Annotated in this window: 117 protein-coding genes, 1 tRNA gene and 1 pseudogene (2 of these 119 only partly in view); 70 read left to right on the top strand and 49 right to left on the bottom strand. The window is 62.7% G+C overall.

Going from position 1 to position 110325, the window contains the following annotated elements; all coding sequences use genetic code 11:
• The 3 genes in view from ACSQ3G_RS02790 to cysN are tightly spaced (at most 42 nt apart) and all read left to right on the top strand, a layout consistent with a single transcriptional unit that may run on beyond the window.
• Positions 1-160, top strand: partial view of a phosphoadenylyl-sulfate reductase gene (locus ACSQ3G_RS02790; protein WP_436108959.1) — the 3' portion only. The gene continues 611 nt to the left of window position 1, outside the view; 160 of the gene's 771 nt are visible here — the last part of the coding sequence; its start codon lies off the left edge, out of view; its stop codon occupies positions 158-160.
• 42 nt (positions 161-202) lie between these two features.
• Positions 203-1156 (top strand): sulfate adenylyltransferase subunit CysD, encoded by a 954-nt coding sequence (gene cysD, locus ACSQ3G_RS02785; protein ID WP_105432736.1) that lies wholly within the window; start codon positions 203-205, stop codon positions 1154-1156.
• 1 nt (position 1157) lies between these two features.
• Positions 1158-2657, top strand: coding sequence for a sulfate adenylyltransferase subunit CysN (gene cysN, locus ACSQ3G_RS02780; RefSeq protein ID WP_105401934.1), 1500 nt, complete (start codon positions 1158-1160; stop codon positions 2655-2657).
• Positions 2658-2722: 65 nt separating this feature from the next.
• On the opposite strand, the gene ACSQ3G_RS02775 is transcribed toward cysN, so the two are convergent.
• The 3 genes from ACSQ3G_RS02775 to ACSQ3G_RS02765 form a co-directional block, all read right to left on the bottom strand.
• Positions 2723-3748, bottom strand: a complete 1026-nt coding sequence (locus ACSQ3G_RS02775) for a LacI family DNA-binding transcriptional regulator (RefSeq protein ID WP_105426183.1) — start codon at positions 3746-3748, stop codon at positions 2723-2725.
• Between the two features lie 160 nt (positions 3749-3908).
• Entirely contained in the window at positions 3909-4889 is a 981-nt protein-coding gene (locus ACSQ3G_RS02770; protein WP_436108958.1) for a hypothetical protein, read from the bottom strand.
• A 365-nt stretch (positions 4890-5254) separates the two neighbouring features.
• Positions 5255-5331: transfer RNA gene (locus tag ACSQ3G_RS02765), tRNA-Pro, on the bottom strand.
• Between the two features lie 259 nt (positions 5332-5590).
• On the opposite strand from ACSQ3G_RS02765, the gene ACSQ3G_RS02760 reads away from it, so the two are divergent.
• Entirely contained in the window at positions 5591-5947 is a 357-nt protein-coding gene (locus ACSQ3G_RS02760) for a hypothetical protein (protein WP_436108957.1), read from the top strand.
• Positions 5948-6170: 223 nt separating this feature from the next.
• Positions 6171-7082 carry an MBL fold metallo-hydrolase gene (locus ACSQ3G_RS02755; RefSeq protein ID WP_436108956.1) on the top strand — a complete coding sequence of 304 codons (912 nt, stop codon included), beginning with the start codon at positions 6171-6173 and terminating at the stop codon, positions 7080-7082.
• A gap of 99 nt (positions 7083-7181) precedes the next feature.
• On the opposite strand, the gene ACSQ3G_RS02750 is transcribed toward ACSQ3G_RS02755, so the two are convergent.
• Positions 7182-8075, bottom strand: a complete 894-nt coding sequence (locus tag ACSQ3G_RS02750; protein ID WP_436108955.1) for a DUF1499 domain-containing protein — start codon at positions 8073-8075, stop codon at positions 7182-7184.
• A gap of 109 nt (positions 8076-8184) precedes the next feature.
• Here ACSQ3G_RS02750 and ACSQ3G_RS02745 point away from each other — a divergent pair, with 109 nt between their 5' ends.
• Positions 8185-8463 (top strand): hypothetical protein, encoded by a 279-nt coding sequence (locus tag ACSQ3G_RS02745; protein ID WP_105401938.1) that lies wholly within the window; start codon positions 8185-8187, stop codon positions 8461-8463.
• Positions 8464-8528: 65 nt separating this feature from the next.
• Here the strand turns inward: ACSQ3G_RS02745 and ACSQ3G_RS02740 are convergent, their stop codons facing one another.
• Both ACSQ3G_RS02740 and ACSQ3G_RS02735 read right to left on the bottom strand, forming a co-directional pair.
• Entirely contained in the window at positions 8529-8888 is a 360-nt protein-coding gene (locus tag ACSQ3G_RS02740; protein WP_436108954.1) for a VOC family protein, read from the bottom strand.
• 75 nt (positions 8889-8963) lie between these two features.
• Positions 8964-9395, bottom strand: a complete 432-nt coding sequence (locus ACSQ3G_RS02735) for a GNAT family N-acetyltransferase (RefSeq protein WP_105439209.1) — start codon at positions 9393-9395, stop codon at positions 8964-8966.
• A gap of 118 nt (positions 9396-9513) precedes the next feature.
• Here ACSQ3G_RS02735 and ACSQ3G_RS02730 point away from each other — a divergent pair, with 118 nt between their 5' ends.
• Both ACSQ3G_RS02730 and ACSQ3G_RS02725 read left to right on the top strand, forming a co-directional pair.
• The gene (locus ACSQ3G_RS02730) at positions 9514-9702 is read left to right on the top strand and encodes a hypothetical protein (RefSeq protein ID WP_105401940.1); all 189 of its coding nucleotides are present in this window, start codon (positions 9514-9516) and stop codon (positions 9700-9702) included.
• Positions 9695-9982, top strand: coding sequence for a type II toxin-antitoxin system RelE/ParE family toxin (locus ACSQ3G_RS02725; protein ID WP_436108953.1), 288 nt, complete (start codon positions 9695-9697; stop codon positions 9980-9982). Before ACSQ3G_RS02730 ends, ACSQ3G_RS02725 begins: the two co-directional genes overlap by 8 nt.
• A gap of 16 nt (positions 9983-9998) precedes the next feature.
• Here ACSQ3G_RS02725 and ppdK read toward each other — a convergent pair whose 3' ends face one another.
• The 4 genes from ppdK to ACSQ3G_RS02705 all read right to left on the bottom strand — a co-directional run bounded on the left by ppdK (position 9999) and on the right by ACSQ3G_RS02705 (position 17961).
• Complete coding sequence (gene ppdK, locus ACSQ3G_RS02720; protein ID WP_436108952.1) at positions 9999-12668, bottom strand: pyruvate, phosphate dikinase; 2670 nt, start codon at positions 12666-12668, stop codon at positions 9999-10001.
• A 442-nt stretch (positions 12669-13110) separates the two neighbouring features.
• The gene (locus ACSQ3G_RS02715; RefSeq protein WP_436108951.1) at positions 13111-16572 is read right to left on the bottom strand and encodes a chromosome segregation SMC family protein; all 3462 of its coding nucleotides are present in this window, start codon (positions 16570-16572) and stop codon (positions 13111-13113) included.
• Between the two features lie 36 nt (positions 16573-16608).
• Positions 16609-17313, bottom strand: coding sequence for a DsbA family protein (locus ACSQ3G_RS02710; protein ID WP_046664499.1), 705 nt, complete (start codon positions 17311-17313; stop codon positions 16609-16611).
• Positions 17314-17457: 144 nt separating this feature from the next.
• Complete coding sequence (locus tag ACSQ3G_RS02705) at positions 17458-17961, bottom strand: DUF721 domain-containing protein (RefSeq protein WP_046631622.1); 504 nt, start codon at positions 17959-17961, stop codon at positions 17458-17460.
• An 87-nt stretch (positions 17962-18048) separates the two neighbouring features.
• Between ACSQ3G_RS02705 and mutY the strand changes: the two genes are divergently transcribed.
• Positions 18049-19134: an A/G-specific adenine glycosylase gene (gene mutY, locus ACSQ3G_RS02700; RefSeq protein ID WP_436108950.1), complete on the top strand. Its 1086-nt coding sequence runs from the start codon at positions 18049-18051 to the stop codon at positions 19132-19134.
• 18 nt (positions 19135-19152) lie between these two features.
• Positions 19153-19767 (top strand): HAD family hydrolase, encoded by a 615-nt coding sequence (locus ACSQ3G_RS02695; protein WP_436108949.1) that lies wholly within the window; start codon positions 19153-19155, stop codon positions 19765-19767.
• A gap of 25 nt (positions 19768-19792) precedes the next feature.
• Here ACSQ3G_RS02695 and ACSQ3G_RS02690 read toward each other — a convergent pair whose 3' ends face one another.
• Positions 19793-20563, bottom strand: coding sequence for a S24 family peptidase (locus ACSQ3G_RS02690; protein WP_436108948.1), 771 nt, complete (start codon positions 20561-20563; stop codon positions 19793-19795).
• A 246-nt stretch (positions 20564-20809) separates the two neighbouring features.
• A complete protein-coding gene (locus ACSQ3G_RS02685) occupies positions 20810-21940 on the bottom strand; it encodes a site-specific DNA-methyltransferase (RefSeq protein WP_046631201.1) in 1131 nt (376 codons plus the stop codon).
• A gap of 144 nt (positions 21941-22084) precedes the next feature.
• Here ACSQ3G_RS02685 and ACSQ3G_RS02680 point away from each other — a divergent pair, with 144 nt between their 5' ends.
• Both ACSQ3G_RS02680 and ACSQ3G_RS02675 read left to right on the top strand, forming a co-directional pair.
• Positions 22085-22381 carry a nucleotidyltransferase family protein gene (locus tag ACSQ3G_RS02680; RefSeq protein ID WP_046610807.1) on the top strand — a complete coding sequence of 99 codons (297 nt, stop codon included), beginning with the start codon at positions 22085-22087 and terminating at the stop codon, positions 22379-22381.
• A complete protein-coding gene (locus tag ACSQ3G_RS02675; protein ID WP_436108947.1) occupies positions 22381-22728 on the top strand; it encodes a HepT-like ribonuclease domain-containing protein in 348 nt (115 codons plus the stop codon). Before ACSQ3G_RS02680 ends, ACSQ3G_RS02675 begins: the two co-directional genes overlap by 1 nt.
• Before the next feature lie 13 nt (positions 22729-22741).
• Here the strand turns inward: ACSQ3G_RS02675 and ACSQ3G_RS02670 are convergent, their stop codons facing one another.
• Together ACSQ3G_RS02670 and ACSQ3G_RS02665 are read right to left on the bottom strand one after the other, a co-directional pair.
• The gene (locus ACSQ3G_RS02670; protein WP_436108946.1) at positions 22742-23089 is read right to left on the bottom strand and encodes an antibiotic biosynthesis monooxygenase family protein; all 348 of its coding nucleotides are present in this window, start codon (positions 23087-23089) and stop codon (positions 22742-22744) included.
• A complete protein-coding gene (locus tag ACSQ3G_RS02665; protein ID WP_436108945.1) occupies positions 23086-23415 on the bottom strand; it encodes an NIPSNAP family protein in 330 nt (109 codons plus the stop codon). Before ACSQ3G_RS02665 ends, ACSQ3G_RS02670 begins: the two co-directional genes overlap by 4 nt.
• A 73-nt stretch (positions 23416-23488) precedes the next feature.
• Here ACSQ3G_RS02665 and ACSQ3G_RS02660 point away from each other — a divergent pair, with 73 nt between their 5' ends.
• On the top strand, positions 23489-24172 hold the full coding sequence (locus ACSQ3G_RS02660; protein WP_436108944.1) for an ArsR/SmtB family transcription factor: 684 nt from the start codon (positions 23489-23491) through the stop codon (positions 24170-24172).
• Here the strand turns inward: ACSQ3G_RS02660 and ACSQ3G_RS02655 are convergent.
• The 3 genes from ACSQ3G_RS02655 to ACSQ3G_RS02645 all read right to left on the bottom strand — a co-directional run bounded on the left by ACSQ3G_RS02655 (position 24123) and on the right by ACSQ3G_RS02645 (position 26037).
• Positions 24123-24593 carry a DUF1284 domain-containing protein gene (locus ACSQ3G_RS02655; protein WP_436108943.1) on the bottom strand — a complete coding sequence of 157 codons (471 nt, stop codon included), beginning with the start codon at positions 24591-24593 and terminating at the stop codon, positions 24123-24125. The two genes, ACSQ3G_RS02660 and ACSQ3G_RS02655, sit on opposite strands and share 50 nt — an antisense overlap.
• Complete coding sequence (locus ACSQ3G_RS02650; protein WP_436108942.1) at positions 24590-25177, bottom strand: biotin transporter BioY; 588 nt, start codon at positions 25175-25177, stop codon at positions 24590-24592. The genes ACSQ3G_RS02655 and ACSQ3G_RS02650 overlap by 4 nt, the downstream gene beginning before the upstream one ends.
• Before the next feature lie 191 nt (positions 25178-25368).
• Positions 25369-26037, bottom strand: a complete 669-nt coding sequence (locus ACSQ3G_RS02645) for a GntR family transcriptional regulator (RefSeq protein WP_436108941.1) — start codon at positions 26035-26037, stop codon at positions 25369-25371.
• Positions 26038-26184: 147 nt separating this feature from the next.
• Here ACSQ3G_RS02645 and ACSQ3G_RS02640 point away from each other — a divergent pair, with 147 nt between their 5' ends.
• Positions 26185-26874, top strand: a complete 690-nt coding sequence (locus ACSQ3G_RS02640; RefSeq protein WP_105401955.1) for an HAD family hydrolase — start codon at positions 26185-26187, stop codon at positions 26872-26874.
• 24 nt (positions 26875-26898) lie between these two features.
• Here the strand turns inward: ACSQ3G_RS02640 and ACSQ3G_RS02635 are convergent, their stop codons facing one another.
• Positions 26899-27468 (bottom strand): PilZ domain-containing protein, encoded by a 570-nt coding sequence (locus tag ACSQ3G_RS02635; protein ID WP_436111656.1) that lies wholly within the window; start codon positions 27466-27468, stop codon positions 26899-26901.
• A gap of 126 nt (positions 27469-27594) precedes the next feature.
• On the opposite strand from ACSQ3G_RS02635, the gene thrC reads away from it, so the two are divergent.
• The 4 genes from thrC (at position 27595) to ACSQ3G_RS02615 (ending at position 33881) form a co-directional block, all read left to right on the top strand.
• Positions 27595-28998 (top strand): threonine synthase, encoded by a 1404-nt coding sequence (gene thrC / locus ACSQ3G_RS02630; RefSeq protein WP_436111655.1) that lies wholly within the window; start codon positions 27595-27597, stop codon positions 28996-28998.
• Positions 28999-29031: 33 nt separating this feature from the next.
• Positions 29032-30330, top strand: a complete 1299-nt coding sequence (locus ACSQ3G_RS02625) for a M16 family metallopeptidase (protein WP_105401957.1) — start codon at positions 29032-29034, stop codon at positions 30328-30330.
• A 30-nt stretch (positions 30331-30360) separates the two neighbouring features.
• Positions 30361-30972: a GNAT family N-acetyltransferase gene (locus ACSQ3G_RS02620; protein ID WP_046607106.1), complete on the top strand. Its 612-nt coding sequence runs from the start codon at positions 30361-30363 to the stop codon at positions 30970-30972.
• Between the two features lie 71 nt (positions 30973-31043).
• Positions 31044-33881, top strand: a complete 2838-nt coding sequence (locus tag ACSQ3G_RS02615) for an EAL domain-containing protein (protein WP_245446651.1) — start codon at positions 31044-31046, stop codon at positions 33879-33881.
• Positions 33882-33887: 6 nt separating this feature from the next.
• On the opposite strand, the gene ACSQ3G_RS02610 is transcribed toward ACSQ3G_RS02615, so the two are convergent.
• Entirely contained in the window at positions 33888-34592 is a 705-nt protein-coding gene (locus ACSQ3G_RS02610) for a winged helix-turn-helix transcriptional regulator (RefSeq protein ID WP_436108940.1), read from the bottom strand.
• 293 nt (positions 34593-34885) lie between these two features.
• Between ACSQ3G_RS02610 and ACSQ3G_RS02605 the strand changes: the two genes are divergently transcribed.
• From ACSQ3G_RS02605 to ACSQ3G_RS02580, 6 genes are all read left to right on the top strand, one after another.
• Complete coding sequence (locus ACSQ3G_RS02605) at positions 34886-35209, top strand: ArsR/SmtB family transcription factor (protein WP_436108939.1); 324 nt, start codon at positions 34886-34888, stop codon at positions 35207-35209.
• Positions 35206-35637 carry an SRPBCC family protein gene (locus ACSQ3G_RS02600; protein WP_436108938.1) on the top strand — a complete coding sequence of 144 codons (432 nt, stop codon included), beginning with the start codon at positions 35206-35208 and terminating at the stop codon, positions 35635-35637. The genes ACSQ3G_RS02605 and ACSQ3G_RS02600 overlap by 4 nt, the downstream gene beginning before the upstream one ends.
• A gap of 75 nt (positions 35638-35712) precedes the next feature.
• Complete coding sequence (locus tag ACSQ3G_RS02595) at positions 35713-35928, top strand: hypothetical protein (RefSeq protein WP_105418813.1); 216 nt, start codon at positions 35713-35715, stop codon at positions 35926-35928.
• 11 nt (positions 35929-35939) lie between these two features.
• Positions 35940-36407, top strand: a complete 468-nt coding sequence (locus ACSQ3G_RS02590; RefSeq protein ID WP_436108937.1) for a DUF1801 domain-containing protein — start codon at positions 35940-35942, stop codon at positions 36405-36407.
• A 21-nt stretch (positions 36408-36428) separates the two neighbouring features.
• Entirely contained in the window at positions 36429-36881 is a 453-nt protein-coding gene (locus ACSQ3G_RS02585; protein ID WP_436108936.1) for a DUF1801 domain-containing protein, read from the top strand.
• A gap of 202 nt (positions 36882-37083) precedes the next feature.
• A complete protein-coding gene (locus ACSQ3G_RS02580) occupies positions 37084-38238 on the top strand; it encodes an acyl-CoA dehydrogenase family protein (protein ID WP_436108935.1) in 1155 nt (384 codons plus the stop codon).
• Between the two features lie 243 nt (positions 38239-38481).
• On the opposite strand, the gene ACSQ3G_RS02575 is transcribed toward ACSQ3G_RS02580, so the two are convergent.
• The 3 genes from ACSQ3G_RS02575 to ACSQ3G_RS02565 form a co-directional block, all read right to left on the bottom strand.
• The gene (locus tag ACSQ3G_RS02575; RefSeq protein WP_436108934.1) at positions 38482-39549 is read right to left on the bottom strand and encodes a zinc-binding metallopeptidase family protein; all 1068 of its coding nucleotides are present in this window, start codon (positions 39547-39549) and stop codon (positions 38482-38484) included.
• Positions 39550-39641: 92 nt separating this feature from the next.
• Positions 39642-39833 carry a CsbD family protein gene (locus ACSQ3G_RS02570; RefSeq protein WP_105418803.1) on the bottom strand — a complete coding sequence of 64 codons (192 nt, stop codon included), beginning with the start codon at positions 39831-39833 and terminating at the stop codon, positions 39642-39644.
• Positions 39834-39926: 93 nt separating this feature from the next.
• On the bottom strand, positions 39927-40532 hold the full coding sequence (locus ACSQ3G_RS02565) for a YqgE/AlgH family protein (RefSeq protein ID WP_105401966.1): 606 nt from the start codon (positions 40530-40532) through the stop codon (positions 39927-39929).
• Between the two features lie 162 nt (positions 40533-40694).
• Between ACSQ3G_RS02565 and ACSQ3G_RS02560 the strand changes: the two genes are divergently transcribed.
• The 6 genes from ACSQ3G_RS02560 (at position 40695) to ACSQ3G_RS02535 (ending at position 45544) form a co-directional block, all read left to right on the top strand.
• Complete coding sequence (locus tag ACSQ3G_RS02560) at positions 40695-41552, top strand: protein-disulfide reductase DsbD domain-containing protein (protein ID WP_436108933.1); 858 nt, start codon at positions 40695-40697, stop codon at positions 41550-41552.
• A gap of 139 nt (positions 41553-41691) precedes the next feature.
• Entirely contained in the window at positions 41692-42177 is a 486-nt protein-coding gene (locus tag ACSQ3G_RS02555) for a peroxiredoxin (protein ID WP_046631163.1), read from the top strand.
• A 682-nt stretch (positions 42178-42859) separates the two neighbouring features.
• Positions 42860-42982 carry a hypothetical protein gene (locus ACSQ3G_RS02550; protein WP_256427175.1) on the top strand — a complete coding sequence of 41 codons (123 nt, stop codon included), beginning with the start codon at positions 42860-42862 and terminating at the stop codon, positions 42980-42982.
• Positions 42979-43746, top strand: coding sequence for a metal ABC transporter ATP-binding protein (locus ACSQ3G_RS02545; RefSeq protein ID WP_436108932.1), 768 nt, complete (start codon positions 42979-42981; stop codon positions 43744-43746). Before ACSQ3G_RS02550 ends, ACSQ3G_RS02545 begins: the two co-directional genes overlap by 4 nt.
• Positions 43743-44615 carry a metal ABC transporter permease gene (locus tag ACSQ3G_RS02540; RefSeq protein ID WP_436108931.1) on the top strand — a complete coding sequence of 291 codons (873 nt, stop codon included), beginning with the start codon at positions 43743-43745 and terminating at the stop codon, positions 44613-44615. The genes ACSQ3G_RS02545 and ACSQ3G_RS02540 overlap by 4 nt, the downstream gene beginning before the upstream one ends.
• A gap of 29 nt (positions 44616-44644) precedes the next feature.
• Entirely contained in the window at positions 44645-45544 is a 900-nt protein-coding gene (locus ACSQ3G_RS02535) for a metal ABC transporter solute-binding protein, Zn/Mn family (protein ID WP_436108930.1), read from the top strand.
• A gap of 42 nt (positions 45545-45586) precedes the next feature.
• Here ACSQ3G_RS02535 and ACSQ3G_RS02530 read toward each other — a convergent pair whose 3' ends face one another.
• The 9 genes from ACSQ3G_RS02530 to ACSQ3G_RS02490 all read right to left on the bottom strand — a co-directional run bounded on the left by ACSQ3G_RS02530 (position 45587) and on the right by ACSQ3G_RS02490 (position 51433).
• Positions 45587-45895, bottom strand: coding sequence for a Dabb family protein (locus ACSQ3G_RS02530; RefSeq protein WP_046631154.1), 309 nt, complete (start codon positions 45893-45895; stop codon positions 45587-45589).
• A 63-nt stretch (positions 45896-45958) separates the two neighbouring features.
• Positions 45959-46768: an endonuclease/exonuclease/phosphatase family protein gene (locus ACSQ3G_RS02525; protein WP_436108929.1), complete on the bottom strand. Its 810-nt coding sequence runs from the start codon at positions 46766-46768 to the stop codon at positions 45959-45961.
• A gap of 3 nt (positions 46769-46771) precedes the next feature.
• Positions 46772-47500, bottom strand: a complete 729-nt coding sequence (locus tag ACSQ3G_RS02520; protein ID WP_436108928.1) for a class I SAM-dependent methyltransferase — start codon at positions 47498-47500, stop codon at positions 46772-46774.
• Between the two features lie 24 nt (positions 47501-47524).
• Positions 47525-47965: a ribonuclease HI gene (gene rnhA / locus ACSQ3G_RS02515; RefSeq protein ID WP_046664522.1), complete on the bottom strand. Its 441-nt coding sequence runs from the start codon at positions 47963-47965 to the stop codon at positions 47525-47527.
• Complete coding sequence (locus ACSQ3G_RS02510) at positions 47962-48945, bottom strand: homoserine kinase (protein WP_436108927.1); 984 nt, start codon at positions 48943-48945, stop codon at positions 47962-47964. The genes rnhA and ACSQ3G_RS02510 overlap by 4 nt, the downstream gene beginning before the upstream one ends.
• Before the next feature lie 142 nt (positions 48946-49087).
• Positions 49088-50095, bottom strand: a complete 1008-nt coding sequence (gene ispH, locus ACSQ3G_RS02505; protein ID WP_436108926.1) for a 4-hydroxy-3-methylbut-2-enyl diphosphate reductase — start codon at positions 50093-50095, stop codon at positions 49088-49090.
• Between the two features lie 4 nt (positions 50096-50099).
• The gene (locus tag ACSQ3G_RS02500; protein ID WP_436108925.1) at positions 50100-50291 is read right to left on the bottom strand and encodes a DUF1304 family protein; all 192 of its coding nucleotides are present in this window, start codon (positions 50289-50291) and stop codon (positions 50100-50102) included.
• A gap of 45 nt (positions 50292-50336) precedes the next feature.
• Complete coding sequence (locus tag ACSQ3G_RS02495; protein WP_105439111.1) at positions 50337-50987, bottom strand: invasion associated locus B family protein; 651 nt, start codon at positions 50985-50987, stop codon at positions 50337-50339.
• Between the two features lie 134 nt (positions 50988-51121).
• A complete protein-coding gene (locus ACSQ3G_RS02490; RefSeq protein ID WP_436108924.1) occupies positions 51122-51433 on the bottom strand; it encodes a hypothetical protein in 312 nt (103 codons plus the stop codon).
• Here ACSQ3G_RS02490 and coxB point away from each other — a divergent pair.
• The 9 genes from coxB (at position 51399) to maiA (ending at position 59739) form a co-directional block, all read left to right on the top strand.
• Positions 51399-52283 (top strand): cytochrome c oxidase subunit II, encoded by an 885-nt coding sequence (gene coxB / locus ACSQ3G_RS02485; RefSeq protein WP_105439109.1) that lies wholly within the window; start codon positions 51399-51401, stop codon positions 52281-52283. The two genes, ACSQ3G_RS02490 and coxB, sit on opposite strands and share 35 nt — an antisense overlap.
• Before the next feature lie 18 nt (positions 52284-52301).
• Complete coding sequence (gene ctaD / locus ACSQ3G_RS02480; protein ID WP_436108923.1) at positions 52302-54005, top strand: cytochrome c oxidase subunit I; 1704 nt, start codon at positions 52302-52304, stop codon at positions 54003-54005.
• 67 nt (positions 54006-54072) lie between these two features.
• Positions 54073-55029: a heme o synthase gene (locus ACSQ3G_RS02475; protein ID WP_436108922.1), complete on the top strand. Its 957-nt coding sequence runs from the start codon at positions 54073-54075 to the stop codon at positions 55027-55029.
• Positions 55029-55166: a cytochrome c oxidase system small membrane protein gene (locus tag ACSQ3G_RS02470; RefSeq protein WP_105439106.1), complete on the top strand. Its 138-nt coding sequence runs from the start codon at positions 55029-55031 to the stop codon at positions 55164-55166. The genes ACSQ3G_RS02475 and ACSQ3G_RS02470 overlap by 1 nt, the downstream gene beginning before the upstream one ends.
• Positions 55167-55175: 9 nt before the next feature.
• Positions 55176-55811 carry a cytochrome c oxidase assembly protein gene (locus ACSQ3G_RS02465; protein ID WP_436108921.1) on the top strand — a complete coding sequence of 212 codons (636 nt, stop codon included), beginning with the start codon at positions 55176-55178 and terminating at the stop codon, positions 55809-55811.
• Between the two features lie 51 nt (positions 55812-55862).
• The gene (locus tag ACSQ3G_RS02460; protein WP_436108920.1) at positions 55863-56738 is read left to right on the top strand and encodes a cytochrome c oxidase subunit 3; all 876 of its coding nucleotides are present in this window, start codon (positions 55863-55865) and stop codon (positions 56736-56738) included.
• A 67-nt stretch (positions 56739-56805) separates the two neighbouring features.
• Complete coding sequence (locus ACSQ3G_RS02455; RefSeq protein ID WP_436108919.1) at positions 56806-57576, top strand: SURF1 family protein; 771 nt, start codon at positions 56806-56808, stop codon at positions 57574-57576.
• A gap of 93 nt (positions 57577-57669) precedes the next feature.
• Positions 57670-59085, top strand: a complete 1416-nt coding sequence (gene tldD / locus ACSQ3G_RS02450) for a metalloprotease TldD (RefSeq protein WP_046664532.1) — start codon at positions 57670-57672, stop codon at positions 59083-59085.
• Between the two features lie 18 nt (positions 59086-59103).
• Positions 59104-59739: a maleylacetoacetate isomerase gene (gene maiA / locus ACSQ3G_RS02445; RefSeq protein ID WP_436108918.1), complete on the top strand. Its 636-nt coding sequence runs from the start codon at positions 59104-59106 to the stop codon at positions 59737-59739.
• Positions 59740-59741: 2 nt separating this feature from the next.
• Here the strand turns inward: maiA and ACSQ3G_RS02440 are convergent, their stop codons facing one another.
• A complete protein-coding gene (locus ACSQ3G_RS02440; RefSeq protein ID WP_436108917.1) occupies positions 59742-60050 on the bottom strand; it encodes a nucleoside triphosphate pyrophosphohydrolase family protein in 309 nt (102 codons plus the stop codon).
• 128 nt (positions 60051-60178) lie between these two features.
• Between ACSQ3G_RS02440 and ACSQ3G_RS02435 the strand changes: the two genes are divergently transcribed.
• The 3 genes from ACSQ3G_RS02435 (at position 60179) to ACSQ3G_RS02425 (ending at position 62464) form a co-directional block, all read left to right on the top strand.
• Entirely contained in the window at positions 60179-60970 is a 792-nt protein-coding gene (locus ACSQ3G_RS02435) for a sulfite exporter TauE/SafE family protein (protein WP_436108916.1), read from the top strand.
• 165 nt (positions 60971-61135) lie between these two features.
• On the top strand, positions 61136-62119 hold the full coding sequence (locus ACSQ3G_RS02430) for a polysaccharide deacetylase family protein (protein ID WP_436108915.1): 984 nt from the start codon (positions 61136-61138) through the stop codon (positions 62117-62119).
• 3 nt (positions 62120-62122) lie between these two features.
• Positions 62123-62464, top strand: coding sequence for a type II toxin-antitoxin system RelE/ParE family toxin (locus ACSQ3G_RS02425; protein WP_105439099.1), 342 nt, complete (start codon positions 62123-62125; stop codon positions 62462-62464).
• Position 62465: 1 nt separating this feature from the next.
• Here ACSQ3G_RS02425 and ACSQ3G_RS02420 read toward each other — a convergent pair whose 3' ends face one another.
• Positions 62466-62777 (bottom strand): helix-turn-helix domain-containing protein, encoded by a 312-nt coding sequence (locus ACSQ3G_RS02420; RefSeq protein ID WP_105418773.1) that lies wholly within the window; start codon positions 62775-62777, stop codon positions 62466-62468.
• A 65-nt stretch (positions 62778-62842) separates the two neighbouring features.
• Positions 62843-63463 carry a pyridoxamine 5'-phosphate oxidase gene (pdxH, locus tag ACSQ3G_RS02415; RefSeq protein ID WP_436108914.1) on the bottom strand — a complete coding sequence of 207 codons (621 nt, stop codon included), beginning with the start codon at positions 63461-63463 and terminating at the stop codon, positions 62843-62845.
• Between the two features lie 64 nt (positions 63464-63527).
• Between pdxH and ACSQ3G_RS02410 the strand changes: the two genes are divergently transcribed.
• From ACSQ3G_RS02410 to ACSQ3G_RS02395, 4 genes are all read left to right on the top strand, one after another.
• Positions 63528-63986 (top strand): RT0821/Lpp0805 family surface protein, encoded by a 459-nt coding sequence (locus ACSQ3G_RS02410; RefSeq protein ID WP_046664537.1) that lies wholly within the window; start codon positions 63528-63530, stop codon positions 63984-63986.
• A 274-nt stretch (positions 63987-64260) separates the two neighbouring features.
• The gene (locus tag ACSQ3G_RS02405; protein WP_436108913.1) at positions 64261-65415 is read left to right on the top strand and encodes a DnaJ C-terminal domain-containing protein; all 1155 of its coding nucleotides are present in this window, start codon (positions 64261-64263) and stop codon (positions 65413-65415) included.
• 150 nt (positions 65416-65565) lie between these two features.
• Positions 65566-66384 (top strand): enoyl-ACP reductase FabI, encoded by an 819-nt coding sequence (gene fabI / locus ACSQ3G_RS02400; RefSeq protein ID WP_436108912.1) that lies wholly within the window; start codon positions 65566-65568, stop codon positions 66382-66384.
• Between the two features lie 22 nt (positions 66385-66406).
• On the top strand, positions 66407-66994 hold the full coding sequence (locus ACSQ3G_RS02395) for a histidine phosphatase family protein (protein ID WP_436108911.1): 588 nt from the start codon (positions 66407-66409) through the stop codon (positions 66992-66994).
• A gap of 57 nt (positions 66995-67051) precedes the next feature.
• Here ACSQ3G_RS02395 and ACSQ3G_RS02390 read toward each other — a convergent pair whose 3' ends face one another.
• Entirely contained in the window at positions 67052-67312 is a 261-nt protein-coding gene (locus ACSQ3G_RS02390; RefSeq protein ID WP_436108910.1) for a DUF1344 domain-containing protein, read from the bottom strand.
• Between the two features lie 298 nt (positions 67313-67610).
• Here ACSQ3G_RS02390 and ACSQ3G_RS02385 point away from each other — a divergent pair, with 298 nt between their 5' ends.
• From ACSQ3G_RS02385 to ACSQ3G_RS02365, 5 genes are all read left to right on the top strand, one after another.
• Positions 67611-70772, top strand: coding sequence for a bifunctional diguanylate cyclase/phosphodiesterase (locus ACSQ3G_RS02385; RefSeq protein ID WP_436108909.1), 3162 nt, complete (start codon positions 67611-67613; stop codon positions 70770-70772).
• A 134-nt stretch (positions 70773-70906) separates the two neighbouring features.
• Positions 70907-72004, top strand: coding sequence for a chorismate synthase (gene aroC / locus ACSQ3G_RS02380; protein ID WP_046664542.1), 1098 nt, complete (start codon positions 70907-70909; stop codon positions 72002-72004).
• Positions 72005-72016: 12 nt separating this feature from the next.
• On the top strand, positions 72017-73117 hold the full coding sequence (gene ribB / locus ACSQ3G_RS02375) for a 3,4-dihydroxy-2-butanone-4-phosphate synthase (RefSeq protein ID WP_436108908.1): 1101 nt from the start codon (positions 72017-72019) through the stop codon (positions 73115-73117).
• 89 nt (positions 73118-73206) lie between these two features.
• A complete protein-coding gene (locus ACSQ3G_RS02370; protein WP_436108907.1) occupies positions 73207-73455 on the top strand; it encodes a BrnT family toxin in 249 nt (82 codons plus the stop codon).
• Positions 73452-73769: a BrnA antitoxin family protein gene (locus tag ACSQ3G_RS02365; protein ID WP_105401988.1), complete on the top strand. Its 318-nt coding sequence runs from the start codon at positions 73452-73454 to the stop codon at positions 73767-73769. Before ACSQ3G_RS02370 ends, ACSQ3G_RS02365 begins: the two co-directional genes overlap by 4 nt.
• A gap of 6 nt (positions 73770-73775) precedes the next feature.
• Here ACSQ3G_RS02365 and ACSQ3G_RS02360 read toward each other — a convergent pair whose 3' ends face one another.
• The 11 genes and pseudogenes from ACSQ3G_RS02360 to ACSQ3G_RS02310 all read right to left on the bottom strand — a co-directional run bounded on the left by ACSQ3G_RS02360 (position 73776) and on the right by ACSQ3G_RS02310 (position 84851).
• A complete protein-coding gene (locus tag ACSQ3G_RS02360; protein ID WP_436108906.1) occupies positions 73776-74777 on the bottom strand; it encodes a Gfo/Idh/MocA family protein in 1002 nt (333 codons plus the stop codon).
• A 195-nt stretch (positions 74778-74972) separates the two neighbouring features.
• Positions 74973-75186 (bottom strand): annotated as a pseudogene (locus ACSQ3G_RS02355) (mannonate dehydratase); the annotation flags it as partial.
• Between the two features lie 93 nt (positions 75187-75279).
• A complete protein-coding gene (locus ACSQ3G_RS02350) occupies positions 75280-76347 on the bottom strand; it encodes an ABC transporter ATP-binding protein (protein ID WP_436108905.1) in 1068 nt (355 codons plus the stop codon).
• Positions 76348-76351: 4 nt separating this feature from the next.
• Positions 76352-77578, bottom strand: coding sequence for an AGE family epimerase/isomerase (locus ACSQ3G_RS02345; RefSeq protein WP_436108904.1), 1227 nt, complete (start codon positions 77576-77578; stop codon positions 76352-76354).
• Between the two features lie 8 nt (positions 77579-77586).
• Positions 77587-78480 carry a carbohydrate ABC transporter permease gene (locus ACSQ3G_RS02340; protein ID WP_436108903.1) on the bottom strand — a complete coding sequence of 298 codons (894 nt, stop codon included), beginning with the start codon at positions 78478-78480 and terminating at the stop codon, positions 77587-77589.
• Positions 78477-79364, bottom strand: coding sequence for a carbohydrate ABC transporter permease (locus tag ACSQ3G_RS02335; RefSeq protein WP_105401991.1), 888 nt, complete (start codon positions 79362-79364; stop codon positions 78477-78479). The genes ACSQ3G_RS02340 and ACSQ3G_RS02335 overlap by 4 nt, the downstream gene beginning before the upstream one ends.
• 120 nt (positions 79365-79484) lie before the next feature.
• Entirely contained in the window at positions 79485-80792 is a 1308-nt protein-coding gene (locus ACSQ3G_RS02330; protein ID WP_436108902.1) for an ABC transporter substrate-binding protein, read from the bottom strand.
• A gap of 88 nt (positions 80793-80880) precedes the next feature.
• The gene (locus ACSQ3G_RS02325) at positions 80881-82152 is read right to left on the bottom strand and encodes a neutral/alkaline non-lysosomal ceramidase N-terminal domain-containing protein (protein WP_436108901.1); all 1272 of its coding nucleotides are present in this window, start codon (positions 82150-82152) and stop codon (positions 80881-80883) included.
• Positions 82149-83288 (bottom strand): N-acetylglucosamine-6-phosphate deacetylase, encoded by a 1140-nt coding sequence (locus tag ACSQ3G_RS02320; RefSeq protein ID WP_436108900.1) that lies wholly within the window; start codon positions 83286-83288, stop codon positions 82149-82151. Before ACSQ3G_RS02320 ends, ACSQ3G_RS02325 begins: the two co-directional genes overlap by 4 nt.
• Before the next feature lie 2 nt (positions 83289-83290).
• The gene (locus ACSQ3G_RS02315) at positions 83291-84070 is read right to left on the bottom strand and encodes a sugar isomerase domain-containing protein (RefSeq protein WP_436108899.1); all 780 of its coding nucleotides are present in this window, start codon (positions 84068-84070) and stop codon (positions 83291-83293) included.
• Positions 84063-84851 (bottom strand): 6-phosphogluconolactonase, encoded by a 789-nt coding sequence (locus tag ACSQ3G_RS02310; protein ID WP_436108898.1) that lies wholly within the window; start codon positions 84849-84851, stop codon positions 84063-84065. Before ACSQ3G_RS02310 ends, ACSQ3G_RS02315 begins: the two co-directional genes overlap by 8 nt.
• A gap of 236 nt (positions 84852-85087) precedes the next feature.
• Here ACSQ3G_RS02310 and ACSQ3G_RS02305 point away from each other — a divergent pair, with 236 nt between their 5' ends.
• From ACSQ3G_RS02305 to glgB, 7 genes are all read left to right on the top strand, one after another.
• Entirely contained in the window at positions 85088-86080 is a 993-nt protein-coding gene (locus tag ACSQ3G_RS02305; RefSeq protein ID WP_436108897.1) for a LacI family DNA-binding transcriptional regulator, read from the top strand.
• A 64-nt stretch (positions 86081-86144) separates the two neighbouring features.
• Positions 86145-86438: a DUF3175 domain-containing protein gene (locus tag ACSQ3G_RS02300; RefSeq protein ID WP_436108896.1), complete on the top strand. Its 294-nt coding sequence runs from the start codon at positions 86145-86147 to the stop codon at positions 86436-86438.
• Positions 86439-86463: 25 nt separating this feature from the next.
• Positions 86464-86982, top strand: coding sequence for a cupin (locus ACSQ3G_RS02295; protein ID WP_436111654.1), 519 nt, complete (start codon positions 86464-86466; stop codon positions 86980-86982).
• A gap of 332 nt (positions 86983-87314) precedes the next feature.
• The gene (locus tag ACSQ3G_RS02290; protein WP_436108895.1) at positions 87315-88295 is read left to right on the top strand and encodes a Bug family tripartite tricarboxylate transporter substrate binding protein; all 981 of its coding nucleotides are present in this window, start codon (positions 87315-87317) and stop codon (positions 88293-88295) included.
• Between the two features lie 259 nt (positions 88296-88554).
• Positions 88555-91809, top strand: a complete 3255-nt coding sequence (locus ACSQ3G_RS02285) for a maltotransferase domain-containing protein (RefSeq protein WP_436108894.1) — start codon at positions 88555-88557, stop codon at positions 91807-91809.
• 12 nt (positions 91810-91821) lie between these two features.
• Entirely contained in the window at positions 91822-95133 is a 3312-nt protein-coding gene (treS, locus tag ACSQ3G_RS02280) for a maltose alpha-D-glucosyltransferase (RefSeq protein WP_436108893.1), read from the top strand.
• Complete coding sequence (gene glgB, locus ACSQ3G_RS02275) at positions 95130-97337, top strand: 1,4-alpha-glucan branching protein GlgB (protein WP_436108892.1); 2208 nt, start codon at positions 95130-95132, stop codon at positions 97335-97337. The genes treS and glgB overlap by 4 nt, the downstream gene beginning before the upstream one ends.
• A 49-nt stretch (positions 97338-97386) precedes the next feature.
• On the opposite strand, the gene ACSQ3G_RS02270 is transcribed toward glgB, so the two are convergent.
• Complete coding sequence (locus tag ACSQ3G_RS02270) at positions 97387-98580, bottom strand: winged helix-turn-helix domain-containing protein (protein WP_436108891.1); 1194 nt, start codon at positions 98578-98580, stop codon at positions 97387-97389.
• Between the two features lie 108 nt (positions 98581-98688).
• Between ACSQ3G_RS02270 and ACSQ3G_RS02265 the strand changes: the two genes are divergently transcribed.
• The 3 genes from ACSQ3G_RS02265 to ACSQ3G_RS02255 are packed head-to-tail and all read left to right on the top strand — an operon-like array spanning position 98689 to position 100562.
• Entirely contained in the window at positions 98689-99366 is a 678-nt protein-coding gene (locus tag ACSQ3G_RS02265; protein WP_436108890.1) for an energy-coupling factor ABC transporter ATP-binding protein, read from the top strand.
• Positions 99363-99968 carry a CbiQ family ECF transporter T component gene (locus tag ACSQ3G_RS02260; protein WP_436108889.1) on the top strand — a complete coding sequence of 202 codons (606 nt, stop codon included), beginning with the start codon at positions 99363-99365 and terminating at the stop codon, positions 99966-99968. The genes ACSQ3G_RS02265 and ACSQ3G_RS02260 overlap by 4 nt, the downstream gene beginning before the upstream one ends.
• Positions 99969-99998: 30 nt before the next feature.
• Positions 99999-100562 carry a biotin transporter BioY gene (locus tag ACSQ3G_RS02255; RefSeq protein ID WP_105426131.1) on the top strand — a complete coding sequence of 188 codons (564 nt, stop codon included), beginning with the start codon at positions 99999-100001 and terminating at the stop codon, positions 100560-100562.
• A 14-nt stretch (positions 100563-100576) separates the two neighbouring features.
• Here the strand turns inward: ACSQ3G_RS02255 and ACSQ3G_RS02250 are convergent, their stop codons facing one another.
• Positions 100577-100975: an acyl-CoA thioesterase gene (locus ACSQ3G_RS02250; protein ID WP_172745840.1), complete on the bottom strand. Its 399-nt coding sequence runs from the start codon at positions 100973-100975 to the stop codon at positions 100577-100579.
• 147 nt (positions 100976-101122) lie between these two features.
• On the opposite strand from ACSQ3G_RS02250, the gene ACSQ3G_RS02245 reads away from it, so the two are divergent.
• From ACSQ3G_RS02245 to dxs, 9 genes are all read left to right on the top strand, one after another.
• Positions 101123-102055 carry a histone deacetylase family protein gene (locus tag ACSQ3G_RS02245; RefSeq protein ID WP_436108888.1) on the top strand — a complete coding sequence of 311 codons (933 nt, stop codon included), beginning with the start codon at positions 101123-101125 and terminating at the stop codon, positions 102053-102055.
• Positions 102056-102058: 3 nt separating this feature from the next.
• Positions 102059-102313: an exodeoxyribonuclease VII small subunit gene (locus tag ACSQ3G_RS02240; RefSeq protein WP_046664560.1), complete on the top strand. Its 255-nt coding sequence runs from the start codon at positions 102059-102061 to the stop codon at positions 102311-102313.
• Positions 102314-102474: 161 nt separating this feature from the next.
• Positions 102475-103410 (top strand): TAXI family TRAP transporter solute-binding subunit, encoded by a 936-nt coding sequence (locus ACSQ3G_RS02235; protein ID WP_245440429.1) that lies wholly within the window; start codon positions 102475-102477, stop codon positions 103408-103410.
• Between the two features lie 194 nt (positions 103411-103604).
• Positions 103605-105713, top strand: coding sequence for a TRAP transporter permease (locus ACSQ3G_RS02230; RefSeq protein WP_436108887.1), 2109 nt, complete (start codon positions 103605-103607; stop codon positions 105711-105713).
• A gap of 10 nt (positions 105714-105723) precedes the next feature.
• Positions 105724-106083, top strand: a complete 360-nt coding sequence (locus ACSQ3G_RS02225) for a DUF1850 domain-containing protein (protein ID WP_436108886.1) — start codon at positions 105724-105726, stop codon at positions 106081-106083.
• A 40-nt stretch (positions 106084-106123) separates the two neighbouring features.
• Complete coding sequence (locus ACSQ3G_RS02220; protein WP_436108885.1) at positions 106124-106435, top strand: nucleotidyltransferase family protein; 312 nt, start codon at positions 106124-106126, stop codon at positions 106433-106435.
• 16 nt (positions 106436-106451) lie between these two features.
• A complete protein-coding gene (locus ACSQ3G_RS02215; protein ID WP_436108884.1) occupies positions 106452-106787 on the top strand; it encodes a HepT-like ribonuclease domain-containing protein in 336 nt (111 codons plus the stop codon).
• Between the two features lie 10 nt (positions 106788-106797).
• On the top strand, positions 106798-107721 hold the full coding sequence (locus ACSQ3G_RS02210) for a pirin family protein (RefSeq protein WP_436108883.1): 924 nt from the start codon (positions 106798-106800) through the stop codon (positions 107719-107721).
• A gap of 101 nt (positions 107722-107822) precedes the next feature.
• Complete coding sequence (dxs, locus tag ACSQ3G_RS02205; protein ID WP_436108882.1) at positions 107823-109742, top strand: 1-deoxy-D-xylulose-5-phosphate synthase; 1920 nt, start codon at positions 107823-107825, stop codon at positions 109740-109742.
• A 24-nt stretch (positions 109743-109766) separates the two neighbouring features.
• Here the strand turns inward: dxs and ACSQ3G_RS02200 are convergent, their stop codons facing one another.
• Positions 109767-110325, bottom strand: partial view of a 2OG-Fe(II) oxygenase gene (locus ACSQ3G_RS02200; protein WP_436108881.1) — the 3' portion only. It continues 215 nt past the right edge of the window; the window shows 559 of its 774 coding nt (coding positions 216-774); the start codon falls outside the window, past its right edge; it ends in the stop codon at positions 109767-109769.

Raw genomic sequence — 110325 nt, 5'->3', positions numbered from 1 at the left:
GTCGATCGGCTGCGAGCCCTGTACCCGCGCCATCAAGCCCGGCGAGCCCGAGCGCGCCGGCCGCTGGTGGTGGGAAAACGACGAAAAGCGCGAATGCGGCCTGCATGTGCCGGAAAACGCCGCTCAACCGATCGCAGAGCCTGGCCCCCAAGCGAACTGAAGCCCTTTCTTGTTTGTTTCTAGAGACTACCCGGAGACCGAAATGCCTTTGTCAGTACAGGAAACGGAAGTGAAGAACCCGCCCGTTTCCAGACCGCCGCTTGATCCGCATCTGAAGGCCCTCGAAAACGAAGCGATCCACATCTTTCGCGAAGTGGCGGCGGAATTCGAAAAACCTGTCATGCTCTATTCGATCGGCAAGGACTCGTCCGTCCTGCTGCATCTCGCGCGCAAGGCCTTTTATCCCGGCCGCGTCCCCTTCCCGCTGCTGCACGTGGATACGACGTGGAAGTTCAAGGAGATGATCGAGTTCCGCGACCAGATCGCCGAGAAATACGATCTCGACCTGGTGGTCCACACCAACCCGCGCGGCGCCGAGGAAGGCATCTCGCCGTTCAGCCACGGTTCGGCGCTCTACACCGACATCATGAAGACCGAGGCCCTGCGCCAGGCGCTGGATGCCGGCGGCTACGACGCGGCCTTCGGCGGCGCCCGGCGCGACGAGGAGGCCTCCCGCGCCAAGGAACGTATTTATTCGTTCCGCACCCCGGACCACAAATGGGACCCGCGCAACCAGCGTCCGGAACTGTGGAACGTCTATAACGGCATGGTCCGGAAAGGGGAAAGCGTGCGCGCCTTCCCGCTTTCCAACTGGACCGAGGTCGATATCTGGCGCTACATCCAGGCGGAGGACATTCCGCTCGTGCCGCTCTATTACGCCGCCGAACGCCCCTATGTGGAGCGCGACGGAATGATGATCCTTGCCGAGGATCCGCGGCTTGAACTGCTGCCCGGCGAAACCGTGCAGCAGGGCATGATCCGTTTCCGCACGCTCGGCTGCTTTCCGCTGACCGGCGCCATCCGCTCGACCGCGTCCAACCTCGAAGAGGTGATCGCCGAGCTCGAAATCGCTACCGTTTCCGAACGCCAGGGCCGCGCCATCGACCGCGACCAGTCCGGCTCGATGGAAAAGAAGAAGCGCGAAGGATATTTCTGAGATGACCGCTCCCGCCCAAAACGCCTCGGCGACCATCCTGCCCTTCGCAGAACCCCTGAAGGCCGTGCGCGACACGCGCCCGCTGCGCCTCATCACCTGCGGCTCCGTCGACGACGGCAAGTCGACGCTGATCGGCCGGCTGCTCTGGGACACCAAGGCGGTCAAGGAAGACCAGGCCGCGACGCTTGCCCGCGACTCGGGTGGCCAGAACGACCTTGGCCTGCCGGACTTCGCCCTGCTGCTCGACGGCCTGCAGGCCGAACGGGAACAGGGCATCACGATCGACGTCGCCTATCGTTATTTCTCGACGGACAGGCGCTCGTTCATCGTCGCCGATACGCCCGGCCATGAGCAATATACCCGCAACATGGCGACCGGCGCTTCGACCGCCGATCTCGCCATCCTGCTTGCCGACGCCCGCGCCGGGCTTCTCGAACAGACCCGCCGGCACGCGACGATCGCTGCCCTGATGGGCATCCGCCAGTTCGTGCTCGCGGTCAACAAGATCGACCTCGTCCACTACGACAAGGCAATCTTCGACAGAATCTCCCACGAATTCCGCGAATTCGCGCTGTCGCTCGGCGTACGCCAGATCACCGCCATCCCGATGTCGGCGCTCAAGGGCGAAAACGTCGTTTACCCGGCCGATGCCTCAATGCCCTGGTATGACGGCCCAACCCTGGTCGAGACGCTGGAGCTGGCGACCGTGCGCTCCACCCAGGCCGGCGGTTTCCGCCTGCCGGTGCAGCGCGTCGTGCGTCCCGGCGAGAGTTTTCGCGGATATCAGGGGACCGTCGCGGGCGGCTCGGTGAAGCCGGGCGACTCCGTCGTCATCCTGCCTTCCGGCACGGTTGCCAATGTCAGCCGGATCGTCACCTTCGACCTGGTGCGCAACGCGGCGGTCGCAGGCGACGCCATCACGCTGGTCCTCGACCGGCAGGTGGACGTGGCGCGCGGCGACGTGATCGTCTCGCTCGACGGTCAGCCGATGACAGGCCACCATTTCGACGCCCAGCTCGTGTCGCTGCAGCCGGGCGGCATCGAGCCCGGAAAACGCTACTGGCTGAAGAGCGGCTCGCGCCGCCAGCGCGTCGCGGTCGAACCGATCAGCCAGCTTGAGCTTGCGACCGGCAAGTGGCAGCCGCATGCCTCGACGCTCGCCATGAATGCGATCGGCAAGGTGCGCCTTTCCTTCGAGGAACTGGCGGTGTTCGACGCTTACGAACAGAACCGCTCGACCGGCGCCTTCATCCTGATCGATCCGGACACGCTGAACACGGTGGCGGGCGGCATGATCACCGCCAAGCGCGCCGAAATCGGCGGCATCCATCGTGGCCAAGGGGGCGAAGGCCAGCGCGTCGTGCTGTCGCTGCCGGCCGACCTTGCCGAGCAGCTGATGGCAAGCGAACTCTTCGCCAACCGCCGCGACGAGACCGAGGTCAAGCGAATGACTGCCAAACAGGCGGCAGAGCTTTTCTCCAACGCCGGCGGCGATATCTGATCCCTTCGATCGGCAGGAAATGGAAAAGGGGCCGGAAGGTCCCTTTTTTCGTTGCCAGGTCCCCGTCAGGCGAGCGGCCGCGTCGAACCGCGCTGGACGAGTTCGAACGGCAGCTGGATGACGCGGCTCGGCAGGCATTCGTCGTTGATGGCCCGGACGATGAGATCCGCGGCCTGATAGCCCATCTGGAAACGCGGCACGCGGACAGTGGTCAGCCTCGGCTCGGCGCAGAGCGCGAAATCCAGGTCGTTATAACCGCAGATCCCGAAATCATCCGGCACGCGCAGGCCCGCCCGTTGCGCCTCGAACAGCGCGCCGAGTGCAAGATCGTCGTTCTGGCAGAACACCGCGTCGACATCGGGCGCCGTTTCCAGCAGCCGCTTGAAGAGGTCGCAGCCGAGCTGCATGCTGGTTTGCTTGTGCTCGGTCATGACGAGGCCTGGATCGTAGAGCCCCGCCTCCTGCATCGCCAGCGCATAGCCGTCATGTCGCCGCTGGGCGCGAAGATCGCGGCTGCCGCCGATCAGGCCGATGCGGCGGTATCCGCAGGCGAGCAGATGGCGCGTCGCAGTCTCCGCCGCCTCGCGGTGATTGATGCCGACTGCGATACCCGAGGGCAGCAGGTTGAGATCGACGATCTGAACCACCGGGCACGGCGCAAGCTCAAGCAGATCGCTGACCCGCTGGTCCTGCAATCCCGTCAACAGGATGCCGGCCGGATGCTGCGACAGGAAAAGCTTGACCTGACGGTATTCCTGCTCCGCATCGTGGTTGGTATTGGCATATTGAATACGGAAATCCGTATCGCGCACCCGTTCCTCGATGCCGCTCATGATGCCGAGATAGGCATGATTGGTCAGCGCCGGCGCCAGAACCCCGATGATGCCGTTGTGGCGGCTTGCGAGCGCCCGGGCTGCAAGATCGGGCACGTAACCCATCTGCTCCACCTGGCAGAGGATCTTCTGCCGAAGCGGCTCGGACACCTTTTCCGGTTCTCGCAGGGCGCGGGACACGGTGATCGAGCTGATCCCGAGAACGTTGGCGACATCAAGCAGGGTCACCCGTTCCGATCTGGCGCGTCTAGGCGGCATGCGTTCTGCGGCCCTCTCCCCTGCCAGGCAGGCACGACCCCCATGAGCAAGAGGTTATTCAACGGTGTGATACGGTCCGCCGACATGATGCCGCAAGGGCATGCCGAGACCTAGCGTTATTCTTCACCGGCTGAAGTGCACGCGATTGGTGCGCAAGGCCTCACGGCAGATCGCCGCGCATCAGCTTCACCCATTCATCGCTGTACAGGTAACCAAGTTCGCCAAGCGTCGTCTGTTTCCCCGTTTCCACGTCGACTATAGGTAAATGCCTCATCAAGTCTGCCTTCGCCGGTCCATGGATGAAGGTAAGAGTGCCTTGCTCGTCGCGAGTATCGCTGGCCCGCATGGGGAAGGACTTTACCGGAGGCTGTTTGTCTCCGAGCCTCGGGATCAAGTCATTACGCACAAAGAAGGCATTTATTCCCGAAGCGTTGGTTCCCAGAAACGTATAACCCTTGCGGTTCGCCAACGAGATGAACGCCTTGAGCGAGGCGCCAAAATATTGACCGGAATAGTGCCCTGCGTGCCGTGTGAAATCTTCCTTGTAAGGGACGGATACCGCGTGGATATCCCCGAAGTGAGCGCAGTATTCGCAAACGACTATGCCCGGGTTTACGCTTTTTATCGCTTCCCAGACCCAATAGTCGTTGCCGTCGATATCCACGCTCAAAAGGCCGATTTCGCCGGAAAAGCCGTGTTCCTCAAATATGCGATCGATGTTGTCGCGGGTAATGAAGCTTGCATGGGCCGTCAAGTCATGACGCCAGTGAAGCTCGCTTCTTCTTACCTTTGCGATTGCGTCCGGCGAGCCATCGATAACAAGCCCGCGCCAGTTTCTGTTCATCAGCAGAAACCGCGTGTTCGACTCGGTGTAATCCTCGACGCCGAATTCGATAAAGATCTGCGGCAAGGGCGAAAGCTGCTCCACGAGCCACTCGATAATGCCGTCCTCCCCCCATTGGGAAAACACCTTGAACTCGAAATCGAAAAGTCCCGTGGAATCCTTGACAAAGGCTGATTTGAGGTGAGCGAGCTGCTTCCCCTGAAGCATCAGCGACGTTTCATCCCGTGCGGGATGATTGGCGGAAGGAAACATATACTTCCCCGCCTTACGCAGCGCCTTTTTAATCAAGCCTTTCATATACTCCACCTGAAATGCAAATCTTTACTTATACCGCGTCGTTGCGGTTTTTACTTTCGCCGCGAGGCATGGGCATGCCTGAGCCGTGTTACCAATGGGATACCGTCCCGGTTTAGTCAACCCGTCGCGCCTCCATGAAAACTTGCGGCCAATCCGGCTGCCGATCCTTACAATCACGCCCCATGCGATGGACAGGGGAAACGTCGCAGAACACGTAGGCAGTAGATTGATTGATCGATCGACGCTACTCCTGCCGGCAAGCCGCGAGACCGCAGCGTCTGCGTTCCGAAATGGTCCGCCGATCTGAATATGCTTTTGCGGAGACAATTTTTCGGGAAAGGACCCCTGGAAAGCCAGAGATCACCTGGTCGGAGTGAGAGGATTCGAACCTCCGACCCCCACGTCCCGAACGTGGTGCGCTACCAGACTGCGCTACACTCCGTGACCAGCGGCGCCTCTATAGACCAGCATTTTTCATTGTACAAGCGCCGCTCATGAAAAATATGCGAGGGCGTCGCGATCGTTGGCTACCCGGCTCCGGAAAGGCGGAAAACCGGGGCGTTGCAAAAAAGCGGCGCAGGACAAATTTGATGTCGGCGGGCGCTCATCGCCTCGCGAAGCCTGACAAAAATCTGTTACGTGCAGTCTCGAAAACCCTGCCTCCCAGGCACAACAGAAGACATGAAGGATTTTTCAGGATCATGAGCCGCCGCGTCATCGCATCGACTGCCCTTTTCGCGCTCGCCCTTTCGGCCTGCACCACCGTCAGCGTTGCCAGCAATCCGATCGAGACCCGCTGGGTGGGTCATTCGGCCGGCGAGTTCTTCGCGAAATTCAGCCCGCCGATCAGCGATATCGACGAGGGCTCCACGACCGTCTATACTTGGCGCGGCGGTTATAACCGCATCAAGCAGCAGGGCGGCCGCACCGCCAGCGTCAGCTGCACGGCCAAGATCACCGTCTCCTCCAGCTACGTGATCCGCGACATCACCATCATCTCCGATCGTCCGGGCGCCAACGGCCCGAGCTATTGCACGGAACTGCTGACCGCCGGCTGAGGCGCGTGAGCCCGCGCAAGCGGACGACATAGTCATGAAAGCCGCCGGCCGTCGCCCGACAGGGTGAGGGCCGGCGGCAATTTCCGAATGCACCGCAGCGAAAGCGATGCTAGATCTCTCGCCAGCGCCTTGAACAGCTTAACCGACGCGATCAGAGGCCCGGCGCAGAACGGCAATGCCGCGACGGCCGTCATCGAGATCGCATCAGGCGCGGAGGCCCGGCATGGCGGAAGACATTACCTTCGACATGGAATTCACCCCTTCCTATGGCGTGCCGGTCACCGTTGCCGAAGGCGTGCAGCGGCTGACCGTCAACAATCCCTCGCCGTTCACCTTCCACGGCACCAATAGCTATATCGTCGGCGGCTCCTCGGTCGCGGTCATCGATCCCGGCCCCGAGAACGAGGCGCATTTCGAAGCGCTGATGGCAGCGCTGAAGGGGCGCGAGGTCACTCATATCTTCGTCAGCCACACGCACCGCGACCATTCCCCGCTTGCCCGCCGGCTGCGCGAAGAAACCGGCGCGATCACCGTCGCCGAAGGACCGCACCGGGCCTCGCGGCCGCTGCATGCGGGCGAGGTCAACCCGTTCGCCGAAAGCGCCGACACCGGTTTCGTGCCCGATATCGCGGTTGCCGACGGGCAATTGATCGAGGGGGACGGCTGGGCGCTGACGGCCGTGCATACGCCCGGTCACACGGCCAACCATTCCGCCTTCGGGCTGGAAGGAACCGGCGTGCTGTTTTCCGCCGATCACGTGATGGCCTGGGCGACGACGATCGTCGCGCCGCCGGATGGGTCTATGGCGGATTTCATGGCTTCGATCGAAAAGCTGCTGCCGCGCGAGGACCGCATCTTCTTTCCGGGCCATGGCGGGCCGGTGAAAGAGCCCGGCTCGTTCCTGCGGGGGCTTCGCACCCATCGGCGCATGCGCGAACGGGCGGTGCTGGAGCGCATCAGGGCCGGCGACCGGCTGATCCCCGACATGGTCAAGGTGATCTATGCCAGCACCGATCCGCGCCTGCATGGGGCAGCTGCCCTTTCCGTGCTTGCGCATCTGGAGGACCTGGTCGAGAAAGGCCGCGTGCTGACCGAAGGCCCGCCGTCGCTTGCGGGCGTCTACTGGCCGGCTTGAAGCGTGCCGCGATCCTTCGGATTCGCGGCACGCTTCAAGTCTTTAGTTTCTCCGCATGCCGTTATCGCAAAACCGCTGCACACTTTTGCGCGACATGCTTTAGTTCCCGGCTATCCCCAGAAGTTCGGTATCGAGCCGGTCGAGGAAATCCTCGGCAATGACTTCGCTCATCCCGAGGTCATGCGGCCCGTAACGCGAGGCGACACGGATATCGACGGAAGTCGTCTCGGCATCTTCGCGCAGTCGGATCACCAGGTCGAAACGCAGGCCGAGGATCAGGGTGCGGGTCTCGCCCTGCAGCAGGACATCGCCGGCATTGACAAAAACCGGTGCGAGCGAGGGTTCCGGGCGCGGCAGCGGGATCGGCGCCACGTCGGGCACCGGTGCCTGTTCGTCCTGCGGCGCGGGACGCTGGGCGATGTCCGGCGCGATCAGTTCGACGCCTTCCTTCTTGGTGATCGCGATCCGGGCGGAAAGCACCGCCTTCTGCACACCCTGATAGACGCGGTCGAGGGCGCCCTCGTAACGCCTGCCGGTGAGACCGGGATAGGCGGCGAACTGCACCCGCCGATCGGCAGGCGTAATGATCGTCGAGCGCGGCAGCCATTTCTGGCCGGCCTTCGGCTCGGCAACCCATGGCGGCGGGTCGGCAATATCGGTGGAAATGTCAAAGAGCGGCGGCAGGGTGTAATAATGGAAGGCGCCGGTTGCCACCACGGCAAGCGGGATACCGGCATAGATCAGCCCTTTCGTCGCCGCGACGCCACCGGTTGCGCCGACCTGCCAGAGCCGGATCAGGCCAATCAGCGACAGGGGCACCGAAACGGCGGCAATCGCCGCCGAGAGGAACAGCAGCGCCAGGAAATCCGGGGTCGCGAGCGGGCCGAAACGATGGGCCAGCGCGGCGATGACGAACAACGCCAGCGCCGACAAGGCCAGCCTGCGGGCCGTATAGGCCGAATGGGAAACGGGCCGGACAAAACGGACGGGCATGGGATCGGCAAAGGCTCCATGGCAAAAGCGCTTGCTCCTGTGTAAAACAGCTTCGCCCGGAATGGAATCCCAAGGTTGCAGCCCGGCCGAATGAAAAGGAGTTCATCTCATGCGCCCTCACCGCCTTCTCCTCGTCGCCTCGCTTATTGCCCCGCTAGGCGCCCTGCTGGCCGGCTGCCAGACGATGACGCCGGAGGAACGCCGCGCGGCGGACGAGACCACCTGCGCCAGCTACGGCTTCAGGCGCGGCACGGATGCGATGGCACGCTGCATGCTCGACATCGAACTCGACCGCCGCGCCGAAGGCCGTTCAATGCAGTCCCGTGCCGATGCGATGATGTGGCGGCCGATGGTGGTTGAGCGCCGGGTGATCGTCGAGCGGCGCTGAACCGCCGGCATAAGAGCGGTACTGTAGAACGGCGCACTCCTCCTCGAACGCGAATGCCCATTCGATCACCGGCGGTATTGCAGCTCGATCTTCACGCCTTCCGGGCCGTAGACGAAGATCTGGCCGATATCGGTATCGGGTATGGCGTCGTGTTCGAAGCGGTAACCTGTCGCTTCAATCTCCTTGACGGCAACATCGTGGTCGTAAAAGGAGAAGGCTACGTGGTCGTAGATGCCGACCGGAGGATCGCCTTCCCGCTCGACGATCAGCAGGTGAATGCAGGAATGGCCGTCGATATAGAGCCAGTGGCCCGGGAAAGGGAATGGCGGCCGAAACCCTTCCTTTGCTCCCAGCACCTTTTCAAGGAACGCCATCATCGGCCCCGCATCGCGGGTGCGGATCGTCACGTGGTCCAAACGCGGCATATGCCCCTCCCCTTTGTCGCACGTCTGCGCCGAGCATAACACGGCAACACAGACGTGTGAGCAAAAGATCGAGAGTCAGAAGTTCTTCATGTTGTAATGGGGAATCCCGACGTCGAAGAACTCTTCCCCATAGGTCTTGAAGCCGAAACGTTCGTACATGGAGATCTTGTCGCTCTGGGCCGCCAGATGAAAGCGGTTGTCCCGCGCTTGGCCGTGCGCCTCCATGGCGGCGCGGATCATGGCGCTGGCGACGCCCTTGCCGCGCCACGGGCTGGTGACGGCGACCCGCCCGATCTTGACGCAATCTTCCGCGTAAATGACCCGCAACGTGCCGCAGACCTCGCCGGAGACGACGGCGACGAAGTGGAAGGCGGTCAGGTCTTCGGCATCGAATTCCATGTCGGCAGGCACGTTCTGTTCGACGATGAAGACTTCGCGGCGAAGGCGGAAACCCTCGTTGCAGAGCGTGCTGAAGACGGGGACGGCGAGAACGGTAACCTGGTTCATGATGGCCTCCTCGACCTTCATTTTCGAATAGCGATTTTGTTTTGCCGGTGACGGCCGGCATGACATAAACATCCCCAATCAGCTTTTAAAAGCGGCTTCGATCTGCCATGATCCTTCCATGAGCGAAACGCAAAAGCCAATTTCGATTGAGGATGCTATTTCGCCGGCGCCGACGGAGGCAGCCGACGATCTGCACGCGTGGCAGGTCAAAAAACTGGCAGAGCGAAAAAAATCGGCTGATGCCGGACGATTTGCTTCCGCGGAGACAGTGAAGGCAGTGATCCGCAAATTCGTCCCTAATGGATGAACTCGTCTGGCTGGACGAGGCACTGCAAGATCTCGATGAGATCGGCTCCTATATCGCACTCGACAATTCGCACGCTGCCGAAAACGTGGTCCGTCGCATAGTGGAAGCTGTTTCAATGCTCGCGTGGCACCCGAAAGTCGGACGACTGACATCGGATGGAGATACACGGCGCCTCACCATCGCCGGCATCCCCTACATCGCCTTTTATCGCCTCCGCGAACGAGCGGAGATATTGGCCATATTTCACACGTCCCGAAAATGGCCGGACCATCTGAAATAGGGAGTGGCTCTCCGGTTCATCCCCTCCTCCTTTCGATCGCCGCCTGGGCTGCGGCAAGGCGGGCGATGGGCACGCGGAAGGGCGAGCAGGAGACGTAGTCGAGGTCGGCATTCTCGCAGAAGCGGATCGATGCGGGGTCGCCGCCGTGTTCGCCGCAGATGCCTAGCTTGAGGTCGTTGCGGGTCCGGCGACCGCGCTCGGCGGCGATCTGGATGAGCTCGCCGACACCGTCGAAATCGAGCGAGATGAACGGATCGTGCTCGATGATGCCCTTCCTCTGATAGGTGGGGATGAAGGCCGCCGCATCGTCGCGCGACATGCCGAAGGTGGTCTGGGTCAGGTCGTTGGTGCCGAAGGAGAAGAACTCAGCCGTCTCGGCGATGACATGGGCGCGGATGGCGGCGCGCGGCAGCTCGATCATCGTGCCGGCGAGATAGGCGATCGGAACGCCGGTTTCGTTCGCGACATCCTCGGCGACGCGGTCGATGACGCCCTTCACATAGTCCAGTTCCTTGCGCAGGCTGACGAGCGGCACCATGATTTCCAGTTCGACTGGTTCGCCGGTCAGCTTGCCGGCCTCCACCGCCGCCTCGAAAATGGCGCGCGCCTGCATTTCGGCGATCTCGGGATAGGAGATCGCCAGCCGGCAGCCGCGATGGCCGAGCATCGGGTTGAATTCGTGGATGGCGTCGATGCGGCGGGCGAGGAAGGCCGGCGGCATCGCCATCGCCTTGGCGACCTCGGCGATCTCGGCTTCCGTCTTCGGCAGGAATTCGTGCAGCGGCGGATCGAGCAGGCGGATCGTCACCGGCAGGCCGTGCATGATCGAGAAGAGCTCGATGAAATCCGAGCGCTGCATCGGCAGGAGCTTTCCGAGCGCCTCGCGGCGGCCCGTCTCATCCTCGGCGAGGATCATCTCGCGCATGACGTGGATGCGGTCGCCTTCGAAGAACATATGCTCGGTGCGGCAGAGGCCGATGCCTTCGGCCCCGAAGGAGCGGGCGGCGCGGGCATCCTGCGGCGTATCGGCGTTGGTGCGCACCGTCATGCGGCGGGTCTTGTCGGCCCAGGCCATCAGCTTGCCGAAATCGCCGGAGAGTGCAGGCTGGATCATCGGCACCGCGCCCTTCAGCACCTGCCCGGACGAGCCGTCTATCGTCACCGTGTCGCCGCGCTTCAGCGTCACGCCGGCGCCGATCAGGAGTTCGTTGCGCAGGTCGACCCGCATCGAGCCGGCACCGACGACGCAGGGGATGCCCATGCCGCGGGCGACGACGGCGGCATGACTGGTCATGCCGCCGCGGGTGGTCAAAATACCTTCGGCGGCGTGCATGCCGTGGATGTCCTCGGGACTGGTCTCGATGCGCACCAGGATAACCTTGCGGCCTTCGTGTTCCGCCTCGACCGCCTCTTCGGCGGTGAAGACGATCTCGCCGGTGGCGGCACCCGGGGAAGCCGGCAGGCCGGACCCGACCACGTGGCGCTCGACGCGCGGATCGATGGTCGGGTGGAGAAGCTGGTCGAGCGAGGGCGGCTCGATGCGGCAAACCGCCTCTTCCTCGGTGATGACGCCCTCCTCCACCATGTCGACGGCGATCTTCATCGCCGCGCGGGTGGTGCGCTTGCCGGAGCGGGTCTGCAGCATCCATAACTTGCCGCGCTCGACGGTGAATTCGAGGTCCTGCATTTCGCGGTAATGGGCTTCCAGCCGGTCGCAGATCGCCTTGAACTCGGCGAACGTTTCCGGCATCAGCTTTTCCATCGACGGCTTGTCGGAGCCGGAAGCGATACGGCCTTCCTCGGTGATCGATTGCGGCGTACGGATGCCGGCGACGACATCCTCCCCTTGCGCATTGACCAGAAACTCGCCGTAGAGCGCCTTTTCGCCGGTCGAGGGATTACGGGTGAAGGCGACGCCGGTCGCCGAGGACGAACCGAGATTGCCGAACACCATGGTCTGGACGTTGACGGCCGTGCCCCACTCCTCCGGAATGCGGTGGAGCATGCGATAGGTCATGGCGCGCGGGTTCATCCAGCTCGAAAAGACGGCGCGGATGGCGCCCCAGAGCTGCACATGCGGATCCTGCGGAAAGCTGCTGCCCAGCTCGTCCTCGATCATCCTTTTATAGAGGCTGACGACGTGCTGCCATTCGACGGCAGAGAGGTCGGTGTCATAATCGTGGCCGAGCCGGGCCTTCTCGTCCTCGAGTATCTCCTCGAAAATCTCGTGGTCGAGGCCCATGACCACATCGGCATACATCTGGATGAAGCGGCGGTAGCTGTCCCAGGCAAAGCGCGCGTCGCCGGCATCGTGCCCGAGCGACTGCACCGTTTCGTCGTTGAGGCCGAGGTTGAGGACGGTGTCCATCATGCCCGGCATGGATGCGCGGGCGCCGGAGCGCACTGAAAGCAGCAGAGGCTTCGTCCTGCCGCCGAAGACGCGGCCGGTCAGCCCTTCGATCGCGGCAATGCCTTCGAGGACCTGCGCCTTCAGGTCGTCCGGAAGCGTCCTGCCATTCTCGAAATAGAAAACGCAGGCATCGGCAACGATGGTCAGTCCTGGAGGAACCGGCAGGCCAAGGCTTGCCATCTCGGCGAGATTGGCGCCCTTGCCACCCAGCCGCTCGACATCCGTGGCGCGGCCCTCTGCCTCGCCACCGCCGAAGCGATAGACCCATTTCGACATTGCTGCTCTCCACCCGTCGCAGTCTTTTGCGCAATAACTACAAGTTTTATGACGGTTTGGGAACGGATCTAGGCAGGAATATGTTGCGTCGCAACAAGAGCGGCCGGAGACGGTTACCAAATTGGCCCGGGAGCGCTGGCAAACAAAGCTTTGCGGGGCCGGATCACAGGCGGCCCCGCAAAGCTTTCCGCCCGGGACAGGAAACCCGGACGGGGGGTAGGAAACTTTGAGCTGGACTGCGAAGCGTATGGACGCTCAGGCGCGTTCCAATTCCACAGTCCACAAAATAACAATAGTCAGAAAATTACATCCCCCATATGGGTGATTCTACGTAGGTCGCAGGTACTTTACCCCCGGATGCAGCCTTAAAAATTGATGCTAGTCAATGAATTGACGTAAATTACGTCGCGAGAGAATGCAACTCGCAACAACGGCACCCCATTCAGCTCGCCTCGCGCAGAAGCTCCGCGGTCTGGAGATCGACGGAAACGAGCTGGGAAACGCCCTGTTCGCCCATCGTCACGCCGAAAAGGCGGTTCATGCGGGCCATGGTGATGGGATTATGGGTGATGATGATGAAACGGGTTTCGGTCGATGCCGCCATCTCGTCCATCAGATTGCAATAACGTTCCACATTGTGATCGTCGAGCGGCGCATCGACCTCGTCCAGCACGCAGATCGGCGCCGGATTGGTGAGGAAGACGGCGAAGATCAACGCCATCGCCGTCAGCGCCTGCTCGCCGCCCGACAAAAGCGTCATGGTCTGCGGCTTCTTGCCCGGCGGGCGGGCGAGGATTTCAAGGCCGGCTTCGAGCGGATCGTCCGATTCAATCAACTGCAGTTCCGCCGTGCCGCCGCCGAAAAGATGGGTGAAGAGCCGTTGGAACTGCTCATTGACCACGTCGAAAGCGGCCAGCAGCCGCTCGCGGCCTTCGCGGTTGAGGCTCTGGATCGCACCGCGCAGCTTGCGGATCGCGTCGATCACGTCGGCGCGCTCGCGCATCAGGTTGTCGAGCTTGTCGGAAAGCTCCTTCTGCTCTTCGTCCGCGCGCAGGTTGACGGCGCCGAGCCTTTCCCGCTCCATGCGCAGGCGGTCTACCTCGCGCTCGATCTCGCGGACATCCGGCAGGGCCGAGTCGGGCTTCAGGCCGGCCAGCCGCAGGACCTCGTGGGGCGCGACATTGAGCGCCTCGCGGATGCGGTTCTCGCTCTCATGGCGCTTCTCGGCAGCCGAAACCAGACGCTCCTCGGCACGGCCGCGCTTTTCGCGCACTTCGGCCAGTTCGGAAAGGGCAACGACCGCGATCCGGTCGGCTTCGCGCTGATGGGTTTCCGCCTCGGCCAATCGGTCGGCGGCGGCGCGGCGGGCCTCTTCCGCCTTCTGCAACTCGGTCAGCAGCGCGCGGCGCTTGTCGTCGAACTCCTCGGGCGCAGCTTCGAGATCGGCGATCTCCTCGCGGGCCTCTTCCTCGCGCTCTCTGAGGCTGGCGATATGATCCGCGGCGCTCGCCGCCCTGGCCGTCCAGGAGGCGCGCTCCTGGGCGATCGCGGCAAGGCGCCGCTTGCGGGCCTCGGTCTCGCGGCTCAGGCCCTCGTAACGGGCGCGCGCTTCGGCGAGCAGGCCGCGATCGGTCGCGACAACCGCCTGCTGGTCGCGCAGCCGGTTATCGAGATGGGAAATATCGGGCGCATCCTCGAGTTCGACGCGGGCGTTTTCCTCCTGGACGCCGAGATCCTCGATCTGCGCGGTCACCTGGTTCACCGCCTCGCCGGCCACATCGCGGCGGCGCATCAGGTCGCCGGCTGCACGTTCGGCAGCGGCCAGCGCATCGCGGGCTTCGGATAGCTGGCGCGCGCCGATGCGGGCGCGATCGCGGGCGTCGGTGAGGCGCCGTTCGGCGGAGGTGATTTCGGATGCGGCGGCGGCGAGCGCCACCTCGGTTTCGGACAGCACGATGCGGGCTTCGTCGATCTCGGCTTCCAGTTCCGAGAGCCGGTTCTTCTGGGATAGGCGCAAGGCAGCCGCACCCGGCGCCTCGGAGCCGGTCACATGGCCGTCCCAGCGATAGACCGCGCCTTCGCGGGTCACCAGGCGCTGGCCGGGCCGCAGCAGGCGCATCATCCGCTGGGCCTCCGCCGAAGCCACGACGCCGATCTGGGCAAGGCTGCGGGACAGTTCCGGCGGCGCAGTGACATGCGCGATCAGCGGCTGAGCGCCCTGGGGCAGGCCGGGATCACCGGAACCGTCGCCATTCACCGACCAGTAGGTCGGAGCCGAGGCATCAACGGGGCTTTCGAGGTCGTCGCCAAGCGCTGCACCGAGAGCTGCCTCGAAACCGCGATCGACTCGGATCATGTCGGCGACCGCGACGAAGTCCCCCGATGTGGCGCCGGCTGCGAGCATTTTCGAAATGGTGCGGGCCTCGGTCTCCAGCGCATTGAGCGCAGAGCGTGCAGCCTCCACCGGGCCGCGGGCCATCAATTCGGCCGAGCGGGCGGCGGAAAGTGCCGCCTCCACGTCTTCGACCGCGATCGTCGCATCCTCGACGGCGATTTCCGCCGCCTCGACCGCTTCCCGCCTTTCGGCCGGATCGTCGAGGGCGGAGAGCCGCTCGTTGATGGCGTTAAGCTCGCCCGCCGCATCGCCAAGCTGCCGGTCGAGGCGCTGGCGGCGCTCGGCGAGATCGCGGATCAGCCGTTCGAGCTGGTGACGCCCGGCGGCGGCCTCGGCGCGCTCAGCGGTGATTGCCGAAAACAGCGCTTCGCTCGTCGCAAGCGACGCCGCGGCAGCCTCGAAAGTCTCGCGCATCTCTTCGGCTTCGGAGCCGGAATCGGCAAGCATGTCGTTTAGTTGGGCCTCTTCCTCGCCGAGCTTTTCGAGGAAGGCGGTATTGTCGGCGGCGAGCCGTTCTTCGCGGCTGATATCCTCGCCGAGCTGGACGAGCCGACGGGTCAGTTCGTCGCGGCGCTTCAGCAGGCGGTTTGCCTCTTCCTCCAGCTGGCCGCGGGCGATCTGCAGGCGCTGCAGGGCGGCACCGGCCTTCGCCTCCTCCTCGCGCAGTTCCGGCAGCTTGAGGCTGGCGATCGCCTGTTGCTTGGCGGCCTCCATCTGCGCCTGCGCCTTTTCGGCAACGACGCTGGTCACCTGGTTGAGCGCGCTTTCCGCCTCGCCTTCCGCCTCCCTGGCCTGCACCCAGCGGATATGCAGTAGCATCGCCTCGCGGGCCCGGATATCGGACGACAGGGTCTTGAAGCGGCTCGCCTGGCGGGCCTGGCGTTTCAGGCTCTCGATCTGGCTTTCGAGCTGCGAAAGCACGTCGTCCAGACGTTCGAGATTGCCTTCGGCGGCGCGCAGCCGCAGTTCCGCCTCGTGGCGGCGCGAATGCAGGCCGGAAATGCCGGCTGCCTCTTCGAGCAGCTGGCGGCGCGCCTGGGGTTTTGCCTGGATCAGTTCGCCGATGCGGCCCTGCCCGACCATGGAAGGCGAGCGGGCGCCAGTCGAGGCATCGGCAAACAGAAGCTGCACGTCCTTGGCGCGGGCTTCCTTGCCGTTGATGCGGTAGACGGAGCCGGACTCGCGTTCGATGCGGCGGGTCACCTGGATTTCGTCGGAATCGTTGAAGGCGGCAGGTGCCGTGCGGTCGGAATTGTCGAGATAGAGACCGACTTCGGCGGTGTTGCGGGCCGGCCGGTTGCCGGAGCCCGAAAAGATCACGTCGTCCATGCCGGACGCGCGCATGTTCTTGTAGGAGTTTTCCCCCATCACCCAGCGCAGCGCCTCGACGAGGTTCGACTTGCCGCAGCCGTTCGGGCCGACCACGCCGGTCAGCCCGCGCTCGATGATAAATTCCGTCGGTTCGACGAAAGACTTGAATCCGAGAACGCGCAGCTTGTTGAACTTCATGCCGCGCCCCTCACCTTCCCGTCGGGGAAGGCGTGCTCACAACAGGCTGTCGATGAGCTTGGACATGGATTCAACAGACATATCTCCCGAATACTTCTTGCCGCCAATCAGGAAGGTCGGCGTGGAATTGACGCCAAATTCGTCCGCGCCCCTCTTAACGACGGCGTTCACTTCATCGAGAAGCTTCTGGTTCGTCAAGCAGGCCTCGAAAGTCTGCTGTGAGTAACCTGCGAGTTTGACCGCCTGGAGCAGCGCATTGCGCACATTTCCGTCCGCGGGAGCCGCCCAGCCGCGCTGCTGCTTGAAGAGCATCGAGACCATCGGGAAATACTGGGCGGGCGTCGAGAGCTCGGCGGCGTTCTGCGGGCTGCAGCGGGCAAGCATGAAAGCGGCGGTCGCGACCGGATCGAACGGGAATTCGCGGAGGATGAAGCGCACCTTGCCGGTGTCGATATACTTGGTCTTGATCGTCTCGAAGGTCTTGTTGTGGAAATTGGCGCAGTGCGGGCAGGTCATCGACATGTATTCGATGATCGTGACCTTCGCCTTTTCGTCGCCCAGCGCCATTTCCGGCAGCGGACCCGGCTTCACTGCAGCGGCCATGTCCACGGTGCCCTGGGACTCCGGCAATTCCTGCGCGAAAGCTTCGGAAGCACCAAGCGGCAAGGCTAGGCAAACAGCGGTGACTGCCACTCCGCCGAGAAGCGCGCGCCTGGTCATGGTCATTTCGTTCATCTGCATGGAACACCCGTGTGCGAGAGATCTTCAATAAAGGTGACATTCCGTATCGCGGCGCCCCAGCGCGAACAAGCTGTCGATAGGCAAATCTCTTCAAAGAATTGTGACAAATCGGAGATCTATCAAGAGGATCGGCGGGTTTCTCTCTCAGACCTTGCGTTTCTGCTGCAGCACGGCGGTGCCGAGTCTTGCCACGGCCTTCCTGAGCGCCTCGCTTTCAATGCCTTCCATCATGGTTTCCAGCCGCTTGGCGGCCTCGCCCTTCAAGGGCGGCGGCTTGCGGGGATGCTTGAAGGTCTGGGAGACCGGTTTCTGGACGATGCGGATCTGGCGCACCGCCGGGAAACCGAAAAAGCCGTTGATGCGGGCGATCAGCTCACCCTGGGCATGGGTGAGGAAAAGCGCCCGCGCCCCTTCGCAGGCGATCGTCAGCACGCCCGCCTGATGGCCGCCGCCGGAACCGGTGCCCTCGTCGCGGCGCGGCCAGGCGATCTTTTCCGGCCGCGTGCAATCGGCAAAGTCCTCGCCGGCGATCTCGTCCCACGAGCCGAGCAGCGCCGTCGAGATGCCGGCGCGGCGGGCGAGCACGGGATCGATGATACCGTTCGCGATCTCCGATATCTGCAGCTCGCGTTTCTTGGGATAACTCATGACGCCCGCCATTGCGGCCCCGGCAGGCCTTGATGCCGGCGCACTATTCCCACAACTATACGCCATCTCTTCCCATTACGGCAAACAATGCTCCAGACGATCCACATCACCCATGCGCAGAAGCTGCTGACCTGGTACGACCGGCACCATCGGGAGCTTCCATGGCGGGTAAGCCCGGCTGCGGCAAAGGCCGGAAAACGGGCCGATCCCTACCACGTCTGGCTTTCGGAAGTGATGTTGCAGCAGACCACCGTGCAGGCGGTGAAACCCTATTTTGCCAAGTTCCTGACGCTCTGGCCCAAGGTGACCGACCTTGCCGCCGCACCGGTCGAGGACGTGATGGCGGCCTGGGCGGGGCTTGGTTATTACGCCCGCGCCCGCAACCTGAAAAAATGCGCTGAAGCGGTGGCGGCCGAGCATGGCGGTGTGTTTCCCGACACGGAGGAAGGCCTGCGAGCGCTTCCCGGCATCGGCGACTATACGTCCGCCGCAGTCTCGGCCATCGCCTTCAACCGTCAGTCCGCCGTCATGGACGGCAATGTCGAGCGGGTAATTTCACGGCTTTACGCCATCGACGCACCGCTTCCGGGCTCCAAGCCGGTGATGAAGGCAAGGGTGGCTGAACTGACACCGGCCGGTCGGCCCGGTGATTTCGCGCAGGCGATGATGGATCTCGGCGCAACCATCTGTACCCCGAAACGGCCGGCCTGCGCGCTCTGTCCCTTCCGCGACGACTGTCTGGCCTTTGCAGAACACGACCCAGAGCGGTTTCCGGTCAAGGCGGCGAAGAAGGAACGGCCCGTGCGGTTCGGCGCCGTCTTCGTGGCCGTGACGCCGGAGGGCGAAGTGCTATTGCGGCGGCGGGTCGACAGCGGGTTACTCGGCGGCATGACCGAAGTGCCGACCACCGCCTGGACATCGCGCATCGACGGCGGGACCACGACCGACCATGCCCCCTTCCCCGCCGCATGGGAGGCATCGGGCTCCGTCACCCACGTCTTCACCCATTTCGAACTGAGGCTCTCGGTCTTCCGGGCGAAGACCGCGAGGATCGCTACCGCCGACGGCTGGTGGGAGCCGGTCACAAATCTCGAGGCCCAGGCCTTGCCTACAGTGATGAAAAAAGCGATCACCCAGGCTATTCCACTGGCCTTCGAAAAATCCTCGAACTGATATTCCCGGGACCTGTTCATGGCAGCCAAGATCGACCACATCGTCTTCGACATCGGCAAGGTGCTGATCCACTACGATCCGAACCTTCCCTATGCCCGCGTCATTCCGGACGAGGAGGAGCGCAGATGGTTCTTTGAGAACGTCTGCACCCATGAATGGAACCTGGAACAGGATCGCGGCCGCAAGTGGGAAGATGCCGAGGCACTGCTGGTCGCGCAATATCCGGAGCGCGAGGAACAGATCCGCGCCTTCCGCAAATGCTGGCACGAAATGGTGCCGCATGCCTATGACGGCACGGTCAAGATCATGGAGAGCCTGATCGACAAGGGGCACGACGTGACGATGCTGACCAATTTCGCCGCCGACACGTTCGCCGAGGCCAGAAAAATCTTCCCCTTTCTCAATAGGCCGCGGGGCGTGACCGTGTCGGGCGAGATCGGCCTGATCAAGCCGGACGTGGCGATCTACGAAAAGCATGCCCGCGACTTCAGCCTGGCCCCGGAAGCCTCGATCTTCATCGACGACAGCCATGCGAATGTCGAAGGTGCGCGCGCGGCCGGCTGGCAGGCGGTGCATTTCAAGGATGCAGAGACGCTGCGGCAGGACCTGATCGCCCACGGCATCGAGGTATAAGGCCGTCTGGTCACGGGGCCGGTTCCTACAGGATCCGGCTCGCGGCACAGACGCGCCCGACGACTTTCAGCTCCGCTAAACCGTCCTTCAGGACATGCTGCGGGCGATACCGTTCCAGGTTGTCCGGCAGGAGTTCGATACTGCCGTCGGCAAACCGCTGCACCCGCCGGGCGATCAGTTCCGCGCCGGCATCGAACAGATAGACGCGCCCGTCCTCCAACTTGCGGTCGCTGATGTCGACGAAAATAGGCGTACCACCGACGATCGTCGGCGACATGCTGTCGCCGCTCGCAGAGACGACCCGCATGTTCTCCGGATCGACCGAAAGCTTCGCCCAGAAATCTCCGGCGATCGCCGTCCATGTGGTGTCGAGGGAAGACTGCCCGGGCACGACGTCTTCATAAGCCGGGATGACCATCCGATCGGCGAGATTCCAGACCGGGCTCGGCTCGGAAAACCCGGCCGGCGGGATTTCCGGAGGTGAAAAATGGATGACTCCATCCTCGACCGACCAGTCATTGCCGAGATATTCGATCGGCACTTCGGCGAGTTCCGCCATCATGTTGAGCGTGCTGTGGCGCGGCTCGGTCTTGCCGTGACGGTAGTTGTCGAGCGTGTTGTCGTTGAGGCCCAGTGCATCGACGACGCGCAGGCGACCGCCGGCCAGTTCGCAGAGGATCAGCATCTTCAGCGCCACGGCCCGGCGCGCGGCATCCCTGCCCTCCCAGCTTGGAGAGAACCGCGCCAGCGCACGCTCGATCCGGTGGCGCAACTCGCCATTGACAGGCATGGACATTCTAAAAAACGCTAAATTGGAAATTCGTTCAACCCCGTACAACCTACGATATCAAGAGCAGGTGACGGCGGGAATACCTGAAATTTCGCAAAGTCGAGTTTGGCCGGGCGGCAGAGGCTATTAACGCCACGCCGAAAAAAGAAATGGCGCCCGGGATCAGCCTTCCCGAGCGCCAATTATCCTCGTCCGGGACTAGAGGTACGAAACCGGACAAGGCATTCGGTCGATATGGCGGGGACCGGTGGATCAGTCCAGTTTCGCCATACCGTTTCGGATCACGGATCGCAGTTCATCGATGGGCTTGAGCGATTGCCCGTCGTCGAAATGCCAGAACGTCCATCCGTTGCATGCATCAAGGCCCTGCACTTTCGCGCCGAGGCGATGAATGGAACCGGCGTCGCCATTTGCCGAGAGCGTGCCGTCGGCGCGGATGATCGCGCTGTGGCGGCGCTTCGCATCGGTCAGGACCTGACCGGGCTTGACGAGACCGCTTTCGACCAGCGTGTTGAAGGCGACACGGGGTTCGGCCTTCTTGCCGGTCATGACCGTCAGTTCCGCCTTGCCGAGCGGCTCGACGGAGGCGATGCGGGCAGAAGCCGCATCGATATAATCCTGCTCGCGCTCGATGCCGACGAAGTTGCGGCCGAGACGTTTTGCGACGGCGCCGGTCGTGCCGGTGCCGAAGAAGGGATCGAGAATGACGTCGCCCGGCTTGGTCGAGGCCATGATCACACGGGCAAGCAGCGACTCCGGCTTCTGGGTCGGATGGACCTTCTTGCCGTCGTCGCCCTTCAGGCGTTCGCCGCCGGAGCAGATCGGGAACAGCCAGTCGGAGCGCATCTGCACGTCGTCGTTGGAGGCCTTCAGCGCATCGTAGTTGAAGGTATAGCCCTTCGACTTGGCGTCGCGGCTCGCCCAGATCATCGTCTCATGGGCGTTCTGGAACCGGCGACCCTTGAAGTTCGGCATCGGGTTCACCTTGCGCCAGACGATGTCGTTCAGCAGCCAGAAGTTCAGGTCCTGCATGATCGCGCCGACGCGGAAGATGTTGTGGTAGGAACCGATGACCCAGATCGTGCCATTCGGCTTCAAAACGCGGCGGCAGGCAAGCAGCCAGGCGCGGGTGAAGGCGTCATAGATTTCGAAGGAGGCGAACTGGTCCCATTCGTCATCGACGGCATCGACCAGCGACTGGTCGGGACGGTGCAGCGTGCCGCCGAGCTGGAGATTATAGGGTGGATCGGCGAAGATCGCGTCGACGGAATGATCCGGCAGGGCTTCCAGGGCAGCGACGCAATCGCCCTTGATGATGGAGTTTAGCCAAGTGTCCGGACGGACCTGACGCTTCAGGTCGGCCAGCGGAAGAACTGCTGCCATGTGCTACTCGCTACGCTCTACTCGATACGAATTTACTGCCTGTTATGGTTACCTATTTTGGTTACCAAAGCCTGAAGCGGTGCACGATTTCGGGAAAAATTTTGAGGCGTGGAAAGATGGTGCGGGTTGCGCTAGGATCAGCTCATGAAGAGAAGTGAAGCGATCGAAAAGCTGAAACAGCAGGCCGACGCCATCCGCGCGCTCGGCGCGACCTCGCTTTATCTTTTCGGATCGGTCGCCCGCGACGAGGCCGGACCGACAAGCGATCTCGATTTGTTTATCGATTATGATATCGGTAGAAAATTCTCTCTCGTCGATCTGACAGGTATCAAGCTTTTCCTGGAAGATGAATTGTCCACCGAAGTAGACGTCACGACGCGAAACAGTTTGCATCCCCGCCTGAAAGACAAAATCGAACATTCGGCGATCCGGATCTTCTGATGGCACGCGACATCGAATTAATCCTGGATGACATTCTCGAAATGATTGCGGTGATCGAAGAGTCCGTGGACGGAAAGAGGCGAGAAGATTTCGACGGCGATCAAGTCCTGCGGCTTGCAATCCAGCGCGCCATCGAGATCATTTCAGAAGCAAGCAGGCATATTCCGGATAAACTATTAGAACAGGCTCCGGAAATCGCCTGGCGATCGATACGTGGGATGGGTAACGTCCTGCGTCACGAATATCACCGCATTGCGGATGACGTCATCTGGGATGTCGTTATGCATGACTTGCCGCCTTTGAAGGCGGCCGTCCATTTGCTCCGCAACAAAACTTCCCGAAAGTAATCTGTTTCGCAATTCAAGCCGCATGTACCTCGCGGCTATCCTTCGGCGCCTCGTTCCGCTCGAACATGCCGTAGTCCCTGACGACATGGCCGATGCGCAGGCGGTAATCGGCGAAGACGCCGCCGCGGCCGGCTTTCTGGGCGGCGCGATGGCTTTCGAGGTTGCGCCACGCCTTGACCGCCTCCTCGTCCCGCCAGAACGACAGGGAGAGGATTTTTCCGCGCAGGGTGAGGCTTTCGAAACGCTCGATCGAGATGAAGCCGTCGATGGTTTCCAGTTCGGACCGCAGTTCACCGGCAAGGTCGAGATATTTGTGGCGCTCGCCCAGATAGGGGATGACTTCGAAGATGACGGCGATCATGGCTTTACCAATGCTCCGTGCGGCATGGAGACATTCTTGAGGAAGATCCGATCCTCCTTCAGGATGAAGCGCTCGCGCTTCGAAAACGCGTAATTCTCCTGGCCAAGCGGATCGACCATCAGCCGGGCGCGATAGGCTTCGTAGGCGGCGAGGCTGTCGATATTGTAGACGCCGTAGGCCGTCGTCGCCGAACCCTCGTGGGGGCCGAAATAACCGATCAGATCGGCGCCGCAGCGCGGGATTGCCTGGCCCCAGTTGCGGGCATATTCGGCGAAGTCGTCCTTTTTGAACGGGTCGATTTCGTAGCGGATGAAACAGGTGATCATGACTTCGTCTCCTTGTGTTGCGGAGGTGTTTTGCCATATTGCCAGACGAAGATGCTTCGGTTACGGTCGAAGTATGAAAGAAGGTCCAGACATTGCCCGCATCGGGATGCTGTTCGGCGATCCCGCCCGCGCCAACATGCTGACCGCCCTGATGGGCGGCCAGGCGCTGACGGCGACCGAGCTTGCGCAAGCCGCCGGCGTGACCGTGCAGACGGCGAGTTCGCATCTCTCCAAGCTCGAGGATGGTGGTATTCTCGCGCAGCGCAAGCAGGGCCGGCATCGCTATTTCACGCTTGCCGACGCGGCCGCCGGCGCGCTGCTCGAAAACATCATGGGGTTTGCGGCAAGCAGGGGCCATCTGCGCCACCGGCCGGGGCCGAGGGATCCGGCGCTGCGCAAAGCGCGCGTCTGCTACGATCATCTGGCCGGCGACTACGGGGTCAGGATGCTCGACAGTTTCGTCGCCCGCGGCGCGATCGAGAGCGATGGCGAGAACCTGACGATGACCGAGAACGGCCGCGCGGAACTCGGTACGCTCGGCATCGATGTGGCATCGCTCACATCCAATCGCCGGCCGCTCTGCAAATCCTGCCTCGACTGGAGCGAGCGGCGTTCGCATCTGGCCGGAACGCTCGGCAAGGCGCTGCTTGCCCATTTCCTCGAAAACGGCTGGGCACGGCGCAGTGACGAGAGCCGCGCCGTGCTGTTTACGCCCGACGGCGAGCGGAAGTTTCTTTCGCTGTTTCCGGCCGGCTGAACTTCATCACCAGCGCACCTTTGTATTCTTCTCCTGCGATGCGATCGCAAAGGCTGCTCCATTCACAGCCCGTGCAAGCGTGGCGGGTCACGCCGGCAGAGAAGGCGCGGCGCAGTTTCTCGAACAGTGCCTGATCGGAGGCGATCACCGCCCCGGTCTCTAGCTCCCGCCCAAGCAGGCGGGCGATATCCGCCAGCGCCGCCGCGTCGCGACCGGCAACCGAAGCACCGAAACAATGTGCATCTTCATCCGACAGGAGCGGAGCGCAGATATCGTCGGGACCGGAGACGATCTCGATCGGCTCGCCGGCGGAAAGCCGGCCGGCGAGACGACGATAGTTGGCGACGAAGGCTGGGCTATAGCCTTCGCCGACAAAGGTCAGCATGCAGAGAAGATGATGCGGCCGCAGCCTCACCGTCATTCTGTCGCGGTGCGATTGCGGGAGGCAACTGCGGCAAGGACAGCCGCCGCCAGACCCGATTTCAGCGCAGCACCGAGGATGAACGGAGCAACACCGGCCCATAATGCCTTTTCAGCGCCGATCAGTCCCGCAAGCCAGGCCCAGCCGAGCGCAAGGCATAGAAGGTTTGCGATCAGATGCGCCGAGAAGCTGGCGAGGATGCGCCGCCCGGTCCAGCCGCGTTCGGCAAGCCAGCCGGCAAGGGCGGCAATCACCGGAAAGGAAAAGAGATAACCGGCGGTCGGCCCTGCGAACACGGCAATGCCGCCCGCCCCACCCGCGAGCACCGGCGCTCCAAGCGCAGCCTCCCCAAGCCACGCAAGCACCGTCACGGCGCCGAGCCGCCAGCCGTAAAGCGCGCCGATCATAGTCACCGCGAAAGTCTGCATGGTGATCGGGACCGGAACCATCGGCACGGCGATCCGGGACGCGATCGCCAGCACCAGCGTGCCCGCAAGCACGAATAGGACTTTGGCGGGCAAGGACCGCTCCACGAGCCGAAAGGGATCGAAAACAAGCGTCTGGGGGGAATTAATCAGGGACATCGAGCTCTCCTTCTCAAATTATAGATAATTTTGATTCCCATCTATTTTATGAGGTGAATTTTCGACGGACGCAAGAACTATGGCGTCGAGTACACGATGGAAGGAACCGAAACGACGGCACAAATCCACCCGAACAGGCCGACGGAAGCCAGTTTTCGCGGAAATAAATTATCTATAATTTTGAAAAATGACTAACCGACGATGGCGAAAGTCTCGCGCGCGGCACCAGTCTTGGCCGGCTGCGGGCCACGGCCGATCCATTGCACATGTTTCTGCAGGATGGCGGCAGCCTCGTCGGACTTGCCCTGCCTAAGAGCGGCGAGGATGGCGCGATGATCGTGGTCGGTACGTTTTTCCCATCCGGATTGCCAGGCGGAGAACAGGAACCTTGCGCTTGCCGCATGCAGATCGTCGATCGAGGCGAGCAGACGCTTCATGCCGCAGGGGGCGAGGATCAGCCGGTGGAAACGGCGGTTCGCCGCCTCCCAGGCATGCACGTCGGCGGCGGCATCGCCCTCACGGGCCGCGTCTTCCGCCGCATCGAGGATGGCCGGGGTCAGGTGGCGGGCGGCATGACGGAGCGCCAGCACCTCCAGCACGGCACGCATTTCCGCCACTTCGCGGACTTCGGCGAGATCGAAGGAGGCGACGCGCACGCCGCGGCGCGGCTCGCTGATCGCCAGTCCCTGCGCTTCCAGCCGGCGGAATGCCTCGCGCACCGGCACGTGGCTGGTCTCGAATTCCTCGGCGATATGATCTTGGCGAAGACGGGCACCGGGGGCGAGCTCGCCACGCACGATGCGGTCGGCAAGCACGCGGCTGATGCGGCTGGCGATGGTGTCTTCCGGTTCTTTGCCCATCAGCGTTCCTTAGTGCGCCGTTTTCCGCTTGTCGAGAGCCGCCCGCTACGCTTGTCCCAGCCATGCGCAGCGGTTGGTTGAGGTTTGTCCTGCCATCGTATAAAAGGCCGCCTCACCTTATATCAGGCCCATGGAAGGCATTTCCTCATGAGCAGCTTCGACCTCATCATCTTCGATTGCGACGGCGTTCTCGTCGATTCAGAAATCATCGCGGCGCAGGTGGAGTCCAGGCTGCTCACCGAAGCGGGTTATCCGATCAGCGTCGAGGAAATGGGCGAGCGCTTCGCCGGCATGACCTGGAAGAACATCCTGCTGGCCGTGGAAAAGGAAGCCGATATTCCGCTGTCGGCCTCGCTGCTCGACAAGTCCGAGACAATCCTTGACGCACGGCTTGCCCGCGACGTGAAGATCATCGACGGTGTGAAGTTCGCGCTGGCAAGGCTGACGACGCAGCGCTGCATCTGCTCCAACTCAAGTACCCACCGCCTCGACGTGATGCTCGAAAAGGTCGGCCTGAAACCCTATTTCGCGCCGCATATCTATTCGGCCAAGGATCTCGGGCCGGATCGGGTCAAGCCGAAGCCGGATATCTTCCTGCACGCCGCCGAGCAATTTAAAGTCTCGCCGGAGAAGTGCCTGGTGATCGAGGATTCCACCCATGGCGTCCATGGCGCCAAGGCGGCCGGCATGCGAGTCGTCGGCTTTACCGGTGCGTCGCACACCTATCCAAGCCATGCCGACCGATTGACGGACGCCGGTGCCGAAACCGTGATCTCGCGGATGATGGACTTGCCGGCCGTTATCGCCGCGCTCGGCGAATGGGCCGGGGCGCTCTGAGCGCCCCGATCGGTTCTTTCTCGATCAGCTCCGGCGGGCCGGCTTCTTTGCCGGGCCGGTGTCGTAGCCGAGGCGGACGCGGGTGAAGCGCGAGGCGCCGCCTTGCGCGTTCGGGATCTGCACATCCGCCTTGTTGAAGATGAACTGGGTGCCGCCGGCCGGCATTTCGACCGGGAAGGACACCTTCTGCGAATAGATGACGCTATCGCCGTCGACCACTTCGATGAGGATCGGCAGGGTGACCGTGCCGGGAACGCCGACCGGACCCTGGACGAGACGTCCTTGCGCGACGACGTTGATGGTCAGCGTTGTCTCATTGGCGGTGCACTGGCGCGTCGCGTCGGCGAGCGAGGCCTGGTAGAGCAGTTTTTCCGGCGTGTTCTCGCCACCGCGCGCATAGGCGCGGTGAATAGCAGTCTGTTCCAGCATGACGACCGGCGGGCAGAATGCCTGCACGACGGGAGTTGCTGCCTCAGCGACGGGGGCGGCGGTTGCGGTCGGGGTCAGCCCCTCTGTCGGCGCCGAGGAATTGCAGCTTGCGAGAACCGCCACGAGCGACACCGCCAGAAGACCACGCGAAATCTTTGCAAACACCGTACTCAACCCTCTTCCATCCCAATATCTGGGCCATTTACCTGGCGAACCGGAGCATCACTTTCCGGTCTTTCACCGCCCATTTTCCTGGTCTATATCAGCGGCGCGAATAAAAATCGATTGGGGTTGATGGTCGTGGACTATATTTCTACCCGGGGCGAAGCCGCTCCGCTCGGATTCCGGGATGCGCTTATGGCGGGCCTTGCCCGCGACGGCGGCCTTTACGTGCCACGTCAATGGCCTTCGCTCTCCAAAAAGGAGATCCGCGCGCTGCGCGGCAAGACCTATCAGGAGGTCGCCTTCGAGATCCTCAAGCACTTCGTCGGCGACGAAATCCCCGCCGACAAGCTGAAGGGAATGATCGACGAGGCCTATGCCACGTTCCGGCATCCGGCCGTCGTGCCGCTGGTGCAGACGGGGCCGAACGACTTCGTGCTCGAACTCTTCCATGGCACGACGCTCGCCTTCAAGGACGTGGCGATGCAGCTGCTCGCCCGGTTGATGGACTATGTGCTGGCCGAGCGCGGCGAGCGGGCGACGATCGTCGGCGCGACGTCGGGCGATACCGGTGGGGCGGCGATCGACGCATTCGCGGGTCGCGAGCGCACCGACATCTTCATCCTCTTCCCGCATGGCAAGGTCTCGTCCGTGCAGCAGCGGCAGATGACGACCTCCAGTGCCGCCAACGTGCATGCGCTGGCGCTGAAAGGCAATTTCGACGACTGCCAGAACATCGTCAAGGAGATGTTCAACGACGTCGCCTTCCGCGACCGGGTGAGGCTCTCGGGCGTCAACTCCATCAACTGGGCGCGCATCATGGCGCAGGTGGTCTATTATTTCACGGCCGCCGTTTCGCTCGGCGGGCCGGACCGGAAAATCTCCTTCACGGTGCCGACCGGCAATTTCGGCGATATTTTCGCAGGTTATGTGGCCAAGAAGATGGGTCTGCCGATCGACCGGCTGGTGATCGCCACCAACGACAACGACATCCTCGCCCGGACGCTGAAGACCGGGCGCTACGAGATGCGCGACGTCAAGGCGACCACCTCGCCGTCGATGGACATCCAGATATCATCCAATTTCGAGCGGCTGCTGTTCGAAGCCTATGGCCGCGACGCCGCGTCGGTGCGCGCCGCGATGGCCGGGCTGAAGCAGTCCGGCAGCTTCGAGATCAAGCCGGAGGCGCTGAAAGCCGTCCGCCGCGAGTTCCGTGCCGGGCGGGCGACGGAGCGACAGGTTGCCGCAACCATCCGCGAGACGCTTGCTGAAACCGGTTACCTGCTCGATCCGCATACGGCGACCGGTGTTTTCGTCGCCAGGAAGAACGCAAAACCGGCAAGCCCGATGGTCACTCTGGCCACCGCGCACCCGGCCAAATTTCCGGCCTCGGTAAAATCCGCTTGCGGAATTGATCCGGCGCTTCCATCATGGCTTGCTGATCTTATGCAAAGGGAGGAGCGCTTCGATATCTTGGAGCCTGAGCTTAAGGCCGTCGAAACATTCATCGGCCAGCATGCCCGCGCTAAGTAATAGAGGTATCGGCGGCGCCGGAAAGACGTAAACATGAATGTAGAAATCACCCGGCTCGCCTCCGGGTTGACGGTCGTCACCGAAACCATGCCGCATCTGGAGAGCGTCGCGCTGGGTGTCTGGATCAAGTCCGGATCGCGTAACGAGACCGAGGACGAACATGGGATCGCCCACCTCCTCGAGCACATGGCCTTCAAGGGCACCGCCCGCCGTAGCGCCCGTGACATCGCCGAAGAGATCGAGAATGTCGGCGGCGAACTCAATGCCGCAACATCCACCGAAACCACCTCCTATTACGCCCGGGTGCTCAGGGACAACGTGCCGCTTGCGGTCGACATCCTTGCCGACATCCTGACGGAATCAGCCTTCGACGAGGAAGAACTGCGTCGCGAAAAGCACGTCATCCTCCAGGAGATCGGCGCTGCCAACGACACGCCCGACGATGTGGTGTTCGACAAGTTTTCCGAGGTCGCCTATCGCGGTCAGACGATCGGCCGACCGATCCTCGGCACGCCGGATACGGTCAAGGGTTTCACGCCCGGGCAGATCCGCAACTACCTTTCGCGCAATTACACGACCGACCGGATGTTCGTGGTCGCTGCGGGCGCCGTGGATCACACGACGTTCGTCAAGCAGGTGGAAGAGCGTTTTGCCCGCCTGCCAATGACCCCGAGTTCGCCGCCTGTGTTGGAAGTCGCCCGTTACATCGGCGGCGACGTACGCGAAACCCGCGACCTGATGGACGCGCAGGTGCTGCTCGGTTTCGAGGGCAAGGCCTATCACATGCGCGACTTCTACTGCTCGCAGATCCTCGCCAACATCCTCGGCGGCGGCATGTCCTCGCGCCTGTTCCAGGAAGTGCGCGAACGTCGCGGCCTGTGTTATTCGGTCTATGCCTTCCACTGGGGCTTTTCCGATACCGGCATCTTCGGCATCCATGCGGCAACCGGCGGCAACGAGTTGCCGACACTGGTGCCTGTGATCATCGATGAGCTGCGCAAGTCCTCGGAGACGATCCACCAGCAGGAAATCGACCGTGCCCGCGCCCAAATCCGCGCCCAGCTTCTGATGGGCCAGGAAAGCCCGGCCGCCCGCGCCGGCCAGATCGCCCGCCAGATGATGCTCTATGGTCGCCCCATCCCCAACCCGGAAATGATGGAACGGCTGGAAGGCATCACCACGGAGCGGCTCACCGACCTTGCCGGACGGCTGTTTTTCGATACAGTTCCCACCTTGTCGGCGGTCGGCCCGATCGAACAGCTGGCGCCATTGACCGACATCTCCACGGCGCTTTCCACGCCGGGAATCCAGACGAAGAAGGCTGCCGGTTAAACCGGCCGCCCTGCCCGGAGCAGCGTTAGCATGACCAAATCGGTGTTTCGGTTCCTGTCGCGACAGCCGGACACACCAGAGCTTTATGGCGAAAACCACCTGCTCCGGCTTCCCCGTTATTCCGACTACAAACAGTGGCAGCGGCTGCGCTCGGAAAGCCGGCCGTTCCTGCAGCCCTGGGAGCCGATCTGGCGGCCGGACGAGCTGACCGAGGGGGCGTTCCGCCTGCGCGTCGTCAGAAGCGGCCAGGAATATGCCTCGGGCCTTGCCGTGCCGCTGCTTCTCTTCCGCCGCGACGACCAGGTGCTGCTCGGCGGCCTGACCATCGGCTATATCCGGCGGGGTGCGGCGCAGAGCTGCATGGTCGGCTACTGGATGGGCGAGAAACATTCCGGCCAAGGCCACATGTTGGCCGCATTGAAGGTGGCTATCCCGTATATCTACGGCGGACTTCAGTTGCACCGGATCGAGGCAGCCTGTATTCCGGAGAACTGGAAGAGTGTACGGCTTCTCGAAAAGGCCGGTTTCGAGCAGGAAGGTCTTTTGCGCAAGTATCTCAAAATCAATGGCGAATGGCGCGACCACCTGATGTTTTCCCGCCTGCCGGAAGACGGTGAGTTCGGGAAGATGCTGAAGCCATGAACGCCTCAGCCTTGCGTCTTGCGTCATTGATCCGCTTTTTTCCGGCAATCATCGCCCTCCTCGCAGCCGCCATGGTCCTGACGGCTGCGCCAGGTGCGCGCGCCGCGGAGCCGGTCAAGATCTCGCGAGACGACACGGCGCTCGACCTCACGAGAACCACCGATATCTACGTCAACCAGGGCGAGGCCTTCCAGGTGTCGACGGCCGCCGCTGCGGATGGCATCCGCCGCCGCATCGAGGTGCGTGCAAGCTCTCCCGGCCACCAGGGCGACTGGGCGGTCTTTGCACTTTCCAACGTTTCGGAAGAACAGCTCGAACGGGTGATCGTTGCCCCGCATTTCCGGCTCGCCAACTCGAAAATGTTCTGGCCGGACCTCGGCTCGCAGCGCATCATCTCGATCACGCCCTCGGAAGGTTTTGCGCTCGACCGGATACCGAGCCCTGATGCCGATGTTTTCCGGATCACGCTGAACCCCGGTTCGACCATCACCTTCGTCGCGGAGCTGGCGACGCCGTCGCTGCCGCAGATCTATCTCTGGCAGCCGGACTCCTACAAGGACACGGTCAATTCGTTCACGCTCTATCGCGGCATCGTGCTCGGCATTGCCGGCCTGCTGGCGGTGTTCCTGACCATTCTCTTCGTCGTCAAGGGCACCTCGATGCTGCCGGCGGCGGCAGCGCTTGCCTGGGCGGTACTCGCCTATATCTGCGTCGACTTCGGGTTCCTCGACAAGCTGATCACCGTCACGTCGGGCGACCAGCGCATCTGGCGCGCGGCGGCGGAGGTGGCGCTCGCGTCTTCGCTCGTCATCTTCCTGTTCACCTATCTCAACCTCAACCGCTGGCACGTGCATCTCGGTTACGCGACGCTTGCCTGGGTGGTCGGGCTCGTGCTGCTCGGCGGCGTGGCGATCTACGATCCCTCGGTCGCGTCGGGCATCGCCCGCCTTTCGTTCGCACTAACCGGCACCGTCGGCATCCTGTTGATCATCTATCTCGGCTTCAACCGCTACGATCGCGCGATCCTGCTGGTACCGACCTGGGCGCTGATTCTGGTCTGGCTGTTCGCCGGCTGGCTGACGGTGACCGGCAAGCTCGACAACGACATCATCCAGCCGGCGCTTGGCGGCGGTCTGGTTCTGATCGTGCTTCTGATCGGCTTCACGGTCATGCAGCACGCCTTTGCCGGCGGCGCCTACCAGCAGGGCCTGTTCTCCGATCTCGAACGGCAATCGCTGGCGCTGACCGGCAGCGGCGACACCGTCTGGGACTGGGACGTGGCCCGCGACCGCGTCGTCACCACGCCCGACATCTCGACCCGCCTCGGGCTCGATGTCGGCGCCATGCACGGGCCGGTGCGCAACTGGGTGCCGCGGCTGCATCCCGACGATCGCGACCGCTTTCGAGCGACGCTGGACGTGCTGCTCGAACACCGCCGCGGCCGCCTGAACCACGAATTCCGCATCCGCGCCGAGGACGGGCATTTCCATTGGCTGCAGATCCGCGCCCGGCCGGTGCTCGGCTCGAACGGCGAAATCATCCGCTGCGTCGGCACGATCATCGATGTGACCGAGCAGAAAAATTCCGTCGAACGGCTGCTGCAGGACGCATTGCACGACAACCTGACCGGCCTGCCGAACCGCCAGGTCTTCCTCGACCGGCTGCAATCGGTGCTGACGCTGGCGCCGGCCGGCGACACCGTGCGGCCGACCGTCATGGCGATCGACATCGACCGCTACAAGCAGGTCAACGATAGTCTCGGCATCGCCGCCGGCGACAATATCCTGATCGCGCTGACCCGCCGTCTGCGCCGGCTGCTGAAGCCGCAGGACACGCTGGCGCGACTTGCCGGCGACCAGTTCGGGCTGATCCTCGTCTCCGAGCGTGATCCGGCCAAGGTCGCGGATTTTGCCGATGCGGTCTCCAAGGCGATCATGGTGCCGATCAACTTCGCCAACCGCGAAATCATCCTGACAGCCTCGATCGGCCTCTCCTCGTGGGTCGACCAGCAGGAAAGCGCCTCCGGCATGCTGGCCGACGCGGAACTTGCCATGTACCGGGCGAAACGCTCCGGCGGCAATCGCGTCGAACCTTTCCGCCCCGCCTTCCGGGCGGCCGGCGCCGACAAGCTGCAGATCGAGACCGATCTTCGCCGCGCCATCGAACGCAAGGAACTGTTCCTCGCCTATCAGCCGATCATCAGCCTGAAGGATGGCGAGATTGCCGGTTTCGAGGCGCTGATGCGCTGGGATCATCCCAAGCGCGGCAGCATACCGCCTTCGGAGTTCATTCCGATTGCGGAAATGTCGGACCTGATCGGACCACTCGGCCTGTTCGCCCTCGACCGGGCGGCCTCGGACCTGATGGTCTGGCAGGGCCAGACCGGCGACCTGCCGGTGTTCGTGTCGGTCAACCTGTCGAGCGCCCAGCTTCTCAACGCCGATCTCTACAACGACGTGCGCGCGCTATTGCAGAAGACCCAGGTCAATCCGGGCCAGCTGAAGCTCGAACTCACCGAGTCGCTGATGATGGAGAACCCGGAACAGGCGCGGCTGGTGCTTGGCAAACTCAAGGAGACGGGCCTCAGCCTGGCGCTCGACGATTTCGGCACCGGTTATTCGTCGCTCGCCTACCTTACGCAATTCCCGTTCGACACGATCAAGCTCGACAAGGCGCTGGTCCGCAACGCAACGGAAAAGCGGGCAGTCCTTTTGCGTTCCGTGATCGCCATGGCCCGTGCGCTGGAAATGACCGTGGTGGCGGAGGGCGTCGAGACCGACGAGGATGCGGCGGAACTTGCCAAGATGGGCTGCCATTTCGGCCAGAGTTATCTGTTCGGCCCGCCTGCCCCGGCAGATGCCGTGCTCCGTCTTCTGAAAGAGCGCTTCCCGCTGACCAAGCGGGCGTAGGCTTTCTCAAGCGGCCTTGCCCGCTCTCGGACGCTCGCGGGCAAAGGGGCTCAAACCCAGCCATTGCTGCATCGAGCTCGCCATTTCCGGATCGCCGTCCAGCTCCAGCCTTCCCTGCGCCATTTCGGTCCGCACCGTCGCGATACCCATCCAGATGGCGGTCATCGTCCGGAGCGAACTGGTCACGTAGAGGTCGATCTCGAAGCCGGGATCGGTCGAGCAGACATCGACATCGCGGCCGTCGACGACCAGCCAGTAGCGCTGCTGGGCCGCCGGCCGCTCCGGAAAGAGAAAGAGGACCGTGCAACGCCGCGAAGGCATCGGCGTCGGATCGAGGTGGCGGCGCATGTCCCACATCAGCAGCGACGGATCGAGTTTCTGAAGCGAATGCTGGGTCTCGACCCAATGTTGGCCCCAGAAGCCGAGGGTCATCACCACCTCGCGCAAATCCTCGCCGGCCGGCGTCAGATGATATTCCATCACCCCATCGGCCGCCTTGCGGTTTTCGACGATGCCCGCCTGGACCAGTTCCTTCAGCCGTTTCGAAAGCAGGGTCGGCGACATGCGCGGCACGCCGCGCCGGAGGTCGTTGAAACGGCAGCTGCCGCACAGAAGTTCGCGGAGCACGAGCGGCGTCCAGCGGGTGCAGAATATCTCCGCCGCCATCGCCACCGGACAGAACTGGCCGTAGCTCGCGGTCACTTCCAACATCGCCATCTCCTCGCATGCCCCGGGGCAGAGTAATCCCGTTCCGGAAACCGACCAAGTCCGCTTTATGGACTATTGGCCTGACAACGGGGCGGCTCCGGATGACGGATATCAAACACCTCGTCCATCCCGGCGCGTGCCGAACGCTCGGACACGATACATAGCTGCCAAGGCATGACGAATCTAAACGCTATCATTACAGAGCAATCGGCATAGCATTGCCGCCTCATCCCTACTTGACTCATTCATAGCTCTAGAGCTATACGTCAATCCATAGCCAACGAGGTATGAATTCAGTGTCGAACGCCCACGATGTGCTCTTTCGAACGCTTGCCGACCCGACGCGGCGAGCCATATTCGAGCGGCTGTGCCGCGAAGGCGAGAGGACGGTCGGGGTCCTGACGGCGCACGCCGGGGTTTCTCAGCCGGTCGTCTCGAAACATCTCGGGGTGCTGAAACGGGCCGGGCTGGTGCGCGACCGCCATGAGGGCCGCCAGACGCATTACAGCGCCCAGCTCGGCGCGCTCGCCCCGCTGGTCGACTGGACGAGCCAGATGGCCGGGTTCTGGCAAAACCGCTTCGACCGCCTCGAAGACCTGCTCAAAAGGATGGACCAATGAACGATACTTCGACCCAAACACGCACCGTCGTCGTCGAGCGCGAGATCGCTCACCCGGCGGAAAAGGTCTGGCGGGCGCTCACGCAACAGCAGTTGATCGAGGAATGGCTGATGAAGAACGATTTCCAGCCGGTCGTGGGTCACCGCTTCAAGCTTCGCGGCGAATGGGGCGGCGTCCTGGACTGCGAAGTGCTGGCCGTGGAGCTTCACAGAAAGCTCTCCTACACCTGGGACCATGCGCATGAGGATGCGGCCTACGATCTGAGAAGCGTTGTGACCCTGACGCTTACCCCGACCAGCACAGGAACCCATCTGCGCATGGAGCAGTCGGGCTTCCGGCCGGATCAGACGCTCGCCTATAACGGCGCCCGCCACGGATGGCAGGGGTTCGCCAGTGCGCTGGAGACGGTTCTGGCGAGGATCGACTGACGCCTTGCGAGAGGCCGGTGCCCGAACTTTTTTACAGGGCGGCAGTGCCGTCCGTTTTTCGAGGAGGTATTATCGTTGAACTGGAATACGTTAACGCGGCAGGTCCACCGCTGGCTGTCGATCGTCTTTACGGCGACGGTCATTGCGAACTTCGTCGCCATGGGCATCGGCGAGCCGCCCTTGTGGATCGTCTACTCTCCCCTCATCCCCCTGTTCCTGCTAATGTTGAGCGGTCTTTATCTGTTCGCGTTGCCATACGCCCGTCGCAGCGGGCAACGCGCCAGCGGATAGGAGTGAACAGAATGGTTGAAAAGACGTCCAGGAAATCCGGGGCTGCCAAGCCGGCACCCGCCAGCCGCGTCGCTGCGGAGCCGGCTCTCCTTTCGGGCGGCAACCCGCAGATCGCCAAGGGTTACGGCGACGCACCCGTGCAGGCCTATATCGCGGCCATGCCGGGCTGGAAAAGCGATGTCGGGCGCCGCCTCGACGCACTCGTCACCAGCACCGTCCCCAACGTCTACAAGGCGGTCAAATGGAACTCGCCGCTCTACGGCATCGAGGGTGATGGCTGGTTCCTCAGCGTCCATTGCTTCACGAACTACATCAAGCTGGCCTTCTTCCGCGGCACCTCGCTCAACCCCGTCCCTCCCGGCACGTCCAAAACCCCGCAGACGCGCTACTTCCATATCCATGAGGGAGACGAACTCGACGAAACACAGCTCGCCGACTGGGTGAAGCAGGCCAGCCAATTGCCCGGCGAACGGATGTAGCGACGGGCGAACGGCGACAGCATGAAGAAAGCGACGGCAACAATGGAAACCATGAACAGCATTTCGGCGGACAAAGACCCCTCTCCGGCGCAGTTGATCGATGCGAGGATCCGCGAGCTTGGCGACTGGCGGGGCGAGACGCTCGCCCGGGTCCGGCTCCTGATCAAGCAGGCCGAGCCCGACGTGGTCGAGGAATGGAAGTGGCGAGGCGTCCCGGTCTGGGAGCGCGACGGGATCATCTGCACCGGCGAGACCTATAAGGCCGCCGTGAAACTGACCTTCGCCAAAGGGGCCTCGCTGGAGGACCCTTCCGGCCTCTTCAACTCCAGCCTCGACGGAAACACCAGGCGTGCGATCGATTTTCACGAGGGCGACAAGATCGATGAGGAGGCGCTGAAGGCACTCATTCGCGCCGCCGTGGCGCTGAATACCGCCCGCCCCGCCCGTTCGCAGAAGAAGCCGAAAAGCGCCTGAAAAGCACCGCGAAACGGCGCGGATCGATCCGCTTTCCGATGTCATGATCAAGGGCTCCGAGTTACCGGATCTGCCCCGATCATTCTCGGCGCCGCGCCGGCGGCGATCAACGTGCGGCAGGGTCTAGTCCATTTCCTGTACTTGCGGCTGCTCGCCGAGCGGCCAACACTCCGTCCATTCTCGACACATGGGAGGAGAAAAAATGACAACGGCAACCGAACTCAAACCCGCCCACATGGTCCATTCGAATGCGGTCGGCATTGCCAGATCGCTCGGGCCGGTCTTTGCCGCACGTGCCGCGGAGGCCGATGACGGCGATACTTTCGTCGCCGACAACTATCGCGACCTGCGCCATTCCGGCCTGATCGAGGCCGGCGTCCCCGCCGATCTCGGCGGCGGCGGCGCTGAGGTTCGCGAACTCTGCGACATGATCCGGGAGCTCGCGCACCATTGCGGCTCGACGGCGCTCGCCTTTTCGATGCACACGCATCAGGTGGCGATCCCCGCCTGGCGCTGGACACGTCAGAAGGCGGCACCGGTAATGCCGCTTCTCAAACGCGTGGCGGCGGAGCGGGTCATCCTGCTATCGAGCGGCGGCTCGGACTGGATCGAAGGATCGGGCAAGGCCCACAAGGTGGATGGCGGCTACCGGATCACCGCACGCAAGATCTTCACCTCCGGCTCGCCGATCGGCGACATCCTGATGACCGGCGCGGTGCTCGACGAACCGGATGGACCGAAGGTCCTGCATTTCGGCCTGCCGATGAAATCGCCGCATGTCAAAATTCTCGACACCTGGAAGGTGATGGGGATGCGCGGCACGGGCTCGAACGACGTGATGATCGAGGGCCATGTGGTGCCGGAAGAAGCGGTCGCATTGAAGCGTAACCAGGGCGAATGGCACATGCTGTTCCACATCATCTCGATGATCGCCTTCCCGCTGATCTACGCGGCCTATCTCGGCGTTGCGGAAAGCGCGCGCGATATCGCGGTCGAGATGGCGAAGCGGAAGGAGCCGGACGCCCATGTGATCGAACTTGCCGGGCGGATGGAGACCGAACTCAGGGCCGCGCAATACGCCCATGCCGCCATGATTGCCGCGGCCGAGCGCGGCGAACCTTCGCCAGCCACGACCAACGAGATCATGATCGGCCGCTCGCTGGTCGCCCGCCACGCGATCGCCGCGACGGAACTCGCCATGGAGACAGCGGGCGGTGCAGCCTTCTACCGGGACAAGGGCCTCGAACGCCGTTTCCGCGACATTCAGGGCGCCCGTTATCACCCCATGAGGACCGGACCGCAGCAGGAGTTTTCCGGCCGCATCGCCCTGGGGCTCGATACGCTCAAGACCTTTTGAGAAACAAAAGCTTGAGGTGGTGACGCATAAAAACCAGCATAGGCTGCATTTCTGCTCCACAATGCGGGATCAAGGAAGCAGCTTCAACGTAAAGTAGCGCCTGTTAAAATATGATAATGCATGTTTTGGAGTTGACGAAATCGTGATCTTGCCCCCTAATTCCCAGGGGTCTCTGAATGCGCCCCATAAACTACTTCCCGCCTTTCGATCCACCGAAAGGCGGGTTTTCTTTTTGGGGCGGAGCTATCCCCTCTGCGCCTGGATAAGCCGGTGAATATATTCCAGCTTGACCATGACGGCCTGCGAGAGGACGAACGGATAGAGATCCGGCTGGCCCATCGAGCGGTGGATGCTGTTGAGCGCCATGCTGAACGGCACCCAGGCTGAGACGAGCTGTTCCGCATCACGCGCCGCATAAGGATTGAAAGCCACTTCCGCGGCCATTTCCGCATGGCCGCGCGGTTCGATCACCATGCCATAGGCCCGGGCTGTCTCCAGCGTATCGACGATATGCAGGTAGTGGGCGAAGCACTCGGCGAAATCTTCCCAAGGATGGGTGCTGGCATAGGTGCTGATGTAGAAATCCTGCCAGCCGGGCGGCGGGCCCTGTTCGTAGTTTCTCTGCAGCGCCGCGCCGTAATCGATCGTCTCGTCGCCGAAGATGGCGCGGAATTCCTCGAGCCTGCCGCCGTCGCGCACCAGCTTGTCCCAGATATAGTGACCGGTCTCATGGCGAAAATGCCCGAGCATGGTGCGGTAGGGCTCGTTCATCGAGACGCGCACCTGCTCGCGGGTCGCATCGTCGGCCTCGGCGGCGCGAATTGCGATCAGGCCATCCTCGTGGCCGGTCATGGCCGGCACGATAGTGCCGTCCGGCTGAATCTCGTCGATCAGGAAATCGAAAACGAGGCCGCCCTGCGGATCCTCGTCGCGATTGGTGTGCGGCAGGTTCCAGCGCATCAGCGAGTAGAAGAGATGCCGCTGCGCCTGGCTGATGCGACGCCATTGGCTGAGGCCGACCTCGGTCGAGGCGTCCGGAACCAACCGGTTATGCCGGCAGGCAGGGCAGAAGGGATGCGGATCGTCGGCGCTGACGGTCCAGTTGCAGATATCCATCGCGGCATTGGCGCAGTGGCGCACCTTGTAGTCCGGCCGGGCGACGAGATGCCATGCCCCCTCCTCTTCATCCTGCGCAAGCGCATGCATGGCCAGATGCTCCGGGACGAAGGCCAGCCGGTGGCCGCAGTTGACGCAGGAGCGATTGTCGAAGTGGATGGTCTGGCCACAATGATCGCAGTCGTAGAGGCGCATGGAACGTCCGTCGGTTTCAGATGGGCGGATACAGAAAACCTGCTCCGGCCGGAGCCGGAACAGGTTCGCATTCTAAGCTTGTAGAGTAACCGTTACATGCGGTCGACAACACCCTTCGCCGCATCCTTGACCTTGCCCTTGGCCTGCTGCGCATGGCCCTTGGCTTCCTGGCCCGCACCCTTTGCCTTGAGCTTCGGATTGTCGGTCATGTCGCCGGCCGCCTGCTTGACCTTGCCGGCCATTTCGTTGGCCTTGCCGGCCATCTTGTCACTGGTGCTGCCCATCGTGCTTCTCCTCGGTGAGGACGCCCATCGTCCTGCTGGGAAAAGAACTCCGGGCCGCAGGCTTCGTTCCGGAAATCTTTCGAAATTGGACGATCAGGCGTGGCCAGCTTCGCTGGAGAGCATTTCCGGGCTGACGCCGAGAAGCGCCAGGGCGCGTTCGTACTTGCCTTCCAGCGCGCGGTCGAAGATCAGCGCGTCGCTGGCAGGACAGTTCAGCCAGCCATTGTTGGCGATCTCGATTTCCAGCTGGCCGGCGCCCCAGCCGGCATAACCGAGCAGCATCGTGGCACGCGCCGGCCCCCGCCCGTCGCAGATGGCGCGGATGATATCGAGCGTGGCGGTCAGCGAGATGTCGTCACTCACCGGAATGGAGGACTCGCTGACGAAATCGTCCGAATGCAGCACGAAACCGCGGCCGGTCTCGACCGGACCGCCCGAAAGGATCGGCAGATCCCGGGTCTGCACCGGCAGCATGATCGCATCGGCCTGATCCATGATCTTCAAGTGAAGGAGAACGTCCGTGAACGAAATCTGCTGCGCGCGGTTGATGATGAAGCCCATCGCGCCAGCCGGCGAATGGGCGCAGACATAAACGACGGCGCGCGTGAAATTGCTGTCCTGCATGCCCGGCATGGCAATCAGGAACTGTCCGTCCAGGAAGCCCCGTTCGCTCTTGTCCTCGAGGGTCGAGAAAGACATGATGCCTCCAGCCTGCCTTCCGGCCCGGCCAAACGGGCAGGAGAGCGTCAATTGCAATTCCATCAAGATGGGGCAGTCGCCCCGATCAATCAACCGAAAATGATCAGTTTGCATAGGCTCGTGACTGGTTCGGGCAAGGCCAATCGGTTAAACGCTTGGTCGATGAAGAGAATTTCGCCGAGCAGCATTCCGTCCCGGGCGCCCGCAGCGCTCGCCGCCTGCATCACTGCAGGCGCAGTCCTGAGCATTGCCTCGATAAGCTGCGCCGAGACCACGCCGTGGGCGAGCAACGAGGGCGGCCGGATGCGGGTGGTGGCGATGCCGCCCGAGCCCGATGGCACGGTGCGCGGCGCGCTGCAGATCGAACCGAAGGCCGGCTGGATCACCTACTGGAAGGAGCCGGGCGATGCCGGCATTCCGCCGCAGATGGTGTTTTCCAAGGCAAGCGGCGTGACGCTGAACAACATGAGTTATCCCGTGCCGAAGCGGATCGACAACGGCAAGCTGCGCGATATCGGCTACGACCATGCGGTCACCCTGCCCTTCGAGCTCAAGATGGAGGATCCCGGCAAGCCGCTGAACCTCGGCGCTTCCGCCTTCGTCGGCCTATGCCGCAATATCTGCATTCCGTTCCAGGCGGAATTCTCGCTGCAGCTTGGAGCCACCAAGGGCACGCCCGTCGAGGAAGCAATGATCCTCACCGCCGCGGCTTCAAAGCTCCCGGAACCGCCCTCGCACGATTTCGCGGTCACCTACTACGCGATGACGCAGGGGCGCGACAAGCTGGCCCTGAAGCTGAAACTGCCGCCCGAGGCCTCGGCACCGCCGCAGGTGATCGTCACCGGCCCGCAGGGCCACGTGCTCTTCGACGGCGTCAACGGCCGGCGCGACGGCGACGCCTACGCGCTCGACATGCCGGTCGGTAAATTGCCGAAGAATTACGACATCAAGGGCAAGCGCTGGGGCATTCTGGTGATCGCCGGTAACCGGGCCATGGAAACCTCGCTCGCCTTCGAGTGACGTCACGTCCTGTTGATCGGACCTGCCTCCGGCGGCCTGTTGCATTGCGGCCTTTCCCTTGTCTTGGCGAAAGTGCGCTCTATAGTGCGCCGCGAATGGCGGGCCTGAAACAGGCGCTCGCCCAACCGAGGAGAGCCCCATGACGATTGCCATCGGCGACAAACTTCCCCCAGCCAAGTTCAAGGAAAAGACCGCGGACGGTCCGGTGGAGATCACCACCGAACAGCTGTTCGACGGCAAGAAGGTGGTTGTCTTCGCCGTGCCCGGCGCCTTTACGCCCACCTGCACGCTGAACCACCTGCCCGGCTATCTCGAAAACCGCGACGCGATCCTCTCCAAGGGGGTCGACGACATTGCCGTCCTCGCCGTCAACGACTGGCACGTGATGGGCGCCTGGGCGACCCAGACCGGTGGCCTCGGCAAGATCCACTTCCTGGCCGACTGGGACGGCGCCTTCACCAAGGCGCTCGGCCTCGACGCCGACCTTTCGGCCGGCGGCCTCGGCGTGCGCTCGAAGCGTTATTCGATGCTGGTCGAAAACGGCGTCGTCAAGTCGCTCAACGTCGAGGAAAGCCCCGGCCAGGCCACCGTCTCCGGCGCCGCCGCGATGCTGGAACAACTCTGAGCCATTGCACATTCCGTTTAAAAAGGGCGCCGGATGGTGCCCTTTTTTGTTACCTGGCGTTGCCCCGCTTTAATAGCTTCCTCGACTCTGAGATGAATGTGTGCGCGTATTGCTTTAAGGCGTGGGGGCCTGTCATGAAATCGAAGGCTGTAATGTTGCTGCTTGCGGCACTGCCATTATTGGCGGGTTGTGTTGCGTCGTCAGGCGAGAGTATTCCTGGACCAAGCGGCAAAGCGATGCGCGAGGCGAAATGTAACGGATCGCCTCAGGGCTGCCTCAAAACAGCGGCCGCGGCCTGCAAAGGGCCATACCAAGTACTCGACAGCTCAAGCAATGCGGGCGGACTGATCGCCGATATTATACCCGGACCTATTACTTGGTATCGCATGAGCTATGAATGCGGCCCATCAGATGGAAGGATGCCCGCTTTCCCCTTCAGGGGACAAAGCTATGCGCCTCCGCCCATCGTAATGTCGGCTCCGAGATCACCAACAACCACGAATTGCTATAGGTATGGCAACAACGTGACCTGCAGCAGCTACTAATCCCGCCAACGACGACGTCCGCGACTCTGCGATTGTGTTTTATGAACTGCCGCCTTTCGGGAATGCAGCAGCACGCCCTCTTTCCGCCACATTTGTTATAACATAACGGTAATGTTATTACATAAATGGCGACAGCGATGGCACGACTTCCTCACTCCTCCAGCCTGATCGGCAGTTCGGCCCTTGGCCGCCTCGTCTACGTCGCGCTGCTCCTTGGCCTTCTCTGGCTGGCAATCGCCTGGGCGGCGATGCTTCCGTGAACGCCCTCCTCACGCTCGATAACCTGACGGTCACCTACGACCGCCATCCCGCCGTCCATCACGTCTCGGGTTTCTTCCGGGCCGGCAGCCTGACCGCGATTGCCGGGCCGAACGGCGCCGGCAAATCGACGCTGATGAAGGCGATCATGGGCGAATTGAGGCCGGCGGAAGGGCGGCTGCAACATCAGCTCGTCCGCAGCGATTTCGGCTATCTGCCGCAGGCGGCGGACATCAACCGGCGTTTCCCGATTTCGGTCCTCGATACGGTGCTGCTCGGCGCGTGGCGGCATACGGGAGCCTTCAGGGCGAACGGAGCGAAGGAACATGCCCAGGCGGCCGGGACGCTCGCCGCGGTCGGCCTCGGCGGGTTCGAACGGCGGCCGATCGGCTCGCTTTCGGCCGGCCAGTTCCAGCGGGTGCTGTTTGCGCGCCTCCTGCTTCAGAATGCGAAAGTCATCCTGCTCGACGAGCCCTTCACCGCAATCGACGCCCGCACGACACAGGATCTGCTCGACATCGTCGCGCAGTGGCATGGCGAGGGTCGCACCGTGATCGCCGTGCTGCACGACCTCGAGCAGGTTCGGACGCACTTTCCCGAGACCTTGCTTCTCGCCCGCGAATGCATCGCCTGGGGGCCGACGGCGGAGGTGATGTTGGCCGGCAATCTGCTCAAGGCGCGGATGATGGCGGAGCGATGGGACGACGGCGCAGGGATTTGCGAGAGCCCAAGCGGAAAGGCCCCGAGCAACGGGGTTGTCGCATGAGCGCCTATGATCTGCTGATCGCGCCGTTTGCCGATTACGGCTTCATGCGCCGGGCGCTGGTCGCCTGCCTGTGCCTGGCGCTCGGCTCCGGGCCGATCGGCGTTTTCCTGATGCTGCGGCGCATGAGCCTGATGGGCGACGCGATGAGCCATGCGGTGTTGCCCGGTGCGGCGATCGGTTATCTCGTCGCCGGCTCGCTGTCGCTGACGGCCATGGGGATCGGCGGGCTCGTGGCGGGTCTTTCTGTGGCGCTGCTCTCCGGCATCGTCAGCCGGGCCACCGTGCTGCAGGAAGATGCGAGCTTTGCAAGCTTCTACCTGACCTCGCTGGCCCTGGGCGTGCTGATCGTCTCGCTGCGCGGATCCAATATCGACCTGCTGCACGTGCTGTTCGGCACCATTCTCGCAATCGACGGCCCCGCACTCGTCCTCATCGGCTCGATCACGTCGGTAACGCTCATCGCCCTCGCCCTGGTCTACCGGCCGCTGGTGGCGGAGTGTTTCGATCCGGGCTTCCTGCGCACCGTCGGTGGCCGCGGGCCGGTCTATCACGCGCTGTTCCTGCTGCTCGTGGTGCTGAACATGGTGGCGAGCTTCCAGGCGCTCGGCACGCTGATGGCGGTCGGGCTGATGATGCTGCCGGCCGCGGTGGCGCAGCTCTGGGGCCGCAGCCTGACCGCGATGATAGCTCTTGCCGCCGGCACGGCGGCCGTCTCCGGCTATGTCGGGCTGGTCGCCTCCTATCACCTCGAACTCGCCTCCGGCCCGACGATCATCATGACGGCGGCGGTGATCTACGGCCTTTCCATTCTCTTCTCGCCGTCGGGTTTTGCCCGGCGGCTGTTTCCCAGCCCACATCTGAAGGGCTGATACCACCGGTCAATCTCAAGGAGACCTCGATGATATCCCGCAGACTGCTTCTTTCCGCCGCCATCCCCGCCCTCATGGCCTTCTCCGCCGTGCCGGCCTTCGCCGACACGCTCAAGGTCGTCGCCTCCTTCACGGTGCTCGGCGATGTCGTCTCTCAGGTGGGCGGCAAACATGTGAAGGTGACGACCCTTGTCGGCCCGAACGGCGATCCCCATGAATTCGAGCCGTCGCCGACGGACGCAAAGAACCTCAAGGCGGCGCAGGTGGCCTTCGTCAGCGGCGAAGGCCTGGAAGGCTGGATGGACCGGCTGATCACCGCCTCGGGCTACAAGGGCAAGCCGGTCGTGGTGTCTGAAGGGGTGAACACGCGCACCATGGACGAAGACGGCAAGACGGTGACCGATCCGCATGTCTGGAACAGCCCGGTCAACGTGAAGGTCTGGGTCGCCAATATCGAGAAGGCGCTGTCAGAGGCGGATCCGGCCGATGCGGGCGCCTTCAAGGCAAATGCCGAAGCCTATCTCCAGAAGCTCGACGCGATGAATGCCTACGCGCATTCCAAGTTCGACGCGGTGCCGGCCGACCGCCGCAAGGTTCTGACCAGCCACGATGCCTTCGGTTATTTCGGCCGCGAATACAATGTCAGCTTCCTGGCGCCGCTCGGTCTCTCGACCGAGACCGAAGCCTCGGCCGCCGACGTCGCCAAGCTGATCGAGCAGATCAAGGCCGCGGGGGTAAAAACCTACTTCCTCGAAAACTCCAACGATCCGCGGCTGGTCAAGCAGATCGCCAAGGCGACCGCTGCCCAGCCGGGCGGCGAGCTTTATGTGGAATCGCTCTCGGATGCCAAGGGGCCGGCGCCGACCTATGAAAAGATGTTCCGCTACAATGTCGACCAGATCGCTGCGGCGATGGCGAAGTCGAGCTGATCCCGCCAGAGGAGGCTGCGGGCAAACGCCCGCGGCCTTTCCTCAGACCGCCATATCGAAAACCAGAAGCCCCGACAGACCGCCGTCCGCAGAGCCGATGATCCGGTCGCCGACAGCTATGTGGTCCGGATGGACGAGATAAGCGTCGCGCGCCTCGGGATTCTCGAAGGTCACGATGAAACCGTCGAGAAAGCCGCCGTTCAGGCCTTCCGGCGAAACGTTCTGGCCGAATTTCACGTCGAGGATGCCGGGCGTGACATCTTTCAGCGCGGCGACCGCATCGTAGATCGACTGCTTGTCGGCCTGCTGGATGGCCGCCTTGAACCGAACGAATACGCAATGCAGGATCATGAGCGGACCTCCCCGGGTTGTTGGCGGCAGAATAGTGACTGATGCTGCGAGCGCAACAGCGGCTCAGGCGATTTCCAGAAGAAGCGCGCGGTGGTCTGAAACTTCCGGCTCAGCGACCACGTCGAAACTCTCGACCTTCACATCCGGCGTCACCAGCAGATAATCCGCATAACGGCCGTCCTTCGGGTACCAGGACGTGCGGGTGTCGGTGAAGCCGCGGGTGGTGACGAGATCGGTAAGGCCGAGTTTTCCGAGGATGGCGAAGGTCTCGCTGCCGGGCAGCAGATTGAGATCGCCGCAGACGACCAGCGGCTCACCCGGCTGCCAGACCTTTTCGATCAGCGCGACGAGAGCATGGGCCTGGGCCAGCCGGGCCGGCGTATCGCCCTTGCCGGCAAGATCTCGCAGCCCGTGCATCTGCACGATGGTCACCGCCGAGCCTATCCCGTAGCGGTGGATGCGGACGGCGTGGGCGTTACGCGAGCGCGGATGCTCGCCCCAGCCGCCGGCCGAAAACTCTCCATGCACGAAACCAAGCTGCTGGCCGATGATCGGGAAAGAACCGCGCACGAACGTGGCGAGGCCGAATTCGGAGCCCACCTCCCGCTCACCCTCGAACAGAGTGCCGCGGGCGACCGGAGCGTATATCGCCTCATGGCCGGGCAGAACCGCCTTCACATCCTCGTAGAGGCTGGCGCGCTGCGGCAGTTCGAAAGCGCCGTCGCGGTAGGCCAGCCAGTCGGCGGCGGCATCCGGCGTGCGGGTGACTTCCTGCAGGCAGAGCACATCCGGGTCAGCCGCCTTGAGATACTGCATCAGCGGCGCATGGACGCGGCCGCCCCAGGCGTTGAGGGAGATCAGGCGCAAGGTCATCGCTCAGCGCTCCGCGGAAACCATGAGGATCATCGGACGGTCCATCTCCTCGGCAAATGCCGGATTGGCGGCAAGCTGATCCGGCGAGGGACGCCATTCGATGACACGGCGGATGGCAAAACCGCCATCGATCAGCGTGTTCAGCGTCGTGCCGATGGTGCGGTGATATTTGACGACGCCCTTGGCGAGCCAGTCGGTCGTGCGCGGGCCCTCGACCGAATAACCATCCACCGGCCAGAATCTCTGGCCTGCGTCATCCGTCCGCCAGCCGGGATTTTGGGAAGCCATGTAGATCGGGTGCTCGATGGTGAAAACGAACTTCCCGCCCGGCGCCAGGGCGGAATGAACCTCCTCCACCAGCCGGCCAAAATCCTCCAGGTAATGGAAGGCGAGCGAGCTGTAGGCGAGGTCGAAGGCTGCCGCGGGCAGTTCGACCCGCTCCAGATCGGCGATCTCGTAAACGATGGCCGGGTGGGCGTTTTCCGCCCGCGCCTTGGCGATCATGTTTTCCGAGAGATCGAGGCCGAGCACGGAGGCAGCGCCCTCCGCCGCCGCAAAACGGGAAAACCAGCCGAAACCGCAACCAAGATCGAGGATGCGCAATCCGTTCAGCGCGGGCAGCAATGTGCGGATCGTCGGCCATTCGGCGGCACCGGCCAGCCCATGGACCGAGCGGCCGAGCTGGCTATAGCCTTCGAAAAATTCCGGCGTGTCGTAGACGTTCTGGGCCATCGATCCTCTCCCAGGCTTGGCCGGTTATCTCTTCTTGAACGGCGCCATGCCGAGGCGTGCGAGCTCGTCGGCGCGCTCGTTTTCCGGATGGCCGGCATGGCCCTTCACCCAGTGGAGCGTCACCTTGTGCTTGTTGCGCGCTTCCTCAAGCTGCTGCCAGAGCTCGGCATTCTTCACCGGCTTCTTGTCGGCGGTCTTCCAGCCGTTCTTCTTCCAGCCGAAGATCCATTTGGAAATGCCGTCCATCACATATTTGCTGTCGGTGTGAAGGTTGACTTCGCACGGGGTTTTCAGCGCGTTCAGCGCAGAGATCGCCGCCATCAGCTCCATGCGGTTGTTGGTCGTCTCGGCCTCGCCGCCGAACATTTCCTTTTCGGTGTCGCCATAACGCAGGATGGCGCCCCAGCCACCCGGACCGGGATTGCCGGAACAGGCGCCGTCGGTGAAAATCTCTACCTGCTTCATGATGCGGACAGTCTTTCTTCAGTCAGCCCGTATTCGGTGGCCGATGCAATTTGGCGATGGAAGCGCAGCTTGCGCAGATATTCGAGCGGGTCCTTCTTGACCACCAGCGCGCCGGCCGGCGTCGTCAGCCAGTCGTAAAGCCGGGTCAGGAAGAACCGCAGTGCCGAACCTCGGGCGAGGATAGGCAGGGCCTCGATCTCAGCACTCTCAAGCGGGCGGACGCTCTGGTAGCCTTCGAGCAGCGCCTGGCCTTTAGTGAGGTTGTAGGCGCCGTCTTTTTCGAAACACCAGGCATTCAGGCAGATCGAGACGTCATAGGCGAGCAGGTCGTTGCAGGCGAAATAGAAGTCGATCAGGCCGGACAGTTCGTCGCCGAGAAAGAAGACATTGTCCTGGAAGAGATCCGCATGGATGACGCCGGCGGCCAAACCTTTCGGCCAGTTCCGGTCCAGGTGATCAAGTTCGGAGGAAATCTCGTCCTGCAGGCCGGTTTCGACCTCGTCGGCGCGCGCGGCGGACTTTTCCCAAAGCGTCTTCCAGCCTTCGACGGAAAGCGAGTTCGGGCGCGTCAGCTCGAAATCCTGGCCGGAAAGGTGCATCCGGGCGAGCGCCTTGCCGACCTCGCGGCAATGTTTCGCCTCCGGCTTCCTCAGCCACATGCCTTCGAGGAAGGAGATGAGCGCGGCGGGCCGGCCGGACAGGGTGCCGTAGAGATTTTCGTCGTTGCGCGGCAGGGGCAGCGGGCAGGACAGGCCACTGGCCGCGAGGTGCTGCATCAGGCCGAGGAAAAACGGCAGGTCACGCTCGTCCGTCCGCTTTTCATAAAGCGTCAGGATCAACGGGTCGCGGGTCGTATGCAGCAGGAAGTTCGAATTCTCGACGCCCTCGGCAATCCCCTTGTAGGAGGTCAGTTCCCCGACATCGTATTCGGTCAGGAACTGCTTCAGGTCATCTTCGGTGATATCGGTGTAAACGGCCAAGGTGTCATCCCGCTTGATTCTGCCGCGCAGATAGGTGATGGGGCTTTCCTAGCGGCTCGCCCGGCCCTTCGCTAGAGGCCGGGGCGTTCGAAGCTGAAATCGAACCACTCTATCGATTTTTCAGGCTTCGCCGGGCCGCTCCTCACCCATTCACCCATGCCATGTCCTCAATCGTCAAAGGCACGCCGCGCAGCTCGCGGTTGACGAGGAAATTTTCGGTTTCCTCCGCGGTGATCGCGAGCTCGATCTCGGCCTCGAAACGCTCCTTGAAGGCGGCGATGATCTCGTCGACGATGACTTCCGGGGCGGAGGCGCCGGCGGAAAGGCCGAGCGTGCCGATTTGGCCGATCTCGTCCCAATTCAATTCGGAGGCGCGCTGCACCAGGAGGGAGCGCTTGGCCCCTGCCCTCAGCGCCACTTCGACCAGCCGCTTGGAATTCGACGAATTCGGAGCGCCGACGACGATGAAGAGGTCGCAGCCGGGAGCTGCTTCCTTGACCGCTTCCTGGCGATTGGTGGTGGCGTAGCAAATGCTGTCGGCGGAAGGCGCCGTGAGGTTCGGGAAACGCTCCTGCAGCTTGGCGATGACGCCTGCCGTATCGTCCACCGAGAGCGTCGTCTGGGTGACGTAACCGAGATTGTCCGGATCTTCGGGGACATAGGCTTCCGCGTCGGCGATCGTATCGATCAGCGACACCGTGCCCGACGGCAGCTGGCCCATCGTGCCGATCACTTCCGGATGGCCGGCATGGCCGATCAGCACCACATGGCGGCCGAGGCGCTGGTGGCGCATCGCCTGCTTGTGGACTTTCGAAACCAGCGGGCAGGTCGCGTCGAGATAGAAGAGATTGCGGGCCTCGGCGTCCTCGGGCACGGATTTCGGTACGCCATGGGCGGAGAAGACAACCGGCTGCTCGCGGTGTTCGGCCGGGATCTCGTCCAGTTCCTCGACGAAAACGGCGCCCTTCGCTTCGAGACCCTCGACCACATAGCGGTTGTGGACGATCTCGTGGCGGACATAGACCGGCGCGCCATAGGCCTTCAGCGCCAGCACGACGATCTGGATCGCCCTGTCGACACCGGCGCAGAAACCGCGGGGGCCGCAGAGACGGATCTTGAGCGGGCTTTTTTCAGGTATGGATGATGCCATCAAATCAGGACGCCAGGACTGTCAGCACGAGAGCGAAAATGGCCGGACCGCCCTGGATGAGCAGGATACGCGGCTTGACCGACCACGCGCCATATATAGCGGCAATGGTCACGCACACAAGAAAGAAGAGCTTCAATTGGAAAGCGAAGGCAGCACCGCGTCGCGCACCTTGTCGTCGAAACGCACGGGAAATCACGCCTGCCCTCAAGGCCCATAAAGCTCCGATCGCCTTCTTATGACATTACGGAAGCGCGTCGTAGCCTGGGCCGAAGCCGGTGAGCTCGATCGGAATGCCGACCCGGTCCTGATCCGCGGATTCGCGCAGGGCAAAGACGGCAGCCTTGCCCGCGCGCAGGATGCGCATCAGTTCCTCGTCGATCTCCACTTCCACATAACAACCCTCGGAGAAGCAGCGGGTGAAATAGGCGCGGCCGATATTGTTGTTGTCGACATAGAGTTCCATGCCGTCCTTCAGGAGCACGCCGAGCGGCGCGAGGATGCGCAGGATGCGCGCCTTGCGGTCGGCGGTCTTCAGCACCACCACCGACAGGCCGACTTCCGGCCGGTCCTCGGCGATGACGTTCTGCATCAGCGCGCACTGGTCGGCGGAAGCGCCGGCCGGCCGGTCGCAGATGATCGACCATGCGCCATGGTTCTCGCGCACGTTGCCCGGGGGCTGCGCCTGCTGCCCCGGAGGCTGCTGGGCCTGCCCGCCGTTCGGCGCCGGCCGGGGCGCTTGCGGTCCCGGCTTGGCGCCCTGTGCCGGAACGGGGGCCGGCTGGGGTGCCGCGGGCCGCGGGCTGGGCTGCGGCTGCTGCGCCAACGCGGGAAGCGAAACGGCGGCTGCAAGCATCACGGCAAGACCGGCGCAGATCAGGGAGGGACGACCCATGGAAACCTCTGGAAGACGAATCAGTGCGGCTATTCTTGTCGTTCACTAGACGAAATGAAAAGCCCTGACCTCTTTCCAGTGGAGTACGGCGAAAGTGGGACCCGCCAGGCCGCGTGGCCTAGCCGTCACTTTTATCAGGAAAAAGCCGGATTTTGGCCGTCGTGCGGTCTATAATGACGCGGCCGGAGGTGTTGAAGGCCTTTGAAATAAGACCTCGGCCCGGTCGAAAAAGCAGGCGGCGGCCCCTGATTCTCACGGGATTCCAGCCTTATCCCATAGGCGCAAAAATGCCGCACGGGCTTTTCCCGCCAGATATTGCGGCGGCAGGCAAACTGTGATTGAAGCAGACCATATAGCTTGGATTCTGCGTTCGGTTTGATCGAGATCAGACGCATGGGGAGATATGTAGTGATGAACAGGGCTTTTGCAGTGATGACGGCGCTCATCTGTCTGCTCTTTGCTTCCGCAGGTTTTGCGGACCAGCCGCATCCGTGGCAGATTGATTTCCAGGCGGCAGCAACGCCGATCATGCACCAGATTCGCTGGTTCAACCATTATACGCTGTGGTTCATCGTGCCGACCACGCTTTTGGTTCTGGTCCTGCTGGTCGTCGTCGTCGTGAAATTCCGCGCCAGCGCCAATCCGGTACCGTCGCGGACCAGCCACAATACGGCGATCGAGATCATCTGGACGCTTGGCCCGGTTCTCATCCTCTTCTTCCTCGCCATTCCCTCCTTCAACCTCTTGAATGCCCAGCTCGAAATTCCGGACTCGGATATGACCGTCAAGGCCACCGCCACCCAGTGGCAGTGGAATTACGAATACGAAGGCATGCAGACCCCGGTCGCTTTCGATAGCTTCCTGCTGAAGGATCCGGATCGCGCCGCCGCCGGCAAGACCGATCTCGCCGTCTATCCGAAGCTGCTGGCCGTCGACAACGAACTGATCATCCCGGTCAACAAGACGGTCCGCATGCTGGTAACGGCCGCTCCGTCCGACGTTATCCATGCCTTCGCCATGCCGGCTTTCGGCATCAAGATCGACGCCGTGCCGGGCCGCCTCAACGAAACCTGGTTCAAAGCCGAGAACGAAGGCCTCTATTACGGCCAGTGCTCCGAGCTTTGCGGCAAGGACCACGCCTTCATGCCAATCGCCATCCGCGTCGTGTCTGAAGACAAGTACAAGGCCTGGCTCGCTGCTGCTGCGACCGACCTGCCGGGTGCCTACAAGGCTCTCGTGGCTGCGGTCGACAAGCCTGCCGGCAATTTTGCCGTCGCGGCAAATGAATCCAAGTAATACAGAGGAGTGAGGACAATGGCTGGACATTCCGCTCACGACGATCACGCTCAGGCTCGCACCTCTCATGATGCGCATGCTCACGACGATCATCATGATCATTCGCACACGCCGACCTTTGCTCAGCGTTGGCTGTTTTCGACCAACCACAAGGACATCGGCACGCTCTACCTGATCTTCGCGATCATCGCAGGCATCATCGGCGGCCTTCTCTCCGTTGCCATGCGCATGGAGCTGCAGCAGCCGGGCATCCAGATCTTCCACGGCCTGGCCGCGATGGTCTACGGCTTCGAGGGCGACGCCGCCATCGACGGCGGCAAGCAGATGTTCAACATGTTCACCACCGCTCACGCGCTGATCATGATCTTCTTCATGGTCATGCCGGCGATGATCGGTGGTTTTGCCAACTGGATGGTGCCGATCATGATCGGCGCGCCGGACATGGCTTTCCCCCGCCTGAACAACATCTCCTTCTGGCTGATCGTACCGGCCTTCCTGCTGCTGCTGCTGTCGATGTTCGTCGAAGGCCCGGCAGGCGCCTATGGCGTCGGCGGCGGCTGGACGCTCTATCCGCCCCTGTCGAGCACGGGGTCTCCGGGACCGGCGGTCGACCTGGCGATCTTCGCGCTGCACGTTGCCGGTGCATCCTCGATCCTCGGTGCGATCAACTTCATCACCACCATCCTCAACATGCGCGCCCCGGGCATGACGCTGCACAAGATGCCGCTGTTTGCCTGGGCCGTTCTGGTCACCGCCTTCCTGCTGCTGCTGTCGCTGCCGGTTCTGGCGGGCGCCATCACCATGCTTCTGACCGACCGCAACTTCGGCACCACCTTCTTCTCTCCGGAAGGCGGCGGTGACCCGATCCTGTTCCAACACCTGTTCTGGTTCTTCGGTCATCCGGAAGTCTACATCCTGATCCTGCCCGGCTTCGGCATCGTCAGCCACATTGTCTCGACCTTCTCCAAGAAGCCGGTCTTCGGTTATCTCGGCATGGCCTATGCCATGGTCGCGATCGGCGCTGTCGGCTTCATCGTCTGGGCCCATCACATGTACACGGTCGGCATGTCGCTCGATGCCCAGCGCTACTTCGTCTTCGCGACGATGGTCATCGCGGTCCCGACCGGCATCAAGATCTTCTCCTGGATCGCGACGATGTGGGGCGGCTCGCTGACCTTCTCGACGCCGATGATCTGGGCGATCGGCTTCATCTTCCTGTTCACCGTCGGCGGCGTCACGGGCGTCCAGCTCGCCAATGCCGGCCTCGACCGTTCGCTGCATGACACCTATTACGTCGTGGCCCACTTCCACTACGTTCTGTCGCTCGGCGCGGTCTTCGCCATCTTTGCGGCCTGGTACTACTGGTTCCCGAAAATGTTCGGCTACATGTACAACGAGAAGATCGGCAAAGCGCATTTCTGGGTCATGTTCATCGGCGTAAACCTGGTGTTCTTCCCGCAGCACTTCCTCGGCCTCGCCGGCATGCCGCGCCGTTACATCGACTATCCGGATGCATTCGCCGGCTGGAACTACATCTCGTCGGTCGGCTCCTACATTTCCTTCGTCGGCGTTCTGATCTTCCTTTATGGCGTCTGGGAAGCCTTCTCCAAGAAGCGCGTCGCTGGCGACAATCCGTGGGGCGAAGGTGCAACCACGCTGGAATGGCAGCTTTCTTCGCCGCCGCCGTACCACCAGTGGGAACAGCTGCCGCGCATCAAGTAAGCGCTAAATCTTTGAAAAAGGGCATCGCGGCAGCGCGATGCCTTGAAATACCAAACAGGACGGTTCAATGACGGTTATGGACAATCACGACGCTCTCGGCACCGATGGAGGCTCACGCCTTTCGGAAGCGAGCGCGCGCGATTTCTTCGAACTCCTGAAGCCGCGGGTGATGTCGCTCGTGGTCTTCACCGCATTCGCCGGCCTCATCCTCGCGCCCGGCCAGATCAATCCGGTCCTCGGCGTGATTTCCATTCTCTGCATCGCGGTCGGTGCCGGCGCCTCGGGTGCGCTGAACATGTGGTACGACGCCGATATCGACGCGATCATGACCCGCACCGCCAAACGCCCGATCCCGGCCGGCCGCATCCTGCCCCAGGAAGCGCTTGCCTTCGGCCTGACGCTCTCGGTCTTTTCGGTCGTCATCCTCGGCCTTGCGGTCAACTGGTTCTCGGCCGGCCTGCTGGCCTTCACGATCTTCTTTTATGCCGTCGTCTACACGATGTGGCTGAAGCGCTCGACGCCGCAGAACATCGTCATCGGCGGCGCTTCCGGCGCTTTCCCGCCGATGATCGGCTGGGCCTGCGTCACCGGCGGCGTATCGCTCGACAGCATTCTCCTGTTCCTGATCATCTTCCTGTGGACGCCTGCGCATTTCTGGGCGCTCGCGCTCTTCAAGATGCGCGACTACGGCTCGGTCGGCGTGCCGATGATGCCGAATGTCGCAGGCGAGGCCTCCACCAAGAACCAGATCATCGTCTATGCGGTGCTGACCGCGGTGATCGCGGTCGCCCCCACCCTCACCGGGCTTGCGGGCCTCGGTTACGGCATCTTCGCGGCCGTGCTCGGCGCGATCTTCGTCATCTGTTCCATCGCCGTCCGGCGCATGCCGGACGGCGATGAGAAAATGATGCCGGCGAAGAAGATGTTCGCCTATTCGATCGTCTATCTCTTTGCGATCTTCTCGGGCCTGCTGGCCGACCGGCTGCTCGCGGGATTGCCGCACCTCGTAGGAGGTTTGCTGTGATGGAAACCGTCAAGCTCAGCGAGGCGCAGAAGAAGTCGCGCCGCAACCGCAATATCGCGCTCGGCATCGTTCTCGCCGGGCTCGTGGTCCTCTTCTATATCATGACGCTGGTGAAAGTCGGCGGGCTTGGGAACTAGGGTGGAGCGATGACGGACGTCAATCAGAACGGTCAGGCAAAGCGGGTCAGCAACAGCGCGATCTTCGCCGGCTGCGCCGTTTTCGTGGCTGGCATGGTCGGTGCTGCCTATGCTTCCGTGCCGCTCTACCGGCTGTTCTGCCAGGTCACCGGCTATAACGGCACGACCCAGCGCGTCGAGCAGTATTCCGACAAGATCCTGAACAAGCCTATCCAGGTGACGTTCGACGCCAACATCTCGCCGGGCCTGAACTGGGAGTTCAAGCCCGCCAAGTCGGTCAGTCCGAAGATCGGCGAGACCGTGCAGATCGAATATACCGCGACCAACCGCTCGTCGAAGCCGACGACGGGCAGTGCGGTGTTCAACGTGACGCCGATGGAAGCGGGCGCCTATTTCAACAAGGTCGAGTGCTTCTGCTTTACCGAGCAGACGCTACAGCCCGGCCAATCGGTCCAGATGCCGGTGGTGTTCTTCGTTGACCCGGAGTTCGCCACGGCCCAAGAGACCAAGAACATCAAGACGATCACCCTGTCCTACACCTTCTATCCGAGCGAGCCGGGCAAACCGGTTGCGGCTCTGCCGGAAGGCTCGAAGGCAGGCGCCCCGAAGACGGGCGCCCAGAACACAGGCGTGGGGAAACTTTAAGAGGGTTCGCCGGTTTTCCGGCGAAGCAGGCATTCATCCGGGGATTCTGACATGGCCGACGCGCATCAGAAAAATCACGACTACCACATCATCGATCCGAGCCCGTGGCCGATCCTGGCCTCGATCGGCGCCTTCGTCATGACCTTCGGCGGCGTCGCCTACATGCGCTATCTGAAGGGCGGCGAGTTCCATCTTTTCGGCCTTAACTGGGCGAGCCCATGGTGGTTCTTCGGCGGCTTGGCGATCATCATCTACACGATGATCGGCTGGTGGACGGACACGATCAAGGAAGGCAATTCGGGCGCCCATACCCGCGTCGTCTCGCTGCATCTGCGCTACGGCATGATCATGTTCATCGCTTCGGAAGTGATGTTCTTCGTCGCCTGGTTCTGGGCCTTTTTCGATGCCAGCCTCTACGCCAACGAGGCGATCCAGGCGACTCGTGTCGAGTTCCTCGGCGGTCAGTGGCCGCCGAAGGGCGTCGAGGTGCTCGACCCCTGGCACCTGCCGATCTACAACACGGTCATCCTGCTTCTGTCCGGCACCTGCGTCACCTGGGCTCACCATGCGCTGCTGCACGGCGACCGCAAGGGCCTGATCACCGGCCTCGCTCTCACCGTAGCACTCGGCATCCTGTTCTCGAGCGTCCAGGCCTACGAGTATATCCACGCCCCGTTCGCCTTCTCGAACTCGATCTACGGCGCGACCTTCTTCATGGCGACCGGCTTCCACGGCTTCCACGTCCTGGTCGGCACGATCTTCCTGGCTGTCTGCCTGCTGCGCGCCATCAACGGCGGTTTCACGCCCACCCAGCATTTCGGCTTCGAAGCCGCCGCCTGGTACTGGCACTTCGTCGACGTGGTATGGCTGTTCCTGTTCTTCGCCATCTACATCTGGGGTGGCTGGGGCGCACCGCTCGCCCATTGAGCCAGGGGACATGAATTCCGGGAGGGCGGCGATAAGCCGCCCTTCTGCTTTTTGAGGACTGGAATGAATGGCAACCAAGGCTCCCTCCCAAACCGCTTCCGATGAAACGCCCGCCCGCGGCCGTGGCCGGGTGATCGCGACCGCCGTCGTGGTGCTGGCGGCGCTCGCCATCCTGCTGTCGCTCGGCACCTGGCAGGTGGAGCGGTTGCATTGGAAGGAAGGCCTGCTCGCCGATATCGCCCAGCGGCGGTCGGCGGCACCCGTCGCGCTTTCCGATATCGAGGCGATCGGGAAATCCGGCGGCGATATCGAATACCGCCGGGTATCGGTCACCGGCACGTTCAACCATGCCGGGGAGCGGCATTTCTTCGCGACCTTCGGCGGCCAGACCGGCTTCTACGTCTATACCCCGATGACGCTTGCCGACGGCCGCATCCTGTTCGTCAACCGCGGTTTCGTGCCCTATGAGATGAAGGACCCGAAAACCCGTACGGCCGGGGAGGTTGCCGGCCAGCAGACCGTCACCGGTTATGCGCGGGTGCGGCTTGGCGAAAAGCCGTCCTCGATCGTCCCGGACAACGATCTCGCCAAGAACATTTTCTACTGGAAGGATCTCGACGCCATGGCCTCGACCACCGGTATCGATGCGTCGAAGGTCGTGCAGTTCTTCGTGGATGCCGATGGGTCGATCGTCAATCCGGGCGGCTGGCCCAAAGGCGGCGTCACCCAGTTCGACCTGCCGAACAGCCACCTGCAATATGCCGTGACCTGGTACGGCCTTGCCGCGGCCCTCGTTGCCGTCGTCATCGGCATGATCTTCCGCCGCAAACACGCCTGAGCCGGCAGGTTAGGCTTGCTTCGGTCCCTCCCCGGACCTACATCGGTTGGAGCAGAGCGCGCGTCTTCATAGGGCAGCGCCGAAGGAGCACCCATGAACACCGACCTTCTCAACCTTTTCGACTGCGACGAGACCAAGCTGCGCTCGATCCTCTCCGAGGCGCTTACCGGCGCCGATGACGGCGAGCTTTTCGTGGAACATGCCCAGGCGGAATCGCTGACCTTCGACAACGGCCGCCTGAAGGGCGGTTCGTTCAACACCGACCAGGGGTTCGGGCTGCGCTCTGTCGCCGGCGAAGCGGTCGGTTATGCCCATGCAGGCGAGCTTTCGGCGGCAGCGCTGTCCCGCGCCTCGGATGCGGTGCGGGCCGTTACCGCCGGTTATTCCGGTTCCTACGCGGCCGCTCCCCAGCGCACCAACAAGAAATATTACGGCGACGAGAACCCGATCGGATCCCCGAGCTTCGAGGAGAAGGTCAAGCTGCTCACCGATATCGATGCCTATCTGCGCTCCAAGGACGACAAGGTGCGGCAGGTAACGGCAACGGTCTCCGCAAGCTGGCAGGTGGTCGACATCCTGCGCGCCGATGGCCACCGCGTGCAGGACATCCGCCCGATGACGCGCATCAACATTTCCGTCGTCGTCGGTGACGGCGACCGGCAGGAGAGCGGTTCGTTCGGCACCGGCGGCCGCATTGGCTTCGGCGATTTCGTGACGGAAGGCAACTGGCAGACCGGCGCCGACGAGGCGCTGCGCCAGGCGCTCGTCAACCTCACCGCCATCGACGCCCCGGCCGGCACGATGGATGTCGTGCTCGGCTCCGGCTGGCCGGGCGTGATGCTGCATGAGGCGGTCGGCCACGGGTTGGAGGGCGATTTCAACCGCAAGAAAACCTCGGCCTTTGCCGGGCTTCTCGGCGAGATGGTCGCGGCCCCCGGCGTCACCGTCGTCGACGACGGCACGATCGACAACCGCCGCGGCTCGCTCACCATAGACGACGAAGGCACGCCATCGGCCTACAACGTGCTGATCGAAAACGGCAAGCTCGTCGGTTACATGCAGGATCGCCAGAACGCCCGGCTGATGGGCGTCCAACCGACCGGCAACGGCCGCCGCCAGGGTTACGCCTATACGCCGATGCCACGGATGACCAATACCTACATGCTCGGCGGCGACAAATCGCCCGAAGAGATCATCGCCTCGGTGAAGAAGGGTATCTACGCCGTCTCCTTCGGCGGCGGCCAGGTGGACATCACCTCGGGCAAGTTCGTGTTCGGCTGCACCGAGGCCTACATGATCGAGAATGGCAAGATCGGCCCCGCCATCAAGGGCGCCATGCTGATCGGCAACGGCCCGGATGCGATGCGCCGCGTCTCGATGGTCGGCAACGACATGAAGCTCGACACCGGCATCGGCAATTGCGGCAAGGGCGGCCAATGGGTCCCCGTCGGCGTCGGCCAGCCGCATCTGCGGATGGACCAGGTGACGGTGGGCGGGACGAAAGCGTAAGGCGCTTCGGGAGATGTTATGCGCCTTTTATCCCGGTGGCAGAATTCAGCCGGCGAACGAGTGCGCATCGCGCTCAATCTCAAGGCCATTCCCTATACCTACCTGCCCGTGGGATCGTTAGCGCCCGGGGAATACCTGCGCCTCAACCCACAGGGATTGCTGCCCGCCCTCGACATCGGCGGGCAGATCATTCCCCAATCGTCGGCGATCCTCGACTATCTCGAGGAAAGCCATGCTCTGCCCGCGCTTCTGCCTAAAGACCCGCTGCTTCGCGCGCAGGCGCGGGGTTTTGCTGGGCTCATCGCATCCGAAATGCATTCGATCACCGTGCAGCGGGTGCGCCGGTTCCTCCAAACCGATCTGGAACTCAATTCAGAGAAGGTGCAGCAATGGGTTTTGCACTGGCTGACGTCCGGACTGAAGGCGTTGGAAGAGACGCTGCGCGATCGGCATGAACACTTCGCCTTCTGTTTCAGCGACGAGCCGGGATGGGCGAACCTGCATCTTATTCCGCAGTTGAGCAACGCGCGCAGACTCGGTTGTGATCTCTCGGCCTACCCGGAACTCCTGGCCGTCGAAGCGAAATGCGTCGAGCTTCCTGCCTTCCGTTTGGCACGCCCGGAAGCACAGCCGGATTTCCCCAGCGCGATCTGATCCTATTCCTCATCCGGTCTGAATAGCCATTTGCGCTCGATCGCCGACACCAGATCGATCCGGTTGTTGCGGGCAAACAGCAGGACGTGGCCGAGCAGATCGGCCGTCTCGTCGGCGAGGTCGCGGGCGAGAGCCTCGTCGCTCCTGCCCTTCTTCCGTCCGCGGCCGGTGGCGCGGTTCCAGGCCTGGGTCAGTTCCCCCATCTCCTCCTGCAGCTTCAGGAGAAACCAGTCGGCATCGCGGACCATCCCATGGGTTTCGGCGTAATCCGCGGATGCGGCCTCGAACTGTTCGGTAAGTTTGCCCAGCATGGCGTTCTCCTTTTGTATCCACAGGAGAATGCCGAGTCCCGCGCCGTGTCCAGAGGGTTTGCTTGACACCCTTACCCAAATCCCGGCAGGTGCGGGCTACTCGATCCCATCTGCATACGGCATTTTCCATGGACTCCGCCAACCCGATTTCCGCTTTGCTGGATGCATGGATTCCGGGCCACGCGCCGGCCCAGCTCGTCTTTCTTTTCCTCTCGGCGCTGATCGCCGGGCTGGCGCGCGGGTTTTCCGGGTTTGGCGGAGCGCTGATCTTCGTTCCGCTCGCCGGTGCCGCCGTCGGGCCGAAGATCGCCCCTGCCCTGCTGCTGGTCATCGACGGGGTGACGACGCTCGGCATGGTGCCGGACGGCTGGAAGCGCGCCAACCGCCGCGAGGTGGGCACGATGCTGATCGGGACACTGATCGGCGTGCCGGCCGGAACGACGCTGCTGGCGGTGATCGATCCGACGGCGCTGCGCTGGCTGATCTCGGTCGTTGTGCTCTTTCTGCTGGTCTTCCTGATTTCCGGCTGGCGTTACCATGGCAAACCGAAGACGCCGCTGACGATCGGCGTCGGCGCGCTTGCCGGCCTGTTCGGCGGCGCCGCACAACTCTCCGGTCCGCCGGTCGTCGCCTACTGGCTCGGCGGTGCCATTCCGCCGCTCACCGTGCGCGCCAATCTGATCCTCTATTTTGCGCTTTCGACGGTGATCTCCGCCACCGCCTATATCGTCGGCCATCTTTTGACCCTCGACGTTCTTGCGCTCGCACTGATCGCCGGGCCGGGTTACGGCCTCGGTGTGATCGCCGGTTCGAAACTGTTCGGCTTTGCCTCCGAAGGCACCTTTCGGCGCATCTGCTTCACGCTGATCGCCATGGCGGCGATCGTCAGCCTGCCGCTTTTCGACGCGCTGCGGCCCTGACCAAAATCAAGCCCCTCTTTGTTCAGCAAGGCTTAACCCGTCCGGCAGTAGGGTCGCCCACTACCAAGTAACGTGGGCGTGATCGCGGTGGGGAATACCAGGGAGAGGTTTCAGGCGCTTTGGCGCCGGGATGTCAAACGCCGGCTTGTCGCCGGTGGCCTCGACATGGCTGCTGCACTCGCGCGTGCCGGGATGATGCCCAATGCCCGCGGCCACGGCGCCATCTTCACGCTCCACCATGTGCGGCCGAAACAGAGCCGACCGCTGCAGCCGAGCGGCCATCTGGAAGTGACGCCGGATTTCCTCGGCGAAGCGATCGAGCGGCTTTCGGCCGAAGGATACGAATTCATCCCCTTGAGCAACGTGCCGGCACGGCTTGCCGCGCCGACCAAGCAGCCGTTCGCGACCTTCACGCTCGATGACGGCTACCGCAACAATGCCGAATACGCGTTGCCCGTGTTTGCCCGCTACGGCGTGCCCTTCACCATTTTCGTCACCCGCGGATTTGCCGAGCGGACCCATTCGCTCTGGTGGGAGACGGTTGCCGAGCTGCTCGGCCGCGAACGGGAAGTGACGTTCGATTTCGGCGGCGGGTCCGAGGTTCTCGACCTCACTTCCGAGGCCCGCAAGTTCGACGCCTTTGACCGGTTTTCCAGCTATGTCCTGGAGGTCGAGGAATCCACCGCCGTCTCGCGGATCGATGCGCTGGCAAGGAAACACGGCGTCGATCCGCTAAAGATTACCGCCGACCTGACCATGAGTGCCGAAGAGCTCCGCTCGGTCGCCGCCCATCCGCTGGCTTCGCTCGGTGCCCATACAATAAGCCACCGCGCCGTCGCCCGGCTTTCGGCGGAAGACGCCCGGGCGGAAATGGAGCAGTCGGCCGACTGGATCGAGGCTTTGACCGGCGAACGGCCGGCCACGATCGCCTATCCCTATGGCAGCCGCGCCGCGGTCTCCGAGCGCGACTGCGCGATTGCCAAGGAACTCGGCTTTTCGGTCGCGGTGACGACGCAGCCCGGCACGCTCTGCGCCAAATCCATGAACCGGCTCACCGGCCTGCCGCGCATCTCGCTCAACGGCTACTACCAGCAGCCGCGCTACGTCTCGGCCCTCGCCTCAGGCATCCCGTTCGCGATCGGGCGGTGACACATGGCGAAGTCCTTTGAATTCGTGAATTCTTCCGCGAAAAAGGCCTTCCAGGAACTTCCAAAAGATATCCAGATCCAATTCGCCAACGACCTCCAGCGCGTCCAGGAAGGGCTCCAGCCTCTTTCGGACTTCAAGCATCTGAAGGGTATTGGAAATGGCGTGATAGAGCTGATCGAGAACGGGAGCCCGGCCTATCGCGCCGTCTATTGCGCCAAATATCTCGATACGGTTTTCATTCTCCACGCCTTCACCAAGACGACGAATGGCGTCGACCGCAAGGCAATGGATACCGTCCAGGATCGCCACAAGACGATGTTGCAAATCGTCAAAAGTCGCAAATAGATCAGGCCGCCTCAACCACCTCGCAGATCACCCTATGCTCGGCGCTGAAGGACGGCTTCAGGCGAACGCCGAGCTTCGCAAGATAGCCGATCAGCTTGTCTGCCGAGAACAGATGTATCTTCCCGCGCATCAATTCGCTCACGCGCGGTTGAGGAATGTCGAGCGCCCCGGCGATATCCGCCTGCTTCCATTTCCTGTCTTCGAAGATGGCGATCAGGGTCGTCAGCAGGTCCGAGCGAAACCGTAGGTCGGCAGCCTCGATCGGATCCTCCGTGACTGCGTCAAAGATATTCTCAAAGACCAGGCGTTCCATCTTCGACCTCGATATACGAATTTCCGTATAATCTAGATGCTAACACATGCCTGGTCAATGACAGATCACGGATACATCCGCACCTTTTCCCACGGGCCGTCTGCGACGGCGCGGCGGAATTCGATGCGGTCGTGCAGGCGGAACGGGCGGTCGTGCCAGAACTCGATCGACAGCGGCTTGATGCGGAAACCGGACCAGTAGGGCGGGCGCGGAATGTCGCCGATCGCGTAGCGGGCGGTGTATTCGGCCACCGATTTTTCGAGCGCGAAGCGGGTTTCGAGCGGACGGGACTGTTTCGACGCCCAGGCGCCGATGCGGCTGCCGCGGGGGCGCGAGGCGTAATAGGCGTCCGCCTCGGCATCGCTCACCACCTCCACCTCGCCGCGCAGGCGAACCTGGCGACGCAGCGATTTCCAGTGGAAGCACATCGCCGCCTTTTTCTGGCCGAGGATCTCGCGGCCCTTCTGGCTTTCGAAATTGGTATAGAAGACGAAACCGTTTTCGTCATACCCCTTCAACAGGACCATGCGAACGTTCGGCATGCCGTTTTCGTCGACGGTCGCAACCGCAACGGCATTCGGATCGTTGGGTTCGGAGGCCTCGGCATCCTTCAGCCAGGAACCGAAAAGCGCGAAAGGCTCGTTCTCGGCGGTGAAGTCACCAGTTGTTAACCCGCTCTCAGACATATTGAATAAAATACTCCCAATCTCATGAAAAATGCCCGAGTTTTTCAGTCGGACAGGACGCACGGTGGTAGTGATAGCAAAGTCGAAGAGCCGCACAAAGAGGTCGTTTCTCCTCGGCAGACGGGCAGCCGCCCTCTGCCTTGCAGGGCTTTCGCTTGCCGGTTGTACCAGCAGCCTCGATCTCTTCGGAAGCGCGCCCAAAGTCGACCGCTCGATCGCGACCGGCACCGTGCCTAGCGCGTCTCAGCCTACCGGTGCGACGCTTTCCGACGAGGCGACGGTGCGTAACGCCGTCTCCTCGGCCGATCTTGCCAAGGTCGGAGCGGCCTCGGTTCCGTGGGCGAATACCACGACCGGCAGCGCCGGCGTGGTCTCGCAAATCCGCGAGGCTCGCAACGGCGAGCAGATTTGCCGCGCCTTCACCACCACGCGGCATTCCTACGAGGGTATCGCCATGTTCTCCGGCCAGACCTGCCTGACCGGCAGCGGCGACTGGATGCTGACGGCCTTCGACCGCCAATAGTCGCGGCCGCCCCTCCCCCAAAAAACCGACGCGTTGCAAAATCCGTTTCAGGCATTTCCGTGAAAACCAGCGGAAACCATTCGTTTACCTTAACGACTAGGACTGGCGGCGGCGTAACCACTGATTCACAAGTCCTAACATAGGCTCGCCTGATGTAAGCAGTAATCTGCCCGGAACATGAGGAACCGGCCGATGGCTGTCGGAGTTGTGACGAGTATCGGGGGTCCAAGGATCAAGCGGGGGCCCGCCGTTTCAAGTAACCGGTGGTCCCACAATGCGTGATCCCTATTCTCTTCTCGGCGTGAAGCGCAATGCCGAGCCCGACGAAATCAAGGCAGCCTGGCGCGCCAAGGCCAAGACCGTTCATCCCGACCAGAATCAGGACGATCCGTCTGCGACGAGCCGTTTCGCAGAGATCGGCCAGGCCTACGAGGTCCTGAAGGATCCCGAGCGCCGCAAGCGATACGACAGGGCCGCCGAGATGCACCAAACCATCATGCAGCAGCGCAATGCCGCCCGCGAAGCCGCCGAGCGCGCCAAGGCCGCAAAGGCCAATGCCGAAAAGGTCATGGAAGAACTCGCCAAGACCAATGCCCAAAACGCCAAACCCCAGGGACCGGCGCAGGCTCGCGGCCAATCGCAAGCCCAGTCCCAGGCCCAGTCTCAGGCTCAGGCTCATCCCCAGAATCAGTCCGCCCCGGCAGGCGAGACGCCGGAGGACATGATCGAGCGTATCTTCGGCGCCGCGGCGGCCGACCAGGCAAAATCTCACACGGGCGGCTCGGCGCAGACCAACGGCGATTCGGCGGAAACAGCCAAGGCAGATGCATCGGGGAGCGAAAGACCGCCCCTGCCGGCGCTTGCCATCGACCTGATCGCCTCCATCGTGCGCCGCTTCCGCGGCACGACGCCTGCTCCCGAAAAGGCTCCGGATATTTCCGTCGAGGCAACGGTGACCTTGGAGGACCTCCTGAAACTCAACGCGGTCACGCTGAAGATGGCTGACGACCGCGAAGTGCGCCTTGTGCTGGAAAAAGGCATGACGGAAGGCCATGTGGCGCGGCTCAAGGGCCAGGGCCTCAAGCTCGCCGGCATGAAATCCGGCGATCTTCTCGCCTCGATCAAGGTTTCCCGCGACAGCCGTTTCCGCGTCGAAGGTTTCGATCTTCACACGACCTTGTCGATTTCGCTCGAAGACGCGGTGCTTGGCGGCGACGCGTCGGTCGAGACGCCGGAAGGCAACCGCAACATCAGCATTCCGGCATGGTCCGGTTCTGACCAGACGGTCCGATTGAACGGCTTGGGCCTTTATGACGATGCCGGCGGCCGCGGCGATCTCGTCGTCGAACTGCGCGTCGTCCTGTGGGAAAAACCCAACGAAAAGGTCACCGACCTGATGCGGCACATGCGTCACGGGCTGTATGTCTGACGGCATCGTCTAGTATGACAGTTTTGCGTCGGTATTCACCGCTAAGCACCCTTTGTTACGGCTACTAACACGAGATGATCCAAGTCTGCTTGAACCCTTGAGCCGCCTATGTCATAGGCAGCGTTCATCTAAGGTATCAGGGGACTATGAATGGTTCAGGCTTCCGGCCTCATGGCAGGCAAACGCGGTCTCATCATGGGCGTTGCCAACAATCGTTCGATCGCGTGGGGCATTGCCAAGGCCATCCACCAGCATGGGGGGGAAGTCGCGTTCACCTACCAGGGCGATGCACTCAAGAAGCGCGTTGAGCCGCTCGCCGCCGAGTTGGGCGCCTACATGGCCGGCCATTGCGACGTCGGCGACGAATCGACCATCGACGAGGTTTTCGACAATCTCGAAAAACACTGGGGCAAGATCGACTTCCTGGTGCATGCGATCGGCTTTTCCGACAAGGACGAGCTGACCGGCCGCTATGTCGACACCTCGGCGGACAATTTCGCCAAGACGATGCAGATTTCGGTCTATTCCTTCACGTCAGTCGCAAGGCGGGCGGAAAAGCTGATGATCGACGGCGGCTCGATGCTGACCCTCACCTATTACGGTGCCGAAAAGGTCATGCCGAACTACAACGTCATGGGCGTTGCCAAGGCGGCACTCGAAGCCAGCGTCAAATATCTCGCCGTCGATCTCGGTCCGAAGAACATCCGCGTCAACGCGATCTCGGCCGGGCCGATCAAGACGCTTGCCGCTTCCGGCATCGGCGACTTCCGCTACATCCTCAAATGGAACGAATACAATGCGCCGCTACGCCGTACCGTCACCATCGAGGAAGTGGGCGATGTCGGCCTCTACATGCTGTCCGACCTGTCGCGCTCCGTCACCGGCGAAACCCATCATGCCGATAGCGGTTACCATGTCGTCGGCATGAAGGCCGTCGATGCGCCGGACATTTCGGTCATCAAGGACTGATGCTGTTCCAGGGACGTCTGCCGTGCTCATCTACATGATCCGCCACGGGCAGACGGACTGGAATGCCGAAGGCCGGCTCCAGGGCCAGCAGGACATTCCGCTCAATGCGCTCGGCCGTTCTCAGGCAACGCGGAACGGCGAACGGCTGCGCGAGATGATCGGCGCGGCGGACGGGTTTCGCTTCATCGCCAGCCCCCTGTCGCGGACCCGCGAAACCATGGAACGGCTGCGTACCGCCATGGGCCTCGATCCCCTCGCCTACGGAACCGACGAACGGCTGATCGAGGTCTCCTTCGGCGACTGGGAGGGCCATACGCTTGAGGAAATCAGCCATGTTTCTCCGGAGCGACTGGTCGCTCGCGCCGAGCAGAAGTGGAGTTTCATCCCGCCGGGGGCGTCTGCCGAGAGCTATGAGATTCTCTGCTGGCGGATCGGCGCCTGGCTGCAATCCCTCGACGGTCCGACCGTCTGCGTCAGCCATGGCGGGGTGATCCGCTCGCTCTTCCGGCTGATCGGCAACCTCGACGAGGACGAGGCCGCCACCGTTCTGACCCCGCAGGATCGCATCCTCGAGGTCGATACCTGCAATAACCGGATACAATGGCTCTGATCTGCGCCAACCCTGCGCATCGGATATTCTAAATTATACTTTGCTAAATCTTCAGTATTACTGGACGATCTGAAGGTCATCGACGACGCGGTTGCCATCGACAACCGTGTAGAAGACCAGCACTTTGACGCCCGCCTTCAGGCCTTCGAAATTGAACTCCTCGGGCACCCTATAGGTCTTTCCGTCGTCCAGCGTGAAGTTGAGCGCCTTCGCGTCCACGGCCTTGATCGTGGCTTCGACATCGGCACTTTGCGCCCAGCTGTTGAGGGGCGAAAAGACGCTGGCCGTGGCAAGCAGAGCAGCAATCAGGATGCGCATGGTCGAAAGCCTTGATGAGGTCGATGATGTCTCGTTTCGACGCACAGATAGCCTGCTGATTGTGGCGAAAATCGCCCGGCACCATGACATTTTCCGTATAAGTAATGAGCTGATAGTTAACGCTTTTCGAGAACCGAATGCCATCTTGCGGCTGAGCCAGTCACACCACCGAAATTATTCAAAGTATTCGTACAATAAATCGCGCCAAAGTTTGTAGGGTGGGATGAAAGCGTAAATTAACCCCCGCCCCATAGGCTGTTCCGTCATGCCACAGGGGTTAATAAGAAGGTTCGCGCGCGTGAGATTCTGGCCGTCGTCCGGTTCCAAGTCACTGCGCCTGGGGCGCAGCACCAAGACGCCGACGGCAATCGCGTTCATTATCGCCCTTACGGTGATCTCGACCGGCGTGATCGTCGACCAGCGTTATACCGAGGGTTTTCGCAGCGACCTTCGCGCGACGACGGAAAACGTTGCCGGCCTGCTGGCGCGGCGCCTCATTGCACGCGTGGAGACCGACACCACCGCGGCTCGCCATCTGGCTCACGCCCTGAGGGAAGACGCCGAGGGCTCGGTTGATGGGTTCAAGCATTACGTCGACAAGGAACTTGGCGAGGCGACGCATTTTGCCGGTGTCGCGGTCGCGCCCAATTTCGAGTTTGCCCGGGTCATCACGCGCGACGGCATTGCCGGCGGTACGCCACGCAGGATCGGCAGGATCGATGTTCCCCGCCTTGCAGCCGACCTGAAATCCGTCAGCGGACGGAACCGTGTATCGCTGCTGAGCGGCAGCCAGGAGGGACACCTGACCCTGGTCGTGCCGGTACCGAAGGAAGAGGACGGCACCGACCTGTGGGGCGCCATCGCCGTGCTGATCGACAAGCAGGGCCTGATGGAAGCTTCCGGCGTCACCTTCTCCCCCGCCACCGCGACGAAACCGAACCTGATCAATCTCGAGTGGCTGAACGTTGTCCTGCGGGACGTGGACCGGCCGGAATATTTCGCCTTCTTCGGCAATGATTCCATCGAGGACCAGTCTCCGATGAAATGGACGGTGCCGATCAGCGGTGCCAACTGGACGCTTCTCGCCGCTCCTCGTTCCGGCTGGGACATCGTGCCGCCCAATCAGCTCGGGATCCGCCTCGCCCTCGTGATTGCCGCACTCGCGGTGATCGTGCCGATCTTCATCGCCACCTCGCTGATCTCGGAGCGCAACCGCAATATCGACGCGCTGAAGGCACGTGAACTCAACCTCATCGAACTGTCGCAACGCTTCAACCTTGCCATGGAAGCCTCCAATATCGGCATCTGGGAGGTGACGGGCAACGGCGACAGTCTCTTCTGGGACAACCGAGCCGCCGGGCTGCACGACAAACCGGCAGCCAGCGAGGGCAATCGTCTCTACGACTGGCTCGGATCGATCTATGCGCCCGATCGGACGGCCGCGGAGACACATTTCCTCGACTGCGCCTCCAGCAACATGCCTTGCAGCGAGACCTATCGCGTGCAGTTGCCGGACGGCACATTGCGATACCTGAGGTCGGCGGGTGCAAACTATCGCAATGCCGACGGTACGCTGCGCACCACCGGGATTGTCTGGGATGTCACCGGCGACGTTGTATTGACCCAGACGCTGCGCAACGCCAAGGAAAATACCGACATCAAGAACGCCGAACTGGAGCTGGCGCTCGATGAACTGTCGAACCGCGAGCAGGACCTGGAAGAGCTGTCGACCAAGCTGGACCTCGCGCTCGACTCCTATAACTGCGGCATATGGGAATCAAACCCGGCAACCCGGGTCGATACCTGGGATGCCCGCATGTGCCAGCTGCACGGCATCCCCTTCACCAACGGCTTCGTCCGGGTCGATGACTGGATCGAACTTATCCATCCCGACGACCGGGAGCTTGCCAAACTCAGCTCCTATCATTTCACGGAGAACTTCCGGCCGGATCCGCTGGTCGTGCGGGTGCCCCAGCCGGATGGCTCGATCCGCTACATCCGCTCCATCGGCAAGATGCACAAGACGCGCGACGGATCCAAAAAGGTGGTGGGCATCGCCTTCGACGTCACCCAGGATGCGATCCTGACCAGCGAACTCAAGGCTGCCAAGGACGAGGCAGACGCGAAGAACGCAGAACTCGAACTCGCCAAAAGCCGGATAGAGCACAATTCCCTGCATGACCCGCTGACACTGCTGGCCAACCGTCGCAAGCTCGACATCGAACTCGACCGGCTGTCGCGCTCCAGCTATACCGAGCGCCAGAAGTTCTCGATCCTGCATCTCGATCTCGACCGCTTCAAGCAGATCAACGACACGCTCGGCCATGCGGCGGGCGACGCGATGCTCGTGCACGCCTCGCGCATCCTGTCGCGCAACGTTCGTGGCAGCGATATCGTCGCGCGTATCGGCGGCGACGAATTCGTGATCCTCGCCTCCGGTAATTCCGGCGCCGAAGAGATAGGCCAGCTCGCCCAGCGCATCATCGCGGAATTTCACCAGCCGATCGATTTCGAAGGTTTCGCCTGCCGCTGCGGCGTATCCATCGGCATCGCCCAGGCAAGCGGCATGAACGTCGATGCGCGCCGTACTCTCGTCAATGCCGATATCGCGCTCTACCGGGCGAAGGGCATGGGCCGCAACCGATACGAATTCTTCACGCAGAACCTGCAGGCCGAGATCGTCAGCCACAAACGCACTGCCGACGAGGTGCTGGCCGGCATCGACAACGACGAATTCATCGCCTTCTACCAGCCGCAGTTCGATGCCCGTACCAACCAGCTCACCGGTGTCGAGGCGCTGATCCGCTGGAACCATCCGCATCACGGGATTCTTGCGCCCGACCGGTTCCTGAAGATTGCCGAAGACCTCAATGTGTCCGCAGCGCTCGACCATATCGTGCTCCAGACGGTCTTAAAGGACAAGATGCGCTGGGCAGCGCTCGGCATCCGGATACCGAAGGTTTCCGTCAACGTCTCTTCGAAGCGGCTGCATGACGAGGCGCTGATCGACACGCTGCAGACGCTAGCGATCGTGCCCGGCGAGATCTCATTCGAGCTGGTGGAATCGATCTTCCTCGACGAGAGCGAAGCATCGGCGGCCGGCAATCTCCAGCGGATCAAGGAACTCGGCATCGATATCGAGATCGACGATTTCGGCACCGGCCATACCTCCATCGTCAGCCTTCTGAAGCTGAAGCCGAAGCGGCTGAAGATCGACCGCCAACTCGTCATGCCGATCCTGACCTCGCCGCAGGAACGGGCGCTGGTGCGCTCGATCATCGACATCGCCCGCTCGCTCGGCGTCGAAACGGTGGCGGAGGGGGTCGAGACCATGCAGCATGCGAGCCTTCTGCGCGAACTCGGCTGCGACCTGCTCCAGGGTTATGCCTTCGCCCGGCCGCTTTCGTTCGACGATTTCACCGCAGCCGCGCATGCGGGCTGGCGCAAGGCCGCGGCCTAGAGCCACCATTGTTCACCAACGCGGGCGCGACTGTTCTGCCAAGAAACACTTGTCGCCCGGCAACCTTTTCCATATGACAACCGCGTCAGAAGTTGGCGAAAGGCCAGCTCCGCCACAGCTGGTCCTGTAACGCCATGTCGCACAACACTTTCGGTCACCTTTTCCGCGTCACCACCTGGGGTGAAAGTCATGGTCCGGCACTCGGCTGCGTGGTCGACGGCTGCCCGCCCGGCATCCGCTTCACGCTTGCGGAAATCCAGGCCTGGATGGACAAGCGCAAGCCCGGCCAGTCCCGGTTCGTGACGCAGCGGCGCGAGGACGACATCGTCAAGGTGCTCTCCGGCGTGATGATGGATGCCGATGGCGAGACGATGATCTCGACCGGCACGCCGATCTCCATGCTGATCGAGAATACCGACCAGCGCTCCAAGGACTACGGCGAGATCGCCCGCCGCTACCGTCCCGGTCATGCGGACTATACCTATGACGTCAAATACGGCATCCGCGACTATCGCGGCGGCGGCCGTTCTTCGGCCCGCGAGACGGCAGCTCGCGTTGCCGCAGGCGCGCTCGCCCGCAGGATCGTGCCGGGCGTCCAAGTCCGCGCCGCGCTGATCCAGATCGGCAAGCACAGAATAGACCGCGCCAACTGGGACTGGGATCAGGTCGGCCAGAACCCGTTCTTCTGCCCGGATGCAGCGATGGTGCCTGTCTGGGAAGACTATCTCGACGGCATCCGCAAAGCGGGCTCCTCGATCGGTGCCGTGGTCGAAGTGATCGCCGAAGGCGTGCCCGCCGGCCTCGGCGCACCGGTCTATGGCAAGCTCGATCAGGATATCGCCAGCCTTCTGATGTCGATCAACGCCGTCAAGGGCGTCGAGATCGGCGACGGTTTCGGCGTCGCAGAGCTTTCCGGGGAGGAAGACGCCGACGAGATGCGCATGGGCAATGACGGCAAGCCCATCTTCCTCTCCAACCATGCAGGCGGCATTCTCGGCGGCATCTCGACCGGCGAGGCGGTGGTCGCCCGCTTCGCGATCAAGCCGACCTCCTCCATTCTCACCGAGCAGCGCTCGATCGACGTCGACGGCAACAATGTCGAAGTCCGTACCAAGGGCCGCCACGACCCCTGCGTCGGCATCCGCGCTGTGCCGATCGGCGAGGCGATGGTTGCATGCGCGATTGCCGATCACTATCTCCGCGACCGGGCCCAGACGGGGCGAAATCTCTAGGAAACAACACCCATGGCCTATGATCAGAAGCGCGTCGTCGATGCCCTCCGCGCATTCGAAGCCGGCGAAATCGTCGTCGTCACCGATGACGACGACCGCGAGAACGAAGGCGATCTGATCGTCGCCGCAGTCCACTGCACGCCGGACAAGATGGCCTTCATCGTGCGCCACACGTCCGGCATCGTCTGCGCGCCGATGCCGCGCGAGGAGGCCAAGCGGCTCAACCTCAATGCCATGGTAGCGGAAAACGACAGCGCCCATACGACCGCCTTCACCGTCACCGTGGACTTCAAGCACGGCACGACGACCGGCATTTCCGCCGAGGACCGGACGCTCACCGTCCGCAATCTCGCCAATCCGAATGTCGGCGCGAGCGATTTCGTGCGGCCCGGCCACATTTTCCCGCTGATCGCCCGCGAAGGCGGCGTGCTGATGCGCTCCGGCCATACGGAAGCGGCGGTCGACCTCTGCAGGCTCGCCGGCCTTCCACCGATCGGTGTCATCTGCGAACTCGTCAATGACGACGGCACCGTGACGCGCGGCCAGCAGGTTACCGACTTTGCCGCCAAACACGGATTGAAGCAGGTTTCCGTCGCCGACCTGATCGCCTATCGCCAGCGCAAGGAAACGCTGATCGTGCTGCAGACGTCGTTCGATGTCGAGACGCCGCATGGCAAGGCGAAGGCGCATGCCTATTCGCTGCCTTGGGACCCGATGCAGCATGTGGCGGTGGTCTTCGGCGACATCCGCGACGGCGTCGATATTCCAGTCCGCCTGCATCTCGAAAACGTCACCCGCGACGTGTTCGGCACGCAGCGCTCGGTCGATCGTTACATGGCGAAGATCGAGGAAGAGGGTCGCGGCGTGATCATCTACCTGCGCGAAGGTTCGGTCGGCGTCGGCCAGAAGGACCATGGCCGCAAGCTGCGCCAGGACCAGGAGGGCCATGCCGAAGCCCAGGCCCGCGAGAGCGAATGGCTGGAAATCGGCCTCGGCGCACAGATCCTCAAGGATCTCGGCGTCACTTCGATCAAGCTGCTGACCCGTAGCGAGCGCCACTATGTCGGCCTCGAAGGTTTCGGCATCAAGATCGCCGAGACGGTGATCTGCTGACCGCCCTCAATCCTTAGGGTTGTAAAAGGTTTCGTACCGTTCCATCGTCGTTCGTTGTCGGGCGGCGATTTTTCGTGTACGGATAATAGTTGAAGATCATTTGGGACGAAACGAAGCGGCTGGCGAATATCGAGAAGCACAATCTCGATTTCGCGGATCTTTATTTCGGGTTCTTTCTAACCTCGGCCATCGTGCCTGCAAGAAATAACCGGATGAAAGCCATTGGCCGCCTGAAAGACGGCGTAGTCGCAGCGATCTTCGTGAAACTCGGTGCGGAAGCGCTGTCGGTCATTTCGATGCGTCCCGCCCGAAAGGATGAAAGGAGCCTGATCGAATGAACATCAAGGCCCAGAAACAGAAAGAATTCCAACCCGGCCGTGGTTACACCAAGGAAGACTGGGATGAAGTCTCCGACAATCCTCCCTGGACGGAGGAGGAATTGAAGAGCGCCCGGCCCTTCAGGGAAGTGTTTCCCGAGATCGCCGCAAAAATGGAACAGGCGATCGCCGCTCGCGGCCGACCGAAGGTCGAGGCGCCGAAGGTGGCCGTGACACTCAGGCTCGATCCGGACGTGCTCGAAAAATTCAAGGCGTCCGGCAAGGACTGGCGCGCCAAAATGGCCGAGGAATTGCGCAAGGCAGCCGGCCTCTGAGACGGTCTACCGGCCGGCAGCCAGAATCTGCTCGATGAAGCGGTGCGCCTTGAGCGCATCCTCGCCGGTGACGCGCAGCGGTGCACCGGTTCGAACCGCATCGATGAAATTCCCGATCAGGGCCCGGTGCATCTCGTGGCCGAAGGCCATAGGATTGGCGCCGGCCCCGCTACCGGAATTCTGGCCGCCCTCGGTGACGCTGATGCCGTCCATGAAGGCGGCCTTCAGCGTATCGCCGGTCAGGACTGCCGTACCGTGGGTGCCGAGCAGCTCGATGCGTTCCGGCAGGCCAGGATAGGCGCAGGTGGTGGCGTTCAGCGTCCCGATCGCACCGTTTTCGAATGCGAAGGTCGCCGTCACCAGATCTTCGGTTTCCATCGCATGGATAGGGCTGGTGCGGACGAAGGACGAGACATCTTTCGGGGTACCGGCAAAGCTCAGCAGCAGGTCGATCGTGTGGATGCCCTGGGTCAGCAGCACGCCACCGCCATCGCGTGCCATCGTCCCGCGGCCTTCGACGTCGTAATAGCTTTGGGGTCGCCAGTTGCGGATCGCGACAGACGCCTCGATCAACTGCCCCAACCGCTCGGACTTGACGATCTCGTCGAGTTTCAGCGCCGCCGCGCGAAAACGGTTCTGCAGCACCATGGACAGCAACACGCCCGCTTGCCTCGCGGCGCGGACGATCGCCTCGGAGCGCTCGAACGAGATATCGAGCGGCTTTTCCAGCAGGATATGCTTTTTCGCCGCCGCGCAACGCTCTACGAGTTCCAGATGGCTGCTTGGCGGGGTGAGGATCAGCACCGCCTCGATCGTTTTGTCCGTAAAGATCGCATCGAGATCGCCGGTCGTAGGGATCGGGTATTGGCCAGCAAACGCTTCACGCCGGGCTGCCGTCTGGCTGAAAGCCGCAACGCATTCGATCCTGTCGGACAAATCGAGCAGGGCGCGAGCATGGTGCCCTGCCGCCATGCCGAGCCCGATGATCGCCACTTTCAACTTCGTCATAGTAACCTCCCGGTACACATAAAATATCGTTTGCGGCGAGCCGCCCCCTCATCCGCCTGCCGGCACCTTCTCCCCGCTGGGAGAAGAGACATGCCGAGCCGTCACCCCTCCTCCTCTCCCCAACGGGGAGAGGGTGGCCGAGCAAAGCGGAGGCCGGGTGGGGGGCCGCTTGTTCCGGCGTCCGCCAAGCAAGCCTTAACCCAAAACCTCAAGCGCCCGCATGATGCCGCGCAGTTTCCGCCAGGCCTTTCAGTCGACCGATGCAGGAATAACCGGGATTGACGCGTCTGCCTATGTCGTCGACGATCGCGTGGCCGTGGTCGGGTCGCATCGGGACGAGATCGTTCCCCGGATTGGCGCCGTAGGAACCTGTACAGAGCGTGATGCCGTTCGACGGTGACTTAATCGCGGCACCGGCCTGTTTCACATGCGAAAGCTTGACCGTGTCGTCCGGCCCGAACCAGCGCCAAGTCTGTTCCATTGTCGTCCTGCCTTATGCTTGTCAGCCGAGCCGCATACCGGTTGCGGCGTCGAAGATGTGGCTGTTGGTGGGCGCGAGCGCCAGATTGAGCACCTCGCCGGTCTTGATGAAAAGCCGCTCGCGCAGCTGCGCCGAAAATTTCTGGCCGTCGACCGTGCCCTGCACAAAGGTTTCCGAACCGGTCGGCTCGATATTCGTCACGGTCATCGGAATGCCCTCGTTCCCGGAGGCGATGGCGAGATGTTCGGGGCGGATGCCGTAGGTGACAGCGGTGCCGGAGGAAGCGGAAGCCTCCGGTCCAAGCGGCAGGCGAACACCGCTTCCGGTCAGCACGGACTTACCGTCATCAGCCACCTTGCCGGACAGGAAATTCATCGAGGGCGAGCCGATGAAGCTGGCAACGAAGGTGTTGACCGGCTTGTCGTAGAGCTCCAGCGGTGCGCCGACCTGCTCGACGATGCCGTCCCTCATCACCACGATCTGGTCCGCCATGGTCATCGCCTCGATCTGGTCGTGGGTCACGTAGACGGTGGTGGTCTTGATGCGGGCGTGGATGTCCTTCAGCTCGGCGCGCATCTGCACGCGCAGCTTGGCATCGAGGTTGGAGAGAGGTTCGTCGAACAAGAAGACCTTGGGGTTGCGGACGATGGCCCGGCCCATGGCGACGCGCTGGCGCTGGCCGCCGGAGAGTTGCTTCGGATAACGCTTGAGGTAATCGGTAAGTCCGAGGATACGCGCCGCATCATTGACCCGCTCGGCGATCTCCTCCTTGGATTTCTTGGCGAGCCGCAGCGAAAAGCCCATGTTCTCGGCAATCGTCATATGCGGGTAGAGCGCATAGTTCTGGAAAACCATGGCGATGTCGCGGTTCTTCGGCTCGACCTCGTTGATGACGCGACCGTCGATGCGGATCGTGCCGCCCGAGATGTCTTCGAGCCCGGCGATCATCCGCAACAGCGTGGACTTGCCGCAGCCGGAGGGGCCGACAAGGACGACGAAGGCGCCATCCGGCACATCGACCGACACGCCCTTGATGGTCTCGAAGTCGCCATAGGCCTTGCGGACGTTCTGGATTTCAACGGAAGCCATGTACTTATCCTGAAACTGTTCGGGTTCGGGGCTTCAGCCGATCTGCGGCGCGGATGGCGGCGAGCAGGCTGAGGCCGGTGTGGTAGCCCGGATCGAGATCCGGCGTGGCGGGCACGAAATCGACGGGGCCGTCCCTGGTCATCGTCTGGTAGGCGATCGGCGGTGTGCCGCGCCAGTAGCGCTCGAAGAACGCGGCGTGGGCGGCCTTCCAGACATCCAGGCTCGCAGCGCTGCCGGTGCGCTCGTGGGCGAGAGCTGCCGATCGGATGGTCTCCGGCAGCGACCACCAGGGACAATAGGGGCTTTGCGCCTCGCTGGTCTTAATGGACACCGTGAGCGTGATGCCCGGCCCGACGAAGCCCTTGCGGACGGATGAGACGAGGATGCGTTCCAGCGTTTCGATCAGTGCCGGATCGGCGGTGTCGTCGAGATAGTCGAGCGCGAAGCCGACGAACTCGATTCCGTGGCCGACATTGCATAGATCCTCGCCCGGCACGTTGCGCAACAAGCCGGTCGCGGCATCGTAATGCCTGTCGATGACATGGGCGATGAAGCGGTCGGCAAAGGCGAGACGCGCCGTGTGGCCGGCGCGTTTCAGCGGGCCTGCAGCACCGAGCAGGATCATCCGCGGGCCGAAATCATCGGGCTGGACGGCAAGGCTGTGGAGCGAGAGCGACCTGCGTTCGTCCATCTGGAAACGGCCGGTTTCGATGGCAGTTATCACACGGTCGAAATAGGCGAGGTGACCGGCTATATCCGGCAGGCCGTAGCGGCTCGCGGCTGCCACCAGCCCCTTGGCCACGAAGGCGTCGGAATAGGTATAGATCAGCGCCGGCTTTTCCTGAGCGTGGAGCACGTTGGACTGATCCGCATAGACGGCCTGCATATCTCGGTCATAGCAGAAATAGGTATGGCCATCCGGCTTCTGCAAGGCAGCCAGTAGGTCGTAGAGACGGCGGCCGGCGGTATCGAGCTTCTTGGCGAGGGGCGGCAACTCATTGTCAAAGAACTCCGCATGTCCGACCAAGGCTTCCAGCCCTCGCCCCTGGATCCAGCCGTAGGTGTAATCCGGGCCACGGATGCCATCCTCCGAACTGTAGTCCTTCAGCGTCAGGCTGTTCTGCTTGGTGTTCAAAAACCCGCCGCCGAGAATCGGCCGCTGCAGCATCCAGTAGAGCGTGCCGGCATTGGCCGCGGCATAGGTGATGCGGGCTTCTTCAAAGAAATCCATCGCCATCGTCACTCCTTGAGGCCGGTGCTGGCGACGCCCTGCACGAAGTTGCGGCGCAGGATGACGAAGAGCAGGATGGACGGAATGAGGACCGTGGCGGAGGCGGCGCTGAGGCGGCCGAGATCGACCGTGAAGCCGGTCTGGAAAAGCGCCAACCCGACCTCGATCGTATAGCTGGTGCGGGTCGTCGTGACGATCATCGGCCAAGCGAAGGCCGTCCAGGCCTGGAAGAAGGCGAGCACGGCGAGTGCGCCGAGCGCACCGCGTAAGAGCGGCAGCACGATATGCAGGAAGATCCAGAACTCGCCGGCGCCGTCGATACGGGCCGCTTCCAGCAGTTCGTCGGGGATCGAGTGGATGACGTTCTGGCGGATCAGGAAAATGCCGAAACTCATCACCAGATAACCGAGCAGCAGGCCCCAGACGGAGTTGAGGATGCCGAGGCTCTTGGCCTGGAAATAGAGCGGGATCATGTAGACCTCGAACGGCACGATGGCGGTTGCGAGGAACAGCGCGAAGAGGATGTTCAGCGTCCGGAAGCGGAACTTGCCGAAGATGTAGCCAGCGATCGCCGAGGTGGCGACGATGGCGATCGTCGACATCACCGCAAAGGCGATGCTGTTGGCGATCCAGCGCAGGAGCGGCGTTTCGCCGAGCACGGCGGAAAAATTGGCGATCGTCGGATCGCGCGGGATGATGGTCGGCGGCCAACTGAGCATTTCGGCCGGCGTCTTGAAGGCGTTGGCGACGAGGAAGACCAGCGGCAAGAGCATCAGGATCGAGACGACGATCAGGAAGACGTCGATCGCGAAGTTCATCACCCGCTTCTTGCGGCGCAGACGCACGCCCTCGGACAGTTCTTCGGTGGTGGGCTCGATATAGTCCACGGGATTGGTGGTCATGCCTTGCCCCTTTCCCGCAGAGTCGAGAACTGGATGAGCGTCAGCCCCAGCACGATGACCAGAAGCACGACGGCTTCGGATGCCGCGTAGCCGACGCGGTAATTGCGGAAGCTGTTTTCCAGCATGTCGAGAACCAGAACCCGCACCTGCCGTCCGGGCGCCCCTTGCGCATCGGAAGCGAGCACGAAGGCCTGGGCGTAGACGTTGAAGCCGGAAACCAGCGTCACGACCGACACATAGAGCGTGATCGGTTTCAGCATCGGGATCGACAGGTACCAGAAGCTCTGCGGGCCGGAGGCGCCATCGAGCTTGGCGGCTTCGTAAAGCGAGACCGGCAGGTTCTTGAAACCGACGATATAGATCAGCACCGCATATCCCAGCGCCTGCCAGGAGCAGAGCACGATGATGCAGATGACCGACAGGACCGGATCGAACAGCCAGGATTGCGCTGGGATGCCGAAGAAGGTCAAAAGCGCGTTGAGCGGCCCGAGGCGAGCGTCAAAAATCCATTTCCAGGCCATGGCGGCGGGAACCAGCGACACGACATGCGGAATGAAGATCGCGGTCTCGTAAAAACCTGCCATCCGCGAGCGGGTGCGATGGAAGATCAGCGCGGCGATGATCAGCGCCATCGGGATGGTCAGGATCAAGACGCCGAAGGCGATGATCGTGGTGTTGACCAGCGCATCGATGAACAGGTGGTCGCCCATCAGCTCGCGGAAATTGGCGAGGCCGACGAAGGGCTTGTTCTTCGACAGGATGTCCCATTTGAAAAGGCTGAGCCTCAGCGTGTCGGCGATCGGATAAAGCCGGACATAGGCAAAGATTGCCAGGGTCGGCAAAATCGCAAGGATCGCAAAAATCCATCTTTTGCGCTTCAGCATAGAGTTTTGGCCTGTAGACAGCAGGGTTCGGCCGCGGCGCGGGTCGGACCCTGGATCCCCGTTTAAGTGCCCGGAGCAATGATGCCCCGGGCCCATGCGATTGGCGAGTGGTGCCGGCGATTATTTCGCGCCCAAGCCTTCGCGGGTGAGGATGGTGTTCACTTCGTCGCTGGTCTTCTTGAGGAAGGCATCGATCTTGGCATCGTCGCCGGCAAGCGAGGCGTCACCGAAGGCGACGACGAGCTGGGCGGCAACGCGGGTCAGGATCTCCTCGATCGGGCCGATCGACGGCAGCGTGAAGAACTCATAACCCTTCGGATAATCGACGAAGGCGGCGAACGCCGGCTGCTTGGAGGTGACGGCCGAATAGTCGACGCCCGAACGATTCGGCAGCCAGCCGACGTTCTGGAGCAGCCAGACGAGGTTTTCCGGCGAGTTGGCCGCCTTTGCAAATTCCCAGCCGGCCTTGGCATCGGCACCCTTGCCGGCGACGTAGAGGTTGGTGGGCAGCGCGATCGAACCCTTCGGCAGCGGCGCGGTGGCGTATTTCAGATCCGGCGCCTTCTTGGCGATATCGCCGATCACCCAGGATTCGCGGATGAACATCGCGGTCTGGCCGCGCTCGAAGGCATCGGCGTCAGCCGGCATCTCTGGGGAGACCGTCTTGGTGGTGAAGATGTTGGTGAGATATTGCTTCAGCGCCTTGCGGCCCGCTTCATTGGCGAAATTGGGCTTCCACTTGCCGTCGCCGGCGGGGACCAGGATCGCGCCGCCATATTGATGCATGTTGATCCAGAATTTCTCGGCAATGCCCTGGCCGCCGCCCGAGAGGCGCATGCTCCAGCCGGAGACGGTGGCCTTGCCGGATGCGTCGCGCTTGGTCAGCTTTTCGGCATAGGCGGAATAGTCCTCCATGGTCTTCGGCGGGGCGGTCAGGCCGGCGGCCTTGAACATGTCGGTGTTGTAGTAGAGGGCGCCCTGGCCGCGGAAGAGCGGCACGCCGTAAATCTTGCCGCCCTTGCCTGCCGTATCGCTAAAGAACTTGTCGAAGTTCTTCGGATCCTTCACGAAGGTCGAGATATCCGCCGGGGCTTCCGGAAGAAGATCGTTTTCAAGGTAGCGGGTGGCGGTCGAACCGGAGAGCTCGATGACCGTCGTGCCGTCCTGGCCTCCGGTGAGGCCAAGCGCGACGCGCTTTTCATGCTCGCGAAGGGCGATCGCCTCGACCTTCACCTCGAGTTTCGGATAGGCGGCCTTCATGCCCTGCGCGACATGTTCATAGAACGGCGCCATTTCCGGATAACCGCTCCAGACCGTCAGCGTTTCGGCCGAAACGGCGGACGCGCCCGAGAGAAGGGCTGCGCCGAATGCCGCGCTCATAAGCAGCGCGCGGGTCGAAATCCTCGTCTTTGCTGATCTGTTTTTCATGTCCCTGTTCCCTTGTTGTTGTTAACAAAAAGCTCTCATGCAACCGGTTGCGTGTCAAGCATCGGATCGTTTCCGGCGGTCCCTTGGCTCATGCGGCCCCGCTTCCGCTGGAGGTCTCGTTGGCGAGCCGGATGGCGCAGGCCGCAAGCGTTTCCGCCGAGCCCGGCGCGAAGGTCGCCGCCAGGCCGTAATAGCGATGCGCCTCGTCCACCTCGTAGCCGCCGAACCGGAATTCGCCGGCCGGCGGGATGTAACCGGGATTGTCGTCGGCAAAGCCGATGACGAAGGCTGGCTTGTCCAGGCCGAGTGCAGCCCGGATTGTCAGCGCCGTCTCCGCAAAGATCTCGCCCGGCAGCGACACGATCGGTACACCGCCCCAATCGAGGACGGTCACCCGGGCTGCAAGCGGCTCGGGTTTAAGCGGCGCGATATCGCGTGCCCAATCCGCCCAATAGCCGAGCAGGCTTTTGCGGGCGGGTTCGACGTTCAGGGCCTCGTCCCGCCAGCGTTTTTCGAGGGTTTCCGGCGGTTCGGTCTCGCGGCACTCGACGGTGAGGCTGACGATCGCGTTGCGGGCGCTGACGGCGTCCGAAACCGGGTGTTCCGCGGCGCCAAGCGCCGCCTCGGCAATCTTGCGGCCGATCCGTTCGGCGGCAGCAAAGCTGCGGTCTGGGTTTTCCGCAAGCGAGATCGAGGCATGCGCGGAGTGGCCGGTATTGGCGTCGCCGACGCAGCCGGTCATGAACAGCGCAACAGCGCCCTGATAGGCTTCCTCCAGCGCCTGCCGCACGAAATGAGGATAATCGGCCGTCCAGAGGAGATTGTCGGCTGCCAGCACGACCGGATGGCAGGCATAGGCGGTGACGACGGCGATCATGCTGCCATCCGCTGCGCGGATGCGAAGGAGCGGCAGGAAAGTGTCCACGGGTCCGCCCGGATGGCGCCGATTGCGCGCAATCCCAGGATCACTTCCCTGCCCCACAGTGACCGTTGCCGGCCGGCGTGCGGCGGCGGCCTTGTCGATGGCGGCGACGCAGGCGTCTTCCAGCCGCTCCAGATAGGCCGGATCGGCAGCGATGCTGAGCCGTCCGGCCATGGAAACCGGACCGCCGTGATTGTGGAGCGCTGCGACCACGACGTTTTCTGCCGGCAGGACGCAGCGCTCGCGGATCCGGGCACTCGTCGCAGCATCGATGCCGATGACATCCGCAACGACGACGGCAGTATCGCCGACCACCACGGCACGCGCCGTCAGGGCGTCATGGGCGCCCCTGGCCGGCAGCGTGCGGGCCGCGAAGCCGGACATTGCAAGGCCGGGCGGCGGGGTGATATCGACGATGGCAACGCCGGCCCTGATCATGTGCAGGATGCCTTTTCGCCATGGACCCAGGTTTCGCGGATGGACAATTCCCGCTCGCCTTCCGACCATTCGAAACGGATCAGATCGGCCCGCGCGCCGACTTCCAGGCGCCCCCGTCCACCGACGAAACGGCCCGGATTTGCGGTCGCGAGGAGAAGCGTATCGGCAAGTGGAAGGCCCGCTATCTGCGACGCGATCGCGACATTGGCCGACAGCGGCAGGCTGGCGCCGGCGAGATAGGGCGTGCCGGCGACGCTGATGCGACCTTCGGCAGACACTTCGACGCGGCCGCCGACCGGCTGGTCGTAGATGCCTGGGGGCATGCCGGCGAGCGCCACCATGTCGGACACGAGGACCGCCCGGTCCAGGCCTTTGGCGCGCAGCATCGCCTTGAACGTGTCGGCCGGCAGGTGCCAGCCGTCGGCGATGAAGCTCGCCGCCAGCCGGTCGTCGGCAAGCTGCGCCCAGATGAAATTCGGATGGCGCGGCAGCATGGCGGCTGCGCCGTTGCCGAGATGGGTGGAGAGAACCGCACCCGCCTCCACCGCCTCGTGGATCTGCTCCGGCGTCGCGGCTGTATGACCGAGCGCCACGTGGACACCTCTGGCCGTAAGAGCGCGGATATAATCGACGCTGCCCTCATGTTCCGGCGCAAGCGTCACCATCGAGACCAGATTGCCGGAAGCCTGCTGCCAGCGGTCGAACTCTTCGATCGACGGCGGCCGGACATGCGCCAGCGGATGCGCGCCGCGCGGGCCATCGTTGTCGGAGATCGAGGGACCTTCGACATGTATGCCCGGGACCATTTCGGCGATCAGACGATGGCCGGCGCGGATTTTTGCGATATCGGCGAGGGCCTGAAGGAGAGAAGCCTCGGGCGCCGTGATAAGGGTCGGCAGCCAGGTTGTGACGCCGACGCTCAGCAGTTCCTCGCAGAGCGAGAGGAGGATGTTGGGAGTGACTTCGCCACTGTTCAGATCGAAGCCGCAATAACCGTTGACCTGCAGGTCGATCAGGCCGGCGGCGAGGTAGCGCGGACTGGTATTTTCCGCCGGGCGGATGGCGGTAATCCTGCCGTCGGCGATTTCGATCGCAAAACCTTTGCCGGTGCGGGGATCGATACCGTCGACGACCATGGTCAGAGCGCCCTCACCCGGCCTTGGAAATTGGCGATGAAGCGGCCGTTCGCCTCGTCGCCTCCCGGCGCATTGCCGCTGCGCCAGACCGGCGGCTCTATCCCCCGTTCGACAAGCTTCGCCACCGTGCGGATAACCAGGCAATTCAGCGTGAATGCGTTGGCGAAAGTGGAGATTGCCGCGATGTTTTCGCCCATGCCGGGGACCTTCACCACCGCATCGCCGATCGGCACCTTGCAGTCGATGGCGACGTCGACGATGTCGTGGAGGTTCTGCCTGGTGGGGTGGCGGGCCGGATGGTCCTGCGAGGTTTTCGAGGCATGTTCGCGCGAACTGACGCCGATCAGGAAGGCGCCGCGGCGTTTGGCCTCCAGAGCCGCATCGATCAGCGCGGCATTGATGCCGTAGGCGTTGACGAGGATCAGCAGGTCGGTGTCTCCGAGCCGCTGGTTCGCGATCACCACCTTGCCGTAACCGGGCGTGCGCTCGATCGCCATGGAGCGGAGCGCACCGTTCGAGAGCAGCGTGCCTTCGTCGAGAATGGCGCTGATATGCATCAGCCCGCCGGCGCGGAAAAAGACCTCCTGCGAGGCGAGATTGGAATGACCGCCGGGGCCGTAGATATGCACCAGCCGGTCGGCGGCGATCTGACCGGCGAGCCTGGCCGCGGCCTGGTCGAGCGAGGCCTTTTCCTCCTCCAGAACCCGGCGCATCAAGCTTTGGGTCGAGGCGAGATAACCTTCGCAGAGCGCGTCCGCATCGATGACGGGATGATCAGGCATCGGGGTCGGAGTCCTTGTCGATATAGAGAGTGCAGGCAGCGTGGAAACGCAGGACGCTTGCCGGGCATTCGGTGGTCAGCGGGCCGTAGAGCGTCTTCGAAACGGCATCGCGCTTGACGGCGCCCGGCACGACGCAGAACATCCGGTCGGCCCTGAGCAGGCGCGGCACGGTCAGCGTGATCGCTTCGTTCGGCACCGAAGCAAGATCGGAAAAGCAGTCGTCATCGACCTGCTGCTGGCGGCAGATATCGTCCAGTTCGACGATCTTGACGTCCAGCGGGTCGTTGAAATCGGCGACCGGCGGGTCGTTGAAGGCGATATGGCCGTTGACGCCGATGCCGAGGCAGACCAAATCGATCGACGCCTCGTTCAGCAGGCCGGAATAACGGCGCACTTCGGCGCCCGCATCCGGCTCGGGGGTGATGCGATGCACGGCGGCGAACGGCAGCTTGGCGAACACATGTTCGTCCAGCCAGTTGACGAAACGCGCCGGCGAGGAAGGCGACAGGCCGATATATTCATCCATGTGGAAGGCGGTGACCCGGCCCCAGTCGATGCCCGGCGCGGCGCAGAGCGCCTTCAGCATGTCGGCCTGGCTGGGGGCGGCAGCGAAGATCATTCTGACACCGGCCTGGCCTGCGAGGCGCTCGACCAAGGCGGCGGCAATGTCGGCGGCGGCAGCGGCACCCATCTCGGCCCGCGTTGCAAAGCTTTCGACCGAGAGGCGATCGAAAGTCCGCCGCGTTTCCGGCGAAGGACGATGGGCGGTGGCGATGGTCAACGCAGTCTCCATGTTCATGCCATGGGAAGCCGGCGGCGCGCAGCCCTATAGAATGGCCGCATCCGTTGCAGTTCCCCTTGTTCTTATTGACCGAAGACTTCCATGCAACCGGTTGCATGTCAAGTGGATGAATGTCAGTCTGCAAGGGCGGGGCAGAATTGATAGCGCCTCAGACTTCATGCTAAGTGCCAGGGCCAAACGGGCGAGTTCTCAATTTCCACGATCAAGCGGGGCCGATGATCAAGCGGACCAAAGGCGTCACCATCAGCCAGGTCGCGGATGCGGCAGGCGTTGCGCGTTCCAGCGTCTCGCGCGCCTTCACGCGGCCGGACATGCTCTCCCCGGAAACCGTGACGCGGATCATGAAGGCGGCCGAGGCGCTCGGTTACGTGCCTAACCACACGGCGCGGGCGCTCAGCACCGGGCGGCACGGCAATGTCGGTCTGATCGTGCCCGATATCGCCAACCCGTTCTTTCCGCCGCTGATCCAGGCGGCCCAGCTCGAAGCGGACAGGTCCGATTTCTGCATCTTCCTCGGCAATACGGAAGAGAACCCGAAGCAGGAGGACAAGCTGGTCGGCCGGTTCGCCGGCCAGGTGGAAGGCCTCGTGCTCGCTTCCTCGCGCCTTTCGGACGAGCGCATCCGCGCCCATGCCGGCCAATTGCCGCTGGTGCTGATCAACCGCGATATCGACGGCATCCCGCGGGTGCTGATCGACAGCGGCTCGGGCGTCCGAGAAGCTGTCGAACATCTCGCGAAGCTCGGACACCGCCGGATCGTCTATGTCAGCGGCCCCTCGAACTCCTGGTCGAACAAGCAGCGCCGCACCGCCATCAAGGCCGCGGCATCAAGGCTCGATATCGTGGTCGAAACCGTGCCGGCGGTGCTCGCAAGCTACAATTCCGGCCGCAACGCCGTCAGCGCCATCCTCGCCACCGGCGCAACGGCTGCCGTCGCCTTCGATGACCTGACGGCGCAGGGCGTGCTGGCCGGGCTTTCCGAAAAGCGGGTCTCTGTGCCCGGCGATTTCAGCCTGATCGGCTGCGACGACGTGCTTGGGGCCGTCACCTATCCCGCGCTGACCTCCGTCTCCAACCGATCGACGGAGGCCGGCCGGGTTGCCGTCTCGCTGCTCCTCGACATGCTGCAGTCGCGCGCCATCCGCGACGTGCGCTACGTGCTGGAAACGCATCTCGTGGTGCGCAATACGACGACCGCGGCGCGATAGACGCGGGAACCTTGCCGGCAGCGGCCGGTTCGGGAGGATATGCAATCTTCCACGGGAGGTTCCCATGCCGAAAAAGAGCAAGAAGAAATGGTCGAAGGACGTGGCCGAACACAGCGACGCCATGGACCTGAAGGATGGCGTGTTCAAATCGCGCAGCCCGAAAAAGATCGCCGATTCCCTCAAGCACTCCGCCGAAACAAGCGACAGGCGCAAGTCGAGCCCGTTCCAGTCGGCCATGTCGATGCTGAATTTCTACATCAACCGCGCCGGCGAACAGCTTTCGAAGTCGCGACGCACCACCCTGGAGAAGGCCAAGGATGAGCTTCGCAAGGATTTCGGCCGTGAACCGAAGCGTTAAGATCACGCCGCCGAGCCTCGATGCCATGACCTCAACCGCCGACTCCACCTTCGAACCCATTTTCTTCGAGCCCAGCGACTGGGTGCCGAACAATCCCGGCCTGCCGGTGCTGGTCTGTCGCCAAGCCATCGCGGCGGAAGGCGAGATGGCGCCGAAGTTCGAAAGCCGGTTCAGCGAAAATGGCTGGGAGGGGATCTGGCGCAACGGCGTCTTCGACTATCAGCATTATCACACCGGCGCCCATGAAGTGCTGGGCATCGCCGGCGGCCGGGCACGGCTGCTGATCGGCGGGCCTGACGGCACGGAACTCGGCGTCCATGCCGGAGACTGCCTGATCCTGCCTGCCGGCACCGGCCACATGCGGATCGATGCCAGCCGGGATTTCCTGGTGATCGGCGCCTACCCTCCCGGGCAGGAGGCGGATATCCAGACCGGTCCGGCGAGCAAAGCGCAGCTTGCCCGGATCGCCAGCCTGCCGCTTCCAAAGACCGATCCTCTGGGAGGTGCCGACGGCGCCCTTCTTCGCGCCTGGTCGCGGCGCTGATCTTTCAGTTTACCCGCATGTAACCAGCACGTCGGCGCATGCCCCCAAGAATGACGAGCCTCCTATCTTGGTCCGGCTTTCCGAGTGGCGGAATATTGCAGTTTCGTGCTGGAAATCGCCCACAAAACAAGCATTGCAACGTTGCAGCATAAGCGCGGCCCTTAGAGCCATTAGATTTCGGCTTGAAGGCGCTTTCACGCCGGCAGAGCGTTTGACGGCCTTCAAAATGTATGGCCTCCTTATATCACGACGCGAGCGGGAGGAGACTGTTCGCGTCATCACACTCCGGCCTCGCCCGCGATGTTCCGGACTGACTCTAGGAGGAGAGTGCAGTGAAGAAATTTTTAGCAGGCGCCCTGGCGCTGGTGTTTTCCGCTTACGTTCCGGGAGGTATGGCCACCGCCGCCGACGACAATTACCCGAGCCGGCAGATCACGCTGATCGCCGGTTTCCCGGCCGGCAGCGGCGCGGACGTCTATGCCCGCTTCTTCGCCAAGAAGCTGGAAGAGCAGCTCAAGCAGACCGTCATCGTCGACAACAAGCCGGGCGGCCTCGGAAGCCTTTCGGTCGTGGCGCTCAAGAACGCCAAGCCGGACGGTTACACGATGCTGATCGGCTCGGCCGACCAGTTCACCGCCGCGCCCTACGTCTTCAACGCCCCGCCTTATGATCCGCTCAAGGATTTCGATTATGTCGCGCCGGTGTTCAGCCAGGCATTCATGATGCTGGTCAACGCCAAGTCGCCCTACCAGAAGATTTCCGACCTGACCAAGGCGATGAAGGAAAAGGGCGCCAAGGGCTCCTACGCCACGTCGAACTTCCCGTCTGTCATCCTGGCCGAAATGTACAAGGCCAATACCGACGTGCCGGACACGCTTCAGGTTCGTTACAAGACCAGCGCCGACTCGCTCAACGACTTTGCAAGCGGCGCCATCGACTACATGGTTGGCGACCCGGTCTTCGGCCTTGCCCGCTCGCGTGACGGAACGCTGCGCGTGCTGGCCGTCAGCACGGCAAAGCGCATCTCCTCCGTCCCGGATATTCCGACCTTCGCCGAAGAAGGCGTGCCGAATGTCGACGTCCGCATCTGGTGGGTTCTCGCCGCGCCGAAGGGCACGCCGAAGGCCATTCTCGACAAGATGCACAAGGTGATGACGCAGGTCACCACCAGCGATGACGCCCGCAAGTTCGTCGGCACCAATGGCGGCGAGCCGATGACGCTCGACAGCCCGCAAGCGACCCTCGACTATGCGACGATGGACACCAAGCGCTGGGAAGGGTGGGCCAAGATCGGCAAGATCGAAAAGCAGTAAGCTTCCGGAAACCTGACCGCATCAGCAAGGCCGGAGCGATCTCCGGCCTTGCTGATCGAGCTCGTCGGGAAAAATGAGGCCTATGAGGCGCCTTTGGGGACAACTGCGGATTGATCATCAGCTTCAATGACTTCCGTCAAGATGCATGTCCGGAGAGCGTGAAAACCGGCTGGCCTCAGGACTTTTATCGGAACAAGCGCCGCCGCCCGACAGTTAGACCGCAAATTCGACGGCTCTAATCTGCGGCGAGGAAAATCCGATGAACACGCGCCCCCAATTCATCGCCGGGACATCCCTCGCGCAACTCCCACCACAGATCTACTACGTTCATCCCCTGATGCTGAGGGGGCTCGATGCCTGGCGCGAGGTTTTCGCGCATGCCAGAGATCTCGGTTTCGATACGGTGCTGACCGCGCCGCTTTTCGAACGGGGCCGCAATGCCAGCGTCTTCGTGACGAAGAAATTCGATCGACTTGACCCCGAACTTCAGCTCGGTTCCTCCGTCGAGGACGGCATCAAGGCGCTGATCCGGGCAGCGGGCGAAAGCAAGGTCAAGCTGATGCTCGACCTCGTGGTCGACCGGGTCGCGGTGGATGCGGAACATGCCGGGCCGATCCTTGCCGATCCGCGTGTCGCGCCGCGCGACAGCTGCAGCCGCGGCGTCGATTTCATGAGCGAAGCCCGTCATATCGAGGATTGGCGCAATCGGATGGCGCAACTTGCCGGCCTCGGGATTGCCGGTTTCCGCTGTCTCGGTATCGGCCGCCTGGCGCCTGAAGCCTGGTACGACCTGATCGTCTCGACCCGCAAGGCCACGCCGGAAACCACCTTTCTGGCATGGACGCCCGGCACCTCCTTCGAGGATCGCCGGGCGCTCGAGGGCGCCGGTTTCGACGGCAGCTTCTCGTCGCTTGCCTGGTGGAACCTGGAGGAGCGCTGGATCCTCGACGAATACCAGATCCAGCGGCAGCTCGGGTATCAGGTGACGTTTCCGGAAGCGCCGTTCGGCAAACGCATCGCCCATGGCACCGACAGTTGCGAAGTGCTGCAAAGGAAGGCGGTCCGGTCGCTGAAGCTCGCATCGACCTTCGCCAGCGGGCTGATGATCCCGATGGGTTTCGAATTCGGCGCTTCCACGCCGCTTGACCCGCTTCATGGCGATGGAATGGGCCTCCGGGGCCTGCGCGAACAGGGCTCGTTCGACCTCTCGGTCGATATACGCAGCGTCAATGCCGGTACCAACAAGACCGCTGCCGGGTTCGCCCGCCAGCCGCTCCGCCTCATCTCCACCAGCCAGACGCCCGCCGTGGCGCTGATGCAGACCGACCGGGAAGACGTCCGTTCGGCGCAGAAGGTGCGGGTCGTGGTTTTGAACCGCGATCTGCGCCGTGCCGTGGCTGCACCCTTCAACGCCCTCCGCGAGGCTGCTTCGCCGTTCCTGCCGCTCGAAGCGCCGGAGGCGGATGGCGAAGCCTTTGCCGCACAGCTCAAGCTGAAACCTGGCGAGATCAGGATATTCGAAGGCCGGTCGTCGGTGCCGATTGTCGATGCCGCGCCGGTACCCTCGGTCGACAAGGCGACCGCCTCACCCCGGCTGGCAATCGAGAAGATCACGCCTTCCGTCGATGACGGCCGTTTCGTGGTCAAACGGGTGGTCGGCGAGACGGTGAAGGTCGAGGCGGACATTTTCGGCGACGGCCATGATCCGTTGGCAGCGGCGCTGCTGTGGCGTGCGGCGGACGAGACGGAATGGACCGAGGAGCGCATGCAGCTCGTCCTGAACGATCGCTGGAACGCGGAATTCACGCTGAAGCGGATGGGCCGCCACGAATTCCTGATCGAGGCCTGGCGCAATCCCTTTGCGATCTTCCGCTATGAGTTCGTGAAGAAGCACGAGGCGCGGCTCGATCTCAGGCTGGAAATCCAGGAGGGCATCAACCTCGTCCTCGATGCGCTGGACAATTCGTCGGGCAGGATCAAGACCCGGCTCAAAACCCTGTTCGACAAGCTGACCGAGGTGCAGGACCCGCAGCGCACGGAAATCCTGCTGGCGCCCGAGACCGCGGATCTGATGGCGGAGGCCGACCGCCGGCCGTTCAAGGCCCGCTCGCAGGCGATCCCGGTCGACGCCGAACGTATCGCTGCCGGTTTCGCCAGCTGGTACCAGATCTTTCCCCGCTCGCAGAGTGGCGATCCGAACCGGCACGGCACCTTCGACGACGTCATCAAGCGGCTGCCCGCCATCCGCGACATGGGTTTCGACGTTCTCTATTTCCCGCCCATCCACCCGATCGGGAAGACCAACCGTAAGGGCAAGAACAATTCGCTGAGCCCCGCACCGGAGGATCCGGGCAGCCCCTATGCGATCGGCTCGGAGGAAGGCGGTCATGACGCGATCCATCCCGAACTCGGCACGTTCGAGGACTTCCGCCGACTGGTGGATGCCGCCAAGGACGAGGGCCTCGAAATCGCGCTCGACCTGGCGATCCAGGCCTCGCCCGACCATCCGTGGCTGAAATCACATCCAGGCTGGTTCGATTGGCGGCCGGACGGGACGATCCGTTATGCAGAAAACCCGCCGAAGAAATACGAGGACATCGTCAACGTCGATTTCTACGCCCATGACGCGATCCCCTCGCTCTGGGTCGAGCTCCGCGATGTCGTGCAGAAATGGGTCGACAACGGCGTAAAACTGTTCCGCGTCGACAATCCGCACACCAAACCCTTCCCGTTCTGGGAGTGGCTGATCGCAGACATCCGCGCGCGGCATCCGGAGGTCGTCTTCCTGTCGGAGGCCTTCACCAAGCCGAAAGTCATGTACCGGCTCGCCAAGGTGGGCTTCTCGCAGTCCTATACCTATTTCACCTGGCGCAATGCCAAGTGGGAGCTCGAGCAGTATATGCGCGAGATCACCACCGAGGAGCCGAAGGAGTTCTTCCGGCCGCATTTCTTCGTCAACACCCACGACATCAACCCGGACTTCCTGCAGAACGCGCCGCGTCCTGCCTATCTGATCCGCGCGGCACTTGCGGCAACGCTGTCCGGCCTCTGGGGCGTCTATAACGGCTTCGAACTCTGCGAGGGTCGGCCGGACGCCAAGCGCAAGGAATATGCGGATTCGGAGAAATACGAGATCCGCGCCTGGGATTACGACCGTCCGGGCAACATCAAGGGCGAGATCACGCTTCTCAACCGGCTGCGCCGGGAGAACCCGGCGCTGCATTCGCATCTCGGCCTGCAGCTTCTCACCGCCTGGAACGACAACATCATGTTCTTCGAGAAGGCGAGTGCCGGTCGCGAGAACGTGCTGCTGATCGCAATCAACCTCGATCCGTACAACGCCCATGAGGCGGATGTCGAAATTCCGCTCTGGTCATGGAACCTCCCGGACCATGGCGCACTTGACGTCGAAGACCTGATCACCGGCCACAAATTCACCTGGGCCGGGAAGGTGCAGAGGCTGCGTCTCGATCCCCATTGGGGCCTGCCTTTCGGCATCTGGCGCGTGCGATAGGGAGGGAAGCAAATGGATATGACGGGCACGAACCGGAGCCAGGGGCAGAACCACGCACAGATGAATGAGGACGATCCGCTATGGTATAAGGACGCGATCATCTATCAGCTCCACATCAAATCGTTCTTCGATGCCAATGGCGACGGGATCGGCGACTTTCAGGGCCTTCACGAAAAGCTCGACCATATCGCCTCGCTCGGCGCCAATGCGATCTGGCTGCTGCCCTTCTTTCCCTCGCCGCGCCGGGATGATGGCTACGATATTGCCGACTATGGCAGCGTCAGCCCCGATTACGGCACGGTCGACGAGTTCAAGGCTTTCGTCGAAGCGGCGCATCAGCGCGGCATCCGGGTCATCATCGAGCTCGTCATCAACCACACGTCCGACCAGCATCCGTGGTTCCAGCGCGCGCGCCATGCGCCGGCCGGCTCTCCGGAGCGCGACTTCTACGTCTGGTCGGATACGGACCAGAAATTCCCCGAAACCCGGATCATCTTCCTCGACACGGAAAAATCGAACTGGACCTGGGATCCGGTCGCCGGCGCCTATTACTGGCACCGCTTCTATTCCCACCAGCCGGACCTCAACTTCGACAACTCGCAGGTGCTGGAGGAACTGCTCGGCGTGATGCGCTTCTGGGCGGATACCGGCATCGACGGGTTCCGGCTCGATGCGATCCCCTATCTCGTCGAGCGCGAGGGCACGAACAACGAGAACCTGCCCGAGACGCACGAGATCCTGAAGAAGATCCGCGCGTCGCTCGATTCCACTCACCCGGGCAAGATGCTGCTCGCCGAGGCCAATCAATGGCCTGAGGATACGAGCGAATATTTCGGCGACGGCGACGAATGCAACATGGCGTTCCACTTCCCGCTGATGCCGCGCATGTACATGGCGATCGCCAAGGAAGACCGCTTCCCGATCACCGATATCATGCGGCAGACGCCGGAAATCCCGGAAAACTGCCAATGGGCGATCTTCCTGCGAAACCACGACGAGTTGACGCTCGAAATGGTGACCGACGAGGAACGCGACTACCTCTGGAACATCTATGCTGCCGACCGCCGCGCCCGCATCAACCTTGGCATCCGCCGCCGCCTTGCGCCGCTGATGGAGCGCGACCGCCGCCGCATCGAACTGATGAACGCGCTGCTCCTCTCCATGCCCGGAACGCCGGTTCTCTATTACGGCGACGAGATCGGCATGGGCGACAACATCTATCTCGGCGACCGCGACGGGGTGCGCACCCCGATGCAGTGGTCGCCGGACCGAAATGGCGGGTTTTCCAAGGCCGACCCGGCGCGGCTGGTGCTGCCGCCGATAATGGATCCGCTCTACGGATATGAAGCGCTCAATGTCGAGGCGCAGGGGGCCGACGCCCATTCGCTGCTCAACTGGACGCGGCGGATGCTGGCCTTGCGCAACAAACATTCCGCATTCGGGCGCGGCTCGCTCAGATTCCTGGCGCCGGGCAACCGCAAGATCCTTGCCTATCTGCGTGAATATAACGGCGACACGATCCTCTGCGTCGCCAATCTGTCGCGCCTGCCGCAGGCGGTCGAGCTCGACCTGGCACAGTTCGCCGGGCGCGTGCCGATCGAGCTTTCCGGCATGTCGCCCTTCCCGCCGATCGGCCAGCTGACCTATCTGCTCACCCTGCAGCCCTACGGTTTCTTCTGGTTCCATCTGGTGGCGGAAGCCGACGGCCCTGTCTGGCGCAAGGAACCGCCGGAGCAGATGCAGGACATGGTGACCATGGTGGTACGCCGCGACCTTCAGGAACTGGTCGATCAGCCGCGGCTGTCGGCGACGCTGTCGAACGAAGTCCTACCCGCCTATCTCGACAAGCGGCGCTGGTTCGGTGCGAAAGGCGAGGTCCTGAGCGGTGCTTCGCTGGTTGCCGCAACCCCGATCGCGTTTGCCAACAACATCCTGCTCGGTGAACTCGAAGCCGAGGTGAACGGGCGCAAGGACACCTACCTGCTGCCGCTCGCCGTTTCCTGGGATGACGCCCAGCCGACGGCGCTCGCCCAGCAGTTGGCGCTCGCCCGCATCCGGCAGGGCCGCCGCGTCGGCTTCCTGACCGACGGGTTCGCGATGGAAGGACTGGCACGCGGGGTGATCCGCGGCCTCTGCGAGCGGTCGGTGATCTCCGGTCGCGCCGGCACGCTGGAATTCATCGGCACCGACAAGCTCGACTGCCTGACCATCAACGACGAGATGGCCGTCCACTGGCTGTCCGCCGAGCAATCCAACAGTTCGCTAATATTGGGCGACATGGCGATGGTGAAGCTCATCCGCCACGTCTTCCCCGGCATGCATCCCGAAGTGGAAATGACGAGGTACCTGACAAATGTCGGCTACCAGAACACCGCCCAACTGCTCGGTGAGGTCGCCCGCACGGCGCCGGACGGCAACCGCTACACGCTGATCATCGTGCAGAGCGCGATCCGCAACCAGGGCGACGCCTGGAACTGGATGCTCAGCAACCTGCGCCGCGCCATCGACGAAATCGTGGTGACCGGCCTTGAGGGCGAGGTGGTGGACGAGCACTTCAAGCCGCTCGTGAATTTCGTGGCGGCGATTGGCAAACGGCTCGGGGAGCTGCATGTCGCCCTCGCCCAGGCGACCGAAGACCCGGACTTCCAACCGATCCGGGCAACTGCGGCGGATGCCGAAAAATGGCGCGCGGCTGTCACGGCCCAGATATCTCACAGCCTGTCGATCCTCGAAAAGACGGTCGAAGGGATCGAATCGGACATCGCCCGCGAGGCAAAAACACTACTAGGCCGCCGTGACGACCTCCTCGGCCTCGCCATTCATCTGGCAAGCGAGGTGGAAGGCACGCTGATGACCCGCAATCACGGCGACTTCCATCTCGGCCAGATCCTGGTCTCGGAAGGCGATGCCTATATCATCGATTTCGAGGGCGAACCGACCCGCGACCTTTCCGAACGCCGCGCCAAGACCAATCCCTTGCGCGACGTCGCCGGTCTTCTGCGCTCGCTCAGCTATCTCGCAGCCTCTGCCGATCTCGACCGTGAAATGGTCAGCGAGGTGGAGGACGCGCGCCACAAGGCACTGGTCGGGCGTTTCATGAAGATGGCGGAGCCGGCCTTCCTCGAAGCCTATTTCGAAGCCACGGGGAACTCACAGGAGTTGCGCATCGCGCCGGAGGCCCGCGGGCGCATTCTCGATCTCTTCCTGCTCGAAAAGGCTGCCTACGAGATCGCCTACGAAGTGCGCAGCCGCCCCCATTGGCTTCCACTACCGCTTGCCGGCTTCTCGGCGATCGCATCCCGACTTCTGGAGAACGTTTCATGAGATACGAGCGCACCGATTTGATGATCGGCACCGTCCAGGAGGGTCTGCAGGCCCTGGTCGAAGGGCGGCACGGGGACCCGTTCTCGATCCTCGGACGCCATCAATACGGCAACCTCACGGTGGTCCGGGCGCTGCTGCCGGGTGCGCTGTCGGTCGAAGTGGTGGAGGCCGATACCGGCAAGGTGCTGGCCGAACTCGAGACCATCCACGAGGGCGGGCTGTTTGCCGGGGTGACCGGCAGCACTGCGCCATATTTCTTCCGGATCCGCTGGCCGGACGCCATGCAGGAGATGGAAGACCCCTACTCCTTCCCGCTGCTGCTCGGCGATCTCGACCTGCATCTGATCGGCCAGGGCACGCACTACGATCTCGGCCGCACGCTCGGCGCCATCCCGATGGAGGTCGAAGGGGTCGAGGGCGTGCGCTTTTCCGTCTGGGCGCCGAATGCCCGGCGCGTCTCGGTCGTCGGCGACTTCAACTCCTGGGATGGGCGACGTTATCCGATGCGGCTGCGTCCGCAAGCGGGCATCTGGGAACTGTTCATCCCGCGCCTGACCCATGGCGAGCGCTACAAGTTTGAGATCCTCGACGGCAGCGGCAATCTGCTCCCCCAAAAGGCCGATCCGGTTGCCCGCGCCAGCGAAGCGGCCCCGTCGACAGCTTCGATCGTCGCGTCGTCCAAACCCTTCCGATGGAGCGACGAGGACTGGATGCGCAGGCAGCGCGCAGACCGGGATCGCGAAGGCGCGATGTCGATCTACGAGGTGCATCTGGGCTCGTGGCTGCGGATCGCCGAGGAAGGCAACCGGATGCTCGACTGGGTCGAACTCAGCCAGCGGCTGATCCCTTATGTGCAGAACCTCGGCTTCACCCATATCGAGATGCTGCCGATCATGGAGCATCCGTTCGGCGGCTCCTGGGGTTACCAGCCGCTCGGGCTGTTCGCCCCGACCGGTCGTCATGGCACGCCGGAAGATTTCGCCTATTTCATCGATCGCTGCCATCAGGCCGGCATCGGCGTCATCCTCGACTGGGTGCCGGCGCATTTCCCGACCGACGTCTGGGGTCTTGCCAAGTTCGACGGCACGCCGCTCTACGAGCATGCCGATCCGCGCGAAGGGTTCCACAGGGACTGGAACACGCTGATCTACAATCTCGGCCGCAACGAGGTGAAGGGGTTCCTGATCGCCTCGGCACTCGAATGGCTGGAGCATTACCATGTCGACGCTTTGCGCGTCGATGCGGTCGCCTCGATGCTCTACCGCGACTACAGCCGCAACGAGGGCGAATGGATCCCCAACCAGTATGGGGGGCGTGAGAATCTTGAAGCAGTCGAATTCTTCAAGCACCTGAACAGCATCATCCATGACCGTTGCCCGCATGCGTTCACGGCGGCAGAGGAATCGACCGCCTGGCCGGGCGTCACTAGGAAGATCGAAGAAGGCGGCCTCGGCTTCGATTTCAAATGGAACATGGGCTGGATGCACGACACGCTGCATTACATGCAGGACGACCCGGTCTACCGGAAATACCATCATGGCGCCATGAGCTTCGGGATGATCTATGCCTATTCCGAGCGCTTCATCCTGCCGCTCTCCCATGACGAAGTGGTACACGGCAAGGGCTCGCTGATGGCCAAGATGCCGGGCGACCGCTGGCAGAAACTTGCAAACCTTCGCGCCTATTACGGCTTCATGTGGGGCCATCCCGGCAAGAAGCTCCTGTTCATGGGCGGCGAACTGGCTCAGGAGAGCGAATGGAACCACGACGCCTCGGTCGTCTGGGACCTGCTCGACAGCCCGGACCACGCGGGCGTCCAGCGGCTCGTCCGCGACCTGAACACCCTCTATGCCCAGGAGCCGGCGCTGCAGTTCGGCGACCTGCATCACGAGGGGTTCGAGTGGGCCGTGGCCGACGACGCGGCGAATTCGGTCTACGGCATGCTGAGAAGCAGCCAGGACCGATCATCGCACGTGCTTGTCGTCTCGAACCTGACGCCGATGCCGCGGCACGGTTATCGCATCGGAGTCCCGGCGGAGGGACCCTGGGAGGTGGTGCTGAATACCGACGCGGCGCTTTATGGCGGATCCAATCTCGGACAGACGGAGGCTTGGACGGAGCGACAGGCGGCGCATGGGAGGGAGTTTTCGATCTCCGCGGTGCTGCCGCCTCTGGCGACTGTGTTTCTGCGGTGGCGGGGGTAGAACCTGACGTGAGGCAAACGGTGCGGCCAAAGGTTTTCGCCGGCCGCGCTTATTCGCCCCGCCAACCATCCTGATAGGTAACCCTATCCACCCCTGCAAACCGCCCGACGCGGAGCAGTTCCGCGTCCAGCTTCTCCAATCTCCCGGCGGAAGCCCGCACACCCTTTTCCAGCCATAACCGCTTCACATCCAGCGTGCCGGACTTGCGGTCCGCCTTCATGTCGATGCGGCCGATCATGCGGTCGCCTTCGAGCAGCGGGAAGACGTAGTAGCCGTATTGGCGCTTCGGCTCCGGCACGAAAACCTCGATGCGGTAGAAGAAGTTGAAGAGCCGCTCGGCCCGGTCGCGGTTGCGCAGGAGCGGATCGAACGGGCTGAGCACGCGCACGCGGGCGGGCGGTTCGGGGATATCCCCGAGATTTTCGGGAAAGCCGAGGAAGGCGAAGGACGGGCGGGGCTTGCTGCCGTCGGCGGTCTCGATCAGCACCTCGGTCAGCTCGTCGCGATGGGACTTCACCCAGTCTTTCGCCTCGTCCGGCGTGACCAGATCGAAAAAGGCGGCAAGTTCTCCGGAGGTCGCAAAACCGAGGCGGGTCATGGCGCCGCGGCAGGCCCAGTCGATGAATTCCTCGTGGCTGACCTCCGGCTCGTGATGCTGCGGCGGGATCACCCGTTCCATCAGGTCATAGATCTTCTGGAAGTTGACGCGGCCGGCGATCGCCAGCTTGCCGGTATGCCAGTAATATTCGAGCGCCGTCTTGTTCGGATGCCAGTTCCACCAGCCGCCGGACTTGTGATCCTCCTGCTTCATGTCGCGCGACATGATCGCGCCGTTCTCGGCAATATGCTGGAAGGTCTCCTCGAAGGCGGCGTCGAACCCTTCGCCATGCCATTTCCTCCAACGTTCGGCGAGGATCGGCTCGCGGCGGCGAAAACGGTGTTTCCAGTAGCGGAAGAAGCTCGCCGGAATGATCGAGGCGTCATGCGTCCAGTGCTCGAACAGCTCGCCGTCCTTTTCCAGAAGCGCGGTCAGGTGCTCGCGCCGGTAGGTCTGGTTGCGCGAAAACAGGATCATGTGGTGGGCGCGCTCGACGGTGGCGATACTGTCCACCTGGACGAAACCGAGATCGTCGATGAGCTGCAGCAGGCCGGCTTTGGTCAACGCGCGGCCGGGCGGTTCGCAGAGCCGCTGCCGTTCGAGGAATATCCTGCGGGCCTGATCGTTCGGAATGAGAATCGCCATGGCATCTAGACTAGGATACCGCCGCGCCGGATTCAATGTTCACGTTCGGTTCCGCATTCCCCTTCCCCATCTTCCGGTCTATAGACCGCTGAACACCGAGGGACAGGCTTGGATATCCGTTTCGAACAGGCAGAAGCGCGTTTCGAGGGGCGCACCGTCGTCCATCCGCTGACGCTGTCGCTCAGTGAACGGCGGATCGGCGTCATCGGTCTCAATGGTTCCGGCAAGACGACGTTCGCGCGGATGATCAACGGGCTGGTGCTGCCTGCCGCAGGCCAGGTGACCGTCAACGGCTTCGATACGGTGAAAGACGGCGACAAGGTTCGCGGCCAGGCGGGGTTCATCTTCCAGAACCCGCAGAACCAGATCATCCTGCCGGTCCTGAAAGAAGATATCGCGCTCGGGCTGAAAAGCCAAAAACTCTCGAAGGCGGATACGCAGGCGGCGATCGAGGCCGTGCTTGTCCGTTTCGGCATCGCCCATCTGGCCGACCGGCGTGTGCACGAACTTTCGGGCGGAGAACTGCAGCTGGCGGCGCTTGCCTCGGTTCTGGTGACCCGGCCGGACATCCTGATCATGGACGAACCGACCAACCAGCTGGATCTCCGAAACCGTGATCTCGTGGAGAGGACGATCCACGGGCTCGACGAAAATGTCGTCGTCATCAGCCATGACCTCGGCCTGATCGCCGATTTCGACCGGGTTCTGTGCTTCCACGAAGGCTGCCTCGCCTATGACGGCGCGCCGGCGGAGGTCATCTCCCGCTACCGCGAGCTTGTTGAATGAAGACGCTTTACGTGGAAGGCGACACGTTTCTGCACCGGCTTTCGCCGCGGGCAAAGCTTCTCGGCCTTGCCGCGCTCAGCCTCCTGCTATTCGTGATCCATTCTCCCGCCGTTCTTGTCATCGCGGCCGTTCTCGGCGGCATCGTCTATTCGTCGCTGCGGCTCGGATGGCGCCAGTCCTGGCTGCGGCTTCGGCCGATCCTGCTGACCATCGTCATTGTCGCGATCTTCACGCTTGTCCTCAACGGCCGCCACGATGCGCTGATCGTCGTCACGCGGCTGACGGCGCTTGCCCTCTTCGCCGCGGCGGTGACGGCGACCACCAGCACCGGCGATTTCATCGACGAGATCACCCGCCTTGCCATGCCGCTGGAGCGCCTGGGGCTCGTCAGGGCCGCGGATATCGGGCTTTCGATCGGTCTTGTCATCCGTTTCGTGCCGGAGATCCTCAGCCGTTACCAGGCAATTCGCGACGCGCACCGCGCCCGCGGATTGAAGGTCCGGCCGCTGACGCTGGCGGTGCCGCTGATCATCCTGACGCTCAAAAACGCCGACGAGATCGCCGCTGCCATTGACGCACGTGGCATCCGGGCGCAGAAATGACCTCATATGACAACCAGGGATTCGCATAGCATGACCACCCGTGATCTCGTTCTGGCCGCCCTTTTCGCCGCCATTATCGTGGCGCTCGGTCTCGTGCCGCCGATCATGCTCGGCTTCATTCCCGTGCCGATCACCGCGCAGTCGCTCGGCGTCATGCTGGCGGGCGTCATCCTCGGTGCCAAGCGCGGCGGTTTCGCGGTGCTTCTGGTCCTGCTGCTGGTCGCGATCGGCCTGCCGGTTCTATCGGGTGGACGCGGCGGCCTTGCCACCTTCGCCTCGCCGACCGCCGGTTATCTCGTCGGCTGGTTCTTCGCGGCCGTCATTACCGGTTATTGCTCCGAGCGTTTCGTCGATCGTTCGCAGAGCGGCATCGTACAGATCACCGGCTTTTTCCTCGCAGCGCTGCTCGGCGGCGTGGTTGTGGATCATGCACTCGGCATCTTCTATCTCGCCTATGTCACGGGCACCGGGCTCCTGACCGCTTTCATCGGCGACCTGTCCTTCGTTCCGGGCGATGTGCTGAAGGCGATGATCGCAGCACTTGCGGGCCGCGCCGTGATGGTCGGTTATCCGTTGCTGCCGCAACGGGCCTGATCGGCCGCGTCCCATCAATCTAGGAACTGATAGAGCCAGTCGCGCAGATCTTCGGGGAGCGGCACCGGTTCGCCGCTTTCGGGGTCGCAGGTCATCCAGACGATCTCGGCTTCCGCGACGGCCTCGTTGCCCCGCAGCATATGCACGAGGAAACCCGCCGACTTTCCACCGATCTTGCTGACGCCGATATGCGTGTGGACGACGTCGCCCAGCTTCAAGGCCGAGTGAAACGTGCAGGTGATCTTGCCGATCCTGAAGAACGGATCGTCCTTCTGCGGCTTGCGGCGGTGCCAGAATTCCGTGACGGCTTCTTCCGCCCGCACGACATAGGATGACCGGAACATCTCCCCGTGCATGTCGACATCGCGGAAAGGAACCCGGAATTCCTGAGACTTGACTGACTCTTTGGCCACGATACCCTCTGGGTTGCACCCCACTATGTAAGACCATTCTTTCAAGCTAAACAAGCGCAAGAGCAAGGGGTTGCGGCTTGAAAAAGTCAGCTTTCTGCGCCATGTCGGGAAGGTCCAGACCGGACTGACCCCTGACGAGGCCGCCGCATGACCACGCGCCTTTACGAACACAAGATCTTCCTCGAACACAGCACGCCCGAAGGACATCCCGAACGGGCGGACCGGCTGCGCTCGCTGGCGATCGCGCTGGAACATCCGAATTTCGCCAGGCTCGACCGCAAGCAAGCTCCCCAGGCGAACGAGGACGCGGTTCTGCTCGCGCATCCGGAGGAGCACCTGCGCGCTGTCATGCGCGAAATCCCCGAGGAGGACACGATCCGCCAGATCGAGGCGGATACCTATGTGGGGCCGAAGAGCTTTCAAGCCGCGCTGACCGGGATCGGCGGCGCGATGGCGGCCGTCGACGACGTGGCGACCGGCAAGGTCGACAACGCCTTCGTCGCGGCAAGGCCCCCCGGCCATCACGCGGAAAAAGACAAGGCGATGGGTTTTTGCCTGTTCAACAATGCGGCGATCGCCGCCCGCCATGCGCAACGGAAATACGGCATCGAGCGCGTCGCCATCGTCGATTGGGACGTGCATCACGGCAACGGCACGCAGGACATCTTCTGGGACGATCCATCGGTGCTGTTCTGCTCGACGCACCAGATGCCGCTTTATCCCGGCACCGGCGCCAAGGACGAGACCGGCACCAAGAACAACGTGGTCAACGCCCCGCTTTCGCCCGATACCGGCAGCGAATATTTTCGCGAGGCCTTCAAGAGCCGCGTGCTGCCGGCGCTCGACAATTTCCGGCCGGATTTCATCATCATCTCGGCCGGCTTCGACGCGCATCATCGCGATCCGCTGGCGCAGATCAATCTCGTCGGCGACGATTTCGACTGGGCGACCGGCCGGGTAATGGAGATCGCCGGCAAATATGCCGGCAACCGTATCGTCAGCCTGCTCGAGGGCGGATATGATCTGGAAGGGCTCGCCGAATCGGCGGGCATGCACATCTGCAGACTGATGAAGGGATAGACGATGACCGATAACACCGAGAGCCTCGATGTGAGCGGCTATTCCTTCGAGAAGGCCGTCGCCGAACTCGAAAGCATCGTCGCGAGGCTGGAACGGGGCGACGTGGCGCTCGACGAATCGATCGCCATCTACGAGCGCGGCGAAGCGCTGAAGAAACATTGCGAAAAGCTGCTGACGGCCGCCGAAAACCGCATTGAAAAGATCCGCCTCGACCGCGCCGGCAAGCCGCAGGGCGTCGAACCGCTCGACGGCGAGTGACCGCCGCGGCCTAAAACCAAAGTCTTACGACCTTCGCAAGCATTGCGTCACAAACCGATTGACGCACCGGGACCGCCTCCCCATGATAGCCACCATCTAAGTGGGTACTTTGGGAGGAGACCATCATGAATTTCGGCGTGAAGCCCAGTAAAATCAATCTCATGTTCGTGGCGACGCTTGCCGTTTCGACGGCATTTTCCGCCGCCGGCGCGAAGGCCGCGGAATTCATCAACGTACTGACCGGCGGCACGTCGGGCGTGTATTATCCGCTCGGCGTGGCGCTTGCCGAAATCTACGGACAGGGGATCAAGGACGCGCGCACCCAGGTGCAGGCGACCAAGGCTTCCGTCGAGAACCTCAACCTGCTGCAGGCAGGGCGAGGCGAGATCGCCTTTTCGCTCGGCGATTCCGTCCAGGAGGCCTGGAAAGGCAACAAGGAAGCGGGCTTTCCCGCCAAGCTCGACAAGCTGCGCGGCATCGCCGCCATCTATCCGAACTATATCCAGGTGGTCGCCAGCGCCGAATCCGGCGTGAAGACGCTCGCTGATCTCAAGGGCAAGAGCCTCTCGGTCGGGGCGCCGGCTTCCGGCACGGAACTCAATGCCCGCGCCATCTTCACGGCCGCCGGCATGTCCTACAAGGACCTCGGCAAGACCGAATACCTGCCGTTCGCCGAATCCGTCGAGCTGATCAAGAACCGCCAGCTTGATGCGACGCTTCAGTCGGCAGGTCTCGGCGTCGCCTCGATCCGCGATCTTGCGACATCGCTGAAGATCAACGTGGTGGCGATCCCCGCTGCCGAAGTCGCCAAGATCGGCGCGCCTTATGTCTCGGTGAAAATCCCGGCCGGCACCTACGAGGGCCAGACCGCCGATGTCGAGACCGCCGCCGTCGGCAACTTCCTGATCACCCATTCGGGCGTATCCGACGAGACCGTCTACCAGATGACCAAGCTGTTGTTCTCCAACCTGCCGAAACTTTCCGCAGCCCACGCCGCGGCAAAGGCGATCGACCCGAAAAAGGCGCTCGAAGGCATGCCGGTACCGCTGCATCCGGGCGCGGAGCGGTATTACAAGGAAGCCGGCTTGATGAAGTAAAGCGATAGGCAGACCGTGCCTATTGCAAGTCCCCTCCCCAACCCCTCCCCACAAGGGGGAGGGGCTTAACCTGCCGCACCGCCGACGCCCACTTGGTCGGGAGGAGCCGCGGGTCTTCTCGCCCCTTGTGGGGGAGATGGCCGGCAGGCCAGAGGGGGTTTCCCGACAGACCAGAGAGCTTGCCGAGAGAACCAATGTCCGAAACCCCAACGCAAAACTCGATCGCCTCACATTCGGCCGAAGAGCCGATCGAGGGCCTGCCGGCCGGCTTCGGCGAAGGGATAACCGGGCGAATTGCCTTCTGGATCGCCTTTGCCTTTACCCTTTTCCAGCTGTGGACAGCCGCCTACGGCACGCTTGCGAGCCAGATCGTCCGCGCCATGCATGTGGGCTTCCTGCTGCTGCTCGGTTTCGTGCTGATCGGCAATCTCGTCGCCAAGACGAAAGCCGGCAAGGTCTGGTTCTGGGCGCTCGGCATCGTCGGCTTTCTCACCGGCATCTACAATTGGGTGTTCTACACAGACCTCATCCAGCGCAGCGGTTTCCTGACGACACCGGACCTCATCATCGGAGCCGTGCTCATCGTGCTGGTCTTCGAAGCAGCGCGGCGGCTGATGGGACTGCCGCTGACGATCATCGCCGCCATATTCCTCGCCTACTGCTTTTTCGGGCAATACGCCCCGGGCCCGTTCATCCATCGCGGTTATGATTTCGAGCAGATCATCGAGAATTTCGCCTACGGCACCGAAGGCATCTACGGCACGCCGATCTACGTCTCGGCGGCCTACATCTTCATCTTCGTGGTCTTTGCGGCGTTTCTGGAACGCGCCGGCATGCTGGCGCTGTTCAACGATTTCGCGCTCGGCCTCGTCGGCACCTGGCGCGGCGGGCCGGCGCAGGTCTGCGTCATGTCGTCGGCGCTGATGGGCACGATTTCCGGCTCGGGCGTCGCCAATGTCGTCGCCTCCGGCCAGTTCACCATTCCGCTGATGAAGCGCTTCGGTTTCCGCTCCGCCTTTGCGGGCGGCGTCGAGGCGACCTCCTCGATGGGCGGCCAGATCATGCCGCCGGTCATGGGCGCCGTCGCCTTCATCATGGCTGAGACGCTCAACGTCTCCTATGCGGAGATCGTCAAGGCCGCAATCATCCCCGCCGTGCTCTATTTCGGCGTCTGCTTCTGGATGGTGTTCCTTGAGGCGGGCAAGGCCGGCCTCAAGGGCATGAACAAAGCCGATCTGCCGAACCCCTGGGCGGCTGTCAGGGAACACTGGCCGCTGATCCTGCCGCTCGCCGCCCTCGTCTACCTGCTGTTTGCCGGTTATACGCCGATCTTCGCCGGTACGATGGGGCTGGCGCTGGTCATCGTGCTGATCCTCGGCATGCCTCTTGCCGCCAGCATCGGCCCGCTCGCCTTCCGTCTCGTCTTCTGGGTCGTGCTCGGCATCGCCGCCGCCTCCTTCCTGCGCTACGGCGTCAACTTCCTGGCGATCGTCATCCTCGCCCTGATCGTTGGCTGCATCTTCGTCAAGGGCGGGCGCGAAACGCTGGCGATCTGCCGTGACGCCATGGCGGAGGGTGCCAAGAACGCGCTGCCGGTCGGTATCGCCTGCGCCATCGTCGGCATCGTCATCGGCACGCTGACGCTGACCGGGATCGCCTCGACCTTTGTCGGCGCTATCATCCGGGTCGGCGAGCACAACCTGTTCCTGTCGCTGGTGCTGACGATGATCACCTGCCTGATCCTCGGAATGGGCATTCCGACGATCCCGAACTACATCATCACCTCGTCGCTTGCCGGTCCTGCCCTTCTGGAACTGGGCGTGCCGCTGATCGTCAGCCACATGTTCGTCTTCTATTTCGGCATCATGGCCGACCTGACGCCGCCCGTCGCACTCGCCGCCTTCGCGGCGGCACCGATGGCGAAGACCTCGGGGCTGAAGATCGGCGTGGAGGCGACCAAGCTCGCGACCGCCGGTTTCGTCGTACCGTTCATGGCCGTCTACACGCCGGCTCTGATGCTACAGGATCCGGGTGCGATTGCCGCGGCATGGGGTTACCCGGTCGAGGTCGCCTATGTCTTCCTCAAGGCATGCTTCGGCATCGCGCTCTGGGGCACCGCGGTCGTCGGCTTCCTGTTCGCCCGCATGGCACCGTGGGAGCGGCTACTGGCCGTCGTCGCCGGTGCAAGCCTGGTTGTTGCGCTTCCCTGGACCGACGAACTTGGCTGGACCCTAGGCGTCGTCTTTGTCGCCCAACACTGGTGGCGCAACCGCAATGCGCCTACCGCACCGGCACTGACATGAGCGCCGGGCAATGAGCCTCTGCATCCTGGCGGGCGGCAAGGTGACGGCGCTCGCTCTCTCGATGTTCACGCTCTCCTGGACCCATTCGGTGCAGAAGACGGAATGGCGCGAGACCTGGGCCGTGACGCCAGCCGGGCTGGAGCTTCGCCAAGCCGAGGTCAAAGGGTCCGGCGCGGGCATGGAGCCCGGAGCGGGCGCGGTGCTGACGGACGGCTGGTGGGTTTGGCACCCGACGCTGCCGCCGCAGGGACGCATTTCGCTGGCGGCCTCGGGCATGACACCGGGTGGGTGGAGGCTGTGTCATGCGGGTGGATGTATGGAGCTTGGGGCGACGGCTGGGGATGAGGTCGCTTTGAGCGGGTGCCCCTAACGCTCTCGACCAAATCCGAGGGCTCCACTATATTGTCCGCATGGACAAGGATCTGGTCATCGCCAAGCTGAGGGAGCACGAAGACGAGCTGCGCGCTGCGGGCGCGGAGCATGTGTCGGTCTTTGGCTCTGTCGCCAGAGGTGAAGCGACGGTAGAATCCGATCTTGATGTTCTCGTCAAATTTGCTGAACCCGTGATCCAGTCGGGTTTCGGCTACTTTAGCGCCCTTGAAGATCTACGCGTATTGATCTCAAGCATTACTGGTGCCAGCAGTGTGGATATCATTGCCGAACCGCTGCAGAAGGAACGGCTCCGGCGGAATGTGGAACGGGATCGCGCCATTGCCTACTAAGCGCCCCCTTATCCGCATGCGTGATATTATCGAAAACGGGCAAGCCGTTCTTGAATACACCCTTGGCATGGATTTCACGATTTATTCCAAGAACCGGCTGACAAAGGATGCGTCTGAGCGATGCCTCGCGCGACTTTCGGAGGCAGCCGTTAAACTTGGCACGCTTGCTGAAGAGCTGTTTCCGCAGCATGATTGGCGCGGCATACGAAACCTCGGCAATATCCTGCGGCATGACTATCCCGACGTACTCGATGCGGTAATTTGGGCGGCGATCACGCATCGTCTGCCACCGTTGCTCGCCGATCTGGAAGCCTTTCTCGCCCGATACCCCGAAGACCAGGAAACGCTTTAGGAAGCTCCCCATGTCCTTCTTCCCCGGAAACGACCCGGTCGCGGGTGACGTCTTTGCCTGTGATGCGATCGAGAACCTGATCATTCCGCGCACCAGCGATATCGGCGGATTTTCGGTGCGGCGCGCTTTGCCGAGCCGGCAGAGGAGACTGGTGGGGCCTTTCATCTTCTTCGACCGAATGGGACCGGCGCTGCTGCGGGCCGACGAGGCGCTGGACGTCAAGCCGCATCCGCATATCGGGCTTTCCACCGTCACCTACCTGTTCGACGGCGAGATCAAGCATCGCGACAGCCTCGGCACCGAGCTTGTCATCCGGCCGGGCGACATCAACCTGATGACCGCCGGCCGCGGCATCGTGCATTCGGAACGCACGCCTGAAAACCTGCGCGGCCATCCGATGTCGGTCTCCGGCCTGCAGACGTGGCTGGCACTGCCGGACGACAAGGAAGAGATCGATCCCACCTTCTCGCACACGAGCAAGGAAAAAATGCCGGTCATCGACGTGGACGGCGCGAACGGCCGGGTGGTCATCGGCGCTTTCGAGGGCCTCGGCTCGCCCGTCTCGACCTTCACCGACACGCTCTATGTCGATCTCCGCCTCGAGGCTGGCAAGCGCTTCCCGTTTGCAGCCGCGCATGAGGAACGGGCGATCTACATTCTTTCCGGCGAACTCGTCGTTTCCGGTGACCGGTTCGCAGCCGACCAGCTTCTCGTCTTCCGTCCGGGCGACAATATCACGCTCGAAGCCGGCGCTCCGGGCTGTCACCTGATGCTGTTCGGTGGCGCCGCGCTGAACTCCAGGCGCTACATCTGGTGGAACTTCGCTTCCTCCTCCAAGGAGCGCATCGAAAAGGCGAAGGATGAGTGGCGCACCGGCCGTTTCGACATCGTGCCCGGAGACGAGGAGGAGTTTGTCCCCTTGCCCGTAGCCTGAAATCGGATAGAACCGCGGGTCATGCAACTTGAAAAAGCCTGCTTTCTTCTCATCTTGGGGAGGAACGCGCTTCCGGAAAAGAGCAGAAAAGGCCACTATTCGTGACATCAACTCCCGCCACGCCATTGCTCGACAAGGTCATGCTTCCTGCCGATCTTCGCGAGATCGAAGATCGCGACCTGACGCAGCTTGCCCGCGAATTGCGCGACGAGATGATCGATGCGGTGTCGCGGACCGGTGGCCATCTCGGCGCCGGCCTCGGCGTCGTGGAACTGACGATCGCCATCCACAAGGTATTCAACACGCCGGACGACAGGCTGATCTTCGACGTCGGCCACCAGTGTTATCCGCACAAGATCCTGACCGGCCGGCGCGACCGCATTCGCACGCTGCGCCAGGAGGACGGGCTTTCCGGCTTCACCCGCCGTGCCGAGAGCGAATACGATCCGTTCGGCGCTGCCCATTCCTCCACCTCGATTTCGGCCGGCCTCGGCATGGCGGTCGCGGCCGACCTTTCCGGCTCGAAGCGCAATGTGATCGCGGTCATCGGCGACGGCGCGATGTCGGCCGGCATGGCTTATGAGGCGCTCAACAATGCCGGCGCGCTGGATGCGCGGCTAATCGTCATCTTGAACGACAACGACATGTCGATCGCCCCGCCGACCGGCGCGATGAGCGCCTATCTGGCGCGTCTCGCCTCCGGCCGCACCTATATGGGCTTTCGCGATCTCGGCAAGAAGCTGACCGCCTATCTCGGCAAAAATGTCGACCGGGCGATCACCCGCGCCGTCGAGCATGCACGCGGGTACGTCACCGGCGGCACCATGTTCGAGGAGATGGGTTTCTACCATATCGGCCCGATCGACGGTCATTCCTTCGACCATCTCCTGCCGGTGCTGCGCAATGTGCGTGACAATGCCCGCGGCCCGGTGCTGATCCATGTGGTGACGCAGAAGGGCAAGGGTTATGCGCCGGCGGAAGCCGCCGCGGACAAATACCACGGCGTCAACAAGTTCGACGTCATCACCGGCGCGCAGGCGAAATCGAAACCGAATGCACCGAGCTATACGAGCGTATTCGGTGAGGCGCTGGTTCAGGAAGCAGGGTTCGACGAGAAGATCGTCGGCGTCACCGCCGCGATGCCGAACGGCACGGGCATCGACAAGCTGGCGGATGTCTTCCCCGCCCGGACCTTTGACGTCGGCATTGCCGAACAGCATGCGGTGACGTTTGCAGCGGGGCTTGCGGCGGAGGGCTTCAAGCCGTTCTGCGCACTTTACTCGACCTTCCTGCAGCGTGGTTACGACCAGGTCGTCCACGACGTGGCGATCCAGGGATTGCCCGTGCGTTTCCCGATCGACCGCGCAGGCTTCGTCGGCGCCGACGGGCCGACCCATGCGGGATCGTTCGATACGACCTTCCTCGCCACCCTGCCGGGCATGGTGGTGATGGCTGCCGCGGACGAGGCGGAGCTGAAGCACATGGTGCGCACGGCTGCTGCCTATGACGACGGCCCGATCTCCTTCCGTTATCCGCGCGGCGAAGGCGTCGGCGTCGAACTGCCGGAACGCGGCCAGATTCTCCAAATCGGCAAGGGCCGCGTGGTCAAACAGGGCACCAAGGTGGCCTTGCTCTCCTTCGGCACGCGCCTCAAGGAAAGTGTGCTTGCAGCCGAGGATCTCGATGCGGCGGGGCTTTCGACGACGGTTGCGGATGCGCGTTTCGCCAAGCCGCTGGACCAGGATCTGATCCGCCAGCTCGCCCGCCATCACGAAGTGCTGATCACCATCGAGGAAGGTGCAGTCGGCGGTTTCGGCAGCCATGTGCTGCAGTTCCTCGCGACCGAGGGCCTGCTCGACAACGGGCTGAAGATCCGCTCGCTGGTGCTGCCGGACATCTGGATGCAGCAGGCGAGCCCGGATGCGATGTACGCCAAGGCTGGCCTCGACCGCGCCGGCATCGTTTCGACCGTCTTCAGGACGCTCGGCCAGCCGCAGATCGGCGTCGGTTTTGCCGGCTGAGCCCGACCGCCGGGTTCTCCCGGGCTAGAAACCGAGGCGGCTCAAGGGGCCGATGATCTTGCGATAGAGCATCGGCGGGGTGAACTCCCGCAGCACGTCACGGCGGATTACGGCATAATCCTTCTTGTCCGCCGAATTCGGCCGCGGCTTGAAGAGCGTCGAATGCGACTTGCGGGATTCGTCCCAGGTCGCCGTGTAATAATAGAGGGCGATCGAGTCCCTCGTCTTGTCTTCCGGATGGTTCACGACGCTGGGATTGCCGTGGAAAGAGTCCGATGTGGTCGAGAAGGTGACCATGCGGTTGAACAGCGGGGTGAAACTGTGCACCTTGCCCTTCATCTCCTTGTCCCAGATTTCGAACGAACCGCCCCACTCCTCCCGCCAGCCCTTGTTGAGATAGATCAGCGTGTTGAGACGGCGCTCGACCTTCATCTTGGAATGAAGGTTGAAATCCGCGTGGATATCGAGATGCCCGCCGTTGGCGGTCTCGTGGACGCCGGCGCCGAAAAAGAACGGGTCGGGGATCAATCCCTCGATGCCGGTCATCTCCTCCAGGAACAGGATGAAAGGGCGCGAATTCAGC

The organism is Neorhizobium tomejilense, from assembly GCF_964254135.1.
GTDB lineage: Bacteria > Pseudomonadota > Alphaproteobacteria > Rhizobiales > Rhizobiaceae > Neorhizobium > Neorhizobium tomejilense.
Note: the sequence above shows the minus strand (reverse complement) of the source record. Positions and strands in the feature narration are given on the sequence as shown.

Bases quoted from the DNA above. Each gene is read 5' to 3' on its own strand.
- ACSQ3G_RS02365 (WP_105401988.1), top strand. From the start codon at position 73,452: ATGAACATCAAGGCCCAGAAACAGAAAGAATTCCAACCCGGCCGTGGT.
- ACSQ3G_RS02520 (WP_436108928.1), bottom strand. From the start codon at position 47,500: ATGGCCCAGAACGTCTACGACACGCCGGAATTTTTCGAAGGCTATAGC.
- ACSQ3G_RS02345 (WP_436108904.1), bottom strand. From the start codon at position 77,578: ATGGATTTCTTTGAAGAAGCCCGCATCACCTATGCCGCGGCCAATGCC.
- ACSQ3G_RS02660 (WP_436108944.1), top strand. From the start codon at position 23,489: ATGAAAGAAGGTCCAGACATTGCCCGCATCGGGATGCTGTTCGGCGAT.
- ACSQ3G_RS02245 (WP_436108888.1), top strand. From the start codon at position 101,123: ATGACCACGCGCCTTTACGAACACAAGATCTTCCTCGAACACAGCACG.
- ACSQ3G_RS02540 (WP_436108931.1), top strand. From the start codon at position 43,743: ATGAGCGCCTATGATCTGCTGATCGCGCCGTTTGCCGATTACGGCTTC.
- ACSQ3G_RS02295 (WP_436111654.1), top strand. From the start codon at position 86,464: ATGACCTCAACCGCCGACTCCACCTTCGAACCCATTTTCTTCGAGCCC.
- ACSQ3G_RS02260 (WP_436108889.1), top strand. From the start codon at position 99,363: ATGAAGACGCTTTACGTGGAAGGCGACACGTTTCTGCACCGGCTTTCG.
- ACSQ3G_RS02740 (WP_436108954.1), bottom strand. From the start codon at position 8,888: ATGCCGCGTTTGGACCACGTGACGATCCGCACCCGCGATGCGGGGCCG.
- ACSQ3G_RS02235 (WP_245440429.1), top strand. From the start codon at position 102,475: ATGTTCGTGGCGACGCTTGCCGTTTCGACGGCATTTTCCGCCGCCGGC.
- ACSQ3G_RS02745 (WP_105401938.1), top strand. From the start codon at position 8,185: ATGCGCCCTCACCGCCTTCTCCTCGTCGCCTCGCTTATTGCCCCGCTA.
- ACSQ3G_RS02760 (WP_436108957.1), top strand. From the start codon at position 5,591: ATGAGCCGCCGCGTCATCGCATCGACTGCCCTTTTCGCGCTCGCCCTT.
- ACSQ3G_RS02530 (WP_046631154.1), bottom strand. From the start codon at position 45,895: ATGATCCTGCATTGCGTATTCGTTCGGTTCAAGGCGGCCATCCAGCAG.
- ACSQ3G_RS02390 (WP_436108910.1), bottom strand. From the start codon at position 67,312: ATGCGCATCCTGATTGCTGCTCTGCTTGCCACGGCCAGCGTCTTTTCG.
- ACSQ3G_RS02690 (WP_436108948.1), bottom strand. From the start codon at position 20,563: ATGTCCATGCCTGTCAATGGCGAGTTGCGCCACCGGATCGAGCGTGCG.
- ACSQ3G_RS02695 (WP_436108949.1), top strand. From the start codon at position 19,153: ATGGCAGCCAAGATCGACCACATCGTCTTCGACATCGGCAAGGTGCTG.
- ACSQ3G_RS02570 (WP_105418803.1), bottom strand. From the start codon at position 39,833: ATGGGCAGCACCAGTGACAAGATGGCCGGCAAGGCCAACGAAATGGCC.
- ACSQ3G_RS02425 (WP_105439099.1), top strand. From the start codon at position 62,123: ATGGCGAAGTCCTTTGAATTCGTGAATTCTTCCGCGAAAAAGGCCTTC.
- ACSQ3G_RS02325 (WP_436108901.1), bottom strand. From the start codon at position 82,152: ATGATCAGGGCCGGCGTTGCCATCGTCGATATCACCCCGCCGCCCGGC.
- ACSQ3G_RS02775 (WP_105426183.1), bottom strand. From the start codon at position 3,748: ATGCCGCCTAGACGCGCCAGATCGGAACGGGTGACCCTGCTTGATGTC.
- ispH (WP_436108926.1), bottom strand. From the start codon at position 50,095: ATGGCATCATCCATACCTGAAAAAAGCCCGCTCAAGATCCGTCTCTGC.
- ACSQ3G_RS02680 (WP_046610807.1), top strand. From the start codon at position 22,085: ATGAAGAGAAGTGAAGCGATCGAAAAGCTGAAACAGCAGGCCGACGCC.
- ACSQ3G_RS02420 (WP_105418773.1), bottom strand. From the start codon at position 62,777: ATGGAACGCCTGGTCTTTGAGAATATCTTTGACGCAGTCACGGAGGAT.
- ACSQ3G_RS02320 (WP_436108900.1), bottom strand. From the start codon at position 83,288: ATGGTCGTCGACGGTATCGATCCCCGCACCGGCAAAGGTTTTGCGATC.
- ACSQ3G_RS02475 (WP_436108922.1), top strand. From the start codon at position 54,073: ATGACGGTTATGGACAATCACGACGCTCTCGGCACCGATGGAGGCTCA.
- ACSQ3G_RS02730 (WP_105401940.1), top strand. From the start codon at position 9,514: ATGAGCGAAACGCAAAAGCCAATTTCGATTGAGGATGCTATTTCGCCG.
- fabI (WP_436108912.1), top strand. From the start codon at position 65,566: ATGGTTCAGGCTTCCGGCCTCATGGCAGGCAAACGCGGTCTCATCATG.
- ACSQ3G_RS02215 (WP_436108884.1), top strand. From the start codon at position 106,452: ATGCGTGATATTATCGAAAACGGGCAAGCCGTTCTTGAATACACCCTT.
- ACSQ3G_RS02670 (WP_436108946.1), bottom strand. From the start codon at position 23,089: ATGATCGCCGTCATCTTCGAAGTCATCCCCTATCTGGGCGAGCGCCAC.
- ACSQ3G_RS02465 (WP_436108921.1), top strand. From the start codon at position 55,176: ATGACGGACGTCAATCAGAACGGTCAGGCAAAGCGGGTCAGCAACAGC.
- ACSQ3G_RS02645 (WP_436108941.1), bottom strand. From the start codon at position 26,037: ATGGGCAAAGAACCGGAAGACACCATCGCCAGCCGCATCAGCCGCGTG.
- ACSQ3G_RS02560 (WP_436108933.1), top strand. From the start codon at position 40,695: ATGAAGAGAATTTCGCCGAGCAGCATTCCGTCCCGGGCGCCCGCAGCG.
- ACSQ3G_RS02770 (WP_436108958.1), bottom strand. From the start codon at position 4,889: ATGAAAGGCTTGATTAAAAAGGCGCTGCGTAAGGCGGGGAAGTATATG.
- ACSQ3G_RS02490 (WP_436108924.1), bottom strand. From the start codon at position 51,433: ATGAGCGCCGTCATCACTGCAAAAGCCCTGTTCATCACTACATATCTC.
- ACSQ3G_RS02755 (WP_436108956.1), top strand. From the start codon at position 6,171: ATGGCGGAAGACATTACCTTCGACATGGAATTCACCCCTTCCTATGGC.
- ACSQ3G_RS02270 (WP_436108891.1), bottom strand. From the start codon at position 98,580: ATGGCGATTCTCATTCCGAACGATCAGGCCCGCAGGATATTCCTCGAA.
- ACSQ3G_RS02350 (WP_436108905.1), bottom strand. From the start codon at position 76,347: ATGGCTTCCGTTGAAATCCAGAACGTCCGCAAGGCCTATGGCGACTTC.
- ACSQ3G_RS02620 (WP_046607106.1), top strand. From the start codon at position 30,361: ATGACCAAATCGGTGTTTCGGTTCCTGTCGCGACAGCCGGACACACCA.
- ACSQ3G_RS02725 (WP_436108953.1), top strand. From the start codon at position 9,695: ATGGATGAACTCGTCTGGCTGGACGAGGCACTGCAAGATCTCGATGAG.
- ACSQ3G_RS02470 (WP_105439106.1), top strand. From the start codon at position 55,029: ATGGAAACCGTCAAGCTCAGCGAGGCGCAGAAGAAGTCGCGCCGCAAC.
- treS (WP_436108893.1), top strand. From the start codon at position 91,822: ATGGATATGACGGGCACGAACCGGAGCCAGGGGCAGAACCACGCACAG.
- ctaD (WP_436108923.1), top strand. From the start codon at position 52,302: ATGGCTGGACATTCCGCTCACGACGATCACGCTCAGGCTCGCACCTCT.
- ACSQ3G_RS02535 (WP_436108930.1), top strand. From the start codon at position 44,645: ATGATATCCCGCAGACTGCTTCTTTCCGCCGCCATCCCCGCCCTCATG.
- ACSQ3G_RS02525 (WP_436108929.1), bottom strand. From the start codon at position 46,768: ATGACCTTGCGCCTGATCTCCCTCAACGCCTGGGGCGGCCGCGTCCAT.
- ACSQ3G_RS02750 (WP_436108955.1), bottom strand. From the start codon at position 8,075: ATGCCCGTCCGTTTTGTCCGGCCCGTTTCCCATTCGGCCTATACGGCC.
- ACSQ3G_RS02340 (WP_436108903.1), bottom strand. From the start codon at position 78,480: ATGACCACCAATCCCGTGGACTATATCGAGCCCACCACCGAAGAACTG.
- ACSQ3G_RS02240 (WP_046664560.1), top strand. From the start codon at position 102,059: ATGACCGATAACACCGAGAGCCTCGATGTGAGCGGCTATTCCTTCGAG.
- coxB (WP_105439109.1), top strand. From the start codon at position 51,399: ATGAACAGGGCTTTTGCAGTGATGACGGCGCTCATCTGTCTGCTCTTT.
- ACSQ3G_RS02440 (WP_436108917.1), bottom strand. From the start codon at position 60,050: ATGCTGGGCAAACTTACCGAACAGTTCGAGGCCGCATCCGCGGATTAC.
- ACSQ3G_RS02330 (WP_436108902.1), bottom strand. From the start codon at position 80,792: ATGAAAAACAGATCAGCAAAGACGAGGATTTCGACCCGCGCGCTGCTT.
- ACSQ3G_RS02580 (WP_436108935.1), top strand. From the start codon at position 37,084: ATGACAACGGCAACCGAACTCAAACCCGCCCACATGGTCCATTCGAAT.
- ACSQ3G_RS02405 (WP_436108913.1), top strand. From the start codon at position 64,261: ATGCGTGATCCCTATTCTCTTCTCGGCGTGAAGCGCAATGCCGAGCCC.
- glgB (WP_436108892.1), top strand. From the start codon at position 95,130: ATGAGATACGAGCGCACCGATTTGATGATCGGCACCGTCCAGGAGGGT.
- rnhA (WP_046664522.1), bottom strand. From the start codon at position 47,965: ATGAAGCAGGTAGAGATTTTCACCGACGGCGCCTGTTCCGGCAATCCC.
- ACSQ3G_RS02735 (WP_105439209.1), bottom strand. From the start codon at position 9,395: ATGAACCAGGTTACCGTTCTCGCCGTCCCCGTCTTCAGCACGCTCTGC.
- ribB (WP_436108908.1), top strand. From the start codon at position 72,017: ATGGCCTATGATCAGAAGCGCGTCGTCGATGCCCTCCGCGCATTCGAA.
- ACSQ3G_RS02230 (WP_436108887.1), top strand. From the start codon at position 103,605: ATGTCCGAAACCCCAACGCAAAACTCGATCGCCTCACATTCGGCCGAA.
- ACSQ3G_RS02655 (WP_436108943.1), bottom strand. From the start codon at position 24,593: ATGACGGTGAGGCTGCGGCCGCATCATCTTCTCTGCATGCTGACCTTT.
- tldD (WP_046664532.1), top strand. From the start codon at position 57,670: ATGAACACCGACCTTCTCAACCTTTTCGACTGCGACGAGACCAAGCTG.
- ACSQ3G_RS02315 (WP_436108899.1), bottom strand. From the start codon at position 84,070: ATGCCTGATCATCCCGTCATCGATGCGGACGCGCTCTGCGAAGGTTAT.
- ACSQ3G_RS02460 (WP_436108920.1), top strand. From the start codon at position 55,863: ATGGCCGACGCGCATCAGAAAAATCACGACTACCACATCATCGATCCG.
- ACSQ3G_RS02600 (WP_436108938.1), top strand. From the start codon at position 35,206: ATGAACGATACTTCGACCCAAACACGCACCGTCGTCGTCGAGCGCGAG.
- ACSQ3G_RS02610 (WP_436108940.1), bottom strand. From the start codon at position 34,592: ATGTTGGAAGTGACCGCGAGCTACGGCCAGTTCTGTCCGGTGGCGATG.
- ACSQ3G_RS02285 (WP_436108894.1), top strand. From the start codon at position 88,555: ATGAACACGCGCCCCCAATTCATCGCCGGGACATCCCTCGCGCAACTC.
- ACSQ3G_RS02640 (WP_105401955.1), top strand. From the start codon at position 26,185: ATGAGCAGCTTCGACCTCATCATCTTCGATTGCGACGGCGTTCTCGTC.
- ACSQ3G_RS02455 (WP_436108919.1), top strand. From the start codon at position 56,806: ATGGCAACCAAGGCTCCCTCCCAAACCGCTTCCGATGAAACGCCCGCC.
- ACSQ3G_RS02685 (WP_046631201.1), bottom strand. From the start codon at position 21,940: ATGGCAGCAGTTCTTCCGCTGGCCGACCTGAAGCGTCAGGTCCGTCCG.
- ACSQ3G_RS02220 (WP_436108885.1), top strand. From the start codon at position 106,124: ATGGACAAGGATCTGGTCATCGCCAAGCTGAGGGAGCACGAAGACGAG.
- ACSQ3G_RS02555 (WP_046631163.1), top strand. From the start codon at position 41,692: ATGACGATTGCCATCGGCGACAAACTTCCCCCAGCCAAGTTCAAGGAA.
- ACSQ3G_RS02300 (WP_436108896.1), top strand. From the start codon at position 86,145: ATGCCGAAAAAGAGCAAGAAGAAATGGTCGAAGGACGTGGCCGAACAC.
- ACSQ3G_RS02435 (WP_436108916.1), top strand. From the start codon at position 60,179: ATGGACTCCGCCAACCCGATTTCCGCTTTGCTGGATGCATGGATTCCG.
- ACSQ3G_RS02585 (WP_436108936.1), top strand. From the start codon at position 36,429: ATGAAGAAAGCGACGGCAACAATGGAAACCATGAACAGCATTTCGGCG.
- ACSQ3G_RS02650 (WP_436108942.1), bottom strand. From the start codon at position 25,177: ATGTCCCTGATTAATTCCCCCCAGACGCTTGTTTTCGATCCCTTTCGG.
- ACSQ3G_RS02225 (WP_436108886.1), top strand. From the start codon at position 105,724: ATGAGCCTCTGCATCCTGGCGGGCGGCAAGGTGACGGCGCTCGCTCTC.
- ppdK (WP_436108952.1), bottom strand. From the start codon at position 12,668: ATGTCGAAATGGGTCTATCGCTTCGGCGGTGGCGAGGCAGAGGGCCGC.
- ACSQ3G_RS02335 (WP_105401991.1), bottom strand. From the start codon at position 79,364: ATGCTGAAGCGCAAAAGATGGATTTTTGCGATCCTTGCGATTTTGCCG.
- ACSQ3G_RS02210 (WP_436108883.1), top strand. From the start codon at position 106,798: ATGTCCTTCTTCCCCGGAAACGACCCGGTCGCGGGTGACGTCTTTGCC.
- ACSQ3G_RS02430 (WP_436108915.1), top strand. From the start codon at position 61,136: ATGGCTGCTGCACTCGCGCGTGCCGGGATGATGCCCAATGCCCGCGGC.
- cysD (WP_105432736.1), top strand. From the start codon at position 203: ATGCCTTTGTCAGTACAGGAAACGGAAGTGAAGAACCCGCCCGTTTCC.
- ACSQ3G_RS02675 (WP_436108947.1), top strand. From the start codon at position 22,381: ATGGCACGCGACATCGAATTAATCCTGGATGACATTCTCGAAATGATT.
- ACSQ3G_RS02665 (WP_436108945.1), bottom strand. From the start codon at position 23,415: ATGATCACCTGTTTCATCCGCTACGAAATCGACCCGTTCAAAAAGGAC.
- ACSQ3G_RS02625 (WP_105401957.1), top strand. From the start codon at position 29,032: ATGAATGTAGAAATCACCCGGCTCGCCTCCGGGTTGACGGTCGTCACC.
- ACSQ3G_RS02710 (WP_046664499.1), bottom strand. From the start codon at position 17,313: ATGCAGATGAACGAAATGACCATGACCAGGCGCGCGCTTCTCGGCGGA.
- ACSQ3G_RS02550 (WP_256427175.1), top strand. From the start codon at position 42,860: ATGGCACGACTTCCTCACTCCTCCAGCCTGATCGGCAGTTCGGCCCTT.
- ACSQ3G_RS02575 (WP_436108934.1), bottom strand. From the start codon at position 39,549: ATGCGCCTCTACGACTGCGATCATTGTGGCCAGACCATCCACTTCGAC.
- cysN (WP_105401934.1), top strand. From the start codon at position 1,158: ATGACCGCTCCCGCCCAAAACGCCTCGGCGACCATCCTGCCCTTCGCA.
- ACSQ3G_RS02360 (WP_436108906.1), bottom strand. From the start codon at position 74,777: ATGACGAAGTTGAAAGTGGCGATCATCGGGCTCGGCATGGCGGCAGGG.
- ACSQ3G_RS02565 (WP_105401966.1), bottom strand. From the start codon at position 40,532: ATGTCTTTCTCGACCCTCGAGGACAAGAGCGAACGGGGCTTCCTGGAC.
- ACSQ3G_RS02590 (WP_436108937.1), top strand. From the start codon at position 35,940: ATGGTTGAAAAGACGTCCAGGAAATCCGGGGCTGCCAAGCCGGCACCC.
- ACSQ3G_RS02705 (WP_046631622.1), bottom strand. From the start codon at position 17,961: ATGAGTTATCCCAAGAAACGCGAGCTGCAGATATCGGAGATCGCGAAC.
- pdxH (WP_436108914.1), bottom strand. From the start codon at position 63,463: ATGTCTGAGAGCGGGTTAACAACTGGTGACTTCACCGCCGAGAACGAG.
- mutY (WP_436108950.1), top strand. From the start codon at position 18,049: ATGCTCCAGACGATCCACATCACCCATGCGCAGAAGCTGCTGACCTGG.
- ACSQ3G_RS02305 (WP_436108897.1), top strand. From the start codon at position 85,088: ATGATCAAGCGGACCAAAGGCGTCACCATCAGCCAGGTCGCGGATGCG.
- ACSQ3G_RS02255 (WP_105426131.1), top strand. From the start codon at position 99,999: ATGACCACCCGTGATCTCGTTCTGGCCGCCCTTTTCGCCGCCATTATC.
- maiA (WP_436108918.1), top strand. From the start codon at position 59,104: ATGCGCCTTTTATCCCGGTGGCAGAATTCAGCCGGCGAACGAGTGCGC.
- ACSQ3G_RS02615 (WP_245446651.1), top strand. From the start codon at position 31,044: ATGGTCCTGACGGCTGCGCCAGGTGCGCGCGCCGCGGAGCCGGTCAAG.
- ACSQ3G_RS02495 (WP_105439111.1), bottom strand. From the start codon at position 50,987: ATGGGTCGTCCCTCCCTGATCTGCGCCGGTCTTGCCGTGATGCTTGCA.
- ACSQ3G_RS02715 (WP_436108951.1), bottom strand. From the start codon at position 16,572: ATGAAGTTCAACAAGCTGCGCGTTCTCGGATTCAAGTCTTTCGTCGAA.
- aroC (WP_046664542.1), top strand. From the start codon at position 70,907: ATGTCGCACAACACTTTCGGTCACCTTTTCCGCGTCACCACCTGGGGT.